The 115,343-nt window shown below is 71.8% G+C and carries 90 protein-coding genes and 2 pseudogenes (1 of these 92 running past the window's edge); 41 read left to right on the forward strand and 51 right to left on the reverse strand.

Annotated elements, in window-relative coordinates:
* Window positions 1–297 precede the first annotated feature (297 nt).
* The 3 genes from ACIBK5_RS26300 to thyX form a co-directional block, all read right to left on the reverse strand.
* A complete protein-coding gene (locus ACIBK5_RS26300; protein ID WP_399023079.1) occupies window positions 298–1,983 on the reverse strand; it encodes a ribonuclease J in 1,686 nt (561 codons plus the stop codon).
* Between the two features lie 156 nt (window positions 1,984–2,139).
* Entirely contained in the window at window positions 2,140–3,039 is a 900-nt protein-coding gene (gene dapA, locus ACIBK5_RS26305; protein WP_399023081.1) for a 4-hydroxy-tetrahydrodipicolinate synthase, read from the reverse strand.
* A 211-nt stretch (window positions 3,040–3,250) separates the two neighbouring features.
* Window positions 3,251–3,991: an FAD-dependent thymidylate synthase gene (gene thyX / locus ACIBK5_RS26310; protein WP_215118190.1), complete on the reverse strand. Its 741-nt coding sequence runs from the start codon at window positions 3,989–3,991 to the stop codon at window positions 3,251–3,253.
* A 176-nt stretch (window positions 3,992–4,167) separates the two neighbouring features.
* On the opposite strand from thyX, the gene ACIBK5_RS26315 reads away from it, so the two are divergent.
* Window positions 4,168–4,407, forward strand: a complete 240-nt coding sequence (locus ACIBK5_RS26315) for a hypothetical protein (protein WP_399023083.1) — start codon at window positions 4,168–4,170, stop codon at window positions 4,405–4,407.
* Between the two features lie 112 nt (window positions 4,408–4,519).
* Entirely contained in the window at window positions 4,520–5,074 is a 555-nt protein-coding gene (locus ACIBK5_RS26320) for a PH domain-containing protein (RefSeq protein ID WP_399023084.1), read from the forward strand.
* A 93-nt stretch (window positions 5,075–5,167) separates the two neighbouring features.
* Here the strand turns inward: ACIBK5_RS26320 and ACIBK5_RS26325 are convergent, their stop codons facing one another.
* The 5 genes from ACIBK5_RS26325 to rpsO all read right to left on the reverse strand — a co-directional run bounded on the left by ACIBK5_RS26325 (window position 5,168) and on the right by rpsO (window position 10,595).
* On the reverse strand, window positions 5,168–5,623 hold the full coding sequence (locus ACIBK5_RS26325; protein ID WP_399023086.1) for a hypothetical protein: 456 nt from the start codon (window positions 5,621–5,623) through the stop codon (window positions 5,168–5,170).
* Between the two features lie 13 nt (window positions 5,624–5,636).
* Window positions 5,637–6,389 carry a 4-hydroxy-tetrahydrodipicolinate reductase gene (gene dapB / locus ACIBK5_RS26330; RefSeq protein WP_399023088.1) on the reverse strand — a complete coding sequence of 251 codons (753 nt, stop codon included), beginning with the start codon at window positions 6,387–6,389 and terminating at the stop codon, window positions 5,637–5,639.
* Window positions 6,390–6,419: 30 nt separating this feature from the next.
* A complete protein-coding gene (locus ACIBK5_RS26335) occupies window positions 6,420–7,799 on the reverse strand; it encodes a M16 family metallopeptidase (protein WP_399023090.1) in 1,380 nt (459 codons plus the stop codon).
* Window positions 7,796–10,012, reverse strand: coding sequence for a polyribonucleotide nucleotidyltransferase (locus ACIBK5_RS26340; protein WP_399023092.1), 2,217 nt, complete (start codon window positions 10,010–10,012; stop codon window positions 7,796–7,798). Before ACIBK5_RS26340 ends, ACIBK5_RS26335 begins: the two co-directional genes overlap by 4 nt.
* A gap of 295 nt (window positions 10,013–10,307) precedes the next feature.
* Entirely contained in the window at window positions 10,308–10,595 is a 288-nt protein-coding gene (rpsO, locus tag ACIBK5_RS26345; protein WP_391102924.1) for a 30S ribosomal protein S15, read from the reverse strand.
* Between the two features lie 295 nt (window positions 10,596–10,890).
* Between rpsO and ACIBK5_RS26350 the strand changes: the two genes are divergently transcribed.
* Together ACIBK5_RS26350 and ACIBK5_RS26355 are read left to right on the forward strand one after the other, a co-directional pair.
* Window positions 10,891–11,187: a DUF397 domain-containing protein gene (locus ACIBK5_RS26350; protein WP_399023094.1), complete on the forward strand. Its 297-nt coding sequence runs from the start codon at window positions 10,891–10,893 to the stop codon at window positions 11,185–11,187.
* 367 nt (window positions 11,188–11,554) lie between these two features.
* Window positions 11,555–11,668 (forward strand): annotated as a pseudogene (locus ACIBK5_RS26355) (hypothetical protein); the annotation flags it as partial.
* 23 nt (window positions 11,669–11,691) lie between these two features.
* On the opposite strand, the gene ACIBK5_RS26360 reads toward ACIBK5_RS26355, so the two are convergent.
* Window positions 11,692–12,354, reverse strand: a complete 663-nt coding sequence (locus ACIBK5_RS26360) for a hypothetical protein (RefSeq protein ID WP_399023572.1) — start codon at window positions 12,352–12,354, stop codon at window positions 11,692–11,694.
* On the opposite strand from ACIBK5_RS26360, the gene ACIBK5_RS26365 reads away from it, so the two are divergent.
* From ACIBK5_RS26365 to ACIBK5_RS26390, 6 genes are all read left to right on the forward strand, one after another.
* Entirely contained in the window at window positions 12,353–15,517 is a 3,165-nt protein-coding gene (locus ACIBK5_RS26365) for an AAA family ATPase (protein ID WP_399023541.1), read from the forward strand. The genes ACIBK5_RS26360 and ACIBK5_RS26365 overlap by 2 nt on opposite strands.
* 297 nt (window positions 15,518–15,814) lie before the next feature.
* Window positions 15,815–17,665 (forward strand): ABC transporter substrate-binding protein, encoded by a 1,851-nt coding sequence (locus ACIBK5_RS26370; protein ID WP_399023096.1) that lies wholly within the window; start codon window positions 15,815–15,817, stop codon window positions 17,663–17,665.
* Between the two features lie 19 nt (window positions 17,666–17,684).
* On the forward strand, window positions 17,685–18,731 hold the full coding sequence (locus ACIBK5_RS26375; RefSeq protein ID WP_382496728.1) for an ABC transporter permease: 1,047 nt from the start codon (window positions 17,685–17,687) through the stop codon (window positions 18,729–18,731).
* Window positions 18,728–19,639, forward strand: a complete 912-nt coding sequence (locus ACIBK5_RS26380; RefSeq protein WP_399023098.1) for an ABC transporter permease — start codon at window positions 18,728–18,730, stop codon at window positions 19,637–19,639. The genes ACIBK5_RS26375 and ACIBK5_RS26380 overlap by 4 nt, the downstream gene beginning before the upstream one ends.
* The gene (locus ACIBK5_RS26385) at window positions 19,636–20,646 is read left to right on the forward strand and encodes an ABC transporter ATP-binding protein (protein ID WP_399023100.1); all 1,011 of its coding nucleotides are present in this window, start codon (window positions 19,636–19,638) and stop codon (window positions 20,644–20,646) included. Before ACIBK5_RS26380 ends, ACIBK5_RS26385 begins: the two co-directional genes overlap by 4 nt.
* Entirely contained in the window at window positions 20,643–21,653 is a 1,011-nt protein-coding gene (locus ACIBK5_RS26390) for an ABC transporter ATP-binding protein (protein ID WP_399023102.1), read from the forward strand. The genes ACIBK5_RS26385 and ACIBK5_RS26390 overlap by 4 nt, the downstream gene beginning before the upstream one ends.
* 60 nt (window positions 21,654–21,713) lie before the next feature.
* On the opposite strand, the gene ACIBK5_RS26395 is transcribed toward ACIBK5_RS26390, so the two are convergent.
* The 9 genes from ACIBK5_RS26395 to rimP all read right to left on the reverse strand — a co-directional run bounded on the left by ACIBK5_RS26395 (window position 21,714) and on the right by rimP (window position 33,588).
* Window positions 21,714–22,667, reverse strand: a complete 954-nt coding sequence (locus ACIBK5_RS26395; protein ID WP_399023104.1) for a bifunctional riboflavin kinase/FAD synthetase — start codon at window positions 22,665–22,667, stop codon at window positions 21,714–21,716.
* 113 nt (window positions 22,668–22,780) lie between these two features.
* Window positions 22,781–26,269 (reverse strand): trypsin-like peptidase domain-containing protein, encoded by a 3,489-nt coding sequence (locus ACIBK5_RS26400; RefSeq protein WP_399023106.1) that lies wholly within the window; start codon window positions 26,267–26,269, stop codon window positions 22,781–22,783.
* Window positions 26,270–26,536: 267 nt separating this feature from the next.
* Complete coding sequence (truB, locus tag ACIBK5_RS26405; protein ID WP_399023108.1) at window positions 26,537–27,442, reverse strand: tRNA pseudouridine(55) synthase TruB; 906 nt, start codon at window positions 27,440–27,442, stop codon at window positions 26,537–26,539.
* Entirely contained in the window at window positions 27,439–27,891 is a 453-nt protein-coding gene (gene rbfA, locus ACIBK5_RS26410; protein ID WP_189728170.1) for a 30S ribosome-binding factor RbfA, read from the reverse strand. The genes truB and rbfA overlap by 4 nt, the downstream gene beginning before the upstream one ends.
* Window positions 27,892–27,936: 45 nt before the next feature.
* Window positions 27,937–28,230, reverse strand: a complete 294-nt coding sequence (locus ACIBK5_RS26415; protein WP_184598380.1) for a DUF503 domain-containing protein — start codon at window positions 28,228–28,230, stop codon at window positions 27,937–27,939.
* A 235-nt stretch (window positions 28,231–28,465) separates the two neighbouring features.
* Entirely contained in the window at window positions 28,466–31,528 is a 3,063-nt protein-coding gene (gene infB, locus ACIBK5_RS26420; RefSeq protein WP_399023111.1) for a translation initiation factor IF-2, read from the reverse strand.
* Window positions 31,529–31,674: 146 nt separating this feature from the next.
* Window positions 31,675–31,971 carry a YlxR family protein gene (locus ACIBK5_RS26425; protein ID WP_184598383.1) on the reverse strand — a complete coding sequence of 99 codons (297 nt, stop codon included), beginning with the start codon at window positions 31,969–31,971 and terminating at the stop codon, window positions 31,675–31,677.
* A gap of 115 nt (window positions 31,972–32,086) precedes the next feature.
* Entirely contained in the window at window positions 32,087–33,085 is a 999-nt protein-coding gene (gene nusA, locus ACIBK5_RS26430; protein WP_399023113.1) for a transcription termination factor NusA, read from the reverse strand.
* Between the two features lie 2 nt (window positions 33,086–33,087).
* Entirely contained in the window at window positions 33,088–33,588 is a 501-nt protein-coding gene (rimP, locus tag ACIBK5_RS26435; protein WP_399023115.1) for a ribosome maturation factor RimP, read from the reverse strand.
* 206 nt (window positions 33,589–33,794) lie between these two features.
* Here rimP and ACIBK5_RS26440 point away from each other — a divergent pair, with 206 nt between their 5' ends.
* Genes ACIBK5_RS26440 through ACIBK5_RS26450 form a run of 3 tightly spaced genes read left to right on the forward strand, consistent with a single transcriptional unit; the run spans window position 33,795 to window position 35,730 of the window.
* A complete protein-coding gene (locus ACIBK5_RS26440; protein WP_399023117.1) occupies window positions 33,795–34,322 on the forward strand; it encodes a hypothetical protein in 528 nt (175 codons plus the stop codon).
* Window positions 34,319–34,783 (forward strand): ferritin-like domain-containing protein, encoded by a 465-nt coding sequence (locus tag ACIBK5_RS26445; protein ID WP_399023119.1) that lies wholly within the window; start codon window positions 34,319–34,321, stop codon window positions 34,781–34,783. The genes ACIBK5_RS26440 and ACIBK5_RS26445 overlap by 4 nt, the downstream gene beginning before the upstream one ends.
* Window positions 34,784–34,830: 47 nt before the next feature.
* Window positions 34,831–35,730: an aminoglycoside phosphotransferase family protein gene (locus tag ACIBK5_RS26450; RefSeq protein WP_399023121.1), complete on the forward strand. Its 900-nt coding sequence runs from the start codon at window positions 34,831–34,833 to the stop codon at window positions 35,728–35,730.
* 39 nt (window positions 35,731–35,769) lie between these two features.
* On the opposite strand, the gene ACIBK5_RS26455 is transcribed toward ACIBK5_RS26450, so the two are convergent.
* The 7 genes from ACIBK5_RS26455 to ACIBK5_RS26485 all read right to left on the reverse strand — a co-directional run bounded on the left by ACIBK5_RS26455 (window position 35,770) and on the right by ACIBK5_RS26485 (window position 45,165).
* Window positions 35,770–37,470, reverse strand: coding sequence for a proline--tRNA ligase (locus ACIBK5_RS26455; RefSeq protein WP_399023123.1), 1,701 nt, complete (start codon window positions 37,468–37,470; stop codon window positions 35,770–35,772).
* A gap of 72 nt (window positions 37,471–37,542) precedes the next feature.
* Window positions 37,543–38,073, reverse strand: coding sequence for a GNAT family N-acetyltransferase (locus ACIBK5_RS26460; protein ID WP_391102877.1), 531 nt, complete (start codon window positions 38,071–38,073; stop codon window positions 37,543–37,545).
* Between the two features lie 105 nt (window positions 38,074–38,178).
* Window positions 38,179–39,027, reverse strand: coding sequence for a GNAT family N-acetyltransferase (locus ACIBK5_RS26465; protein ID WP_382496758.1), 849 nt, complete (start codon window positions 39,025–39,027; stop codon window positions 38,179–38,181).
* Between the two features lie 183 nt (window positions 39,028–39,210).
* Window positions 39,211–40,368: a flavodoxin-dependent (E)-4-hydroxy-3-methylbut-2-enyl-diphosphate synthase gene (ispG, locus tag ACIBK5_RS26470; protein WP_399023125.1), complete on the reverse strand. Its 1,158-nt coding sequence runs from the start codon at window positions 40,366–40,368 to the stop codon at window positions 39,211–39,213.
* A gap of 169 nt (window positions 40,369–40,537) precedes the next feature.
* Complete coding sequence (locus tag ACIBK5_RS26475) at window positions 40,538–41,830, reverse strand: M50 family metallopeptidase (protein ID WP_399023543.1); 1,293 nt, start codon at window positions 41,828–41,830, stop codon at window positions 40,538–40,540.
* 8 nt (window positions 41,831–41,838) lie between these two features.
* On the reverse strand, window positions 41,839–43,095 hold the full coding sequence (dxr, locus tag ACIBK5_RS26480) for a 1-deoxy-D-xylulose-5-phosphate reductoisomerase (protein WP_399023127.1): 1,257 nt from the start codon (window positions 43,093–43,095) through the stop codon (window positions 41,839–41,841).
* A gap of 96 nt (window positions 43,096–43,191) precedes the next feature.
* The gene (locus tag ACIBK5_RS26485) at window positions 43,192–45,165 is read right to left on the reverse strand and encodes an acyl-CoA dehydrogenase family protein (protein ID WP_399023128.1); all 1,974 of its coding nucleotides are present in this window, start codon (window positions 45,163–45,165) and stop codon (window positions 43,192–43,194) included.
* Between the two features lie 277 nt (window positions 45,166–45,442).
* Here ACIBK5_RS26485 and ACIBK5_RS26490 point away from each other — a divergent pair, with 277 nt between their 5' ends.
* Entirely contained in the window at window positions 45,443–46,456 is a 1,014-nt protein-coding gene (locus tag ACIBK5_RS26490; protein WP_399023130.1) for a LacI family DNA-binding transcriptional regulator, read from the forward strand.
* 71 nt (window positions 46,457–46,527) lie between these two features.
* On the forward strand, window positions 46,528–48,570 hold the full coding sequence (locus ACIBK5_RS26495) for a TIM-barrel domain-containing protein (RefSeq protein WP_399023132.1): 2,043 nt from the start codon (window positions 46,528–46,530) through the stop codon (window positions 48,568–48,570).
* A 65-nt stretch (window positions 48,571–48,635) separates the two neighbouring features.
* Here ACIBK5_RS26495 and ACIBK5_RS26500 read toward each other — a convergent pair whose 3' ends face one another.
* The 7 genes from ACIBK5_RS26500 to ACIBK5_RS26530 form a co-directional block, all read right to left on the reverse strand.
* Window positions 48,636–49,364: a hypothetical protein gene (locus tag ACIBK5_RS26500; RefSeq protein ID WP_399023134.1), complete on the reverse strand. Its 729-nt coding sequence runs from the start codon at window positions 49,362–49,364 to the stop codon at window positions 48,636–48,638.
* A 36-nt stretch (window positions 49,365–49,400) separates the two neighbouring features.
* Window positions 49,401–51,647, reverse strand: a complete 2,247-nt coding sequence (locus ACIBK5_RS26505) for a glycosyl hydrolase family 95 catalytic domain-containing protein (RefSeq protein ID WP_399023136.1) — start codon at window positions 51,645–51,647, stop codon at window positions 49,401–49,403.
* Entirely contained in the window at window positions 51,644–53,623 is a 1,980-nt protein-coding gene (locus ACIBK5_RS26510; protein ID WP_399023137.1) for a beta-galactosidase, read from the reverse strand. The genes ACIBK5_RS26505 and ACIBK5_RS26510 overlap by 4 nt, the downstream gene beginning before the upstream one ends.
* A complete protein-coding gene (locus ACIBK5_RS26515; RefSeq protein WP_399023139.1) occupies window positions 53,623–55,824 on the reverse strand; it encodes a 1,4-beta-glucanase in 2,202 nt (733 codons plus the stop codon). Before ACIBK5_RS26515 ends, ACIBK5_RS26510 begins: the two co-directional genes overlap by 1 nt.
* 117 nt (window positions 55,825–55,941) lie before the next feature.
* On the reverse strand, window positions 55,942–56,880 hold the full coding sequence (locus ACIBK5_RS26520; RefSeq protein ID WP_399023141.1) for a carbohydrate ABC transporter permease: 939 nt from the start codon (window positions 56,878–56,880) through the stop codon (window positions 55,942–55,944).
* A gap of 8 nt (window positions 56,881–56,888) precedes the next feature.
* On the reverse strand, window positions 56,889–57,926 hold the full coding sequence (locus ACIBK5_RS26525; protein ID WP_399023143.1) for an ABC transporter permease: 1,038 nt from the start codon (window positions 57,924–57,926) through the stop codon (window positions 56,889–56,891).
* 26 nt (window positions 57,927–57,952) lie between these two features.
* Window positions 57,953–59,635 (reverse strand): extracellular solute-binding protein, encoded by a 1,683-nt coding sequence (locus ACIBK5_RS26530; protein WP_399023145.1) that lies wholly within the window; start codon window positions 59,633–59,635, stop codon window positions 57,953–57,955.
* Between the two features lie 371 nt (window positions 59,636–60,006).
* Between ACIBK5_RS26530 and ACIBK5_RS26535 the strand changes: the two genes are divergently transcribed.
* The gene (locus ACIBK5_RS26535; RefSeq protein ID WP_399023147.1) at window positions 60,007–62,844 is read left to right on the forward strand and encodes a glycoside hydrolase family 3 C-terminal domain-containing protein; all 2,838 of its coding nucleotides are present in this window, start codon (window positions 60,007–60,009) and stop codon (window positions 62,842–62,844) included.
* A gap of 111 nt (window positions 62,845–62,955) precedes the next feature.
* On the opposite strand, the gene ACIBK5_RS26540 is transcribed toward ACIBK5_RS26535, so the two are convergent.
* The 3 genes from ACIBK5_RS26540 to ACIBK5_RS26550 form a co-directional block, all read right to left on the reverse strand.
* Window positions 62,956–64,401, reverse strand: coding sequence for an aldehyde dehydrogenase family protein (locus tag ACIBK5_RS26540; RefSeq protein WP_399023149.1), 1,446 nt, complete (start codon window positions 64,399–64,401; stop codon window positions 62,956–62,958).
* A 114-nt stretch (window positions 64,402–64,515) separates the two neighbouring features.
* The gene (locus ACIBK5_RS26545; RefSeq protein WP_399023150.1) at window positions 64,516–66,210 is read right to left on the reverse strand and encodes a PucR family transcriptional regulator; all 1,695 of its coding nucleotides are present in this window, start codon (window positions 66,208–66,210) and stop codon (window positions 64,516–64,518) included.
* A 132-nt stretch (window positions 66,211–66,342) separates the two neighbouring features.
* On the reverse strand, window positions 66,343–68,538 hold the full coding sequence (locus ACIBK5_RS26550) for an ATP-binding protein (protein WP_399023152.1): 2,196 nt from the start codon (window positions 68,536–68,538) through the stop codon (window positions 66,343–66,345).
* A 251-nt stretch (window positions 68,539–68,789) separates the two neighbouring features.
* On the opposite strand from ACIBK5_RS26550, the gene gabT reads away from it, so the two are divergent.
* Together gabT and ACIBK5_RS26560 are read left to right on the forward strand one after the other, a co-directional pair.
* On the forward strand, window positions 68,790–70,124 hold the full coding sequence (gabT, locus tag ACIBK5_RS26555; protein WP_399023154.1) for a 4-aminobutyrate--2-oxoglutarate transaminase: 1,335 nt from the start codon (window positions 68,790–68,792) through the stop codon (window positions 70,122–70,124).
* Window positions 70,125–70,318: 194 nt separating this feature from the next.
* A pseudogene (locus ACIBK5_RS26560) lies at window positions 70,319–70,517 on the forward strand (hypothetical protein); the annotation flags it as partial.
* Window positions 70,518–70,551: 34 nt separating this feature from the next.
* On the opposite strand, the gene ACIBK5_RS26565 reads toward ACIBK5_RS26560, so the two are convergent.
* The gene (locus ACIBK5_RS26565; RefSeq protein ID WP_399023156.1) at window positions 70,552–71,154 is read right to left on the reverse strand and encodes a DinB family protein; all 603 of its coding nucleotides are present in this window, start codon (window positions 71,152–71,154) and stop codon (window positions 70,552–70,554) included.
* 29 nt (window positions 71,155–71,183) lie between these two features.
* Window positions 71,184–72,944 carry an acyltransferase gene (locus ACIBK5_RS26570; protein ID WP_399023158.1) on the reverse strand — a complete coding sequence of 587 codons (1,761 nt, stop codon included), beginning with the start codon at window positions 72,942–72,944 and terminating at the stop codon, window positions 71,184–71,186.
* An 83-nt stretch (window positions 72,945–73,027) separates the two neighbouring features.
* Here ACIBK5_RS26570 and ACIBK5_RS26575 point away from each other — a divergent pair, with 83 nt between their 5' ends.
* Window positions 73,028–73,690, forward strand: a complete 663-nt coding sequence (locus ACIBK5_RS26575; RefSeq protein WP_399023160.1) for a phosphatase PAP2 family protein — start codon at window positions 73,028–73,030, stop codon at window positions 73,688–73,690.
* 16 nt (window positions 73,691–73,706) lie between these two features.
* Here ACIBK5_RS26575 and ACIBK5_RS26580 read toward each other — a convergent pair whose 3' ends face one another.
* The 7 genes from ACIBK5_RS26580 to ACIBK5_RS26610 form a co-directional block, all read right to left on the reverse strand.
* Entirely contained in the window at window positions 73,707–74,162 is a 456-nt protein-coding gene (locus ACIBK5_RS26580; RefSeq protein ID WP_382577440.1) for a hypothetical protein, read from the reverse strand.
* A 164-nt stretch (window positions 74,163–74,326) separates the two neighbouring features.
* On the reverse strand, window positions 74,327–75,745 hold the full coding sequence (locus ACIBK5_RS26585) for an NAD(P)/FAD-dependent oxidoreductase (protein WP_399023163.1): 1,419 nt from the start codon (window positions 75,743–75,745) through the stop codon (window positions 74,327–74,329).
* A 34-nt stretch (window positions 75,746–75,779) separates the two neighbouring features.
* The gene (locus ACIBK5_RS26590) at window positions 75,780–76,580 is read right to left on the reverse strand and encodes an ABC transporter permease (RefSeq protein ID WP_399023165.1); all 801 of its coding nucleotides are present in this window, start codon (window positions 76,578–76,580) and stop codon (window positions 75,780–75,782) included.
* On the reverse strand, window positions 76,580–77,509 hold the full coding sequence (locus ACIBK5_RS26595) for an ABC transporter permease (protein WP_399023167.1): 930 nt from the start codon (window positions 77,507–77,509) through the stop codon (window positions 76,580–76,582). The genes ACIBK5_RS26590 and ACIBK5_RS26595 overlap by 1 nt, the downstream gene beginning before the upstream one ends.
* Entirely contained in the window at window positions 77,509–78,654 is a 1,146-nt protein-coding gene (locus ACIBK5_RS26600) for an ABC transporter ATP-binding protein (RefSeq protein ID WP_399023168.1), read from the reverse strand. Before ACIBK5_RS26600 ends, ACIBK5_RS26595 begins: the two co-directional genes overlap by 1 nt.
* Before the next feature lie 5 nt (window positions 78,655–78,659).
* Window positions 78,660–79,907 carry a spermidine/putrescine ABC transporter substrate-binding protein gene (locus ACIBK5_RS26605; RefSeq protein ID WP_399023170.1) on the reverse strand — a complete coding sequence of 416 codons (1,248 nt, stop codon included), beginning with the start codon at window positions 79,905–79,907 and terminating at the stop codon, window positions 78,660–78,662.
* Window positions 79,908–79,963: 56 nt separating this feature from the next.
* Window positions 79,964–81,499 (reverse strand): gamma-aminobutyraldehyde dehydrogenase, encoded by a 1,536-nt coding sequence (locus tag ACIBK5_RS26610; protein ID WP_399023172.1) that lies wholly within the window; start codon window positions 81,497–81,499, stop codon window positions 79,964–79,966.
* 199 nt (window positions 81,500–81,698) lie between these two features.
* Between ACIBK5_RS26610 and ACIBK5_RS26615 the strand changes: the two genes are divergently transcribed.
* Window positions 81,699–82,268: an NADAR family protein gene (locus tag ACIBK5_RS26615; RefSeq protein ID WP_399023174.1), complete on the forward strand. Its 570-nt coding sequence runs from the start codon at window positions 81,699–81,701 to the stop codon at window positions 82,266–82,268.
* Between the two features lie 63 nt (window positions 82,269–82,331).
* On the opposite strand, the gene ACIBK5_RS26620 is transcribed toward ACIBK5_RS26615, so the two are convergent.
* Together ACIBK5_RS26620 and ACIBK5_RS26625 are read right to left on the reverse strand one after the other, a co-directional pair.
* Complete coding sequence (locus ACIBK5_RS26620) at window positions 82,332–82,805, reverse strand: DUF4190 domain-containing protein (RefSeq protein WP_382577422.1); 474 nt, start codon at window positions 82,803–82,805, stop codon at window positions 82,332–82,334.
* Between the two features lie 68 nt (window positions 82,806–82,873).
* A complete protein-coding gene (locus ACIBK5_RS26625) occupies window positions 82,874–83,506 on the reverse strand; it encodes a DUF4190 domain-containing protein (protein WP_399023176.1) in 633 nt (210 codons plus the stop codon).
* A gap of 237 nt (window positions 83,507–83,743) precedes the next feature.
* On the opposite strand from ACIBK5_RS26625, the gene ACIBK5_RS26630 reads away from it, so the two are divergent.
* Window positions 83,744–84,805 (forward strand): adenosine deaminase, encoded by a 1,062-nt coding sequence (locus ACIBK5_RS26630; protein ID WP_399023178.1) that lies wholly within the window; start codon window positions 83,744–83,746, stop codon window positions 84,803–84,805.
* A complete protein-coding gene (locus tag ACIBK5_RS26635) occupies window positions 84,802–85,527 on the forward strand; it encodes a glycerophosphodiester phosphodiesterase (protein ID WP_399023180.1) in 726 nt (241 codons plus the stop codon). The genes ACIBK5_RS26630 and ACIBK5_RS26635 overlap by 4 nt, the downstream gene beginning before the upstream one ends.
* Here ACIBK5_RS26635 and ACIBK5_RS26640 read toward each other — a convergent pair.
* The gene (locus ACIBK5_RS26640; protein WP_399023182.1) at window positions 85,472–87,127 is read right to left on the reverse strand and encodes an RNA polymerase sigma factor; all 1,656 of its coding nucleotides are present in this window, start codon (window positions 87,125–87,127) and stop codon (window positions 85,472–85,474) included. The two genes, ACIBK5_RS26635 and ACIBK5_RS26640, sit on opposite strands and share 56 nt — an antisense overlap.
* Window positions 87,128–87,323: 196 nt before the next feature.
* On the reverse strand, window positions 87,324–90,128 hold the full coding sequence (locus tag ACIBK5_RS26645) for an AAA family ATPase (protein WP_399023184.1): 2,805 nt from the start codon (window positions 90,126–90,128) through the stop codon (window positions 87,324–87,326).
* A 404-nt stretch (window positions 90,129–90,532) separates the two neighbouring features.
* Between ACIBK5_RS26645 and ACIBK5_RS26650 the strand changes: the two genes are divergently transcribed.
* The 3 genes from ACIBK5_RS26650 (at window position 90,533) to ACIBK5_RS26660 (ending at window position 94,138) form a co-directional block, all read left to right on the forward strand.
* Complete coding sequence (locus ACIBK5_RS26650) at window positions 90,533–91,201, forward strand: LuxR C-terminal-related transcriptional regulator (protein WP_399023186.1); 669 nt, start codon at window positions 90,533–90,535, stop codon at window positions 91,199–91,201.
* A gap of 187 nt (window positions 91,202–91,388) precedes the next feature.
* A complete protein-coding gene (locus ACIBK5_RS26655) occupies window positions 91,389–92,081 on the forward strand; it encodes a DUF4255 domain-containing protein (protein WP_399023187.1) in 693 nt (230 codons plus the stop codon).
* The gene (locus tag ACIBK5_RS26660; protein WP_399023189.1) at window positions 92,078–94,138 is read left to right on the forward strand and encodes an ATP-binding protein; all 2,061 of its coding nucleotides are present in this window, start codon (window positions 92,078–92,080) and stop codon (window positions 94,136–94,138) included. The genes ACIBK5_RS26655 and ACIBK5_RS26660 overlap by 4 nt, the downstream gene beginning before the upstream one ends.
* A 15-nt stretch (window positions 94,139–94,153) precedes the next feature.
* On the opposite strand, the gene ACIBK5_RS26665 is transcribed toward ACIBK5_RS26660, so the two are convergent.
* Complete coding sequence (locus ACIBK5_RS26665; protein WP_399023191.1) at window positions 94,154–95,557, reverse strand: RICIN domain-containing protein; 1,404 nt, start codon at window positions 95,555–95,557, stop codon at window positions 94,154–94,156.
* A 278-nt stretch (window positions 95,558–95,835) separates the two neighbouring features.
* On the opposite strand from ACIBK5_RS26665, the gene ACIBK5_RS26670 reads away from it, so the two are divergent.
* The 4 genes from ACIBK5_RS26670 to ACIBK5_RS26685 are packed head-to-tail and all read left to right on the forward strand — an operon-like array spanning window position 95,836 to window position 98,616.
* Window positions 95,836–97,428, forward strand: a complete 1,593-nt coding sequence (locus ACIBK5_RS26670; protein WP_399023192.1) for a phage tail sheath subtilisin-like domain-containing protein — start codon at window positions 95,836–95,838, stop codon at window positions 97,426–97,428.
* 56 nt (window positions 97,429–97,484) lie between these two features.
* The gene (locus ACIBK5_RS26675; RefSeq protein ID WP_189728071.1) at window positions 97,485–97,928 is read left to right on the forward strand and encodes a phage tail protein; all 444 of its coding nucleotides are present in this window, start codon (window positions 97,485–97,487) and stop codon (window positions 97,926–97,928) included.
* Window positions 97,928–98,461, forward strand: coding sequence for a hypothetical protein (locus tag ACIBK5_RS26680; RefSeq protein ID WP_399023194.1), 534 nt, complete (start codon window positions 97,928–97,930; stop codon window positions 98,459–98,461). Before ACIBK5_RS26675 ends, ACIBK5_RS26680 begins: the two co-directional genes overlap by 1 nt.
* On the forward strand, window positions 98,458–98,616 hold the full coding sequence (locus ACIBK5_RS26685) for a DUF6760 family protein (protein WP_399023196.1): 159 nt from the start codon (window positions 98,458–98,460) through the stop codon (window positions 98,614–98,616). Before ACIBK5_RS26680 ends, ACIBK5_RS26685 begins: the two co-directional genes overlap by 4 nt.
* A 2,069-nt stretch (window positions 98,617–100,685) precedes the next feature.
* Here ACIBK5_RS26685 and ACIBK5_RS26690 read toward each other — a convergent pair.
* On the reverse strand, window positions 100,686–100,937 hold the full coding sequence (locus tag ACIBK5_RS26690; RefSeq protein ID WP_399023198.1) for a hypothetical protein: 252 nt from the start codon (window positions 100,935–100,937) through the stop codon (window positions 100,686–100,688).
* A 598-nt stretch (window positions 100,938–101,535) separates the two neighbouring features.
* On the opposite strand from ACIBK5_RS26690, the gene ACIBK5_RS26695 reads away from it, so the two are divergent.
* From ACIBK5_RS26695 to ACIBK5_RS26730, 8 genes are read left to right on the forward strand one after another with little or no spacing between them, the layout of a single operon-like run.
* Window positions 101,536–102,006: an extensin gene (locus tag ACIBK5_RS26695; RefSeq protein ID WP_399023200.1), complete on the forward strand. Its 471-nt coding sequence runs from the start codon at window positions 101,536–101,538 to the stop codon at window positions 102,004–102,006.
* A 16-nt stretch (window positions 102,007–102,022) separates the two neighbouring features.
* A complete protein-coding gene (locus tag ACIBK5_RS26700; protein WP_382496833.1) occupies window positions 102,023–102,445 on the forward strand; it encodes a phage tail protein in 423 nt (140 codons plus the stop codon).
* Window positions 102,446–102,462: 17 nt separating this feature from the next.
* Window positions 102,463–103,188 (forward strand): LysM peptidoglycan-binding domain-containing protein, encoded by a 726-nt coding sequence (locus tag ACIBK5_RS26705; RefSeq protein WP_399023202.1) that lies wholly within the window; start codon window positions 102,463–102,465, stop codon window positions 103,186–103,188.
* A complete protein-coding gene (locus tag ACIBK5_RS26710; protein ID WP_399023204.1) occupies window positions 103,188–105,089 on the forward strand; it encodes a VgrG-related protein in 1,902 nt (633 codons plus the stop codon). The genes ACIBK5_RS26705 and ACIBK5_RS26710 overlap by 1 nt, the downstream gene beginning before the upstream one ends.
* 55 nt (window positions 105,090–105,144) lie before the next feature.
* Window positions 105,145–105,567 carry a GPW/gp25 family protein gene (locus tag ACIBK5_RS26715; RefSeq protein WP_184598462.1) on the forward strand — a complete coding sequence of 141 codons (423 nt, stop codon included), beginning with the start codon at window positions 105,145–105,147 and terminating at the stop codon, window positions 105,565–105,567.
* The gene (locus tag ACIBK5_RS26720) at window positions 105,567–107,528 is read left to right on the forward strand and encodes a putative baseplate assembly protein (RefSeq protein ID WP_399023206.1); all 1,962 of its coding nucleotides are present in this window, start codon (window positions 105,567–105,569) and stop codon (window positions 107,526–107,528) included. Before ACIBK5_RS26715 ends, ACIBK5_RS26720 begins: the two co-directional genes overlap by 1 nt.
* A 25-nt stretch (window positions 107,529–107,553) precedes the next feature.
* Complete coding sequence (locus ACIBK5_RS26725; RefSeq protein WP_391102771.1) at window positions 107,554–108,120, forward strand: phage tail protein; 567 nt, start codon at window positions 107,554–107,556, stop codon at window positions 108,118–108,120.
* Window positions 108,117–109,868, forward strand: coding sequence for an NADase-type glycan-binding domain-containing protein (locus ACIBK5_RS26730; RefSeq protein ID WP_399023208.1), 1,752 nt, complete (start codon window positions 108,117–108,119; stop codon window positions 109,866–109,868). The genes ACIBK5_RS26725 and ACIBK5_RS26730 overlap by 4 nt, the downstream gene beginning before the upstream one ends.
* A gap of 60 nt (window positions 109,869–109,928) precedes the next feature.
* Here ACIBK5_RS26730 and ACIBK5_RS26735 read toward each other — a convergent pair whose 3' ends face one another.
* Window positions 109,929–111,368: a gamma-aminobutyraldehyde dehydrogenase gene (locus tag ACIBK5_RS26735; RefSeq protein ID WP_399023210.1), complete on the reverse strand. Its 1,440-nt coding sequence runs from the start codon at window positions 111,366–111,368 to the stop codon at window positions 109,929–109,931.
* A gap of 164 nt (window positions 111,369–111,532) precedes the next feature.
* Between ACIBK5_RS26735 and ACIBK5_RS26740 the strand changes: the two genes are divergently transcribed.
* The 4 genes from ACIBK5_RS26740 to ACIBK5_RS26755 all read left to right on the forward strand — a co-directional run.
* Window positions 111,533–112,072, forward strand: a complete 540-nt coding sequence (locus tag ACIBK5_RS26740; protein WP_189728046.1) for an Lrp/AsnC family transcriptional regulator — start codon at window positions 111,533–111,535, stop codon at window positions 112,070–112,072.
* 13 nt (window positions 112,073–112,085) lie between these two features.
* Window positions 112,086–113,453 (forward strand): aspartate aminotransferase family protein, encoded by a 1,368-nt coding sequence (locus ACIBK5_RS26745; protein ID WP_399023545.1) that lies wholly within the window; start codon window positions 112,086–112,088, stop codon window positions 113,451–113,453.
* Between the two features lie 394 nt (window positions 113,454–113,847).
* Entirely contained in the window at window positions 113,848–114,597 is a 750-nt protein-coding gene (locus ACIBK5_RS26750) for an ABC transporter ATP-binding protein (protein ID WP_215118268.1), read from the forward strand.
* Window positions 114,579–115,343, forward strand: partial view of a hypothetical protein gene (locus ACIBK5_RS26755; RefSeq protein ID WP_399023213.1) — the 5' portion only. Its footprint extends 690 nt past the window's final position; the window shows 765 of its 1,455 coding nt (coding positions 1–765); its start codon is at window positions 114,579–114,581; its stop codon lies beyond the right edge, outside the window. The genes ACIBK5_RS26750 and ACIBK5_RS26755 overlap by 19 nt, the downstream gene beginning before the upstream one ends.

Below are 115,343 nucleotides of genomic sequence, written 5' to 3' on the forward strand. Positions count from 1 at the left end.
GGGCTTTCCTCCGGGCGCTTCCCTTCGGTCTTGCGTTTCCGACTCTATCAGATCTTTCCGATCCGATTTCCTCGGTGCTTTCCAGGTTCCCGCTTTCGCGTTTCCCTTTCCGGCGGTTCCGACTTTATCAGAAGTTTCTGAGTCGGATTTCCCCTCCCTCGGCCGGAGCATGATCCCCGGCGCTGAGTTGGCCGGGTGCCCCGTCGGGAGGAGTTGTAAACCTACTGGAGCGGGGCTCCTCGATGCAAATCGAGGAGCCCCGCTCCCAGTTGGCGCCTGCTCGGGCCCGACGGTCCGTCAGACCTCCACGACCACGGGCAGGATCATCGGCCGGCGCCGGTAGTTGTCCGAGACCCACTTGCCCAGCGTGCGCCGAACGAGCTGCTGGAGCTGGTGGGGTTCGACCACGCCGTCCTGGGCGGATCGTTCGAGCACCTCCGTGATCCGGGGGGCCACGTCGCCGAAGGCGGAGTCCTCGATGCCGGAACCGCGGGCCTGGATGTGCGGGCCGCCGGTGATCTTTCCGGTGGACGAGTCGATGACCACGAAGACCGAGATGATGCCCTCGTCGCCGAGGATCTTGCGATCCTTGAGGGCCGGCTCGCCCACGTCGCCGACCGAGAGGCCGTCGACGTAGACATAGCCCGCCTGGACCTTGCCGGAGATCTTCGCCTTGCCCTCGATGAGGTCGACGACCACACCGTCCTCGGCGATGACGATGCGGTCGTGCGGGACACCTGTCAGGGCGCCCAGTTCGGCGTTGGCGCGCAGGTGGCGCCATTCGCCGTGCACCGGCATGAGGTTCTTCGGGCGGCAGATGTTGTAGAAGTACAGCAGCTCGCCCGCGGACGCGTGGCCGGAGACGTGGACCTTGGCGTTGCCCTTGTGGACCACGTTGGCGCCCCAGCGGGTGAGGCCGTTGATCACGCGGTAGACCGCGTTCTCGTTGCCGGGGATCAGGGACGACGCCAGGATCACCGTGTCGCCCTGGACGATGCGGATCTGGTGGTCCCTGTTGGCCATGCGGGACAGGGCCGCCATGGGCTCGCCCTGGGAGCCCGTGCAGACCAGGACCACCTCGCTGTCCGGGAGGTCGTCGAGTGTCTTGACGTCCACGACCAGGCCCGGGGGGACCTTCAGGTAGCCCAGGTCCCGCGCGATGCCCATGTTGCGGACCATGGAGCGGCCGACGAAGGCGACCCGGCGGCCGTACTCGTGTGCCGCGTCCAGGATCTGCTGGATGCGGTGGATGTGGCTGGCGAAGCTCGCGACGATGATGCGCTTGCGGGCGCCGGCGAAGACCTGCCGCAGGACGTTGGAGATCTCCCGCTCCGGCGGGACGAACCCCGGGACCTCGGCGTTCGTCGAGTCCGAGAGGAGGAGGTCGATACCTTCTTCGCTCAGACGTGCGAATGCATGGAGGTCCGTGAGGCGGCTGTCCAGCGGGAGCTGGTCCATCTTGAAGTCGCCGGTGTGGACCACCATGCCCGCGGGGGTGCGGATGGCCACGGCCAGCGCGTCCGGGATGGAGTGGTTGACCGCGACGAACTCGCAGTCGAAGGGGCCGATGCGCTCGCGGTGTCCTTCCGTCACCTCGAGGGTGTACGGGCGGATGCGGTGCTCCTGGAGCTTGGCCTCGATGAGGGCGAGGGTCAGCTTGGAGCCGATCAGCGGGATGTCCGGCTTCTCGCGCAGGAGGAACGGGACGGCGCCGATGTGGTCCTCGTGGCCGTGCGTGAGGACGATGCCCTCGATGTCGTCGAGGCGGTCCCTGATGGACGAGAAGTCCGGCAGGATCAGGTCGATTCCGGGCTGCTCCTCCTCGGGGAAGAGCACTCCGCAGTCGACGATCAGCAGGCGGCCGCCGTACTCGAAGACCGTCATGTTGCGGCCGATCTCACCGAGACCGCCGAGCGGGGTGACGCGCAGGCCGCCTTCGGGGAGCGGCGGGGGCGGGCCGAGTTCGGGATGCGGATGACTCAAAAGACTCTCCTCACCACACGCGCCACGTACCGGTAGGGCACGTGGCGCGCGTGACGTTCGTGCAGAAGCAGTTGTCTGTGTGGGGTGCGCGGGCACCGGTGGCCCGCTTATTCAGTTGTGAAGCACGCGCGCGGGGGTCCCGCGCGAAGTCTGATGTCAGAGCTGTACCCCGCCGGCGGCAAGATCGATCTTGAGTTGCTCGATCTCTTCGGGCGCGCACTCGACCATGGGGGCGCGCAGCGGCCCGGCGGGCAGGCCCTTCAGGGCGAGCGCCGCCTTGGTCGTCATCACGCCCTGGGTGCGGAACATGCCCGTGTAGACGGGGAGCAGCTTCTGGTGGATCTCGGTGGCCTTCTGGACGTCTCCCGAGGTGTACGCATCGACCAGGGCGCGCAGCTCGGGGGTGACCACATGGCCGACGACGGAGACGAAGCCGACCGCGCCGACGGAGAGCAGGGGAAGGTTGAGCATGTCGTCGCCGGAGTACCAGGCGAGGCCGGAGGTGGCGATGGCCCAGCTGGCGCGGCCGAGGTCTCCCTTGGCGTCCTTGTTGGCGACGATGCGCGGGTGCTCGGCGAGGCGGACGAGCGTCTCGGTGTTGATCGGGACACCGCTGCGGCCGGGGATGTCGTAGAGCATGACCGGCAGGCCGGCGGCGTCGGCGATGGCCGTGAAGTGCCGGTAGAGGCCCTCTTGCGGGGGCTTGTTGTAGTACGGCGTCACGACGAGCAGGCCGTGTGCGCCGGTGCGCTCCGCCGCGCGGGCGAGTTGCATGCTGTGGTGGGTGTCGTTCGTGCCGACGCCGGCCACGACGTGGGCGCGGTCGCCCACGGCCTCCAGGACCGCCCGTACGAGATCCGCTTTCTCCGCGTCGCTGGTGGTCGGGGACTCGCCGGTGGTCCCATTGATGATCAGGCCGTCGTTGCCTGCGTCCACCAGGTGGGTGGCGAGCCGCTGCGCGCCGTCGAGGTCGAGTGCGCCGTCCGCCGTGAAGGGCGTGACCATGGCGGTGAGGACCCGCCCGAAGGGGGTCTGCGGAGTGGAGGTCGGAGCCATGGGTTACACGCTACTCGTTGCTCAGGACCGGGTCTGCCCTAGGGGCAGGCGACAAGTCGCGACAAAGGTGGAGCCCGGCACTGCCTGCTCGGGGGTTCAAGCAGTGCCGGACCCGTTCGATCAGGCTAAGTGAACTTCTCGAAGTGCCGCAATACGGACACTTCGCACGGCTGAACCGTACATCTGTGCCTGGCCGGGGAACCGGGCCGCGTTACGGCGCCACGCGTCCGTTCGCGTTGAAGGCGGCGTAGGTGAGCGGCATGAGCCGGGCCCACTCGGCCTCCATCTTCTCGCCCACCATCTCGATCTCACGCTGCGGGAAGGACGGGACCTTGGCCAGCTCGTGCTGGGTGCGCAGGCCGAGGAAGTGCATCAGCGAGCGGGCGTTGCAGGTGGCGTACATCGAGGAGTACAGGCCGACCGGGAGGACCGCGCGGGCGACCTCGCGGGCGACTCCGGCCGCGAGCATCTCCTGGTAGGCCTCGTACGCCTGCCGGTAGGAGTCCTCCATCACACGGCCGACCAGCTCCTGCTGCGCCTGCGTGCCCTCGACGAAGACGTACTTGCCGGGACGGCCCTCCTGGACAAGCTTGCGGGACTCGTCGGGGACGTAGAAGACGGACTGGAGCTCCCGGTACCGGCCCGACTCCTCGTTGTACGACCAGCCGACGCGGTGCCGCATGAACTCGCGGAAGACGAAGATCGGGGCGCTGATGAGGAAGGTCATCGAGTTGTGCTCGAACGGGCTGCCGTGCCGGTCCCGCATCAGGTAGTTGATCAGGCCCTTGGAACGCTCGGGGTCCTTGCCCAGCTCCTCCAGGGACTGCTCGCCGAGGGTCGAGACGCGGGCGGCGAAGAGGACGTCCGCGTCGGACGCGGTGTGCTTGACCAGCTCGACGGTGACGTCGCTGCGGTAGCTGGGCTTGGGGTCGTCGGCGGGGGTGTCGGTCACGGTTGGCAGGGCCTTCCCATCTCGTCGTGTGGCGACGTCACTCTACGGCCCGCCGAAATCAGAGCGATCGGTGGCGTGCCGCAATGAAGTCGGTGAAACAGGGCACCTCTGAGGGAGTTCTTTCGTCTCTACTGATGAAAGTGGTCCGTTCCACATCCGAAGGAGAAGCACCCCTGATGTTCGGTCGGCGTGAACCCGTACCGTTTGCCTTCGTCGCCGAGGCCGACAGGTTCCGCAGCAATGTCACTCCCCCACCGCGTGAGCGGCTTTCCGTCGGTGAGAGGGCCGGCCGGTGGCTGTTCGGGCTCACCGTCGTGGCGGGGCTCGTGGGATCCCTGGTCATCGGGACTCCCGCGCTGAAGCCCGACTCCGCGGCGAATCAGCCGCAGCAGTCGCAGGCGTCCCAGAACCACTGAGCCACCGCGGGCTGGCGGTGACTCCATCCGGCCCCCTGGCGGTGGTGACCGCGGAAGCAGATCGGTAGCCTCACCGGGCACAGCCCACGCATGGATCGAGTGAGGACCAGCCGTGCCCCTGCCCTTCCTGACGGCCGACCGCGTTTTCGACGCGGCGGACGACGTCCCGCTGCCGCACGAGGACCGTGACACCTGGCGGCGGCCGTACCGCCCCGGGCCGTGGCGGGTGGGGGCGTCGGCGCTGGCGCTGCTGCTCGCCTCGTTCGTGCTGTTCGCCGCGGTCATCATCGCGGCCACGGCCGAACCGGCCTCGGCCGGGCTGGTCTTCGCTCTCGCGCTGCTCGTCATCGCCGGAGCGCTCCGGCTGCTGCGCATGGGCGTGTGGGTGAGCGCGCGCGGGCTGCGGTACGTGGGTTTCCTCGCGACGCGTACGGCGCCCTGGGCGCAGGTCGTCTCGGTGCGTACGGTGCAGCAGCCGGTGCGCTGGCTGGGGCTCCCCCGGACCTTGCAGGGCCAGGCGCTGCTGCTCGTCCGGCGGGGACAGGCCGCGGACGGTGTGCCGCCACTGCTGACGACCCACAACGCGGACTTCCTGGGCCGGACGGAGGCCTTCGAGCGGGCGGCCGACGCGGTGGAGGCGTGGGCCGAGGAGTACGTCCAGCGCTGACGTCCTGGTGACATGACGGCGGGGCCGGACCGTGCGCGGTCCGGCCCCGCCGTCATGTGTGGGTGCGGCTCAGCCGGCATGTGTGGGTGCGGCTCAGGCGGCTTCGGGCTGCTTGCCGTCGTGCAGGGCGATCGCGCGTTGCATCGCCTTGCGGGCACGCGGGGTGTCGCGGGCGTCGTGGTAGGCGACGGCCAGGCGGAACCAGGTGCGCCAGTCGCCCGGTGCGGCCTCCGTCTCGGCCTTGCGCCGGGCGAAGACCTCGTCGGCCGAGTCCCGGTCGATGCGCCCGCTGGGGGTGCGCTTCAGTTCGTCGACGGGCAGACCGCCCTCGGCGTCGAGTTCGGCGGCGAGCTGGTTGGCCCTGCGGACGAACTGCGTGTTCTTCCACAGGAACCACAGGCCGATGACCGGCAGGATCAGCACCGCGACGCCGAAGGTCACAGTGAGGGGTGTACCGGTCTCGATGAGCAGGACGCCGCGGCTGCCGACCAGGACGAAGTAGACGACCAGGACGGCGGCCGTGAGGGCGTAGGTGAGCTTCGCGCGCATGACGGTCAGGGGCTCAGCTCAGGTCCAGGAAGTGTTCCAGGCCGAAGGTCAGGCCGGGAACGCTCCCCACGCGGCGGGCGCCGAGCAGGATGCCCGGCATGAAGCTGCTGTGGTGGAGCGAGTCGTGCCGGACCGTCAGGGTCTCGCCCTCGGCGCCGAGCAGGACCTCCTGGTGGGCCAGCAGCCCGCGCAGCCGGACGGCGTGCACCGGGACGCCGTCGACGTCGGCACCGCGGGCGCCGTCCAGGGCGGTGGTCGTGGCGTCGGGGGCCGGGGCGGTGCCGGCTGCGCGGCGGGCCTCGGCGATGAGCTGGGCGGTGCGCGTGGCGGTGCCGGAGGGGGCGTCCACCTTGTTCGGGTGGTGCAGCTCGACGACCTCGACGGACTCGAAGTACGGGGCGGCGAGCTGCGCGAACTTCATGGTCAGGACGGCCCCGATGGAGAAGTTCGGCGCGATGAGCACGCCGGTCTCCGGGGAGTTCGCCAGCCAGCCGTTCAGCTGCGCGAGGCGCTCGTCGGTCCAGCCGGTGGTGCCGACGACCGCGTGGATGCCGTGGCGTACGCAGTAGTCGAGGTTGGCCATGACCGAGTCGGGCGTGGTCAGTTCGACCACGACCTGGGCGCCGGTCTCGGCCAGCGTCTCCAGCTTGTCGCCCCGGCTCAGGGCGGCGACCAGTTCCATGTCCTCGGCGGCCTCGACGGCCCGTACGGCTTCCGAGCCGATCCGGCCCTTGGCGCCGAGGACCGCCACGCGCAGCTTGCTCATCTCTTGTGCTTCCTTCAACCAGGGGGTTCGTCAGGCGACAGCGTCGTGCAGGCGGGCCGCCTGTTTGTCCTTCAGCGGGCCGATGACCGACAGGGAAGGCCGCCGTCCCAGGATCTCGCGGGCGACCGAGCGGACGTCGTCCGGGGTGACCGACGTTATCCGGGCCAGCATGTCGTCGACCGACATCTGCTCGCCCCAGCACAGCTCGCTCTTGCCGATACGGTTCATCAGCGCGCCGGTGTCCTCGAGGCCGAGGACCGTGGAGCCCTGGAGCTGGCCGATGGCGCGCCCGATCTCGTCGTCGGACAGGCCGTGCTCGGCAACCTGGTCGAGTTCGTCGCGGCAGATCTTCAGCACGTCGTGCACCTGCGAGGGCCTGCATCCGGCGTACACGCCGAACAGGCCGCAGTCGGCGAAGCCGGAGGTGTACGAGTACACGCTGTAGGCCAGGCCGCGCTTCTCGCGCACCTCCTGGAAGAGGCGGGACGACATGCCGCCGCCGAGCGCGGTGTTGAGCACGCCGAGCGCCCAGCGCCGCTCGTCCGTGCGGGACAGGCCCGGCATGCCGAGCACGACGTGTGCCTGCTCGGTCTTGCGGTCGATCAGCTCCAGGCGGCCCGCGGTGCGCAGGGCGCGACGGCCGCCACGCGGGGCGACGGGCTCGGCGCTCGGTTCCTTGAAGGCACCGGCCTTCTCGAAGGCGGCTCGGACCTGCCGTACGACCTTGGCGTGGTCGACGTTGCCCGCGCAGGCGACCACGAGGTGGGTCGGGTCGTAGTGCTTCTTGTAGAAGCGGCGGATGCGGTCGGCGGTGAGGGCGTTGACCGTGTCGACCGTGCCGAGGACCGGGCGGCCGAGGGGGTTGTCGCCGAACATCGTGTGCGCGAACAGGTCGTGCACGCAGTCGCCCGGGTCGTCCTCGGTCATGGCGATCTCTTCGAGGATCGCGCCCCGCTCGACGTCGACGTCCTCCTCGAGGATCCGGGAGCCCGTCAGCATGTCGCAGACGACGTCGATGGCGAGCGGCAGGTCGGTGTCGAGGACACGCGCGTAGTAGCACGTGTACTCCTTCGCCGTGAACGCGTTCATCTCGCCGCCGACCGCGTCGATCGCGGCGGAGATGTCCAGGGCGGACCTGCGGTCGGTGCCCTTGAAGAGCAGGTGCTCGAGGTAGTGCGTGGCGCCGTTCAGAGCCGGGGTCTCGTCGCGGGAGCCGACGTGTGCCCAGATGCCGAAGGTCGCGGAGCGGACCGAGGGCAGGGTCTCGGTGACGATGCGCAGGCCGCCGGGCAGGGTGGTCTTGCGGACCGTGCCGATGCCGTTGGTGCCCTTGATCAAGGTTTGGGTACGGGCGACGGCCCGCGCCTCCGAGGAGATGCGGGCCGTCGCCGTCGAGCTGCTCGACGTCACTTGTCGGTGTCGTCCTTCGTCTCTGCGTCTTCCTCGCCCTCGATCACGGGGATGAGGGAGAGCTTGCCGCGGGAGTCGATCTCGGCGATCTCGACCTGGACCTTGTGGCCCACACCGAGGACGTCCTCGACGTTCTCCACGCGCTTGCCGCCGGCGAGCTTGCGGATCTGCGAGATGTGCAGCAGACCGTCCTTGCCCGGGAGCAGCGACACGAACGCGCCGAAGGTGGTCGTCTTGACGACCGTACCCAGGTAGCGCTCGCCGACCTCCGGCATGGTCGGGTTGGCGATGCCGTTGATCGTCGTACGAGCGGCCTCGGCGGAGGGGCCGTCGGCGGCACCGATGTAGATGGTGCCGTCGTCCTCGATGGTGATCTCGGCGCCGGTGTCCTCCTGGATCTGGTTGATCATCTTGCCCTTGGGGCCGATGACCTCACCGATCTTGTCCACGGGGATCTTGACGGTGATGATCCGCGGGGCGTTCGGGGACATCTCGTCCGGCGTGTCGATCGCTTCCATCATCACGTCGAGGATGTGGAGGCGGGCGTCACGGGCCTGCTTGAGGGCGGCGGCCAGGACGGAGGCCGGGATGCCGTCCAGCTTGGTGTCGAGCTGGAGGGCGGTCACGAAGTCCTTCGTGCCGGCGACCTTGAAGTCCATGTCGCCGAAGGCGTCCTCCGCACCGAGGATGTCGGTGAGGGTGACGTAGTGCGTCTCGCCCTCGATCTCCTGGGAGATCAGGCCCATGGCGATACCGGCGACCGGGGCCTTCAGGGGCACACCGGCGTTCAGCAGCGACATGGTGGAGGCGCAGACCGAGCCCATGGACGTCGAGCCGTTGGAGCTCAGCGCCTCGGAGACCTGGCGGATCGCGTAGGGGAACTCCTCGCGCGTCGGCAGGACCGGCACGAGGGCGCGCTCGGCGAGGGCGCCGTGGCCGATCTCGCGGCGCTTCGGGGAGCCGACGCGGCCGGTCTCGCCGGTGGAGTACGGCGGGAAGTTGTAGTTGTGCATGTAGCGCTTGCGCGTCACCGGCGACAGCGTGTCGAGCTGCTGCTCCATGCGGAGCATGTTCAGCGTCGTGACGCCCAGGATCTGGGTCTCGCCACGCTCGAACACGGCGGAGCCGTGGACCCGCGGGATGGCCTCGACCTCGGCGGCCAGGGTGCGGATGTCGGTGACACCGCGGCCGTCGATGCGCTTCTTCTCCTTGATGACGCGCTCGCGGACCAGGGTCTTGGTCAGCGAGCGGTACGCGGCGGAGATCTCCTTCTCGCGGCCCTCGAACTCCGGCAGGAGCTTCTCGGCGGCGAGCGCCTTGACGCGGTCCAGCTCGGACTCGCGCTCCTGCTTGCCGGCGATGGTCAGCGCGGAGGCGAGCTCCGGCTTGACGGCGCCGGTGAGCGCCTCGAGGACGTCGTCCTGGTAGTCCAGGAAGATCGGGAACTCGCCGGTCGGCTTGGCGGCCTTGGCGGCGAGGTCCGACTGGGCCTTGCACAGGACCTTGATGAAGGGCTTCGCGGCGTCCAGACCGGCGGCGACGACCTCCTCGGTCGGGGCCTCGGAGCCGCCCTCGACCAGCTTGATGGTCTTGTCGGTGGCCTCGGCCTCGACCATCATGATCGCGACGTCGCCGTCCTCCAGGACACGGCCGGCGACGACCATGTCGAAGGCGGCGTCCTCGAGCTCGGTGTGCGTCGGGAAGGCCACCCACTGGCCGCGGATCAGCGCGACGCGGACGCCGCCGATCGGGCCGGAGAAGGGCAGGCCGGCCAGCTGCGTGGACGCGGAGGCGGCGTTGATCGCCACGACGTCGTACAGGTGGTCGGGGTTGAGCGCCATGATCGTGGCGACGACCTGGATCTCGTTGCGCAGGCCCTTCTTGAAGGAGGGGCGCAGCGGGCGGTCGATCAGGCGGCAGGTGAGGATCGCGTCCTCGGAGGGACGGCCCTCACGGCGGAAGAAGCTGCCGGGGATCTTGCCGGCGGCGTACATCCGCTCCTCGACGTCCACCGTGAGCGGGAAGAAGTCGAGCTGGTCCTTGGGGTTCTTGGAGGCGGTGGTGGCCGACAGCACCATGGTGTCGTCGTCCAGGTACGCCACGGCGGAGCCGGCGGCCTGCTTGGCCAGGCGGCCCGTCTCGAAGCGGATGGTGCGGGTGCCGAAGGCGCCGTTGTCGATGACGGCCTCGGCGTAGTGGGTCTCGTTCTCCACTAGCGTTATCTCCTCGTCTTCGTCTCCTGCTGCCCGTGTGGCAGGGAGACGGTTGCGGAGAGCGCGCCGTGCTGTGCGGGCCGGTCTTCGATCGAAGCACCCGGGGCTCGCATTCCCCCGGGGGCCACTACCGAGGACCGGCGGCGGCTAGGTGCGCTTCTCCTCGTTCTGTGTCGTACGTCCTGTGTCGTACGACATGCGTTGTGCTACCACACTACAAAGCGGTGGTGACACTCCGCACGTACAGCAAAGGGAGCGGTCCCCTTTCCCCGGGAACCGCTCCCCTCACGACGTCTTACTTGGCGCCCGCCGCACCACGGCGGATGCCGAGGCGGTCGACCAGCGCACGGAAGCGCTGGATGTCCTTCTTCGCCAGGTACTGGAGAAGACGGCGACGCTGACCCACCAGGATCAGCAGGCCACGGCGGGAGTGGTGGTCGTGCTTGTGGGTCTTGAGGTGCTCGGTCAGGTCCGTGATACGGCGCGAGAGCATGGCGACCTGGACCTCGGGGGAGCCGGTGTCGCCCTCCTTCTGGCCGAACTCGGTGATGATCTGCTTCTTCGTAGCGGCGTCGAGCGGCACGCGTACTCCTCGTAGTCTGTGATGGCCACCGAGTGCCCCCGGTCTGTGTCTCGGGGGAGCTTCCATGACTCGGAAGGCGGGGATCCGCTGGGCGCGGCCTCCAGAGCGGTGCTCCGGGGGTGCGTACACAAACGGCCGTCGACCAGGGTACCAGGCGGTCAGGGGCCTCTCTGCCCTGGTCTCCGAACCTCCCTGCCGGGGCGGAGGCGGCCACTAGGGTGAGCGGGTTCGGATCGTCCGCACGTCGATGATCCGCACTTCGGGAACGGGTACGTCGGGAAGGGGTCGCTGCGGCATGGCGGAGACGGCTGAGGAGATCAAGGCACGCAAGGAGCGGGAGCGGGACGAGCTCTACGCCCTCGACATCTCGGGTGTCGAGTGGCACAGCGCCCCGGGCACCGAGGAGCACGAGGAGCGGGTCGAGATCGCGTATCTGCCCGAGGGGGCCGTGGCCATGCGGTCGTCGCTCGACCCGGACACGGTGCTGCGCTACACGGAGGCGGAGTGGCGGGCGTTCGTGCTGGGGGCGCGGGACGGCGAGTTCGATCTGGAGCCGGGGGCGCACGACGGAGGGCCGCAAGCCGGGCAGTAGGTCCGGCGGGTTTACGAGGGGTGAGCCACTACCGGCTCACCCCTCGTCGCGTTCTGGGTCGGGGGCGCATGCCTCAAGCCGCCTGCGGGGCAAGGTGGTTCGACATTCTTCACAGGTATCGCCCTTTTTGTTCACCAAAGTGAGTGCTGCGTATGTCAGTTCTGAGCACCTTCCGGGCGGGTTGTGACGCGACGGACGGGTGCTCGGGGGTGGACGGGCCTGCCGGGGTGGGGCTTGTGGTGATTAGGCTGGGACGGGGGCGCGACGTCAGAACCCGTGGAGTGGGCGTCGGTGTCCCAGGGGGAAGCGGGGGAGTTTGTGGATTTGGACGACCCCGGACGACAAGCAAGGGTCGCCCCAGCACGGCATGAGGGTGCTCGACCACACCAGGAGGAACACTGTGAGCAGCGATCGGGACGGGATCCGCGGGGGCTGGGCGACACCCGGCGATGACCAGCCCGACGCGGAGTCCGCAGCAGAGGTGACGGGCGAGTTCACCATCGACTACGCGCCGCCCGCCTGGTACACGCAGAACGCCTCGGCGAGTTCGAGCTCCGGGCAGGGCGCGGGTGCGTCCGAGGACTCCAGCGCTTCCGGGGCACCCGCGAACTCCGGGGGTTCGGGGGCGCCGACGGGGGCTTCCGGGGTACCGAAGGGGCCGGTGCCGCCGCTGCCGGGGCTCACTCCGCCGCCGCACGCGAATGCCTCCGGCGGGACCTCGTCCCTCCCGGGGCAGAACTCCGGTTCGTCTCCGGCTCCGGCTCCGGCGCCGGGGGCGCCTTTCACGCCTCCCGCGCCGCCGCCCGCTCCGGGCGCTCCGTTCACGCCGCCCGCGCCCGCGCCGGGTACGCCCTTCACCCCGCCCGCGCCCTCCGGCGAGGGTCCTTCCGCCGTTCCGAGGCTTCCGATGAAGGGCGGTTTCGAGCCGCAGGTGTCCCAGTCGCAGGGGCGGCCCGAGACGCCCGCGGCGGATCCGGCCTCTCCTACGGCGTTGCCGAACATCCCCGTCGGTGGGTACCAGGCGCAGTGGACGCCGCCGGCTCCACCGGAGGCCCCGGCCGCGCCCACCACTCCGGAGCAGCCGCCGGTGGCTCCGGCCGCTTCGGTTGCCGAGGAGTCCGAGGACGCCGAGTCGGGGAACGGGGATCTGGAGAGCGGTGCCACCATGCGCTTCTCCGCCGTCGCCCTGAAGCGGGAGATCGCGGAGCGTGCCGCCGAGGCCGAGGCGGAGTCCGATTCCGAAGCGGAGTCCGATTCCGCAGCGGAGGCCGAGTCCCGGCTGGAGCCCGTGGCCGAGGAGCGGGACAACGACGAGGCCGAGGACTCGGGCGATGACGTCGAGGATGCGCCCTCCGGTGATGCCGACGAGGACGATGACGGCGTTTCCTCCGAGCCTGCGGATGCGGTCGGCGCGGTTGACGTGGCGGACGTGGCTGATGTGGCTGACGCGTCCGGAGCGTCCGGAGCGACCGATGCGGATGCCCCCGCTTCCGATGATGCAGAGGACGAGGACGAGGAACGGTCTTCGGCTGCTGCGGCGGAGACCGAGCCCGACGAGGCCGTGTCGCAGGATGCCGAACCTCAGGACTGGATGCCGGCGCCCCCGGCACCCCTGGCGGCCGTGGATGCCGAGCCCGTGGACGCCCTGCCCGCGGACGAGGACCCCGCTGCTCCCGAGCCGGCCGACGCGCAGCCCGACGAGGCTCAGCCCGACGACGCTCCGCCCGCGGACGCTCCTCTCCCGGACGCCCGGCCCGTGAGCTCCGAGCCCGTCGACGCGGAGCCCTCGGACGCCGTGCCCGCCGACGCCGCTCCCCACGACAGCGTGCCGCAGGACGCCGCCGGGCCGGGTGCGCCCGACGCTCCGCCCGCCTGGACTCCCCCGGCCCCGACGGGCGTGCCTCCGCTGCCGCCGTCGTACCAGCCGGCCGCGCCGGCGCCCGCGAGCCAGTGGCCCGCGCAGCCGCAGGCACAGCCCACGGATCCCAACGCCCCGGTTCAGCCGCAGCCGACGGCCGCGCAGGGGCAGCCGCCCGTGCCGCCCCAGCCGTCGGTACCGGCCCAGCAGCCGCCGTTCCAGCCGCAGGCGCCACAGCCCGCGCCTGCCGCCTGGAACCAGCCGGCCGCACCGACGCCGCCGCACCAGCCGCCTGCCCAGCCCGCACCGCAGCCCGGCGGCTACGGCTTCCCGCACCAGGGCGGTCCGGCCCCGGCCGCGCCCGACGCACAGGGCGGCTACGGCTTCCCGCAGCAGGGCGCACCCGCCCCGGCGGCCCAGCAGCCCCCGGCCCAGCAGCCCGGCACCCCACCGGCCCCCGCACCCCACGCGCAGGCTGGCTACGGCTTCCCGCACCAGGGCGGTCCGACCCCGGCCGCGCCCGACGCACAGGGCGGCTACGGCTTCCCGCACCCGGGCGCACCCAACCCCCAGGGCGGCTACGGCTTCCCCCACCCCGGCACCCAGGCCCCGGCCGCCGCACAGCCCCCGGCCCAGCAGCCGGAGGTCCCGCCCGCCCCCGCACCCGGCCCGCAGGGCGGCTACGGCTTCCCTCAGCAGGGCGCACCCGCCCCGGCGGCCCAGCAGCCCCCGGCCCAGCAGCCCGACACCCCACCGGCCCCCGCACCCCACGCGCAGGGCGGCTACGGCTTCCCCCAGCAGGGTGCTCCGGCTCCTGGTGGGCCCAATCCCCAGGGCGGTTACGGCTTCCCCCAGCGGCCCCCGGCCCAGCCGCAGCCGCAGCCGCAGCCGCAGCCGCAGCCCGGTGTACCCCCGCAGGCGCAGCCGCCGTACCCCGGTCAGGCCGAGCAGCCGACGCATCCGGGGCAGCAGCCCGTGGACCCGCGGACCGGGGCCGCCTGGCCGCAGCCCATGCAGCACGACCAGCGGCAGCCGACCAACCCCGGGGCCGCTCCGCTCGGTTACACCGCTGCCGTGGAGCTGTCGTCCGACCGGCTGCTCAACAGCAAGAAGCAGAAGGCGAAGAGCAGCCGTCCGGCGGCCGGTGGCGGCCGGTTCAAGATCGGTGGCAAGAAGGAGGAGGCCGAGCGGCAGCGGAAGCTGGACCTGATCCGCACGCCCGTGCTGTCCTGCTACCGGATCGCCGTGATCAGCCTCAAGGGCGGCGTGGGCAAGACGACCACGACCACCGCCCTCGGTTCCACGCTCGCCACCGAGCGGCAGGACAAGATCCTCGCGATCGACGCCAACCCGGATGCCGGCACCCTCGGGCGCCGTGTGCGCCGGGAGACCGGGGCCACCATCCGTGACCTGGTCCAGGCGATCCCGCACCTCAACTCGTACATGGACATCCGGCGCTTCACGTCCCAGGCTCCGTCCGGGCTGGAGATCATCGCCAACGACGTCGACCCGGCCGTGTCCACGACCTTCAACGACGAGGACTACCGGCGCGCGATCGACGTGCTGGGCAAGCAGTACCCGGTGATCCTCACCGACTCCGGTACCGGTCTGCTCTACAGCGCCATGCGCGGTGTGCTGGACCTCGCCGACCAGCTCATCATCATCTCGACTCCGTCGGTGGACGGTGCGAGCAGCGCGAGCACGACGCTGGACTGGCTGTCCGCGCACGGGTACTCCGACCTCGTCTCGCGGTCCCTCACCGTCATCTCGGGTGTGCGCGAGACGGGCAAGATGATCAAGGTCGAGGACATCGTGTCGCACTTCGAGACGCGCTGCCGTGGCGTCGTCGTCGTGCCGTTCGACGAGCATCTCTCCGCCGGTGCGGAGGTCAACCTCGACATGATGCGGCCGAAGGTGCGGGAGGCGTACTTCAACCTCGCGGCGTTGATCGCCGAGGACTTCACCCGCCACCAGCAGGCGCACGGCCTGTGGACCTCCGACGGCAACCCGCCGCCGGTCGCGGCCCCGCCGCTGCCGGGCCAGCAGGTCCCGGGCCAGCCCCCGTACCCCGGCCAGCCGGGCCCCGACCAGCAGGTCCCCGGGCAGCCGTTCCCCGGCCAGCCGGGCCCGTACCCGCAGCAGCCGCAGCCCGGACAGCCGTACGCCCAGCCCGGTCAGCCGTACGCGCAGCCCGGACAGCCCTACCCCCAGCCGGGCCAGCCCCCGGCCCAGCCGGGTCAGCCGTATCCGCAGGCCGCGGGTCAGCCGCCGTACCCGCAGCCGGGCCAGCAGCCGTATCCCCAGCAGCCGCAGCAGCCCCAGCCCGGGCAGCCGTACGCGCAGCCCGGGCAGCCCCCGGCCGCGCCCCCGCAGCCGGGCTACGGCTACCCCCAGCAGGGCCAGCCGGGTCAGCCCGGCTACCCGGCTCAGCCCGACGGTCAGACCCCGCCGCCTCCGCCTCCGACGCAGTAACCGCCTCACCCGATCGGCCCCTTTCGAGGGGCCGTTCGCCTTCCTGGCCCGCGCCGTTCCCACTCGGCGCGGGCTTCGGCGCGTTCAGGGGCGAAATCCGTTGCCAGCCCCTGGCCAGGAGGGCGTCAGTGGTCTCGACCAATGGGTGCGGAAAGCTCGCCAATTCGTTATTTCCGCAGGCCACAAGGGGTGAACGCGCCGTTGACGGGTGGAGACGGCCGCTGATACACACACATCAAACGTCTGACAGCTGATCAACCCGTCCTTCCCGTCCGAGCGATGACGCGAGGTCCGACCATGGGCACGAACGATCAGACACGCAGCCTCCCGCGCGGCCTCCGGCTCGTCGCCATGGCCGGGGCGGCCGCGCTCACCCTCACCGCCGGGCTCGCGACCCCGCTCGATCCGGCGCCCCAGCAGGCCCGGGCGGCCGACGACGGCAAGGTGCTGACCGTCGCGGTGGCGCAGAGCGTGGACTCGCTCAGCCCGTTCCTGGCGGTCCGGCTGCTCAGTACGAGCATCCACCGGCTCATGTACGAGTACCTGACCAACTACGACCCCAAGGACAACCACGCCATCCCGGGCCTGGCCACCAAGTGGGAGTCGTCGCCGGACAAGCTGACCTGGACGTACACGATCCGCTCGAACTCCAAGTGGTCGGACGGCAAGCAGGCCACCGCCGAGGACGCGGCGTGGACGTTCAACAAGATGATGACCGACGAGGGCGCGGCCACGGCGAACGGCAGCTACGTCGGCAACTTCAAGAAGGTGACGGCCCCGAGCCCGACCGAGCTGGTCATCGAGCTGAAGAAGCCGCAGGCCACGATGACGTCCCTCGATGTGCCGATCGTGCCGAAGCACGTGTGGGAGAAGGTCTCGGACTTCTCCGAGTTCAACAACGACAAGAACTTCCCCGTCGTCGGGAACGGGCCGTTCACGCTGACCGACTACAAGGCCGACAGCTACGTCCGGCTCGAGGCCAACAAGGGGTTCTGGCGCGGCGGGCCGAAGTTCGACGAGGTGGTCTTCCGCTACTACAAGGACCAGGACGCGGCGGTGTCGGCGCTGCGCAAGGGCGAGGTGTCGTTCGTCGCCGGTTCGCCGTCCCTGACGCCCGCTCAGGCGGCGTCCCTGGAGGGCGCGGACAACATCCGGGTCAACGACGCCCCCGGCCGCCGCTTCTACGCCCTCGCCACCAACCCGGGCGCGAAAGCCAAGAACGGCAAGAAGTTCGGCGACGGCCACCCCTCCCTGCTGGACCAGCGGGTGCGCAACGCGCTGTTCATGGCCGTCGACCGCGAGGCCATCATCGAAAAGGTGTTCCAGGGACACGCCGTCGAGGGCGAGGGTTACATCCCGCCGCGCTTCCAGAACTACTTCTGGAAACCGTCCGCGGACCAGAAGCTCTCGTACGACCCGGCCGAGGCGGCCCGGCTGCTCGACCAGGCGGGCTACAAGAAAAACGGCGACGGCAAGCGCGTCGGCAAGGACGGCAAGCCCATCAGCTACCGCGTGCTGTGCCACGCCACCGACCCGAACGACAAGGCGGTCGGCAAGTACCTCCAGGAGTGGTGGGGCGAGCTCGGCATCGGCGTCCAGCTGAACTGCCTGGACAACGTGACCGACCCCTGGCTCGCCGGGAAGTACGACCTGGCGTTCGACGGCTGGTCGGTCAACCCCGACCCGGACTTCGTGATGTCCATCCACACCTGCGGCGCCCTCCCGGCGACCCCCGAGGACACGGGCGCCACCGACAACTTCATCTGCGACAAGAGGTACGACGAGCTCTACGCCCGGCAGCTCGCCGAGTACGACCCCGCCAAACGGGCGGACATCGTCCAGCAGATGGAGTCGCGGCTGTACGACCTCGGGTACATGAACGTCATGGCGTATCCGAACGCGGTCGAGGCCTACCGGACGGACCAGATCAAGTCGATCACCACCATGCCGGCGAAGGCGGGGAACATCTACGGCCAGGACGGCTACTGGAGCTGGTGGTCGGCGGTCCCCGCGGACTCCGGCGGGTCGTCGGACAACGCGTCGTCGACGGGGGTCGTGGTCGCGATCGTCGCCGGTGTCGTCATCCTCGCCGGGCTCGGCGGGTTCGCTGCCCTGCGGCGGCGGGCCACCGCCGAGGACCGCGAGTAGCGCGGGCGAGCGGGCGCACATGACCGCTGACGCGACACCCGCGCTGGTCGAGGAGCGGGAACCGGCGGCCGGGCCTCGGGTACGCAAGGGCTCCGCGTACCCGAGGTACCTGGCGGGCAAGGTGGCCGGGGCCGCCGTATCGCTGCTGGCCGTGCTCGTCACCAGCTTCTTCCTCTTCCGGCTGATCCCCGGCGACCCGGTGAAGACCATGACGGGCGGCCGTCAGGTGTCGGCCGAGCAGCTGGCCGCCTACCGCAGGGAGTTCGGGCTCGACCTGCCGCTCTGGCGGCAGTTCACCGACTACTGCGGCAAGGCGCTCACCGGCGACTTCGGGACGTCGTACCAGTTCCGCTCGCCCGTCGTCGACAAGATCACCGAGGCGCTGCCGAACACCCTGCTGCTCACCGGGACCGCCTTCGTCCTGTACACCGCGCTGGGCATCTTCCTCGGCACGCGCTCGGCGTGGCGGCGCGGCACGGTCGGGGACCGGGTCAACACCGGTCTCGCGCTGACGCTGTACTCCATCCCGTCCTTCTGGCTCGGGCTGCTGCTGATCATCGTGCTGTCGGTGGGCATCGGACCGCTCCCCGGGATGTTCCCCACCGGCGGCATGGAGTCGGGCGGCAAGGAGGGCTTCGCGTACGTCCTCGACGTGGCGCACCATCTGGTGCTGCCGGTGGTGACGCTGGTGGCGGTGGAGTACGGGCAGACGCTGCTGGTCACGCGGTCGGCGCTGCTGGACGAGATGGGCAGCGACTATCTGACGACCGCGCGGGCCAAGGGGCTGCGCGACGATCTCGTGCGGCGCCGGCACGCCGTGCCGAACGCGCTGCTGCCGACCGTGACGCTGATCTTCATCAACCTGGGCCGGACGGTGGCGGGCGTGATCCTCGTGGAGACGGTGTTCTCCTGGCCCGGGCTCGGCGGGCTGTTCTACCAGGCGCTGAGCGTGCCCGATCTGCCGCTGGTGCAGGGCCTGTTCTTCGTGTTCGCCGCCGCGGTGATCGTGATGAACACTCTTGCCGACCTGGTCTATCCGCTGCTGGACCCCCGGGTGGCCCGATGACGACGACCGAGACCGTCCTGAGTCCGCGCGCCCTCTCCCGGCAGCGCCGCCGGGCCTCCGTCGCCCGCTTCTGGCGGCAGTACCGCGCGGAGCGGGCGGGGCTGTACGGGCTGACCGCGCTCGCGTTGTGCGCGCTGCTGGCGTTGTTCGCGCCGCTGTTCGTCGGCTCGGACGTGAGCAGTGTGACCGACGCGCCGGGGCGTCCGATGCAGAGCCCGAGCGCCGAGTTCCCTCTCGGTACCGACCAGTTCGGCCGTGACCTGCTGGGCCTGGTGATCTGGGGCTCGCGGGTGTCGTTGCTGGTCGGGCTGCTCGCCGCCGTGCTGTCGGTGGCGATCGGCACGCTGATCGGGGTGACGGCCGGGCATTTCAAGGGCTGGTACGCGACGGTGATGATGCGGATCACCGACTGGTTCCTGGTGATGCCGACGCTGGTGCTGGCGATCGCCCTGGCCACCGTGATGTCCCGTTCGCTGACCACGACCGTCGTGGCGATCGGCGTCACCACCTGGCCGACCACGGCCCGGCTGGTGCGGGCGCAGACGCTGGCGGTGGAGACGCGGCCGTACATCGAGCGGGCCAAGGCGCTCGGCGGCGGGCACGGACACATCATGTCCCGGCACGTCCTGCCCAACGTCATGCCGCTGGTGCTCGCCCAGACGACCCTGATCATCTCCTCGGCGATCCTCGCCGAGGCGACGCTGGCCTTCCTCGGCCTGGGCGACCCCACGGTCGTGTCGTGGGGCGGGCTGCTCCAGGACGCGCGGGAGGCGGGCGCGGTCAGTGCCGGGGACTGGTGGTACCTGGTGCCGCCGGGCATCGCCATCGCCGTGGTGGCGCTGGCGTTCACGCTGTGCGGACGGGCCGTGGAGTCCGTCCTCAACCCCAGGCTGGGGGTGTCGCGTTGAGTCTGCTCGACGTCAGGGACCTGGCGGTGACGTACGCGGGCGGGGCGGCCGCCGTGCGCGGCGTCGACCTGCGCCTGGACGCGGGCCAGAAGCTCGGCCTGGCCGGCGAGTCCGGCTGCGGCAAGTCCACACTGGCACTGGCCCTGCTGCGACTGCTTCCGACGGGCACCCGGATCACCGGCGAGGTGCTCCTCGACGGCGAGGACGTGCTGACGATGAAGTGGGGCCGGGTGCGGGCGGTCCGCTGGGCCGGGGCCTCCGTCGTCTTCCAGGGCGCGATGCACTCCCTGAACGCCGTGCACCGCATCGGCGACCAGATCGCCGAGCCGATCCTGCTGCACAGGAAGGCGACACCGGCCGGGGCGAAGAAGAAGACCGGCGAGTTGCTGGAGCAGGTGGGCCTGCCCGCCGCCCGCGCGGACGCCTATCCGCACGAGCTGTCCGGCGGCCAGCGCCAGCGCGTGATGATCGCCATGGCGCTGGCCTGCGACCCGCGGCTGGTCATCGCCGACGAGCCGACCACCGCGCTCGACGTGATGATCCAGGCGCAGATCCTGCGGCTCATCGAGCAGCTCGTGGCGGACCAGGACCTCGGTCTGATCATGATCAGCCACGACCTCGCGGTGCTCGCCGACGCCTGCGACCGGCTCGCGGTGATGTACGCGGGCCGGGTGGTCGAGGAGGGCCCGGCGGCCCAGGTGTACGAGGACGCCCGGCACCCCTACGCCAAGGCCCTCTCCGCCGCGTTCCCGCGCATCGGCGACCCCGCGTCCCGGTTCGCGCCGCAGGGACTGGCGGGCGACCCGCCCGACCCGGCCGCGCTGCCGTCCGGCTGCACCTTCCATCCCCGGTGCCCGGTGGCACTGGAGTCCTGCGCCGAGGAGGACCCGATGCTGCGGGAGGCGGGGCCGGAACGCCGTGCGGCGTGCGTCCTGGTCGGTGATCCGGCGCACGAAGCCCGCGAGAAGCCCGATGCCCTGGAGGAAGCGAGGCCCGGCACGCCATGACCATGTCCCCCACGACATCCGACGTCACCACGGCACCCCTGCTGAGTGCCCAGGGCCTGTACGTCACGTTCCCCGGCCGGCACGGCGGGCCCCGGGCCCGCGCGGTGGACGGGGTGGATCTCGACATCCGGCCCGGCGAGATCGTCGCGCTGGTCGGCGAGTCCGGCTGCGGCAAGACGACCCTGGCGCGCTCCCTGCTGGGCCTGGTCGAGCCGACCGCGGGCCAGGTCACCTTCGACGGCCGCCCGCTGGAGTACTCCGGCCGCTCCCTGAAGGCGTACCGCAAGCGCGTCCAGCTGGTCCTTCAGGACCCGAGCGGCTCGCTCAACCCGCGGCACACGGTGTACGACGCGGTCGCCGAGGGGTTGCGCATCCACGGGTACGGCGGCGACGAGCGGACCGCGGTCGCCGAGGCCCTGTCCCGGGCCGGGCTACGGCCCCCGGAGCGCTTCTTCCTGCGCTATCCGCACGAGCTGTCCGGCGGGCAGCGCCAGCGGGTCGTCATCGCGGGCGCGCTCGTCCTGGAGCCCGAACTCCTCGTCGCCGACGAGCCGGTGGCGTCCCTGGACGCCTCCGTGCGCGGTGAGATCCTCGCCCTGCTGCTGCGGCTGCGCACCGACCTGGGCCTGTCCGCGCTGGTCGTCACGCACGACCTGGGTCTGGCGTGGAACATCGCCGACCGGGTCGCGGTGATGTATCTGGGCCGGATCGTGGAGACGGGCGCGGTGGAACAGGTGCTGACCGCACCCCGGCATCCGTACACCCAGGCCCTGCTGTCCGTGCTCCCGGAGGCCCCGGGCGCCCCGGTGATCCTCACCGGCGAGCCCCCGGACCCGTCACGTGTACCGAACGGCTGCCGCTTCCACGCCCGCTGCCAGATCCTGTCGAGCGGCGAGGCGGAGGCAGCAGGCGTGGCGGACGCGTGCAGGGGCCAGGACTTGGAGGTGCTGCACGGGAGCGGAGACTCCCAGGTGGCCTGCCACTGGGCAGTTGCGAAATCGCCCTAGAAGGGGCGCGGGGAACTGCGCGACAAGCCACAGCGCACCCGCAGCCGACACTCAAGAGGACTAGGCAGCCCCCTCCGCCGCCACCAACTCCCGGCACTTCTTGACGTCCTGTCCCATCTGCTCCAGCAACGCGTCAAGCGTCTCGAACTTGGCCTGCCCCCGCACGAACGCCAAGAAGTCGACAGCGACATGCAACCCGTACAGATCCAGCCCGACCCGGTCGATGGCATACGCCTCCACCGTCCGCTCGGTCCCCTCGAACTGCGGATTCGTACCGACGGAGATCGCGGCCGGCATCACTTCGCCCTGGGCGTGCAGCCAGCCGGCGTACACACCGTCGGCAGGGACGGCCGTGTGCGGCAGCGTCTCGACGTTGGCCGTCGGGAAGCCCAGCTCGCGCCCGCGCTGGGCACCTCGGACGACGACACCCTCGACCCGGTGCGGACGGCCCAGGATCTCCCCCGCGCCCTCGACATCGCCCTCGGCGACCAGTCGCCGCGTGAGCGTGGAGGAGAACGGCTCGCCGCCGCCCGCCTCACCGGTCACGTACAGGTCGACGACCTCGACCTCGAAGTCGTAGGTCTTGCCCTGCGTGGCCAGGAACTCCACGTTGCCGGCGGCCTTGTGCCCGAAGCGGAAGTTGGGGCCCTCGACGACGGCCTTGGCGTGCAGCTTGTCGACGAGCACCTTGACGACGAAGTCGGCCGGGGAGAGCTTCGAGAACTCGGTGGTGAAGGGGAGGATGAGCACCGCGTCCACGCCCAGGCCGGCCATGAGTTCGGCGCGGCGGTGGTGCGGGGCGAGCAGCGGAGGGTGGCTGCCGGGCCGGACGACCTCGCTGGGGTGCGGGTCGAAGGTGACGACGACGGCGGGCACCCCCAGCTCCCGGGCGCGGTTCACGGCATGCCGGATGATCAGCTGGTGTCCGCGGTGGACTCCGTCGTAGGAGCCGATGGTGACGACGCTGCGCCCCCAGTCCTGGGGGATGTCCTCCAAGCCACGCCAGCGCTGCACTGTGCCTGCTCCTTGTCGAAAGCTCGTCGAACCGTGTCCGTGGTTGTCCGTGGTTGCCTCGTGCGCAGGTCTAAGGGTGCCATGCCCCATGCCTCGGGCCCGCATCGGCATGGTCAGGCGGGGACGCGTACGCCCGCCAGGTTCTCGATCGTCCGGAGCGAGCTCGGCCCGACCACCGCCGCCCACTCCACGGGCGCGTCGGCGAGCCAGCCGGCCACGCGGGCGGCGAAGCCGGGCACGTGCCGGCCCAGGTCGACCAGGGCACGGTCGAAGCGGCCTGCGCCCTCGGGGGTGCGCACGAGGAGCAGGCCGACGCGGTGGACGAGGTCGCGCAGGTCGTCGCCGCTGTTCCGGGCGGCGGCCTGGAGCAGCGCGTCCAGCACGTCGATGTCGTGCTCGCGGGCCAGGAGCGCGTCGCGCAGCTCGCGGCGCAGCGGGCGGGAGGCGGGGATGCCGGGCGGGGTGAGGACGGCGGCGAGGGCGCACCGCAGCCGTACCGTCCCGCCGTCCAGCAGGCCGGTGACCAGGGGCAGCAGCACGGCACGGGCTTCAGGGCCCCGGTCGAGCCGCTGGTCGACGTACGCGGCCAGCTGCCCGGCGAGTTCCGGCCGCTGCTCCGCCGCCTCCCGGACCAGTGCGGCGACCCTCCGGGCCAGGCCGGGCGGGGTGGCGTCGACGAGCGCCCGCAGTGCCTCCTCCGCGTCCGGCCGCCGCAGTCGTGCCGCGAAGGCGCCGAGGACCGGCTCGGGGTGGGCCGGCAGGGCACGGGCCGGCACGTCCTGAGGGAAGCGCGGGTCGCCCGCCGCGAAGCGCTCCAGCGCCCGCGGGAGGTACTTGGCCTGGGTGTGCGGGTCCTGGACGAGGAGGGCCAGCGCGCCGCCGTGCAGGGTGTGGCCGGCGGGGCGGGCGAGCAGGGCGAGGGCCGCGTAGCGCAGGAGGGCGCGGTCGTCTCCTGTGCTCGCGTGGGGTGCGACGCGCAGTCCGTGCGCCACCGCGGCCTCCCGGCGCGCGGGCCGCTCGTCGAGCGCCCACCGGTCCACGGCCCGGCACACCGCCGAGGGTTCCTCCTCGGCCAGCACGGCGAGCAGTTCGTCGGCGCGCCGGTGAGCACGGTCGACGAGCACGTCCGTCAGCTCGTCCAGGGCCCGCCGGCGATGGGTGTGCAGCAGCGCCTGCGCGGCCGTGGCCACCGTCGCGTCCGGGGTGGCGGGCAGCGGCCGCTCGTCGTCGAACCAGTCGGCGAGCAGCGGTTGCACCCGCGTGGGGTCGGCGGTGAGCAGCCGCGCCACGGCGTCCAGGAAGCGGGGACCGGCCTCGCACGGCGGGCCGTCGGCGTGGACCAGCCGCCGCAGCAGGCCTAGGCGCACGTCCTGCGGCAGCCGCAGGCCGGTCCAGAAGGCGGGCCCGACCTCCTCCGGCACGGGCCGCCGCTGCCGTCGCCAGGCGACGATCCGGTCGGCGAGCAGCCGCAGCACCTCGGTGTACGGCGTCGCGTCGGGCACGGCCGACAGGGTCCCGGCGAGCAGCCGGGCGGCCCACCAGGACCGTGGGTCGGCGTCCAGGGCGTGCACCAGGTCCGCCAGCCGGGAGGCCGGCCGACCGGTGCCGTGCTGGCGGGCGAGGAACAGCAGGGCCTGGACCACGGGTCCGATGCGATGGTGCGGGACGGGGTCGGACCGCGATTCCCGTCCTCGGTGGACGAGGGCCAGCAGTGCCTCGTCGAGGTCGAGGTGCATGCCCTGGAGCCAGTCGGCGAGTTCCTCGTGGGCGAAGCGGTAGCCGGGTCCGGCGGGCACGAGCAGGCCCTCGGCGAGGACGGCCCGCGCCCAGCCGGTCCCGCCCCCGAGCCGCGCGGGGGCGGGCCCCCATGGGAACACCGCGTCGAACGCTTCCCGGTCCAGATCCCCTGGCCCGGGACCGAGGCCGCGCCGGGCGGCCTGGTGCACCTGCCCCGAGACCTTGGCGGCCAGCCGGCGTACGGCGGTGCCGCTCATCCCGTTCCCGTCGGCCAGGCGCGCGGCGATGCGCAGGGACATCAGGTCCAGGTAGGCCGCGAAGACGTCGTGCCGGTCGGCGCCGGCGGCGGGCGCATCGGGGGCACCGTCGAGGGCGGTCCGGATCTCGGCGAGCAGCCGGAGGGCCAGGGGGTGCCGGGCGTCCGCGTCGGCGAGGGCGCCGTCCGGGATGCCGTGCCGCAGGCGGGCCTCCCGTGCCTCGTCCTCGGTGAGATCCCCGAGGCGTACACAAGCGACCCGCTCCCCCGCGCCTCCCGGCCGGTGCAGTACCTCCCCCGGGAACGGCACCTCCTCCCAGTACTCCGCCCGGCATGCCACCACCAGCCGCACTCCCGTCTCCCGCAGCCACCGCACCGTCGCGTCCGTCCACGAGGCCAGACGGCGGGCCAGGGCCTGCGGCATCTCCTCGGGGCCGTCGAGGGCGAGCAGCAGGGGGCGGCCGAGGGCACGGGCGAGGCCGGCGAGGCGCTCGGGCGTGATGTCGCCCAGGTCGGCCGGGAAGGGGGCGCGGTCGGCTGCCACGGCGAGGGCGGCCCGGGTCAGCGCCCTGCCCGCCGCGTCCGCCACCGACGCGTCGTCGTCCCGCAGTTCGGAGCCGCGCAGCCACAGCGTGGGCTGCCCGTCGCGGCCCCGGCGGGCCGCGAGCGCCGCGAGTTCCGTCGTTCGGCCGCTGCCGGGCGGCCCGACGAGGCCGAGGACGACGGCCGGGCCTGCCGTGAAGGCGCTGAACTCGGCCGTCGCAGCCGCCCGTTCCACCGGTTCCGGGAGGCAGGCGGGGCCGTTCTGTGCCACCGATGTGCCGGTCAGCTCCAGTACCCCGGCCAGGTTGAGATCGTCGCCGTACGCGGGGACCGTCGCCGCGTTCTCGGCCAGCAGTTCGGCGAGTGGGCCCGTTGCTCCGGAGACCCGGGGATCCAGGGGCACGGCGAACCCGACGTCGCGGTGGCCGGAGCTGAGCGCCGTGCCGAGCACGCCTACGACGGCGCCGGTCGCGGCGTCGAGCACGGGGCCGCCGGCCGCTCCGCCGGCCGGCCGCAGCGCGTCCCGCCCGGCCGTTCCGACCGCCAGCTCCAGCGCGTCGAGGCGGTGGACACGGTTCGTGGCCGTGTACGTCGCGGTGCCCTGGCCCAGGACACGTGCCTCGCGCCAGCCGCCGGCGGCGATCCGCACATAGGCGCCCGTCCGGGTCCCGTCCCGCACCGTGACCGGCAGCGGCGGCACCTCGAGGCCGTCGGTCCGTACGAGGGCCAGGTCAAGGGCGGGCAGCGGAGTGATCGCGTCGGCGGTCACGACACGGCGGCGGTCCCCGGCCCCGAGGAGCACGAGCCGGGGCAGTCCGTCGACGGCCTCGTGGCTGGTGACGAGCGTGCCGCGGTGGTCGGCCAGGAACCCGGTGCCGCGGGGGCGGCCTGCGGGGTCGTGGACACGGACGAGGGCTTCGTCGAGGGCCCGGCCCGCCTGCTCCGCTGCCTCCGGTGCCCGATCGGCCGTTGTCCTGTCCGCTGTTGCCTGATCCGCTGTTCCGGCGCGCTCCTGGGAGTCCCGTGCGCTGCCGTCCGACTCCCGGGACCGGTTCCGCGACGCCATCGTCGAGCCTCCCCGCCGTACACCCCTGCCCTCGCGTTCGACGGTAGGGGCGAGATGATCAGCCGGACAGGCCGCTCGCCGAAAGCGCCCCCTTCCGCTCCCCCGGTTCACTCCGAGCGCCCGCACGGACGGGTGAACCGACGGGGATGGCTGGATACACCCTAGGGGTGGGGGAACCGAGGGGGGACCGTGGAGCGGCGGCAGTGGAGGTACCCCGTGGTCGCCGCTCCACGGGCGGACACCGGCCCCAGGTCCCCCAGGTCAGCGTCAGCCGAAGACGGCCAGACTCTTGGCCTTGCCCCGCTGCTCCTCGACGAGGGCGAGGAAGCGGCCCTCCGGGTCGAAGACGGCGACGGGGCCGGAGCCCGCGTACTCGTCGGGCATCTCCAGCCGTACGCCGTTGGTGAGCAGCTTGGCCCGCCGGGCGTCGACGTCCCAGCGCGGGAAGGCGGCCGTCGCGGCCTCGGCGATCGGCATCACGGTCAGCTCCTGCTGGTGCTGGTCGAGCGTCCGGGCCGCGTCCAGCTTGTAGGGGCCGACGCGGGTACGGCGCAGGGCGGTGAGATGACCGCCCACGCCGAGGTCGGCGCCCAGGTCGCGGGCCAGGGCCCGGATGTACGTACCGGAGGAGCAGACGACCGACACGACCAGGTCGAGTACGGGCGTGCCGTCCTCGGCGACGGCGTCCCTGACGTCGTACACGCCGAACGACGAGACCGTGACGGGCCGGGCCGGGATGTCGAACTCCTCGCCCTCCCTGGCCCGCTTGTAGGACCGCACCCCGTTGATCTTGATGGCGCTGACCTTGGACGGCACCTGCATGATGTCGCCGGTCAGCCTGGCGACTCCCGCGTCGACGGCCTCGCGGGTGACCTTGGAGGCGTCGGCGGAGGAGGTGAGTTCCCCCTCGGCGTCGTCCGTGAGGGTGTTCTGCCCGAGCCGGATGGTGCCCAGGTACTCCTTCTCGGTCAGCGCGAGGTGGCCGAGGAGCTTGGTCGCCTTCTCGACGCCGAGGACGAGGACGCCCGTCGCCATCGGGTCGAGGGTGCCTGCGTGCCCGACGCGTCGTGTTCTGGCGATGCCGCGCATCTTGGCGACGACGTCGTGCGAAGTGAAGCCCGACGGCTTGTCGACGATGACGAGGCCGTCGGGCGTGGTGTGCTTCTGGGTCATTCGGCGGTGTCGTCCGTCTCGTCGTCCTCGTCCGGCTTGCGGTACGGGTCGGCTTCACCGGCGTACTTCGCGCCGGCGGAGGCCTCGCGTACCTTCTCGTCGGACTGGCGCGCCTTGTCGAGGAGGTCCTCGATGTTGCGGGCCGTGTCGGGGAGGGCGTCCATGACGAAGGTCAGGGTCGGCGTGAACTTCACACCGGCGGCCCGGCCCACCTCGGAGCGCAGGATGCCCTTGGCGCTCTCCAGGCCGGCTGCGGCCTCGTTGCGCTCCTCGTCGTCCCCGTACACGGTGTAGAAGACGGTCGCCTCCCGCAGGTCACCCGTGACCCGGGTGTCCGTGATGGTGACGTGCGAGCCGAGCCGCGGGTCCTTGATCCCGCGCTGCAGCTTCTGGGCCACCACCTCTCGGATGAGGTCCGCCAGCCTTTTAGCCCGCGCGTTGTCGGCCACTGGTCCGTCTCCCGTTCTTTCCTGTCTGGGTCGTTCTCTGGGTCGTCAGTCGTCTTCGCCGTGGAAGCGCCGCCTGACGGACAGCAGCTCCACCTCGGGGCGGGCGGCGACCAGCCGTTCGCACCGGTCGAGTACCTCGCTCAGGTGCCCCGCGTCGCCGGACACCAACGCGAGGCCGACGACGGCCCTGCGATGGAGGTCCATATGGTCCACCTCGGCCGCGCTCACCGCGTACTTGCGCTGGAGCTCGGCGACGATGGGGCGGACGACGGAGCGCTTCTCCTTCAGCGACCGGACGTCGCCGAGGAGCAGGTCGAAGGACAGAGTCCCCACGTACATGTGTATCCGGATGACCCGCCGGTACGGGATCGATGGCCCTGCGGTTTGGGTGGCAGGGACATCAAGAACGGTACCGCGAACCTGCCGGTGGCTCGACGGGGTTTTCCTTTGCCCGCCACCCGCCCGACGCGGTGGGTTCGAGGTGCTGTCCGGGGCTCCGCCCCGGACCCGCGTGCCAACGGCCAGCCGGCCGACGCGGCGGGTGCCGCGTCGGCCGGTCGGTGGAAACCGTGGGTCAGACCCGCGGCTTCTCGCGCATCTCGTACGTCGCGATGACGTCGTCGACCTTGATGTCGTTGAAGTTGCCGAGGTTGATACCGCCCTCGAACCCTTCGCGGATCTCGGTGACGTCGTCCTTGAAGCGACGCAGGCCCTCGATGTTGAGGCTCTCCGCGATGACCTTGCCATCGCGCAGCAGGCGGGCCTTGGTGTTCCGCTTGACCTCGCCGGAGCGGATGAGAACACCCGCGATGTTGCCCAGCTTGGACGACTTGAAGACCTCGCGGATCTCCGCCGTACCGAGCTCGACCTCTTCGTACTCCGGCTTGAGCATGCCCTTGAGGGCCGCCTCGATCTCCTCGATCGCCTGGTAGATGACCGAGTAGTAGCGGACGTCCACGCCCTCGCGCTCCGCCATCTGCTGGGCACGTCCGGCAGCGCGGACGTTGAAGCCGATGACGATCGCGTCCGAGCCCATCGCCAGGTCGATGTCGGACTCCGTGACCGCACCGACGCCGCGGTGCAGGACCCGGATGTCGACCTCTTCGCCGACGTCCAGCTGGAGCAGGGAGGACTCGAGCGCCTCGACCGAACCAGAAGCGTCACCCTTGATGATCAGGTTCAGCTGCTGGACCTCGCCGGCCTTGAGCACCTTGTCCAGGTCCTCGAGCGAGACACGGCGCGTGCGCTTGGCGAACGCGGCGTTCCGCTCACGGGCGGCGCGCTTCTCGGCGATCTGACGGGCCGTACGGTCCTCGTCGACCACCAGGAAGTTGTCGCCCGCGCCCGGGACGTTGGTCAGGCCCAGGACCTGAACCGGCGTCGAGGGACCGGCCTCGGCAACGCTGTTGCCGTTGTCGTCGTGCATCGCCCGGACTCGGCCGTACGCGTCGCCGACCACCATGGTGTCGCCGACCCGCAGCGTGCCGCGCTGGACGAGGACCGTCGACACGGCACCACGGCCGCGGTCGAGACGGGACTCGATCGAGATGCCCTGCGCGTCCTGGTTCGGGTTGGCCCGCAGGTCGAGCGAGGCGTCGGCCGTGAGGACCACGGCCTCCAGCAGGGAGTCGATGTGCAGACCCTGCTTGGCGGAGATGTCGACGAACATGGTCTCGCCGCCGTACTCCTCGGCCACGAGGCCGTACTCGGTCAGCTGACCGCGCACCTTGGTCGGGTCCGCGCCCTCGACGTCGATCTTGTTGACCGCGACGACGATCGGGACCTCGGCCGCCTTCGCGTGGTTGAGCGCCTCGACCGTCTGCGGCATGACGCCGTCGTTGGCCGCGACGACCAGGATCGCGATGTCGGTCGACCTCGCACCACGGGCACGCATGGCGGTGAACGCCTCGTGACCCGGGGTGTCGATGAAGGTGATCTTGCGCTCTTCCTCGTTGACCTCGGTCGCAACCTGGTAGGCACCGATGTGCTGGGTGATGCCGCCGGCCTCGCCCGCGATGACGTTCGTCTTGCGGATGGCGTCGAGGAGCCGGGTCTTACCGTGGTCGACGTGACCCATGACGGTGACGACGGGCGGGCGGACCATCAGGTCCTCCTCGTCGCCCTCGTCCTCGCCGAACTCGATGTCGAAGGACTCGAGGAGCTCGCGGTCCTCCTCCTCCGGGCTGACGATCTGAACCGTGTAGTTCATCTCGCCGGCGAGGAGCTGGAGCGTCTCGTCGGAGACGGACTGCGTGGCAGTGACCATCTCGCCGAGGTTCATCATGACCGCGACGAGCGACGCCGGGTTGGCGTTGATCTTCTCCGCGAAGTCGGTGAGGGAGGCACCGCGCGACAGGCGAACGGTCTCGCCGTTGCCGCGAGGCAGCATCACACCGCCGACCGACGGGGCCTGCATGGCCTCGTACTCCTGGCGCCTCTGCCGCTTCGACTTGCGGCCGCGACGGGCGGGACCACCCGGACGACCGAAGGCACCCTGCGTGCCACCACGGCCACCGGGGCCACCGGGACGGCCACCGAAGCCGGGACGACCGCCGCCGCCGGGACCACCCGGACGACCGGCGAAACCGCCGCCACCGCCACCGGGACCACCCGGACGACCGGCGAAGCCGCCGCCGCCACCGGGACGACCGGCGAAGCCGCCGCCACCCGGGCGACCGCCGCCGCCACCGGGACGACCGCCGCCACCGGGACCGCGGCCGCCGGGGCCACCGCCACCGGGACGCGGGCCGGCAGCCGGACGCTGCGGCATCATGCCGGGGTTCGGACGCGGGCCGCCGGGGCCGCCGCCGGGACGCGGACCGCCGCCCTGCGGACGCGGCATCGAGCCCGGGCTCGGACGGTTGCCGCCCGGAGCCTGCGGACGCGGACCGCCGCCGCCCTGGGCGCCGGGCGCCTGGGGACGGGGGCCGCCACCCTGGCCGCCGGGGCCGGGACGGCCACCCTGCGGACGGGGCGCCTGCGGGCGCGCCATTCCGGTGGAGCCACCGGAGGTGAAGGGGTTGTTGCCCGGACGCGGACCGGCCGGACGGGAACCGCCCTGACGCGGCGCCGGAGCACCGGGACGCGGGCCACGCTCGCCGCCGGGACGGCCCTGGCCGCCCTGGCCCTGGCCGGGACCGCCGGAGGGGCGGCCACCACCGGGCTTGGGGGCGCCGGGGCGCCCGCCGGCGGGCTTCGGCGCGGCCGGGGACGGAGCCGCAGCGGGCGGCGCCGTGAACTCGGGCGCGGCCGGGGCCGGACGCGGCGCGGGCTTGGGGCCCGGCGTCGGACGCGGACCCGGGGTCGGCGCGGGGGCCGACGGGGCTGCGGGAGCCGACGGCTCCTGGGCCGCGGCGGGCTTGGGCGCCGCCGGCGGCTTCGGGGCAGCCGGACGTGCCGCCTGCGCCGGAGAGGGCGCGGCGGGACGGGGGGCGGCCTTCTTGGGGGCTGCGGGCTTCGCGGCGGACTTGCCGTTGCCGCCACCCTGGAAGGCGTCAGTCAGTTTGCGTACGACGGGCGCTTCGATCGTCGAAGACGCCGAACGGACGAATTCACCGAGTTCCTGGAGCTTGGCCATGACGACCTTGCTCTCTACACCGAACTCCTTGGCGAGTTCGTAGACCCGGACCTTAGCCACTTCGCTCCTTTGAGGTCCGGGTTACGTCCGGACCGTCGCTAGTTCATGGGCGTACTCATCGCGTACTCATCGAGTGCTCATCGCAATCTCGACCTGCTTTCGACTCGCGAGGTACCAAGCCGCACGGTGTTCCGTGCGACACGTCTTTACCGTGTTGCCTGGTCGGCAACTGTTGTCTGCTCGACGTATCGGCGCAACGCCTTTGTGTCGAGCGGTCCCGGGGCGCGCAGTGCCCTCGTGAACGCCCGTCGGCGTACCGCCTGGTCGAGACAGATCTGGGCGGGGTGTACGTACGCACCCCGGCCGGGCAGCGTACCGCGAGGATCAGGGGCGCATGCGTCCTCGATCAACACGATCCGCAACAGATCGGCCTTGGCCGCTCGCTCCCGACACCCCACACAAGTGCGTTCAGGGCATGCGCGGACGCGCGTCCGGCCAGACACCGTTAAGTCTACCTCCCCGTACGCGCCTGACCCCTTTGGGGCAGGATTCGAACAGTTGCCGCGCATGAACCTGTCGTGATCTGAACGACCCGCGGCTTGGATCTATTCCCCGGAGCTACTCTCCGGAGCCGTTCCCCGCCGGTTCCGTGTCCGGGCGGATGTCGATCCGCCAGCCGGTCAGCCGGGCGGCGAGCCGGGCGTTCTGCCCTTCCTTGCCGATGGCCAGGGAGAGCTGGTAGTCGGGCACGGTCACCCGGGCCGACCGGGTCGCCATGTCCACGATCTCCACCTTGGAGACACGGGCCGGGGACAGCGCGTTCGCCACCATCTCGGCCGGGTCCTCCGACCAGTCGACGATGTCGATCTTCTCGCCGTTCAGCTCGCCCATCACGTTGCGCACACGGCCGCCCATGGGGCCGATGCAGGCGCCCTTGGCGTTCAGGCCGGACCGGGTGGAGCGGACGGCGATCTTCGTCCGGTGACCGGCCTCGCGGGCGATCGCGGAGATCTCCACGGACCCGTCGGCGATCTCCGGCACCTCCAGGGCGAACAGCTTCTTCACCAGATTGGGGTGCGTACGGGACAGCGTCACGGACGGGCCGCGTACGCCCTTGGCCACCCGGACGACGTACGACCGCAGGCGCATGCCGTGCTGGTAGGTCTCGCCCGGCACCTGCTCCTGCACCGGCAGGATGGCCTCGAGCTTGCCGATGTCGACGAGCACGTTCTTCGGGTCGCGGCCCTGCTGGACGACGCCGGTGACGATGTCGCCCTCGCGGCCGGCGTACTCACCGAGCGTCGCGTCGTCCTCGGCGTCGCGCAGGCGCTGCAGGATGACCTGCTTGGCCGTGGTGGCGGCGATACGGCCGAAGCCCGTGGGGGTGTCGTCGAACTCGCGGGCCTCCTGGCCCTCCTCGAGGTCGTCGGGGTCCTCCTTCGCCCACACGGTCACATGGCCGGTCTGCCGGTTGAGCTCCACGCGCGCGTGACGGCGGCTTCCCTCGGTGCGGTGGTAGGCGATGAGGAGGGCCGACTCGATCGCCTCGACCAGCAGGTCGAAGGAGATCTCCTTCTCCCGAACCAAGCCCCGCAGGGCGCTCATGTCGATGTCCACGGCTACGCCTCCTCTTCCTTCTTGTTGTCCTTGCGGCTGAACTCGACCTGAACACGCGCCCGGACGATGTCGTCGAAGGCGAGTCTGCGGGCGGTGGGCTTGCGGCCCTTGACTCCGGGGATCTCGGTGTCGACACCGTCGTCGTCGACCTTCAGGATCCGGGCGACCAGCTCGCCGCCCTCGGCCAGCTGGAACTTCACCAGGCGGTCCTGGGCGCGCACGTAGTGCCGGTGTTCCGTGAGGAGGCGCTCCGCGCCCGGGGTGCCGACCTCGAGGGTGTACTCCCCCTCGCCCATCGCGTCCGACTCGTCGAGCTTCGCCGAGAGCGCGCGGCTCACATCGGCGATCTGGTCCAGGTCGGCGCCCGTGTCCGAGTCGACGACCACGCGCAGCACACGCTTGCGTCCGACGGAGTCCACTTCGATCTCTTCGAGGTCCAGGCCCTGAGAGCTGACGAGCGGTTCCAGTAGTTCTCGCAGCCTCTCGCTCTGGGTGGTGCTCATCCGGGTGACTCCTCGGCCGCGTGTGCTGTTGTGGGATGGGGCGCGTGTCTGGTCAAAGGGTATCCGGTCGCAGGGAGTGTTGCCGTCCACCCGGTGACGAACGGTGCCGCTGAGTGGTCCCGGGCCAAGGCCCGGGTACCGTGATCACGGGCGTGCAGCCCTGCCAGTCGCTTCTTTCTCGTACGAGCCCCCCGAGGACGTCCGAAGTGCCGTTTTCCCCATCGCCGCGCGCCCGCTCGGGGCCGCGAAGAAGGAGCCTGCTGGCCGTCGGCCCGGCGGCCCTCGCCCTGGCGGGCTGCACCGCCGGCGACGAGGACTCCGGTGACCCGGGCGACGGCCCGTCGGCCGCCGACCACAGGGCACGCGCGCGTGCGGTGCGGGACAGCGAGGAGCTGGTCGAGCGGTATGACGCGGTGATCGCCGCCCGCCCGGGGCTCGCGGAGTGGCTGCGACCGCTGCGGGAGGAGGTCGTACGGCACGCGCGGGCGTTCGGCGGCGGCCGGAAGGCGGCTGCCTCTCCCTCTCCTTCCGCCTCTCCCTCTTCGCCCTCGGCCGCCGCCGTGCCGGGGAACGACCGGGACGCGCTCGCCTCGCTCGCTTCCTCGGAGCGGGAACTCGCCGACCGGCGGGCCAAGGCACTGGTCGGGGTGGAGGGCGAGCTGGCGCGGCTGCTGGCCTCGGTGGCGGCCGCCGGGGCGGCGCACGTCTATCTGCTGACGGAGGGGGACGCGTGAGCGACGCGAAGGACCAGGAGCTGCGGGCCCTCCAGGCGGCGCTGGCCGCCGAGCACGCGGCGGTGTACGGGTACGGCGTCGTCGGCGGGCGGATCGGCGACGGGCAGCGCGTTGAGGCACACAGGGCGTACGACGCGCACCGGGCGCGCAGGGATGCGCTGGCGCGCGAGGTGAAGGACCTGGGTGGCAGGCCCGCGGCCGCGGCCGCCGGGTACGCGCTGCCGTTCCCGGTGTCGGACGCCGGGGCCGCCGTGCGGCTCGCCGCCGAGCTGGAGGACCGGGTGGCCGGGGTCTACTCGGATCTGGTGCGCGCGGCGGCCGGCGGGCGGCGGGTGCTGGCGGCCGAGGCGCTGCGGGAGGCCGCGGTGCGTGCGGTGCGGTGGCGGGGCGAGAGCGTAGCCTTCCCTGGGCTCGCCGAGCGGGCGGACACGGCTCCGCCCGCGGCCGCGCCCACGGCGTGACCCCGTAGGGCACGCACCGCGGACAGTACGAAGGGAACGACTCGCGCATGGTTTTCGAACCGCCGAAGCGCCTGGTCAGGGCGCTCGGTGAGACGGCACCGGACGGTGACGACTGGCTGGAGAAGCTGCCCGAGGCGGCGCGGCGGGCCGTCGCTCTACGCGAGTTGACCGTGGAGCGTGTGCAGGTGCCCGGCGGGCGCAGCAGCCTGGTCGTACTGGTGCGGACGGCCGACGGGACACCCGCCGTGCTCAAGCTGGCACCGGTCCGGGCCCGCCCGGAGGCGGAGCGGGCCGCGCTCGCGCACTGGGGCGGTCTGGGTGCCGTACAGCTGGTGGAACCCTTCACGGCCGAGGGTGCGCTGCTGCTGGAGCGGCTGCATCCCGATGTGTCGGTGCGGTCGCTGCCGGAGGCGAAGGCGCTGCTGGAGGCTGCGGGGACGCTGCGGCGGCTGTGGGTGGAGCCGCCGTCCGATTTCCCCTTCGAGACCGTGGCCGAGCGGACCGGGCGGCAGGCCGAGGCGATGCGGGCGCGGGCGGGGGCCGATCCCGAGGTGGCCCCGCTCGTCGACCTGGCACTCGCGGCGCGCGAGGAGCTGCTGGCCGGGCCGCCCGAACACCGGCTGCTGCACGGCACGTTCCGCCAGAGCAAGGTGCTCGCCGGGGAGCGGATGCCATGGCTCGCCGTGGGCCCCGACCCGGTGGTCGGCGAGTGCGCCTTCGATCTGGCGCGGCTGGTGCGCGACCGGGTGGAGGATCTGATCGCCCAGCCGTCCGGCGCGGCCACGACCCGGCGCCGGGTGAAGCGGCTGGCCGAGTCCCTGGACGTGGACCAGGAGCGGCTGCGCGGATGGACGCTGTTCCGGGCCGTGGAGTCCGGTGTGCGGGCGGGGCGGGTCGGGCGGCCCCGGGACGCGGAGCTGCTGCTGGAGTTCGCGGCCTGGCTGTGAGCGCTCCGGAGGACCGGAGCGCCCACAGGGCGCGCACGCTCAGGCGGTGAGCCGGGCGATGGCCTCCTCGACCGTCAGCTCCTCGCGCTCGCCGGTGCGGCGGTCCTTCAGCTCCACCACGCCGTCGGCCGCGCGCCGGCCGGCCACCAGGATCTGCGGTACGCCGATCAGCTCGGAGTCCGTGAACTTGACGCCCGGGGAGACGCCGGGGCGGTCGTCGACCAGGACGCGGACACCGGCCTTGGCCAGCTTCTCGGAGATGTCGAGGGCCAGTTCGGTCTGGAGGGCCTTGCCGGCGGCGACCACGTGGACGTCGGCCGGGGCGACCTCCTGGGGCCAGCACAGGCCCTTGTCGTCGGCGCTCTGCTCGGCGAGGGCGGCGACCGCGCGGGAGACGCCGACGCCGTAGGAGCCCATGGTGACGCGGACCGGCTTGCCGTTCTGGCCGAGGACGTCGAGCTTGAGGGCGTCGGTGTACTTGCGGCCGAGCTGGAAGATGTGGCCGATCTCGATGGCGCGGTCGAGGACGAGGCCGGTGCCGCACTTCGGGCAGGGGTCGCCCTCCTGCACGACCACGACGTCGACGTACTCGCCGACCTCGAAGTCGCGGCCCGCGACGACGTTCTTCGTGTGCGTGCCGGCCTTGTTGGCGCCGGTGATCCAGGCCGTGCCGGGTGCCACGCGCGGGTCGGCGATGTAGGTGACCTTCTCCAGGCCCCGCGGTCCGACGTAGCCGCGCACCAGGTCGGGGCGGGTCGCGAAGTCCGTCTCGGTGACCAGCTCGACGGCGGCCGGGGCGAAGTGGGCCTCGACCTTGTCCATGTCGACCTCGCGGTCACCGGGGACGCCGACGGCGACGATCTCGCCGTCGACCTTGACCAGCAGGTTCTTCAGCGTGGCGGAGGCCGGGACGCCGAGGGAGGCGGCCAGGGTCTCGATGGTCGGGGTGTCGGGGGTCGGGATGTCCTCGGCGGCCGGGACAGCGGAGGCGTCGACGGACTTCAACTCGTACGTGATCGCCTCGGTGTTGGCGGCGAAGTCGCAGTTCGGGCAGTCGGCGAAGGTGTCCTCGCCGGCCTCGGCCGGGGCGAGGAACTCCTCGGACTTGGAGCCGCCCATGGCGCCGGCGGTGGCGGCGCAGATGCGGTAGTCGAGGCCGAGGCGCGCGAAGATCTTCTGGTAGGCCTCGCGGTGCAGGGCGTAGGACTTGGCGAGGCCCTCGTCCTCGGTGTCGAAGGAGTAGGAGTCCTTCATCAGGAACTCGCGGCCGCGCAGGATGCCCGCGCGGGGCCGGGCCTCGTCGCGGTACTTGTTCTGGATCTGGTAGAGGACCACGGGCAGGTCCTTGTAGGAGGACGCCTGGTCCTTCACCAGCAGGGTGAAGATCTCCTCGTGGGTGGGGCCGAGGAGGTAGTCGCCGCCCCTGCGGTCCTGGAGACGGAACAGCTCGGGGCCGTACTCCTCCCAGCGGCCGGTGGCCTCGTACGGCTCACGCGGCAGGATGGCGGGGAGCAGCACCTCCTGGGCGCCGATCGCGTCCATCTCCTCGCGGACGATGCGCTCCACGTTGGACAGGACCCGCTTGCCGAGCGGCAGCCAGCTCCAGATGCCGGCGGCGGTACGGCGCACGTACCCGGCGCGGACGAGGAGCTTGTGGCTGAGGACCTCGGCGTCCGCCGGGTCGTCGCGCAACGTCTTCGCCATCAACTGGGACATGCGCTGGACCGGTGCGTTCGCCATGGTTCCTCTGCTCCTGCTGCGTGTAGGTGATGGCAGGAGGTTATCCGGGGGGTGCGCGGGGGCGGAAATCCGTTATCCGCGGCGCAGGGGCAGCGGGGCGCCCATCACGGCGTACGGCTTGGGGGCGCTGGGGAAGAGGACCTGGCGGGCGAGGTCCTGGTAGCCGAGGGAACGGTAGAGGGCGCGGGCGGGGCTCTCGGTGTCGATCGCGGAGAGGATCGAGCGGGGTTCGGCGGCGCCGTCGGTGATGGTGGTGATCAGGGTGCGTCCGATGCCGCGGCTCTGGTGGGCGGGGTGGACGTGCAGTTCCGTGATCACGAAGGAGTCGTCGAGCCAGTGGTCGTGGTGGTTGGCTCTGAGATAGGGCTCCACGACGGTGGACCACCAGTGGGTGCGGTCGTTGGGCATGCCGTAGACGAACCCTACGAGGTTTCCGCCCTCTTTCGCGCCGAGGGCGCGGGCGCCCGGGTACGTCATGTGGCGCAGGACGATCTGGCGGCGGACGGCTACCTCGTCCGGGCCCAGGCCGAAGGCCACGGCTTGGACGGCCAGGGCCTCGTCGACGTGGGCGGGGAGGTCGAGTGGGCCGATCACGAGGTCCATGGCGGGGAGCCTACAGGGGCGTTACGTTTGTCAGCCGGGTGCGGGCCGTCTCTGGCTCGTCGCGCAGTTCCCCGCGCCCCTGGGGCCGGCTCCCCTCAGGTCCGATCAGAAGAGCACGCTCATGAAGGCGCCGACCTCCTGGAAGCCGACTCTTTGGTACGTCCTGCGGGCCGCCGTGTTGAAGTCGTTCACGTAGAGGCTGACGACCGGGGCGACGTCGGCGAGGGCGTAGCGCAGCACGGCCGCCATGCCGGGGGCGGCCAGGCCCGTGCCGCGGTACTCGGGGGCCACCCACACGCCCTGGATCTGGCAGGCGCGGTCCGTCGCGGCGCCGATCTCCGCCTTGAAGACGACCTTGCCGTCCGCGTCGAAGCGGGCGAACGCGCGGCCGGAGCCGACGAGTTCGGCGACGCGGGCCTGGTAGAGGAGGCCCCCGTCGCCGGCGAGCGGGGAGATCCCGACCTCCTCGGTGAACATCGCCACACACGCCGGCATGAGCGTTTCCATCTCGTCCTTGCGGACGCGGCGGACGTAGGGGTCCGGGGCGATGCCGGCCGGCAGGCTGTCGGTGACCATGAGCGGCTGCCGGCGGCGGACGTCGCGGGCCGGGCCCCACTGGGGTTCCAGCAGCCGCCACAGGTCGGCGGTGGACCCGGCGGGGCCGACGATGGAGGAGCAGCGGCGGCCGGCCCGGCGGGCCCGGTCGGCGAAGGCACGGACGGCACGCGGGCCGGCGCAGATCGGGACCAGGTTGGCGCCCGCGTAGCACAGGGACGTCAGCATGCCGTCCTCGTACCAGCCCCACATCTCGCCGCCGAGCCGCCACGGGTCGAGGCCGGCGATCTGCACCCTGGACGTCACGAAGGCGTTCGCGACGGGCTCGCGGTCGAGTACGGCGAGCGCGGCGTCCAGGTCGCTCGGTTCGAGGACCCGTGAGGTGGTCTGCGTCAACAAGTGCGGGGCCTCACACACTCCTGGGGGTTGCTGGTCCCCGCACTATAGCTGCGCTGCTTGGGTGGGGCGCCTAGGAGCTCGGGAGTAGAGGTTCAGCGGCGGGCGCGGGTGCGTTGTGGCTTGTCGCGCCCACGCGGCGGAGCCGCATATCGACAACAGCCCCGCGCCCCTGAAAAGACAGGCTCAGCCCGCGACCGCCACCGACGGCTCGCCCGAGGCGACGCCGTCCGCTTCCATCTGCTCGGCGATCTTCATGGCCTCTTCGATGAGGGTCTCGACGATCTTGGACTCGGGGACGGTCTTGATGACCTCGCCCTTGACGAAGATCTGCCCCTTGCCGTTGCCGGAGGCCACGCCGAGGTCGGCCTCGCGGGCCTCGCCGGGGCCGTTGACGACGCAGCCCATGACGGCGACGCGGAGGGGGACCTCCATGCCGGTCAGGCCCGCCGTGACCTCTTCGGCCAGCTTGTAGACGTCGACCTGGGCGCGGCCGCAGGACGGGCAGGAGACGATCTCCAGGCCGCGCTGCTTGAGGTTCAGGGACTCCAGGATCTGGTTGCCGACCTTGACCTCCTCGACCGGCGGGGCCGACAGGGAGACGCGGATCGTGTCGCCGATGCCCTGGGAGAGCAGCGCGCCGAAGGCGACGGCCGACTTGATCGTGCCCTGGAAGGCCGGGCCCGCCTCCGTCACGCCGAGGTGCAGCGGGTAGTCGCACTGGGCCGCGAGCTGGCGGTACGCCTCGACCATCACGACCGGGTCGTTGTGCTTGACCGAGATCTTGATGTCGCGGAAGCCGTGCTCCTCGAAGAGGGAGGCCTCCCACAGGGCGGACTCGGCCAGCGCCTCAGGGGTCGCCTTGCCGTACTTCTGCAGCAGACGGCGGTCCAGCGAGCCCGCGTTGACGCCGATCCGGATCGGGGTGCCGTGGTCCTTGGCGGCCCGCGCGATCTCCTTGACCTTGTCGTCGAACTGCTTGATGTTGCCCGGGTTGACGCGGACGGCCGCGCAGCCCGCCTCGATCGCGGCGAAGACGTACTTCGGCTGGAAGTGGATGTCGGCGATGACCGGGATCTGCGACTTGCGGGCGATGGTCGCCAGGGCGTCGGCGTCGTCCTGGGTCGGGCAGGCGACGCGGACGATCTGACAGCCGGAGGCGGTCAGCTCGGCGATCTGCTGGAGGGTGGAGCCGATGTCGGACGTACGCGTCGTGGTCATCGACTGCACCGAGACGGGGGCGTCTCCGCCGACCGCCACGGCCCCGACCTGGATCTGGCGGCTCTTCCGGCGCTCGGCGAGCCTGGTCGGTACGGACGGCATGCCGAGAGAAATCGCAGTCATCTGCTGTGCAACCCCAAGTCGTGGATCAAGGTCCGGTCCCGTGAGCAGCGGGCTCCGAGCTTCGAGATTACGGCACATGGCCCGGGCCGGGCACATCCCACCCGCATCCCCACCCAATGGAAGGCGGCCCGGCACGAAGTGTGCCGGGCCGCCTCCGAACCGCGTATGACTAGGAGATTCTCACCGGGTTAACGACGTCCGCGATCAGGACGAGGATCGTGAAGCAGATGAAGATCCCCGCGACCACGTAGGCGACCGGCATGAGCTTCGCCACGTCGAAGGGGCCCGGGTCCGGCCGGCGCAGCACCTTGGCGGTGTTGCGGCGCAGCGACTCCCACAGCGCGCCCGCGACATGGCCGCCGTCCAGCGGCAGCAGCGGGAGCATGTTGAACAGGAACAGGGAGAGGTTGAAGCCGGCGACCAGCATGAGGGCCATGGCCAGTTGCTGGGTCGGCGGGATGTCCAGGGTGAAGATCTCACCGCCGACACGGGCCGCGCCGACCACGCCCATCGGGGAGTCGGCCTCACGGGGCGCGCCGTCGAAGGCCGCGTTCCACAGGGCCGGGATCTTGCCGGGGAGGGCGGCGAGGGAGTCGACGGCGTCGCCCATCCGGTCTCCCATCCAGCTCACGGACTCGCCGAAGTCCTGCTTGACCACGCCGGTGGCCGCGCTGAAGCCGAGGAAGCCGGCCTGGACGTACTGGCCCTCGACGATCTGCCCGCTGGAGTCCTTCTTGGCGACCTGGTTGGTGGCGATCTTCGCCTGAAGGGTGACGTCCTGGCCCTTGCGGTCGACGACGATCGGCACCTCCTGGCCGGGGGTGGCGCGGATGAGGTCGGACAGCTTGTTCCAGTCCTCGGTCTTGACGCCGTTGAAGGAGACGATCTTGTCGCCCGCCTTCAGCCCGGCGGCGGCGGCCGGGCTGGCCGGGTCGCCCTTCTCGCACTTGTCGCGGTTCTCGCTCTGGGCGATGACGCACTGGGAGACGGAGCTGACGGTGTTGGTCTGCTGGGTGATGCCGAAGCCCATCAGGATGGCGAGGAACAGCGCCACCGCGAGGACCAGGTTCATGAAGGGGCCCGCGAACATCACGATCACGCGCTTCCAGGGCTTGCGCGTGTAGAACAGGCGGTTCTCGTCGCCCGGCCTGAGCTCCTCGTAGGCGGCGGTGCGGGCGTCCTCGATCATGCCGCGCCACGGGGAGGTGGAGCGCGCGGTGAGCCGGCCGTCGGGGCCGGGCGGGAACATGCCGATCATGCGGATGTAGCCGCCGAACGGGATGGCCTTGATCCCGTACTCGGTCTCGCCCTTCTTGCGGGACCAGAGCGTCGGGCCGAAGCCGACCATGTACTGCGGCACGCGGATGCCGAACAGCTTGGCGGTCGACAGGTGCCCCAGCTCGTGCCACGCGATCGAGAACAGCAGGCCGACCACGAAGATCACTATGCCGAGGATGAACATCAGGGTCGTCATGCACGGGCCTCCGCCGTCTGTGCCGCCAGTTCCCGGGCCCGGGTCCGCGCCCAGGTCTCCGCTTCGAGGACGTCCGACACGGTGAGTGAGGTTCCCGTACGCGGGGTGCCGTGCTCCTCGACGACCCGGGTGACGGTCTCCATGATGCCGTTGAAGGGCAGCGCGCCCTGGCGGAACGCGTCCACGCACTCCTCGTTGGCCGCATTGAACACCGCGGGGGCGGTGCCCGCGAGTTCGCCGACGTGCCGGGCGAGGTTCACCGACGGGAAGGCCTCGTTGTCGAGCGGGAAGAACTCCCAGGTCGAGGCCTTGCTCCAGTCGAAGGTGGGGGCCGCGTCGGGGACGCGCTCGGGCCAGCCGATGCCGATGGCGATGGGCCCGCGCATGTCGGGCGGGGTCGCCTGGGCCAGTGTCGATCCATCCGTGAACTCAACCATCGAGTGGACATACGACTGCGGATGCACGACGACCTCAATGCGGTCGAAGGGAATGTCGTAGAGGAGGTGTGCCTCGATGACCTCCAGGCCCTTGTTGACGAGGGTCGCGGAGTTGATCGTGATGACCGGGCCCATCGCCCAGGTGGGGTGGGCGAGGGCGTCCTCGACGGTGACGTTCGCCAGCTCCTCCTTCGTGCGGCCGCGGAAGGGGCCGCCGGAGGCCGTGACGACCAGCTTGCGGACGTCGGCGCGGGTGCCGGCGGCCAAAGCCTGGAAGAGGGCGGCGTGCTCGGAGTCGACCGGGATGATCTGGCCGGGCTTGGCGAGGCCCTTGACCAGCGGGCCGCCCACGATGAGCGACTCCTTGTTGGCGAGCGCGAGGGTGCGGCCCGCCTCCAGGGCGGCCAGGGTCGGGGCGAGGCCGATGGAGCCGGTGATGCCGTTCAGGACGGTGTGGCAGTCGGATGCCGCCAGCCGCGTGGCCGCGTCCGGTCCCGCGAGGATCTCGGGGAGCGGTTCGCCCGTGCCGTACTGCGCGGAGAGCGCCTCGCGCAGGGCCGGTACGACGTCCTCGCGCGCGACCGCGACCGTCGGCACCCGCAGCCGGTACGCCTGCTCGGCGAGCAGGGCGACCCGGCCGCCGTTGGCGGACAGGCCGGTGACCCGGAAGCGGTCGGGGTTGCGCAGCACGAGGTCGATCGCCTGCGTGCCGATGGACCCGGTGGAGCCGAGGATCACCACGTCCTTCGGGCCGTCGCCCGCTACGGGGTCGTAGACGAGGTGCGGGTCTGCGAGAGGGGCTGGACTGTCGCTCATTCCTCCATTGTTGCCGTAAGGGTGGCGTGTGAGGACAGCGCATCCCCCTCCCAGGGGCGCGCGCCATGGCGGCTCGCGCCCCTGCAAGGGCCGGGTCTACCGGATCGGGCGGTGCAGGTTCTCCCGCTGGGAGGCTCCCGGCGTCGCGTCCGCGATCCAGGGGCCGTCGCCCGAGGGGTCGACGATGCCCTGCTCCAGCCACTCGTACGTGCCGGACAGCACGCCCTTGACGACCTTGCGGTCGAGGTCGTCGGTGTTGGTCCACAGGCGGTTGAAGAGCTCTTCGACGCGGATCCTGGCCTGGCGGCAGAAGACGTCGGCGAGCTGGTAGGCCTCACGGCCGTGGTCGCCCTGCTTGCGCAGGAGTTCGGCGCGTACGCAGGCCGCGCTCATGGCGAACAGTTCGGCGCCGATGTCGACGATCCGGCCGAGGAAGCCCTGCTTGGACTCCATCCGGCCCTGCCAGCGGGACATGGCGTAGAAGGTGGAGCGGGCGAGTTTGCGGGAGGTGCGCTCGACGTAGCGCAGGTGTCCCGAGAGGTCCACGCCGTGTTTGAAGTCGCCGTAGGACAGGGGGAGCTGGCCCGGGCCGGCGACGAGCTTGGGGAGCCACTTGGCGTAGAAGGCGCCCGCGTTCGCGCCCGCCTTGGCCTTGTCGCCCAGGGACTTCTCCGGGTCGATGAGGTCGCCGGCGACCGAGAGGTGGGCGTCGACGGCCTCGCGGGCGATCAGCAGGTGCATGATCTCCGTGGAGCCCTCGAAGATGCGGTTGATGCGCAGGTCGCGCAGGAGCTGTTCGGCGGGGACGCCGCGCTCGCCGCGGGCCCGCAGGGACTCGGCCGTCTCGAAGCCGCGTCCGCCGCGGATCTGGACGAGTTCGTCGGCCATCGTCCAGGCCATCTCGGAGGCGTACAGCTTGGCGAGGGCGCCTTCGATGCGGATGTCGTTGCGGTCCTCGTCGGCCATCTGCGAGGCCAGGTCCGTCACGGCCTCCAGGGCGAAGGTGGTGGCCGCGATGAAGGAGATCTTGGAGCCGACCGCCTCGTGGTGCGCGACGGGCTTGCCCCACTGCTCGCGGACCGCCGACCACTCCCGGGCGATCTTCAGGCACCACTTGCCGGCCGCGACGCAGGAGGCGGGCAGGGAGAGCCGCCCGGTGTTGAGCGTGGTCAGGGCGATCTTCAGGCCCTGGCCCTCCTCGCCGACGCGGTTGGCGGCGGGGACGCGGACCTGGTGGAAGCGGGTGACGCCGTTCTCGATGCCGCGCAGGCCCATGAAGGCGTTGCGGTTCTCCACGGTGACGCCCGGGGAGTTCGTCTCCACGACGAAGGCGGTGATGCCGCCCCGGTGGCCCTCGCTCTTCGGGACCCGGGCCATGACGACCAGCAGGTCGGCGACGACGCCGTTGGTGGTCCACAGCTTGACGCCGTCGAGGACGTAGTCTCCCCCACTCTCGGCTCCGCTCGAGCGGGAGGTGCCCCCATCGTCCGGGATCGCGGTGGTGGCGAGCCGGGCCGGGTCGGAGCCGACGTCGGGTTCGGTGAGCAGGAAGGCGCTGATGTCGGTGCGGGCGCAGCGCGGCAGGAAGCGCTCGCGCTGCTCCTGGGTGCCGAAGATCTTCAAGGGCTGTGGCACACCGATCGACTGGTGCGCGGAGAGCAGCACGCCGATCGCGGGACTGGCGGAGCCGGCCAGGGAGAGGGCCTTGTTGTAGTACACCTGCGTGAGGCCGAGACCGCCGTACTTGGTGTCGATCTTCATGCCGAAGGCGCCGAGCTCCTTCAGGCCGTCGATCACCTCGTCGGGGATCCTGGCGTCGCGCTCGATGACGGCCGGGTCCACCTTCGTCTCGACGAAGTCGCGGAGCTTGGCGAGGAACTCCTCGCCGCGCTGGGCCGCCTCGTCGCCGGGGAGCGGGTGGGGGTGGATGAGGTCGAGCCGGAAGCGGCCGAGGAACAGCTCCTTGGCGAAGCTGGGCTTGCGCCAGTGCTGTTCCCGGGCGGCCTCCGCCACCTCACGGGCCTCCCGCTCGGTGACGGCGGGACGGGAAGAGGGAGTGGAAGCGGACATGAGGGGCACCTCGCCGCATCTAGGGTAATTGAGGACTGTACGTTACCGACCAGTGCTACTGGATCGTTGGTACCCGAAACCGGACGCTCCCACCAGTCCTCTCGCGTCCGTTCGGCCTAGGGTGTGCACGGGGTCGACCCTGCTCGAGAATTCGGTATCGAAGCGCTTCGACAACCTATGGACACGTACTCCCGCTGGAGCTACTGTCGAACCACCCTCACCCGCCCATATAAGCAACGCGCATTGTCGAAGCGCTTCACAAAGCTTGGAGAGCCGGATGGTCACCCTCGCCGAGGTCGCCCAGCACGCCGGAGTCTCGGCGAGCACGGTGAGCTATGTCCTCAGCGGCAAGCGGTCCATCTCCGTCAACACCCGGCAGCGGGTCGAGCGGAGCATCCGCGAGCTCGGGTACCACCCGAACGCCGGGGCCCGCGCCCTGGCCAGCAGCAAGTCGAACATCATCGCGCTGATGATCCCGCTGCGCACGGACATGTACGTGCCCGTGATGATGGAGATCGCCATCGCCGTGGCGACCTCCGCCCGCACGCACGGGTACGACGTGCTGCTGCTCACCGGCGAGGAGGGCCCCGACGCCGTGCGCCGCGTCGCCGGGAGCGGACTCGCCGACGGAATGATTCTGATGGACGTCGAACTCGACGACGAACGGCTGCCGTTGCTGCGCGCGACCGACCAGCCTTCCGTGCTCATCGGGCTGCCCGCCGACACCTCCGGTCTGACCTGCGTCGATCTGGACTTCCGGGCGACGGGCGCGCTGTGTGTGGAGCATCTGGCGAAGCAGGGGCACCAGGACATCGCCGTCATCGGCGAGGCCCCGGCCGTCTACGAGCGGCACACGGGCTTCGCCGAACGCACCCTCGACGGGCTCCGGTCGCGTTCCCGGGAGCTGGGAGTGCGGCTGCTGCACCGGCCGTGCGAGGGCGGGTACGACGCGATGGCCGTGACCCTCGCACGGATCCTCGACGAACGCCCGGACACCTCCGGGATCATCGTGCAGAACGAGTCGGCGGTCGAGCCGCTGCTCGCCCTGCTGCGGCAGCAGGGCCGGGCCGTCCCGGAGGACGTGTCGGTGGTCGCGATCTGCCCCGACCAGGTCGCGACACAGGCCTCCGTGCGGCTCACGTCGGTCGCCATCCCCGCGCAGGAGATGGGCCGGCACGCGGTGGAACACCTGGTCGCCAAGCTCGAGGGACGCGGCAGCGACGAGGTCGTGCTGATCGCTCCCGAGCTGACGGTACGGACGAGCACGGGACCGGCGCCGGCCCGGCCGTAGTCACTCCCCGCCATTGAAGAGCGCCCCTTCCAGGGCACCCCCATGTCTGCTTCCGCACAGGAGCCCGCCACGTGAATCAGCCTGCTGAAACCCAGCCCCAGGTGAGCCTGGCGCAGTCCTCCCCCACCGTCGGCACGTTCCGCGAGCGGGACGGCGCGCTGGAGTGGAGCGGCCGCCAGGAGACCGTACGGATCGAGCCGTGGGGTCCGGACGCGGTCCGGGTGCGTGCCCGGCTCGGCGGCCCGGTCCTCGAGGGACTGCCGGGCGCGCTGCTCGACGAGGCCCCCGCGACGCCCTCCACGGTGAAGATCGAGGACGGTCACGGACAGCTGACTGTCGGCGCGCTGACCGTCGAGGTGAACGCCGAGGGCCTGGTCCGCTTCCTGCGGACGGAGGACTCCGCCGAGCTGCTCGCCGAGGACCGGGCTCACTTCTGGTGGCCCGGCTCCCGCCTCTACACGGCCGTCGGCAACGGCCACCACCGTCTGGAGCAGCGCTTCGCCGCCTACGACGACGAGAAGCTGTTCGGCCTCGGCCAGCACCAGCACGGGCGGCTCGACCAGAAGGGCCTGGTGCTTGACCTGGTCCAGCGCAACGCCGAGGTCGGCATCCCGGTGCTCACCTCCAGCCGGGGCTACACGCTGCTGTGGAACAACCCGGCGATCGGCCGTGTGGAGCTGGCGCACAACGGCACCCGGTGGGTCGCCGACTCCGCCCGGCAGATCGACTACTGGATCACGGCGGGCGACCCGTCCGGCGCCCAGAGCCGCTACAGCGCGGTGACCGGGCGGACGCCGATGCTGCCGGAATGGGCGGCGGGCTTCTGGCAGTGCAAGCTGCGCTACCGCACCCAGGACGAACTCATGGCGGTGGCCCGGGAGTACAAGCGGCGGGGCCTGCCGATCTCGGCGATCGTCTGCGACTTCTTCCACTGGACGCATCTCGGGGAGTGGAAGTTCGACCCGAAGGAGTGGCCCGACCCGGGCGCGATGGTGCGCGAGCTGGACGAGCTCGGCATCAAGCTGGTGGTGAGCGTCTGGCCCTCGGTGTCGCCGCTGAGCGAGAACCACCCGGTCATGGAGCAGCGCGGGTACTTCATCGGCACCCAGTACGGCCCGATGGCGCACGCCGACTGGCCCGACAAGGAGGTCGCGTCCACGGTCCAGGTGGCCTTCTACGACGCCACCAACCCGGACGCCCGGGAGTTCGTGTGGTCGAAGGTGAAGGAGAACTACCTCGACCCGTACGGCATCACGGCGTTCTGGCTGGACGCCTGCGAGCCGGAGCTGAAGCCGGGCTTCCAGGAGAACCTGCGCTACTGGGCCGGCCCGGGCCTGGAGGTCGGCAACGCCTACCCGGCCGAGAACGCCCGGACCTTCTACGAGGGCCTGCTCGCGACCGGCGAGGAGGAGATCGTCACCCTCAACCGCTCGGCCTGGGCGGGCAGTCAGCGCTACGGCGCCGCCCTGTGGTCGGGTGACATCGGCACGGACTTCCCCACCCTGCGCCGCCAGATCGCGGCCGGCCTCAACACGGCCCTGTCGGGCATCCCGTGGTGGAACACCGACATCGGCGGCTTCCACGGGGGCGACCCGGACGACCCGGCGTACCGGGAGGTGATGGTCCGCTGGTTCCAGTTCGGCGCGCTGTCCCCGCTGATGCGCCTGCACGGCTTCCGCGACCCGGGCATGCCGCTGGGCCCGGAGATGACGGGCGGCCCGAACGAAGTGTGGTCGTACGGCGAGGAGGCCGGGGCGGTCCTGGAGAAGTACCTGCGGCTGCGTGAGCGTCTGAAGCCGTATGTGCTGGACGTGATGCGCGCGGCCCACGAGGAGGGCCTGCCGGTGATGCGGCCGCTGTTCCTGGAGTTCCCGGACGACCAGGCCACCTGGTCGGTGGACGACTCCTACCTCTTCGGCCCGGACCTGCTGGTCGCCCCGGTGCTGACCGCCGGTGCCACCGCTCGTACGGCCTATCTGCCGGCGGGGGCCGCCTGGACGGACGCGTGGACGGGTGAGACGTACGAGGGCGGCCGGGCCGTGACGGTCGACGCCCCGCTGGACCGCATCCCGCTCTTCCTGCGGGACGGGGCACGGCTGCCGGTGGCGGAGTAGCCGCCACGGCGAGAAGCCGGGGCCGGCCGCACCGTGCGGTGCCGCCGGCCCCGGCCCGTTCCGGGTCAGCTGCTGGTGAAGCTCATGCTGTTGGCGCGGAAGTCCAGACCGCCGGACGACGAGGTGATCTCGAAGCCGAACTGGACGTCACCGATGGTCTCGTTGCCCATCCACCGCTTGGTGTCCTTGATCCACTTCAGGACCGGCAGGATCTGCACGGAACCGGAGGTGGAGTCGGAGGTGCGCAGGAACGAGAAGACGTCCCAGTACGTGCCGTCGGACCGTTGGGCCCGGCCCTTGTAGACGTCCCAGGTGTGGCCGCCGACCGAGACGCGCTCCTGGTAGCTGCCGAGCGCGCCGACGGCCCCGTTGTAGTTGACCCAGAGCATGATCTCGTAGTCGTGGTCCGTGTCCCAGACGTCGTACGAGGTGTTGTACGAGCCCGAGGACGGGACGGTGACGTTGTAGCTGCTGTTGAGCGACCCCAGCGAGGTGATGGACTTGTTCACCACCTTCTTGGCGTTCGGGTAGGACTTGATGCCGCCGGTGTTGGGGTGGTTGGCGTTGACGCCCCAGTTGGTGCCGGAGTTGGCCCAGATGCACTGGGCGCCGGCGCCGCCGCCCCAGATGTTGTTGTAGAGCGTGTAGCCGTTCAGGCTCGTGTTGCCCCACTGGTCGCAGGAGTTCCAGACGGCCGCGGAGGCGGGCGCGGAGGCGAGGCCGATGGTCGCGCCGAGTGCCAGGGCCGGGGCGAGCAGGGCCTTGGTGACCCTGCCGAGCGTGCGTGATGCCATGGGGTCCCTTCCAGGGGTGGGGGGATGGGGTAGGAGCTACCGCGCCCTCAGGGTGAGGACGTGGTCTTCTCCGGCGACCAGGTGGAGGGATTCTGTGCCGGTGGAAGTCCGCAGTTCGACGCGGTGGGTGCGGCCCGGCCTGATGACGGCGGTGGCGCCGTCCCGGGACCAGGTGAGGTCGAGCTCGGCCCCGAAGCGGGTGCGCACACCGCGCAGTGCGCCGCTGGGACAGGCCGCCGGGAGCGCGGGCAGCAGCACCAGCCGGTCCGGGGTGGACTGCACGAGCATCTCGATCAGCACGGCGGGCAGGGTGTGCGCGGCGTCCGCGTTGTAGACGTCCCGCTTCGGGTAGTGGGCGCTCATCAGGGAGGCGTGGAAGAAGTCGCCGTCCAGGACCTGGCCGAGGGCGTGGGCGACGCGGTCGCCGTCCCTGAGCCGGGCCGCGATGAGCGCGTGGTGCAGATGGCCGTGCGCGGAGTCGTTCTCGGCGCCGCGCAGTTCGAGGGCGCGGTGGGCGGCCGTGGCGAGTTCGGGTGTGTCGTAGGGGGTGATCTCGTCGAGCGGCCAGACGCCGTAGAGGTGGCTGAGGTGGCGGTGGTCGTAGGAGTCCTCCAGGCCCGGCCAGGCCCATTCGGCCAGCGCCCCGTCCGCGTTGACCCGGTGCGGTGGGAGGCGGTCGGCGAGGGCGTGCCAGCGGTCGGCGTCGGGGCCGGGGTGGTAGGCGGCGGCCGTGCGCAGGGCGTGGCGGGCCGCCGAGAGGTCCATGGCCGCGTTGAGGGTGCCCCAGCTCGCGTTGCCGGGGCGGTTCTCGGGCGAGTAGGACGGGACGACGACGAGGTGGCCGTGCTCGTCGGTGCGGGTGAGGAAGTCCTCGTAGAACAGGGCGACTTCGGCGAGCGCGGCGGCGGTGCGCGGGTCGCGGGTGCCGGTCGTCTCGTCGTGGTCGACGAGCGGCTTGAGCAGCCAGTCGGCGCCCGCGGTCCACAGGTGCAGCGGGTACTCGCGGTCGAAGTGGTACGAGTGGCCGGACTCGCCGTCGGTGTGGCCGGGGGCGACGACGCCCCGGGTGCCGAAGATCGCGCGGGCGTTGTCGCGCCAGTCGGGCAGCTGCCGTTGGATCAGGGTCGCGTGCGCCTCGGTGACCTCGGGGAGGGCGGCGGCAGCGGCGGAGGCCGTCTGGAGGTTGAGGTTGGCGTCGTTGGTGAAGGCGCCCGACCAGGCGGTGTTCCAGTCGCCGGTCCACAGTCCGGTCAGCCGGGGCGGGAAGAGGCCGCCGGCGGACAGCAGGTGGTAGCGGCCGGCCGCGAAGAGGCGCTCCAGCAGGGCGGGGCTGCGTGGGCGTCTCAGCAACTCGGAGCCGGGGAGGGCCCGTTCGGCGGGGTCGGCGGCCAGGTCGAGGGTGACGCGCTGGTAGGCGGTGCCATGGAGGGCGACGTGGCGGCCGAGGAGCTCTTCGTACTCCGCGGGCAGATCGCGCAGGGCGCGGCCCTCAGCGACGACGTCCGGTTCGCCGGTGTGCCGGCGCACCCGGGTGAGGAGCAGCACGGACCGGGCGCCCTCGATGTGCGCGCCCGGGGGCACGAGGGTCGTCGTGCCTCCCGTGACGGCGACCAGGGTGACGCCGGTGCAGGCCAGGTCGCTGTCCGGGTAGCGGGCGCGCAGGCTCAGCAGGGCGCCCTCGGGGGTGAGGACGGCTCCGTGGCCGATGCCCAGTCCGGCGGGCGCGCCGGGCAGCCGGTGGTCCAGGTCGAGCTGGAGGCTCAGGCCGGGGCCGGTGACCTCCTGGACGATCACGTCGTCGGCTCGGGAGACGAAGACCCGGCTGGTCCAGCCGGAGCAGGACGCACGCACGACGCCGGTGCTGAAGTCGACGTCGCGGCGGTAGTCACGGTGGTCGCCGGACGACCTGCGCGCGACGCCCTGGGCGAGGTCGCGGGGGGAGGCGTTCCGGCCGGCGTACGGCCTCTTCAGCCGGATCTGGAAGGCCGGGTGGAAGGGCTGCACCCACTGGTGCGGGCGGCCGTCCGTGAAGCTCTCGGCGGCGGTCGTGTCGCCGGCCAGGAGACGGTCCTGGAGCGCCGGGAGGTCTCCGGCGAGCCGCGGGGGACGGGGGTCCCTGCCGTTGGGGCGCACCAGGGTGTGGTGCGTGACGACGACCCGCTCGACGTCCGGGTCGCCGAACACAAGAGCGCCGTGGTGGCCGTTGCCGCTCAGGAAGCCGTCCTCCCAGCGCCCGGCCGCGTGCGGCTCCCAGGTGCCGTGGACGGGGGCGGAGGCGGTCATGGCCGGAGCACCGCCGCCTCGTAGCGGCCGAGGGTGACCCGGTCGCTGACGGCCGTGCCGGTCAGCAGGTCGTGGTGGGTGCCGGGGACCTCGACGGTCACGGGCTCGCGACTGTGGTTGAGCAGGAACAGCAGCTCGCCCCGGCGCACGGCCTCGACCTGCTCGGGAAGAGCGTCGAGCACGGGCCGGACGCCCGCGCCGTCGGCGACCCGGGCCAGCAGCTCGCGCAGCGCCTCCGGCTCCGGGAGCGTGGAGAGGTACCAGGCGCGGTCCTTGCGCAGCACGGCGGGCATGCCGTCCAGTTCGCCGCCCTTGTAGCGGGTCGTGTGGTCGGGGTCGGAGGGCTCGATCTCCTCGGACCACAGCGTGCCCCGGAAGTCCTCGCAGGCGACGGTCTCCCCTTCGTCCAGCGGCCACCACTCGTGCAGCGTGCGGATGCCGAAGAGCTCCCGCAGCCGGGCGTCCATGCCGCCGGGGCGCACCCGGTCGTCCTCGTCCGCGACGCCGGTCAGGAAGCCGCAGACGAGGGTGCCGCCGCCGCGGGCGTAGGCGAGGAGGTTGTCGATCGCCGCGTCGGTGAGCGCGTACAGCTGGGGCACGACGACCATCGAGTACGGCGTCAGATCGTGCTCGGGGTGGGCGAAGTCGGTGGTGAGGTGGGCCTGCCAGAGGGCCCGGTGCCAGGCGCGCAGCACGTCCGGGTAGTCCACCCGGGAGGACAGGCGTCCGTCCTGGGCACCGGCCCACCAGGCGTTCCAGTCGTGCAGGACGGCGACGTTCGCGGTGATGTGCCGGCCGGTCACCTCGGGGGCGATCCTCGCCAGGTCCGCCCCGAGCCGCTTGACCTCCTGGTACGTACGGCCGTCCTCCCCTGCGTGGCTGACCATGCCGGAGTGGAACTTCTCGGCGCCCTGCCGGGACTGCCGCCACTGGAAGTAGCAGACGGCGTCGGCGCCCCGGGCCACGGCCTGCAGGGACCACAGCCGGTTGAGGCCCCGGGGCTTCGGGTGGTTCACGCCCCGCCAGTTGACCGGCCCGGCCGCCTGTTCCATGAGCATCCACGGCCCGCGTGCCTGGGAGCGGGTCATGTCCTGCACCAGGGCGCCGTTCTGGGCGCCGAGCGGATCGCGCGGGTCGGGGTAGAGGTCGACGGAGACGATGTCCTCCTCCCCTGCCCAGCGCCAGGCGTCCTGGCCGAACCACAGCGGCATGAAGTTGCTGGTGACCGGGAGGTGCGGGGTGTGGCGCCGGACGATGTCCCGCTCGGCGACGTAACACTCCAGGAGCATGTCGGAGGTGAAGCGCCTGAAGTCCAGGACCTGGCCGGGGTTGCGCATGTAGTGGGGCAGACGGGGCGGCAGGATGCCGTCCCAGGTGTCGTAGCCCTGGCTCCAGAAGGCGGTGCCCCAGGCCTCGTTGAGGGCCTCGAGCGTGCCGTACCTCTCGCGCAGCCACCGCCGGAAGGAGACGGCGGCCTCGTCGCCGTAGTCGAAGGTGCAGTACTCGTTGTTGATGTGCCACATCGTCAGGGCCGGGTGGCCGCCGTAGCGGTCGGCCAGGTCCTCGGTGATCGCGGCGGCACAGCGCCGATAGGTGGCGCTGGAGTGTGAGAAGTGCTGACGGCCGCCCCACCACTCGGTGCGGCCGTCCTCGGTGACGGGCAGGGTGTCGGGGTGCAGCCGGCCCATCCAGGGCGGGGGCGAGGAGGTGGGGGTGGCGAGGACGACCCCGATGCCGTTCTCGTGCATCAGGTCCATCAGGGTGTCCAGCCAGCCGAACTCCCGCGCCCCGGGCTCCGGTTCCAGCTTCGACCACGAGAACACGCCGAGGGTGACGGAGTTGACGCCGGCGGCCTTCATCAGCCGGACGTCCTCGTGCCAGGTCTCCTGAGGCCACTGCTCCGGGTTGTAGTCGCCGCCGAAGAGGAGGCGGCCCCGGGTGGCGTCGCTCAGGGCCGGCCCTTGTCGCCCGGGCATCAGGCGGGCTCCCCGTACTGCACGCCGCGTCCGTTGGTGGCGATGTAGACCCGGCCGTGGATGCGCGGGTCGCCGGTGACGGTCGCGCCGATCCAGCCCCACTGGTGCCGGTCGTCGTTGATCCGGGTCCAGGTCTTCGCCTCGTCGTCGGAGCGGTGGACGGCGGTGCTGCTCTCGGTGGAGCCGACCAGGTAGACCGCCGGGTAGGAGGCGCCCTCGGCGGCCTTGCCGAAGCCGAGGGTGTACGAGGCCCAGCAGCTGCTCACCTTGGTGAAGGTGGCGCCGCCGTCCGTCGACCGGTACAGCCCGTTCCACTTCAGGCTCAGCCACAGGTCACCCGAGCGGCCGGGAGCCGCGGTCAGCTGGAACTCGCTGTCGCCCGAGTGCAGGCCGGTGGCCCTCGCGGTGAAGGTCCTGCCGCCGTCGGTGCTGGCGTGGAGCGTCCCGGTCGTGGTGTCGAAGGCGTAGAAACGCGTCGCGTCGGCCGGGTCCGCGACCGGCACGACGCCCTTCGGGAAGGAGTCGACCTCGGACCAGGTGGCACCGTTGTCCGCCGAGCGGAATCCCGGGTGGGCCGCGCCGAAGGACCACAGCAGCACACTGCCGTCTGCACTGGTGGCGATCGGCCCGGGCGCGGACTTGGCCATGGGCGGCTGGGACGTGAAGGGCGCCCAGGTCTTGCCGCCGTCGCGCGACCAGGCGCCGTTGCCGTTGTCGCCCCACCCGGCCCGCACGACGTACGACGGCTCGGCGGCGGCCAGCGCGAGCCCCGTCGCCGTGCCGAACACCGGGTTCGACGCCATGCCCCGGGAAGGGGAGGCGGTGAGCCGCTCGTGGTACATCACACCGATGTCCCCGGACCCGCTGATCAGGTGCGCCTCTCCGGCCGGAGGGGAGATCAGCTGACGTATGGACGCCTCCTCGAGGCCCCGGATCTGCGGGGCCCAGTGCTTGAGGTCGCGGGTGCCGTAGAGGGTCGCGCCGGTTCCGTAGACCACGTGCTCGGAGTCGTACGGGTCGACGGCGAGGGCCTGGATCCACCAGCCGAACTTGGGCTCGTCGGCGCCCCACCTGAGGTACGGCGTCTCGGACACGTCCAGGACGGCCTTGTCCTTCAGGGACTTCCAGGTGCGGCCGCCGTCGGTGGTCCGGTACAGGGTGTCGACCAGCGCCCAGCGGTTGTTGGTGGAGACGACGACGGTGCCGGGCCTGCGGGCGTCGACGGCGACACCGCCGTACCCGAAGGAGTCGGTCCCCCCGTCCTGAGTCGCCCCGCCGGGCTTCACCGGCGTGACCTCGGTCCACTTCCCGTCCGTCGTCCGCAGCTTGTGCACGCTGCCGTCGGACTGGCCGTTGGGGCCGGGGGCGTTGGCGTACGTCACGTACAGCTCGCGGGTGTGCCGGTCGTACGCGGCGCGGATCGGCACCCTGGCGGCGGTGCCGGCCGGCTGCTTCGGAACGGCCTTCCAGGTCGTGCCGTCGGAGGTGCGGTACAGGTTGGGCTTGTCGGCCGTGCCGTCGGAATCGCCCCAGCCGGCGTAGACCGTACGGCCGGCGGCGACGAGGAGCGTGACGCCCTGGCCGGTGGCGCTGGGGGCGGCCGGGAAGCTCACGGCGTTCCAGGTGGCGCCCCGGTCGGTCGACTTGAGCAGTCCGTCGTGCCGGGTGCCGAGCCACAGGGTGTCGCTGTCGCGCGGGTCGACGAGCAGCCGCTCCCCGCCCCCGCGCCCGTCCTCGTTGGCGCCGAGCTTCACGGTGAGGTCGGTGCGCTTCCAGGTCGCGCCCCGGTCCTCGGACCGCAGCACGGCCCCGTTGCCGGCCCAGGACTGCGCGTAGGTACCGAGGGCGAGGTAGAGCCGGTTCGGGTGGGCCGGGTCGACGGCCATGGCCTCCACGCCGAGCAGGTTCCAGTCGTCCCAGCCGATGTGGTCCGTCAGCGGGACCCACCGGTCGGTGCGGTCGTCCCAGCGGTAGGCGCCGCCGATGTCGGTACGGGCGTAGGCGAGGCCTCGGACCGAGGGGTGGAACAGCACGCCGGTGACGAAACCGGTGCCGCCCTGGACGACGTTGCGCCAGCGGTACCCGCCCTTCGCGGGCGTACCGGCTTCCGCCCGCCCCTGAATCAACGGAAGGGAGACGACCGCGGCGACGGCAGCGGTCCCGGCCAGCACGGAACGTCTGCTGAGGTGGAATGTGGGCATGGCGTACCTCGGTTCTTGCAAAGACGGGGAAGGGAGATGCCCTTTTCAGGGGCGCGGGGAACTGCGCGAACAACCACGACGCAACCGCGGACGACAAACTGCGGACAAGCCCAGCGGTCAGCCCTTGACCGCGCCCGTGAGCATGCCCTTCTTGAAATGCTTCTGGACGAACGGCGAGATCACAGCAACCGGCAGCAACGCCATCACCATCACGGCCATCTGAATCGCCAGCGCGGAAATCTGCCCGGTCTTGATCGCCTGACTCACCCCCACCGGCGCCTCCTGCTTCTGCACCAGCTGGATCATGACGTTCTGCAACGGCATCATGTCCTGGTTGCTCAGATAGATCGACGCGTTGAACCAGGCACTCCAGTAACCGACCGCGTAGAACAACGTGATCACCGCGATGACGGCCCGGGACAGCGGCATCACGATCTGCCAGAGAATCCGCCAGTCCCCCGCCCCGTCGATCCGCGCGCTGTCGACGAGTTCCGGCGAGATCCCCATGAAGAACCCGCGCAGCACCAGAATGTTGAACACACTCACGGCGCTCGGCAGGATCAACGCGAGATACGTGTCGGTCAGTCCGAGCGACTGCACCAGCAGATATGTCGGAATGAGCCCGGCCCCGAAGAACATCGTCGCGAGGAGCGTCATCAGCAGCCAGCGATGCCCGAGCGAACCGCTGCGGGACAAGCCGTAGGCGGCCAGCACCGACACCGTCATGGAGAACACCGTGCCGACCAGCGTGACGCACACGCTGACGATCGCGGCCCGGGTCACCTGCCCGCCGCTCAGCAGCTCCTGGTAGGCGACGAAGGTGATGTCCTTCGGGATCATCACCAGTCCGCCGGCCTCGGTGATGGTCTGCTTCGAGGAGAGGCTGGTGACGACGACGATCCACAGCGGGAACAGGATGGCGAGGCAGGCACCGGCCAGGACGATGCCCTTGCCGGCGATCCCGGCCTTGCCCGGCTCGTCGTCCCAGACGGGCCTGGGCGGAGCCTCCCACCAGCGCGGTGCGCGCGCCGCCTCCTCGACGGCGGCCTTGTCCATGACGGCGGTCACTTCTTGTACACCCCCTGCTCGCCCATGAAGTGGGCCACCTTGTTCGCGGCCAGGACGAGCGCCACGCTCACCAGGCCCTTGACGAGGCCCGCGGCCGCCGCGTAGCTGAAGTCCTGGTTGCGGACGCCGTTCCACCACACATAGGTGTCGAGGACTTCCGACGCGCCCGGTCCCACCGCGTCGCGTTGCAGCAGGATCTGCTCGAAGCCGACGGTGAGCGCGTCACCGACCCGCAGCACCAGCAGCAGGGCGATCACGGGCCGCAGCGCGGGCAGCGTGACGTGCCACATGCGGCGCCAGCGCCCGGCCCCGTCCATGGCCGCCGCCTCGTAGAGGTCGGGGCTCACGGAGGCGAGCGCGGCGAGGAAGACGATGATGCCCCAGCCGGCGTCCTTCCAGACGCCCTCCGCCGTCACCAGGAACTTGAAGATCCCCGGGTCGGTCATGAGGTCGAAGCCCTCGAAGCCGTGCTCGCGCAGGGTCTGCGCGATGATGCCGGCCCCGCCGAAGATCTGCTGGAAGACGGTGATGACCAGCACCCAGGAGAAGAAGTGCGGCAGGTAGAGGATCGCCTGCGACACGGCCCGCACCCGGGGCCTGATCACACTGTTGATGAGCAGCGCGAGCACGATCGGGATCGGGAAGAACAGCACCAGCTGGAGGACGAACAGCACGAGGGTGTTCTGCACGGCGTCCCAGAACGCCGAGTCCGCGAAGATCCGCTCGAACTGCTCCAGGCCGACCCAGGGGCTCTCCAGCATCGCGACGAAGCCGTTGTCGCTGACGTACGGGTCGTACTCCTGGAAGGCGACGGCGTTGCCCAGGATCGGTATGTAGTTGAAGACCAGGACCAGCGCGATGGCCGGCAGGGTCATCAGGATCAGGGTGCGGTCGCGGCGCAGCCGCAGCCGCAGGCTCACCTTGCCGGAGAGTCTCTTCCCCGGCCGCTCCCCGGTGGGGACGTCCGTCCCCCGGGAAGCTTCCTCACTCGTCTTCGCCTCGGCCCTGCTGCGAGGCACCGTGCTGTGGGACACGGCCTACTCCTTGCCTCAGCGCCTGGTCACTGTGCGGAACCGTTGGTGTCGTGCAGCTTCTGGTACCAGTCCCGCAGCTTGTCCCCGCCCTGCTTCTTCCATTCGGCGACAGCCTGCTGCACATCGCTGACCTTCTTGCGACCGCGGACGACGTCGTCCTCCAACTGCTCGAAGTCGTTGGAGAGGTTGGTGTAGCGGGCGGGCTCGGTGATCTGCATGCCCCAGAAGGTGGACTTCTTGGTGAAGGCGCCCATCCGCTGCTGCCACTCCACCTGCTCCTTCGCGATGTCCGGGAAGTCCGGGTGCGCGATGGTCGGGGCGGGGCTGGCGATCATCTCGTAGGCGTTGGCGACCTCCTGGTTGCCCTTGTCGTTCTTGGTGGGCACCCCGTCCTTGACGGTGTAGTGCGTGCCCTCGACCCCGTACTTGGTGAGCATGTACTCCTTGGTGCCGTACGGGGCGGCGGTGACATTGGCGGCGGCCAGGATGTCCTCGACGACGGCCTTGGACGCCTTCTTGTTGACGAAGGCGAAGATGCCCGCGGGGGAACCGGCCCACAGCGTGGGATCGCCGCCGTCGGCGCCGAAGATGTCCATGCCGGAGATGCGGAAGTCGGGGTTCTGGCCCGCCTGCTCGGCCATCTTGCCCCACCAGTCCGAGATGTTGTTGTTGTAGATCAGCACCTGGCCGGCGGTGAAACGGTCACCCGCGGTCCCCTGCACCGCCTTCGCGTCGGGGTGGACGAAGCCCCCCGCGTACAGCTTGCGCGTCCACTCCAGGGCCTCCAGGTACTCCTCGGTCTCGACCCGGTAGATCATCTTGCCGTCGGTCAGGTTCCAGCCGAGCGGCTTCTCGCTGCCGGAGAGCACGCCGAAGAAGTTGAAGGCGCTCCACTTCATGTCGTCGCAGGCCCACACCTTGGCCTTGGGCCGGGTGATCTCCTTGGCGAGCGCGAGGAACTCGTCCGGGGACTTCGGAAGGTCGTAGCCCTCCTTGTCGAAGACGTCCTTGCGGTAGAAGGGCACGATGCCGGTGACGGAGGGGGCGGGCTGGGGCAGGCCGCGCAGCTTGCCGCCGAAGATGGAGTACTGCCAGGCGCCGCTCGGAATGGCGGCGAGGTTCGGGTACTTCTTGACCGCGTCCCCGGACAGGTAGGTACCGAGGTCGGCGAACTTGGAAATGATGGCGCTGGGTATCTTGCCGCCCATGTTCCAGCTGGGGATGACCACGACGTCCGGCACATCGCTGGAGGCGAGGACCGCGCCGAGCTTCTCGTCGTAGGTCATGCCGTCCTGGTTCTGCCAGGTGATGTCGACGCCGATCAGCTCGTTCATCGCCTTGTAGTAGGCGTTGTCGCCCTTCGGCGGGGTGCCCCAGAACGGCGACATGATCTTGATGGCGCTGCCCTTGCCGAGCTTCTTCGGCACCGAGGTCTTGAGGTCGGACAGGGCGAGCTTGCTCGTGAAGCCCATCGCCGAGCCGTGCTTGGACGGGATGTCCGGCGTCACCACGTTGCTTGCCACGTAGGCCGGCAGCAGCTTCTTGGCGCCCTTGCCGGACGTCGTGCCGTCCCGCGAGCCACTGTCCGAACCGCCGCAGGCGGCGAGCAACGGCATCCCGCCCGCCACGGCCGCGGTGGCGACCGCGGTGGAGGCGAGGAAGGATCTCCGGCTCGGTCCGGAGGAGGCGGAGGCGGCGTTCGGCGTCATTGCGTCAACCCTTCATGGCACACCAGGACACCCGGCGGAGGGCCGTCGGCTGCGGTGTCTCGAGTGGAACTGGCTGAGCCGAAGCGATACTCCGACGAGTGACGAGGAATGCGCACCACCGGGTGGCGGACTTCACAGTCGAAGCGCTTCGATGTTGCTGCGAGATTAAGTGAACACCCAGGGGTGCACAAGGGGCGATTCCAAGATTCTCCCGAGGTGTGCACGATCGCGATCCGGCATATATGGCGCTTGGAATGGCGCCGCAGGGTCGGAGTTGTTGCGCCGAGGTGTCTTGACACCCACCCCCACGTCGAACCAGCATCGAAGCGCTTCGAAAGTGTCTCGCCGCTCCATCGCAAAGGGAATCCCACGTGACCGCACACACGCCGCCCACGCCGCCGTTCCGCGATCCGCGCCTGCCGTTCGCGAAGCGGATCGACGACCTCCTGTCGCGGCTCACCCGGGAGGAGAAGACCGCTTTCCTGCACCAGTTCGCGCCCGCCGTCGAGCGGCTCGGCATCGCCGCCTTCCGCACGGGCCAGGAGGCCCTGCACGGCGTGGCGTGGATGGGCCCGGCGACGGTGTTCCCGCAGGCGGTCGGCCTCGGCGCCACCTGGAACCCGGAGCTGGTGCGGCGGGTCGGCGACGCGGTGTCCAAGGAGGTCCGCGCGATGCGCGCCAAGGACGACCGCGTCGGGCTCAACGTCTGGGCCCCGACGGTCAACCTGCTGCGCCACCCGCTGTGGGGCCGCAACGAGGAGGGCTACTCGGAGGATCCGAAGCTGACCTCCGCGATCGCCACGGCCTACACGCACGGCCTGCGCGGCGACCACCCCACCTACTGGCGCACCGCGCCCGTGCTGAAGCACTGGCTCGCCCACAACAACGAGACGGACCGGTCGACGACGTCGAGCTCGGTGCGTCCGCGCGTGCTGCACGAGTACGACCTGCGGGCCTTCCGCGAGACCGTGGAGGCGGGCGCGGTGGCCGGGGTGATGCCCGCGTACAACCTGGTCAACGGCCGACCGAACCACGTCTCCCCCTACCTCGGTGAGCATCTGCGGTCCTGGACCGACGAGGACCTGCTGGTCTGCTCGGACGCGGGCGCGCCGAGCAACCTGGTCGACTCCGAGCACTACTTCGACACCCACGAGGAGGCCACTGCCGCCTCTCTCGTGGCGGGCGTCGACAGCTTCACCGACCACGGCACGGACTCCTCGCAGATGACCGGGCGGCTGCGCGGCGCCCTGGAGCGCGGTCTGCTCACCGAGACCGACCTCGACACGGCGGTCCGTCGTCAGCTCTCGGTCCGCTTCCGCCTCGGCGAGTTCGACCCGGAGTACGACCCGCACGACGCGACGAGCGAATTCGACTCCCCGGGGCACCGTGCCCTCGCCCAGGAGGCGGCCGAGCAGGCGGTCGTGCTGCTGAAGAACGACGGGGTGCTGCCGCTCGCCCCGGACACCCGGATCGCCGTGGTCGGTCTGCTCGCCGACGAGTGCAAGCTCGACTGGTACAGCGGCACGCTGATCCACCGCTCGACCCCGCTGGAGGGCCTGTACGAGCGGTTCGGCGCGGAGCGGGTGGAGTTCGCCGAGGGTGTGGACCGGGTCCGGCTGAAGACCTCCGGAGGTGCGTTCCTGCGCGTGCCGGTGGCGGCGGACGCCGCCGACGAGGTGCGCGGCGCCGAGGGCGCTCTCGACCCGGCGCTGCTCGCGGGCCGCACGGACCTGCCCCCGCTGACCACCGACGCGACCGGCACCGAGCTGGCGCTGGCCGACTGGGGCGAGGGCGTGCTGACGCTGCGCGCACCCGACGGCCGCTATCTCTCGGTCGCCGAGGACGGCCGGGTCCGCGCCTCCGCCGACCAGCCGGGCGGCTGGGTCGTCCAGGAGACGTTCAGCCTGGAACCGCACGGGAACGGGCACCTCCTGAAGCACCTCGGGACGGGTCGTCATGTCTGTGTCTCCGCCGAGGGCGTGAAGGTTGCCGAGGAAGATCCCGAGGTGTTCGAGCTGGTCGTCGCCGAGCGCGGCGAGGACGCGGTGGCGCGGGCCGCCGCGGAGGCCGACGTGGTCGTGGTGGTCGCGGGCAACGACCCGCACATCAACGGCCGTGAGACGGAGGACCGTACGACCCTGCGTCTGCCGGAGCACCAGGAGCGGCTGCTGCGGGCCGCCCGCGCGGCGAACCCGGCGACCGTGCTGGCGCTGGTCTCCGCCTACCCGTACGCGGTCGACCCCGCCACCCTCCCGGCCGTGCTGTGGACGGCGCACGGCGGCCAGGCGGCAGGCACCGCCCTGGCCCGCGTCCTGGCCGGCGACGTCTCGCCCGCAGGCCGCCTGCCGCAGACCTGGTACGCCGGCGACGCCGACCTGCCCGGCCTCCTCGACTACGACGTGGTCGGGGCCCGTCAGACGTATCTGTACTTCGAGGGCACGCCCCTGTTCCCGTTCGGGCACGGCCTGTCGTACTCGTCGTTCGCGTACGACGGCCTGACGACCCGGGGCGGGGACGGCACGCTGCACGTCTCGTTCAGGGTCACCAACACCGGTGACGTCACGGCCGACGAGGTCGCCCAGCTCTACGCCCGGGCCGTCGACCCGTGCGTGCCGCGTCCGCGCCGCGAGCTGCTGGACCACCGTCGCGTCTCTCTCGCCCCCGGCGCCGTGGCCGAGCTGAGCTTCGAGGTTCCGCTGACCGCCTTCGCGTTCTGGGACGTCGCCCAGGACCGGTGGCGCGTGGAGCCGGGCGCGTACGAGCTACTGGCCGGGGCCTCCAGCGAGGACGTCCGGCTGCGGACGACCGTCACCCTGGAGGGCGAGCCCACCCTGCCGCGCGCGGTCCTGGCGGGCGGGCTGGCCGCGGCCGGTTTCGACGAGCAGAGCGGCATCGAGATCGTCGACCGTACGAAGGTGTCGGGCGACGCCGTGACGCCGGTGGGCGGATCCACCGGTGAACTGGTCTACCGCGACTGCGACTTCGGCCGAGGCATCACCGGGGTGACGGTGGAGGTGACCGGCGAGGGCACGGTCGAGGTGTCCCTCGACGGCGGCCCGGCCCTCGCGGTGCTGTCAGCCGCCGGACCCGCATCGGGCCCGTACGACTACGTCTCGCTCGGCGCGTCCGTCGCTGCCGCGGGCGTGCACGACGTCCGTCTCAGGCTGCGCGGCCCGCTGCGGCTCGCGCACGTCGGCTTCTCCGGTTGAGGGTCCGGAGCAGGCCGGCACACAGAAGGGGCCCGGCACCGGAAGGCATCGGTGCCGGGCCTCTTCGCCGAGCCTACATGAAAATGGTTCCCATGTGCTAGGGCGGTCGGGCTAGAGGTCGATCCCTGTCAGGACCAGCACGCGCTCATAGGTGTAGTCCTCCATCGCGAACCGCACGCCCTCGCGGCCCACGCCGGACTGCTTGACGCCGCCGTACGGCATCTGGTCGGCGCGGTAGGACGGCACGTCACCGACGACGACACCGCCGACCTCCAGGGCCCGGTGGGCACGGAAGGCGGTCTGGAGGTCGTGTGTGAAGACGCCCGCCTGGAGGCCGTACTTGGAGTCGTTGACGGCGGCGAAGGCCTCGGCCTCGCCGTTCACCTTCTGCACGGTGAGGACCGGCCCGAAGACCTCCTCACAGGAGATCGTGGTGTCCGCCGGGACCTCGGCCAGGACGGTCGGGGCGTAGGAGGCGCCGTCGCGCTTGCCGCCGGTGAGCAGCGCGGCACCCGCGTCCACGGCCTCCTGGACCCACGTCTCGACGCGCTTGGCGGCGTCCTCGCTGACCAGCGGGCCGACGTCGGTGGCGTCGTCACCCGGGTCACCGGTGACCTGGGCCTCGACGGCGGCGACGACGCGCGGCAGCAGCCGGTCGTAGACCGAGGCGTCGGCGATGACCCGCTGGACGGAGATGCAGGACTGGCCGCCCTGGTAGTTGGAGAAGGTGGCGATGCGCTGCGCCGCCCGGTCCAGGTCCTCGTCGCTCGCCCAGTCGGCGAGGACGACCGCCGCGCCGTTGCCGCCCAGCTCCAGGGTGCAGTGCTTGCGCGGCACCGAGTCCATGATCGCGTAGCCGACCTTCTCGGAGCCGGTGAAGGAGATGACGGGCAGGCGCTCGTCCTGCACGAGGGCCGGCATCTTGTCGTTGGCGACGGGCAGGACGCTCCAGGAGCCCGCCGGCAGCTCGGTCTCGGCCAGCAGCTCACCGATGATCAGGCCGGACAGCGGGGTGGCCGGGGCCGGCTTCAGGATGATCGGCGCGCCGGCGGCGATGGCCGGGGCGATCTTGTGGGCGCAGAGGTTGAGCGGGAAGTTGAAGGGCGCGATGCCGAGCACGACACCCTTCGGGAAGCGCCGGGTGAGGGCGAGCCGCCCCTGGCCGCCGAGGTCGGTGTCGAGGCGCTGGGCCTCGCCGCCGTTGAAGCGCCGGGCCTCCTCGGCGGCGAACCGGAAGACGGACACGGCCCGTCCGACCTCGCCGCGCGCCCACTTCAGGGGCTTGCCGTTCTCGGCGGAGATCAGCCGGGCGATCTCCTCGGTGCGCTCGACGAGGCGCTTGCTGACATGGTCGAGGGCGGCGGCCCGTACGTGGGCGGGGGTGGCGGCGAACTCGTCGCGCACGGCGTACGCGGCGGCCACGGCCTCCTCGACCTGCGCGTCCGTCGGCACGCTCACCTTGCCGACGAGCCGCCCGTCCCACGGGGAGCTGACGTCGAAGGTGTCCTCGCCGGCGGCCTGACGGCCGGCGAGCCAGAAGGCGTGGGTGGAAGTCATGTCCGGGTTCCGGCCCTTCGACGTCGGGGGTGGTCCTGTACTGCGGGTTCCCACGGTAGGGGCGGGGTGGCCGAACGGCGTTTGTCCAAGGTGTAGCAGTACCGGCCGTGAACACTACGGTTTGGCGGGCGGGGCCGGTTCCGTGGTCGTCGCCTTGAGGGCCAGCCAGAGTTCCATCCGGGCGTCCGGGTCGTCCAGGGAGCGGCCGAGGATCTCCTCGACGCGCCGCATCCGGTAGCGCAGGGTGTGCCGGTGGACGCCGAGGTCGGCCGCCGCCGCGTCCCACTGGCCGTGCCGGGAGAGCCAGGCGCGCAGGGAGGCGACGAGGTCGCCGCGGCCCGTGGCGTCGTGCTCGTACAGCGGCCGCAGCATCCCGTCGGCGAAGGCCCGCACCGCGTCGTCCGCCAGCAGCGGCAGCACCGATCCGGCCGCCATCTGCTCGTGCTCCACCAGGACGCGTCCGCGCCGCCGCGCCACCGACAGGGCCTGCCCGGCCTGCTTGTACGCGGCGGAGGCGGCGATGGGCCCGGCCGGCGCCGACAGGCCCACGACCAGCTCGGCCTCCTCGCCGCCCGGCACCTTCTCGCGTGTTCCGGCCCGGGCCGCCTCCAGGGCGGCCGCGTACTCCCCGCAGGCAGCGGCGGCGGCACCGCGGTCGGCGGCCAGCACCACCAGCCGCTCCCCCTCTGGCACCACCAGGACGGCCTCGCCGGCCCGGGCCGCGGCGGACTCCATGACGTCGGCGAGCGCCGCGAGGGGGTCGCCGACGGTGTCGGCGGCGGCGAGGGCGGCGGCGGACGGCCGGTCCACGGCCGGGGCGCCCGCCCGGGCCTCGGCACGGGTCAGCGCGGCCGACGCCGACACCGGCACCCGCTCGGCGACCAGCATCCGGAACGGCGCGTCCAGCAGCCCGCCGTAGAGGCTCCCGGCGACCGTACGCGCGTGGTCCGGCTCCCCGGCCAGCAGCATGCGCAGCACCGCCGCGCCGACCCGCTGCTCGGCGGCCTGGAGGGACCGGGAGCGCTCCGTGGTCAGGGTCAGCAGCGCTATGGCCGAGTGGACGGCGTAGCGCTCGGCGGTGCCGAGGGCGGCGGCCGTGCCGACCGCGAGGGCCGCGCGAGGGCGCCGGCCCGTGCCGATGGTGTGCAGCTCGACCCGGTCCTCGTTCTCCGGCCCGCCGACCACCGAGGAGGCGGGCGCCGGCCGCTCCCGCAGCCGCTCGACGTCTCCGGTGAGCCGCGCGGCCCGCCGTCCGGCCCACTCCGGCGCCGTGGCGACGACGGCGCCCGAGGCGTCGTACAGCGCCGCCCACCCGTCGACCTGCGAGGCCAGCGCGGACAACAGCCCCTCAGGACCGCCGGTCTGCGCCTGCCGGGTCAGTTCACGCTGGGCGGCGAACCCGGCCGTGACGGCCCGGTACTGGTCGGCGGCGATCGCGGCGGACACGGCCTTGCTGATGGCGAGGAAGGGGGTGCGGCGCGGCACCTCCAGCAGCGGCAGGCCCTCTTCCCCGGCCGCGTCGACGAGCGCCTTGGGCGTCTCGTCGTAGTTGACGCCTATGGCGAAGCCGAGCCCGACCACCCCGGCCCCGGCCAGCCGCCGCACATAGCGGCGCATGACCTCCGGGTCCTCGGCGTCCAGCTTGAGGGCGGTGATCAGCAGCAGTTCCCCGCCCTCCATATAGGGCACGGGGTCTGCGAGCTCGCTGACATGTGCCCAGCGCACCGGCACGTCGAGGCGGTCTTCGCCCGCCCGCACGGTCAGTTTCAGCGCGGAGTGGTGGACGAGCGAGGCGAGCGTCGGGGGCATGAGGCCTTCATGTCTGCGTCAGGACTGTGTGGTGCTGTGTGATCTTTGTGCTCTTTGGCCGCCACGTATGAACGACCTGTGACGATTCTGCCTCACCGTACGGTCCCCGCGTACCGCACCAGCCCGTGGAGGTCAGCCTCGAAGATCCACCAGCAGCGGCGGCGCGTGCTCGCCCTTCACATCGGTGAGCGACAGCACCGCGTGCCCCGCCGGTACGCCGTGCGCCAGCTCGGACGCGGACCAGCGCTCCCGCTCGACCTGCCGCACGGTCACCGCCCGCGCGGTCGGCGCCTTGCCGGTGATCACCCGGCGGAGCATGTGCACGGCCTTGCCCGCCGGGGTCTCGGCGATGATCTGCCGGTCGGTGACGTCCCGGGCCTCGGTCCACTCCTTGCCCCACACCTCGGCGAAGTCCTGCCCGTCCCAGGGCGTCAGCCCCGACAGTGCCATCCGGCACCCGGTGGCCCCGAGCAGCGGTCCGCGCAGCGGCCGGGCCACGTCGTCCAGCGTCCGCAGGGTGAGCACGACACCGGCGTTGCCGGACCGCAGCCGCTGGATGCCGCGCACGGCCTCCGGCGTCACCACGCCGGTCGCGTCGTCCAGCACCAGACAGGCGAACAGCGACCGGTCCTCGCGCACGGCGACACTCGCCGAGAACTGCGCGAGCACCAGCCGCGCCAGCATCCGGGAGGCGTCGGCGTGCCCGCGCTCGGGCAGATCGATCCGCACCCGCACGGGGTGGTCGAGGGCCTTGAGGGTGAAGGGCCGGGTGGCCCCGGACGTGTCGAAGAACGAGGCGAAGGCGGGCCGGTCCAGCAGCGCGACCCGGTCCGCGAGCACCCCGCCGACGTCTCCCGGCTGCCCCATCTGCCGCTCCCGGGCGTCGAGCTCCCGCAGCAGCGACTCCTGCCCGCCGTCCTGCAGCCCCTGCCGCAGGGCGGCGAACGGCCCGGGCGAGCCGTCCAGGAGCTGCCGCAGCTCCGGTACGGACGGAAAACGCCCGTGCACGGCCCGGAACGGTCCGAGCAGCTGGGCGAGGACGGTCGTGGAGCGCCGGGTGTCACTGCCCGGGTGCGGATCGGCGAGGTCACCGACGAGCGCCTCGGCGAGCACGGCGGCGGCCTCGTCCGGGTCGGCGGTCCCGCCGTACAGGTCGAGGTCGTATTCGGAGTCCTGGTTCCCGATCCTTACGACGACGTCGTAGGCGTCGGCCGGCCCGAGCCCCGCGCCCGCCCCGCCGACCACGACCACGGCGGCCCGTCCGGCCAGCGCGTGCAGGCACAGCGACTCGGCGATCGGCCGGACGACGGTACCGGTCTTGCCGGACCCGGCGGGGCCGACGGCCACGAGCGAGGTACCGAGCAGATCGGGCCCCAGACCGAGCCCCACGCCCCGGTAGGCGTACGGGTTACGGGTGTCGTCGACGGTGGTCCCGAGCCGCACCTGGCCGGTGACGAGGTCGTGCCGGGCGAGGCGCGCCGGCAGGTCGCGCTCTCCGGAGGGGTGGAGGCAGGCGGTGGCGCCGTCCCGCAGGACGGTGGAGCTGAAGGTGGCGAGGCTGTGCCGTCCGGTGCGCACGCCCTGCCAGGCCCGGACGATCCGGGCGTGGTCGACGTCCTTCATGAGCCCGGAGCGGGCCTCGGCGGCGAGCCGCTCGGCGGCGTCGACGGCTCCGGCGGCGCGCAGCTCGTGCCACTGGGCCGGATCGTCCTGAGGATCCCGATGGGCGGTCTGGGGCTCCGGCCGGCGGAAGCGCGGCACGACGAAGCGGCGCCACACCTCGCCCCAGCGGCCGAGCCGGGCCACCCCGACCATGATCGCCAGGGCGACGAGCAGCTCGTACCCCTGGTACACGATGAAGGTGCCGGTCTCGCCGAGATCGCTGTCGCCGCCGCGCCAGGCGTCGGGAACGATCAGGTCGAAGGGCACCCACCACCAGTTGCCGAGGTACCCGTTCTGCAGCAGTGACCAGATCAGCCACCCCACCAGGAAGGCGATCAGCGCCCCGCTCAGCAACTGCCGGGTGGGGATCTCCTCGGGCTCCTCAGCGGGCCGCGGCCGGTGCCCGAACCGCCAGACGCCGGGTGCCGCTTCGGGCCGGGGCGTGCGCAGCCAGGTCAGGAAGGACGAGCCGTCGGGCACCGGCGGCGCCCCGGGCGCCCGCGTGGGCCGGGGCGGCACGGCCGGTCCGTCCGGGGGCGCGCTCCGGCCGCCCGGTGGCTCTCCGGGGCCGCTCGGTGGCGCCGAGGGCACCTCCGGCGCCCCCGCCGGACGCGGCACGGGGCTCGCATGTGTACCCCGCGCCTCCTGCGTCCCGTCGCTGTCCATCGCCCTTTCCCCCTGACCAGCCGCTCCGTCCACCATCAGCGAGCCAATCTAACGCCCTCCCCTGGGGAGTTCACCGCTTACACGGCCGGGTCGTGGGCAGCAGCCCACCAGAGCGCCATGTCCACCCCGGACAAGCCGCCTCTCCGACAACGCCCACATGGAGCATGCCCACCCCGCTTTCCCCGCCCTAGCCTGCGAGAAAAGAAGCCAAGCGTCCCCAGAAACCCCTTCGCACCACCCAGGAGCCCCGCATGACCTCACTTCCGCAGGAGCGCCGCGTCGTCACCGCCATCCCCGGACCGAAGTCGCAGGAGCTGCAGGCCCGCCGCACCGCCGCGGTCGCGCAGGGCGTGGGCTCCGTGCTGCCCGTGTTCACGGCGCGCGCGGGCGGCGGGATCATCGAGGACGTCGACGGCAACCGGCTCATCGACTTCGGCTCGGGCATCGCCGTGACGTCCGTCGGCGCCTCCGCCGAGGCCGTCGTCCGCCGGGCCTCCGCCCAGCTGGCCGACTTCACCCACACCTGTTTCATGGTCACGCCGTACGAGGGGTACGTCGAGGTCGCCGAGGCGCTCGCCGAGCTGACCCCCGGTGACCACGCCAAGAAGAGCGCCCTGTTCAACTCCGGCGCCGAGGCCGTCGAGAACGCCGTCAAGATCGCGCGTGCGTACACCAAGCGGCAGGCCGTTGTGGTGTTCGACCACGGGTACCACGGCCGGACCAACCTGACCATGGCGCTGACCTCGAAGAACATGCCGTACAAGCACGGCTTCGGGCCGTTCGCGCCCGAGGTCTACCGGGTGCCGGTGGCGTACGGCTACCGCTGGCCGACCGGCCCGGAGAACGCGGGCCCCGAGGCCGCCGCGCAGGCCATCGACCAGATCAGCAAGCAGGTCGGCGCCGAGAACGTGGCCGCCGTCATCATCGAGCCGGTCCTCGGCGAGGGCGGTTTCATCGAGCCGGCCAAGGGCTTCCTGCCCGCGATCCGCCAGTTCGCCTCGGACAACGGCATCGTCTTCGTCGCCGACGAGATCCAGTCCGGCTTCTGCCGTACGGGGCAGTGGTTCGCGTGTGAGGACGAGGGGATCGTCCCGGACCTGATCACCACCGCCAAGGGCATCGCCGGCGGTCTCCCGCTGGCCGCGGTGACCGGGCGCGCCGAGATCATGGACGCCGCGCACGCGGGCGGCCTGGGCGGCACCTACGGTGGCAACCCCGTCGCCTGCGCCGGTGCGCTCGGCTCCATCGAGACGATGAAGGAGCTCGACCTCAACACCCGCGCGAAGAGCATCGAGGCGGTCATGAAGGCCCGCCTCACCGCCATGGCCGAGAAGTTCGACATCGTCGGCGACATCCGCGGTCGTGGCGCCATGATCGCCATCGAGCTGGTCAAGGACCGGGCCACGAAGGAGCCGAACCCGGAGGCGACCGCTGCGCTCGCCAAGGCCTGCCACGCGGAGGGCCTGCTGGTCCTGACCTGTGGCACCTACGGCAATGTGCTCCGCTTCCTGCCCCCGCTGGTGATCGGCGAGGACCTGCTGAACGAGGGCCTCGACATCATCGAGCAGGCCTTCGCCCGTATCTGACACGGCGGTTGCGCATCTGAGCCGCCGTCGGGGCAGGTGTGCCCTCGCGGTTCCGCTCCCGGGGGCGGCGAGCGGCAGAGCGTGTGAAGAAGGTGTGCGAGGTGGATGACAGGCGGCCCTGTGGCCTGTCATCCGCCCAGCCCCTGTCGTAGGTTCTACCCAGATGAGAGATACACCCCCGCCCACAGGGGACTGTGGGTGACATCAGGCCGGGGCCTCCCCAGCTTCGACCTGGTCGTGCCCTCGCGCACATAGCCGGAGCCTGAGGCTCTGGATCTCCTCACCGATCGGACAGTCGCCCGCCCCAAACCCCCCGGGGCGCGCGACGTTCCGGTCCGGACGGCCGCCTCGGAACCACCCCCCCTGTTCCGGGGCGGCCGACCTCCCTCTTCTCTGCCTCTCCTTGCGCTGCGGCTCGCGAGCCGGATCAGCTGTCATCGGCCTCCCGTGCGACGCGCTCCAGCCGGCGTCGGTGGTTCTCCCACCAGTCCTGATCGCCTTCCGGCAGGTTGTCGCCGCTCTTCGTCAGCCCGGCACTGCCGTCGATGAGTTCGCGCACGATGTCGGCGTGGCCGGCGTGCCGCTGCGTGTCGGCGATCACTCTCACCAGGATGTGGTGCAGCGTCACCTCCCGGCGCTCCTCGGGCCACCACGGGACGTGACCGGTCGCCTCCAGTGCCAGTGTCCCGATGGTGCGGTCCGCGTGCTCCCACGCCGTGCGATAGAGCCCGGTGATCTGCTCGCGTGACTCGTCCGCGGTGGCCCACATGTCCGCGTTGGGTTCGGCGTCCTGGGTGTACCACCAGCTCGGGGGCGGTTCCTCGACGAAGTACGGTCTCCCGAAGGTGTCGCCGAAGTAGCCCAGCTCCACCCCGGCGACGTGCTTGACCAGGCCCAGCAGATTGGTGCCCGTCGGTGTGAGCGGGCGGCGGACGTCGTACTCGGAGAGCCCTTCGAGCTTCCAGAGCAGGGCGTCACGTGCCTCCTGGAGGTAACGGAGCAGGTCGGCTTTCGGGTCGGGTTCGGTCATGCCGGGAGTCTGGCACCCGGCACTGACAATCAGCCGGGCAGAGCGGGCTCCGGGCGGTGGATGCCACGCGGCCGGTAGCCCAGGGCGTCGGCGACACCGACGACATCCGCGAGCAGCCAGATGATCGCGAGCCACATCTCCGTGCCCTGGAGGCCGGGGTCGCGGCCCGGGCCGGTGCCGTCGGGGGCCGGGCCGAAGGCGAAGCCCTCGCCGGGATGCCAGCGACGCAGGGCGGCGGTGAGCTGGGCCGCCGCCCAGGAGCGGGCCTCTTCAAAGCGGTGGTTGGTCTGCCGGGCGCAGAGCCACAGGGGGTGGATCACGTCCAGGACGTTGCAGGCGTTCTCGCGGCCGGGTGCGAAGTGGCGGGGGTCGCGGGCGTGGCCGAGGACCGTGTCGATCACCCGCTCCGCGTACGGCACGGGCAGGCCGAACTGGGCGAAGGAGCCGCGGGTGAGCCGGTAGTAGCCGTTGACCGGTTGGAGGTGTCCGTCCCGCGGCGTGGGCGAACCCCACATGCCGGTACGGCGGTCGACCCGGGTGTGCAGCAGGCCGAACAGCGCCTCCAGCGCCCCGGGCGCGGCCGCTTCCGCCCCCAGGCGCAGATTCCAGTGCGCGGCGGTGGCCCAGGAGTCGACCCACGCTCCGGCGTGCCAGGCACGGTCGTCCCAGGGCAGTCCGGCCAGGTGCGGGACCAGCCGGTCGGCGGTGGTGCGGCGGACCGCGTGGACGGGGTGGGCGAAGGAACTGCCGAGCAGGTCCAGCGCGTACCCCACGCACAGCAGGTGGTAGGCCGCGGCCCCGTCGTCCGGCACTCCGGCCGGGCCGGGTACCGGTGGTGGGGCGCCGTACTCGGGTATCAGGCCGGTGGCCGGGTCCTGGAGGTCGCGCAGCCGTGCCACGTGCTCGGCGGCGGGCAGCTGGGGCGGCGCCTCCCCGAGGAGGAGGTCGGCGATCTCGACGGCGTCGCAGTGCGCCCGCACGGTGGGCTCGGCGCCGGGCCGGTCGGCGAACCGGCGGGTGTCCGGCCGCCAGCAACGGTCCAGCACCTCGACCGCCTGCGCACGGGCGGCCCCGGCGAAGGCCGAGAGCGCCTCGACGAGGGCGGGGGTGTCGGCGGGGCGGGGCGCGGTGGGGCAGGGCGCGGTACCGACCGGTGCCGCACTCCCCGCGGCCGCACCGCCGGGCCCCGCGGCGCGCGGATCGCGGCGGTCCCTGATGCGGCGGGCCGGGTTGCCTGCCGCCATCGTCCAGGCGGGCAGGTCCTTCGTGACGACCGCGCCCGCGCCGATGACGCAGTGGTCGCCGATGGTGACGCCGTCCAGGACGACCACGTGCGAGCCGATCCACACGTCGTCGCCGATCGTGATCCCGCGGCTGGTGACCGGCTGCCGGTGGACCGGCAGGTCGGGTGCGCTCCCGTGGTTGAAGCCGAGCAGCGAGCTGTGGGCACCGACGCGTACGCCGTCCCCGAGGGTGACGGTGCCGCGCACCACGGTGAAGGGGTTGACCGTGCAGTCGGCGCCGGTGCGTATGTCACCGGTGACATACGCGTGGGCCGCGATGTACGAGCGGTCGCCGAGGTCCAGGCGGTCCGGGTACACGGCGGCCGTCTCCGCTACGAAGCAGCCCTCGCCCAGTCGCACCGCCCCGGCCCCCACCCTCGCCTCCGCCCCCGCGAGGAGCCGTTTCCGGCGCTGCTCCTGTGCCGCGCGCTGCGCCTGGGACGCCTGTTCGGCGTAAAGCCACGGGCAGTGGTCGAAGAGGCCTTCGTCGCTCTCCGGCTGGTTCACGTGCTCCTCCACTGGGGTCGCTCGGGCGGGCAGGGGACAGCGGTTGGACAGGGGGTATCCGTGCCCGTGCCAAGCTGTGTCCCATGCCGATCTCCGGGGACCAGGTCCGCGACGAGCCCACCGCGACATACTCGCGCTTCGTGGCCCTCCTGCTCAGCCTCCCGGTCCTGCTCTTCGTCCTGATCACCTGGCAGGTCGTCGCCGACGGCCCGCTCATCCGCCTCGACGAGCGCGCCAGCCGCGAACTGGTCCACCCGGACCGCTACTCGGAGCTCCTCGCCGACCTCGGCAACGTCCAGGTCGCGGTCCCGGTCCTCGCCGTCGCCCTCGGCTACGTCGCCCTGCGGACCCGCCGTACGCCACGCTGGTGGCTGCCGGTCGCCGCCGCGGCCCTCCTCATGGCCCTGGTCCCGGCGCTGATCATCCCGCTCAAGGACCTCACGGACCGGCCGGGCACCCCCGCCGTCCCGCCGGGTACCGGCTACTACCCCTCCGGCCACACCGCCACGGCCGCCATCGCCTACGGCTGCGCCACCCTGCTCCTGCTCCCGCGGCTCCGCACGCCCCTCGCCCGCGGCGCCCTGGTCACCGCCTGCCTCGCCCTCGTACTCGGCGCGAGCTACGGCCTGGTCCGCCGTGGCTACCACTGGCCACTGGACGTGGCGGCCAGCTGGTGTCTGGGCGCGGTGCTGCTCGCTTCGCTCTGGCTGTTCCTCAGGCGGGGGACGGCCGAGCGGCCGCGCTGAGTCCCGGCCCCCTGCCCTAGTCGTCCCGCTCTGTGGCCAGCCGTGCCGCCGCCTCGTGCATCGCCAGTTCCAGCAGCGTCGGGTCGGTCAGCATGCCCGAGCCGTCCGGCGGGATCAGCCAGCGGACGCCGCCGGGTGAGGAACGGCCCGGGTACGGCACGACGATCCAGGTGCCGGCGCCCGCCGTCCTGATGCCCGTGCCGAGCCAGCGGGCCGCGGTGCCCGGCGGCACGAAGAACCCGATGCGCTCGTCGCCGAAGTCGACGAGCACGGGCCCCGGCCGGTCGAGCACGCGGCTGAGCACGTCGAGCGTGGCGTAGCCGAGGTCGCCGGGCAGGATGAGCACGTCCCAGGCGCCGCCGGCCGGCAGCAGCGCGACCCCGAGCGGGTTGCGCTCCCATTCCCAGCGGCAGGCCTCGGGATCGGGTGCGGCGGATGCGAGCCACTCGACCGCCGTCTTCGCACCGGTCATGAGGAAGACCCCCTGTTCTCTCGTGAAGCTCGTGAATCTCGCGAACGCGCGGCGCGTCCCGAGGGCGTCACAAGGGAGAAGGGGGTCTCCGTACGGTCATTACGCGGGTTCCGGCTCCTCGTTGGAGTGAACCGGCTCACACCTCATTCGATCAGCCCGCTCGATCAGCTGTCGAAGCCCAGTCCCAGCCGGTCCATCGTGCGCAGCCACAGGTTGCGGCGGCCGTCGTGGGCGTCCGCGCGGGCCAGGGACCACTTGGTCAGGGCGATGCCCGTCCAGGCGAAGGGCTCCGGGGGGAAGGGCAGGGGCTTCTTGCGGACCATTTCCAGTTCCGTGCGTTCCGTGCGCTCACCGGACAGCAGGTCCAGCATCACCTCGGCGCCGAAGCGGGTGGAGCCGACGCCCAGGCCCGTGTAGCCGGCCGCGTAGGCGACCTTCTTCTGGTGGGCGGTGCCGAAGAACGCCGAGAAGCGGGAGCAGGTGTCGATCGCGCCGCCCCAGGCGTGGCTGAAGCGGACGCCCTCCAGCTGCGGGAAGCAGGTGAAGAAGTGCCCGGCGAGCTTGGCGTAGGTCTCCGGGCGGTCGTCGTACTCGGCACGGACGCGTCCGCCGTAGGGGTAGATCGCGTCGTAGCCACCCCACAGGATCCGGTTGTCGGCGGACAGGCGGAAGTAGTGGAACTGGTTGGCGCTGTCGCCGAGTCCCTGGCGGTTCTTCCAGCCGATCGACGCGAGTTGGGCGTCGGTCAGCGGCTCGGTCATCAGCGCGTAGTCGTAGACCGGGACGGTGTACGAGCGGACGCGTCTGACCAGGTTCGGGAAGATGTTCGTGCCGAGGGCGACCTGGCGGGCGCGGATCCGGCCGTAGGGGGTGCGTACGGCCATGCCGGGGCCGTACGGCTTCAGGGTCAGGGCGGGGGTGTGCTCGTAGACCCGGACGCCGAGTTCCACACACGCCCGCTTCAGGCCCCAGGCGAGCTTCGCCGGGTGCAGCATGGCGACGCCCCTGCGGTCCCACAGGCCCGCCCGGAAGGTGGGTGAGTCCACCTGCTCCCGGACGGCGTCGGCGTCCAGGTACTCGACGCCGTCGGCCAGCCCCCGGCCGGACGTCTCCTCGTACCACTCGCGCAGTTCCTGTGCCTGGTAGGGCTCCGTCGCGACGTCGATCTCGCCGGTGCGTTCGAAGTCGCAGTCGATGGAGTGCCGGGAGACGGCCTCCTCGATCGCGTCGAGGTTGCGGGTGCCGAGCTCCTGGAGCTTGTGGATCTCCCCGGGCCAGCGGGCGAGGCCGTTGGGCAGACCGTGGGTGAGGGAGGCGGCGCAGAAGCCGCCGTTGCGGCCGGAGGCGGCCCAGCCCACCTCGCGGCCCTCCACCAGCACCACGTCACGTGCCGGGTCGCGTTCCTTGGCGATCAGCGCCGTCCACAGTCCGCTGTAGCCGCCGCCGACGACCAGCAGGTCGCAGGTCTCGGAGGTGGTGAGGGCGGGTTCCGGACGGGGCCGGCCGGGGTCGTCCAGCCAGTACGGGACCGGCTGGACGTCGGAAAGCGAATGAGTCCACTGATTCATGGCGCTCGGGGCCATGATTTCAACTCCCTACGGTGATGCCTTTATATCTTTACGCTTTTTGCCTGTTGCGGCGATTTCCTACGGCCATGGAAGCCAGAACGAACAGTACGGCGACGATGAACATGGCCGTGCCGATGACATTGATCTGAACGGGCGTTCCGCGCTGCGCCGAGCCCCAGACGAACATCGGGAAGGTGACGGTCGAGCCGGCGTTGAAATTGGTGATGATGAAGTCGTCGAAGGAGAGGGCGAAAGCGAGCAGGGCGCCCGCCGCGATTCCGGGGGCGGCTATCGGAAGGGTCACGCGGACGAAGGTCTGGACCGGGCCGGCGTACAGGTCCCGTGCCGCCTCCTCCAGTTTTGGATCCATCGACATGACCCGTGCCTTCACGGCCGTGACCACGAAGCTCAGACAGAACATGATGTGCGCGATGAGGATCGTCCAGAAGCCCAGCTGGGCGCCCATGTTGAGGAACAGGGTGAGCAGCGAGGCGGCCATGACGACCTCGGGCATCGCCATCGGCAGGAAGATCAATGAGTTCACGGCGGAGCGGGCCCGGAACCGGTAGCGGACCAGCGCGAAGGCGATCAGGGTGCCGAGGAGGGTGGCGCCGAGCGTCGCCCAGACGGCGATCTGGAGGCTGAGCGACAGCGAGCCGCACAGGTCGGAGACCCCGCACGGATCCTTCCAGGCGTCCAGGGAGAACCGCTGCCATTCGTAGTTGAATCGCCCCTTCGGTTTGTTGAAGGAGAACACCGTCACGATGATGTTCGGCAGCAGGAGATAGCCGAGTGTCAGCAGTCCCGCGATGACGACGAGATTTCTCTTGAGCCAGTTGACGAAGGGCATCAGACCAGATCCTCCGTCCCGGACCTGCGGATGTAGAGGGTGACCATGAGCAGAATGGCCGCCATGAGAATGAAGGAGAGTGCGGCCGCCGTCGGATAGTCCAGCACCCTCAGGAACTGCGTCTGGATGACGTTTCCGACCATGCGGGTGTCCGTGGAGCCGAGGAGGTCGGCGTTGACGTAGTCGCCGGTCGCCGGGATGAAGGTGAGCAGCGTGCCGGAGACGACTCCCGGCATCGACAGCGGGAAGGTGACCTTGCGGAAGGTCGTCCAGGGTTTCGCGTACAGATCGCCCGCGGCCTCGTGCAGCCGGCCGTCGATGCGCTCCAGCGAGGTGTAGAGCGGCAGGATCATGAACGGCAGGAAGTTGTACGTCAGACCGCAGACCACCGCGAGCGGCGTGGCCAGGACGCGGTCGCCGGCGGTCCAGCCGAGCCAGTTGGTGACGTCCAGGACGTGCAGCGTGTCGAGCGCGCCGACCAGCGGGCCGCCGTCCGCGAGGATCGTCTTCCAGGCCAGGGTGCGGATCAGGAAGCTGGTGAAGAACGGCGCGATCACCAGGATCATGATCAGGTTCCGCCAGCGGCCCGCACGGAAGGCGATCAGATACGCGAGCGGGTAGCCGAGCAGCAGGCACAGGATCGTCGCGGTGCCCGCGTAGAGCACCGACCTGATGAACTGCGGCCAGTACGCGGACAGGGCGTCCCAGTACGTGGCGAAGTGCCAGGTGACCTTGTAGCCCTCCTCCAGGGAGCCCGTCTGCACGGACGTGGAGGCCTGGTAGATCATCGGCAGCGCGAAGAAGACCAGCAGCCAGAGGATGCCGGGCAGCAGCAGCCAGTACGGCGTCCAGCGGCCCCTGCGCTTCGGGGGTTTCGGCTCGGGGGCTTCGGGTGCGAGGGGCGGTGGCGCCTCGGTGAGTGTGGACATCAGGCCGCCTCTTCCACTCCGGCATCGGCGTCCTGGTCGGCGTCCAGACCGAAGGTGTGGGCCGGGTTCCAGTGCAGGACGACCTCGGCGCCGGGCACCAGGCGGGGGTCGCGGTCGATGTTCTGGGCGTAGACCTCGAAGCCGGAACAGACCGGGCTGTCGACGACGTACTGCGTGGAGACGCCGATGAAGCTGGAGTCGGCGATCCGGCCGGTGATGCGGTTGCGGCCGTCCGGTATCTCGCCGGCGTCGTCCGCGTGCGTGAGGGAGATCTTCTCGGGGCGGACGCCGACCAGGACCTTGCCGCCGGTGCTCGTCGGCGCGGAGCAGCGCGCCTCGGGCAGGACGAGCTTGCCGCCGCCCGCCTTCAGCACGATCTCGTCGCCGCTCCTGGAGTCGACCTCGGCCTCGATGAAGTTCGAGGTGCCGAGGAAGTTGGCGACGAACGTGGTGCGCGGGTTCTCGTAGAGGTCGGTGGGCGCGCCCAGTTGCTCCACGCGGCCCGCGTTCATCACGGCGACCGTGTCGGCCATCGTCATGGCCTCCTCCTGGTCGTGCGTGACGTGCACGAAGGTGATGCCGACCTCGGTCTGGATGCGCTTGAGCTCCAGCTGCATCTGGCGGCGCAGCTTGAGGTCGAGGGCGCCGAGCGGCTCGTCCAGCAGGAGCACCTTGGGGTGGTTGATCAGCGCGCGGGCCACGGCGACGCGCTGCTGCTGGCCGCCGGAGAGCTGGTGCGGCTTCTTGCGGGCCTGCTCGCCGAGCTGGACCAGGTCGAGCATCTCCCCGACCTGCTTCTTCACCGACTTGATGCCGCGCCGGCGCAGCCCGAAGGCGACGTTCTCGAAGATGTCGAGGTGCGGGAAGAGGGCGTACGACTGGAAGACCGTGTTCACCGGCCGCTTGTACGGCGGGAGCGCGGTCACGTCCTGGTCGCCCAGCGACACGGTCCCGGAGGAAGGTTCCTCCAGGCCCGCGATCATGCGCAGGGTGGTGGTCTTGCCGCAGCCGGAGGCGCCGAGCAGGGCGAAGAAGGAGCCCTGCGGCACGGTCAGGTCGAGCGGGTGCACTGCGGTGAAGGCGCCGTAGGTCTTGGCTATGCCCTTGAGGCGGACGTCGCCCGTGGCGTCTGTCTTGTTCGTCATGGTGGTCACGCCCCCGTCAGCTTCGCGAACTTCGCTTCGAACTCGGTCTCTTCCTTCGAGCTCAGCGAGCGGAAGGCATGGGACTTCGCGGCCATGGCCTTGTCGGGGATGATCAGCGGGTTGTTCGCCGCGTCCTTGTCGATCTTCTCCAGCTCGGCCTTCACCCCGTCGACGGGGCACACGTAGTTGATGTACGCGGCGAGTTCGGCGGCCGGCTCCGGCTCGTAGTAGAAGTCGATGAGCCGCTCGGCGTTCGTCTTGTGACGGGCCTTGTTGGGGATCAGCAGGTTGTCGGTCGACGTCATGTAGCCGCTGTCCGGGACGAGGAAGTCGATGTCGGGGCTGTCGGCCTTGAGCTGGACGACGTCACCGGCCCAGGCGACACAGGCCGCGAAGTCGCCGCTGGTCAGGTCCGAGGTGTAGTCGTTGCCGGTGAAGCGGCGGATCTGGCCCTTGTCGACGGCCTTCTGGAGCCGGGCGATGGCCGCGTCGTAGTCGTCGGCGGTGAAGTCCGCCGGGTCCTTGCCCATGTCGAGCAGCGTCATGCCGACGCTGTCGCGCATCTCCGACAGGAAGCCCACTCGCCCCTTGAGCTTGGGATTGTCCAGCAGGTCGGAGAGCGACTTCACCTCGACGCCGTCGAGGGCCTTCTTGTTGTACGCGATGACGGTGGAGATGCCCTGCCAGACGTACGAGTAGGCGCGGCCCGGGTCCCAGTCGGGGCTGCGGAACTGGGCCGACAGGTTGGCGTAGGCGTGCGGCAGGTTGCTCGGGTCGAGCTTCTGCACCCAGCCGAGGCGGATGAGCCGTCCGGCCAGCCAGTCGGTGAGGACGATCAGGTCCCGGCCGGTGTCCTGGCCCGCGGCGAGCTGCGGCTTGATCTTGCCGAAGAACTCGTTGTTGTCGTTGATGTCCTCGGTGTACTTGACCTTGACGCCGGTGCGTTGCGTGAACTGCTCCAGCGTCGGGTGGTGCTTGCCGCTGTCGTCGACGTCCATGTACTCGGTCCAGTTGGAGAAGGCGACCGTCTTCTCCTTCGCCGAGTGGTCGTCCGCCGAGACGCCGCCCTGCGACTTGCCCGCCGCGGGGATGCCGCAGGCGCTCAGCGTCCCGAGTCCGCCGGCCGCGAGCGCCCCGCCGGTGGAGGCGCGCAGCAGCGACCGCCGGGTGAGGGCGGCCCTGCCGTTCCTGAAACTGCGCCGCATGGCGGCCACTTGGGCCGGGGAGAGGCGGTCGGGCTCGTACTGCTCCATGCGCGTGGTGCCCTTTCGAAGGGTGGTCGGCCGTTGGTCAGGCGGCCTGCCTACGGCTAGCGGTCCCCGAAGACGGTGCGGTGCCAGTCCTTCGCGGCCACCGCGGTGTTGTCGAACATGACGTGCTTGATCTGGGTGTACTCCTCGAACGAGTACGCGGACATGTCCTTGCCGTAGCCGGAGGACTTGTGGCCGCCGTGCGGCATCTCGCTGATGATCGGGATGTGGTCGTTGACCCACACGCAGCCCGCCTTGATCTCGCGGGTGGCGCGGTTGGCCCGGTACACGTCCCGGCTCCAGGCGGAGGCCGCGAGCCCGTACGGCGTGTCGTTGGCGAGCGCGATGCCCTCGTCGTCGGTGTCGAAGGGCAGCACGACCAGGACCGGCCCGAAGATCTCCGACTGGACGACCTCGCTGTCCTGGGCGGCGTCGGCGATGAGGGTGGGCCGGTAGTACGCCCCCTTGGCCAGCTCGCCCTCGGGTGCCTCTCCCCCGGTCACCACGCGCGCGTAGGCACGCGCCCGGTCGACGAAACCGGCGACCCGGTCCCGCTGGACGTGCGAGATCAGCGGCCCGAGATCGGTGCCGGCGGCGAACGGGTCACCGAGCCGGACGCTCTCCATGAGCGCGGCGGTCCGCTCCACGAAGGCCTCGTACAGCGGCCGCTGCACGTACGCGCGCGTGGCGGCCGTGCAGTCCTGCCCGGTGTTGATGAGGGCGCCCGCGACCGCGCCGTGGGCGGCGGCCTCCGGGTCGGCGTCGTCGAAGACCACGAAGGGCGCCTTGCCGCCGAGCTCCAGATGGAGGCGCTTGACGGTGGCGGTGGCGATCTCCGCGACGCGCTTGCCGACGGCGGTGGAGCCGGTGAAGGAGGTCATGGCCACGTCCGGGTGGCCGACGAGGTGCTCACCGACCTCCTTGCCGGTGCCGGTGACGATGTTGATGACACCGTCCGGGATCCCGGCGTCCGTCGCCGCCTGGGCGAAGAGCAGCGAGGTCAGCGGGGTGAGCTCGGCGGGCTTCAGGACGATGGTGTTGCCCGCCGCGATCGCCGGGAGGACCTTCCATGCGGCCATCTGGAGGGGATAGTTCCAGGGCGCGATCGACCCGACGACCCCGATGGGCTCGCGCCGGACGTACGACGTGTGGTCGCCGGAGTACTCACCGGCGGACTGCCCCTGGAGATGCCGGGCGGCACCGGCGAAGAAGGACGCGTTGTCGATCGTCCCCGGGACGTCGAACTCGCGGGACAGCTTCAGCGGCTTGCCGCACTGCAGCGACTCGGCGCGGGCGAAGTCCTCGGCCCGGTCGGCCAGGACGGCGGCGAACCGGTGCAGGGCGTCGGAACGCTCGCCGGGCGTGGCCCCCGCCCAGCCGGGGAAGGCCTCGCGGGCGGCGGCGACGGCCCGGTCGACGTCGGCCGTGCCGGCCAGTTCGTAGCGGAGGACCTCCTCGCCCGAGGCCGGGTCGACGACCGCGTGGGTACGGCCGGAGGTGCCCCTGGTCAGGCGGCCCGCGATGAACTGAGCGCCCTCCTCGAAGCGCTCCGCGGCCGGAAATCGGTCCGGGGTGGCGTTGCCCGGGTTGTGCATGTGGCTCTCCTCCGTGTCCCCTGGTGGGGCCGGCGTGGCTCAGGCTCGATTTGAGTGCCGATCCTGACAGAGGGATGACGCACCAACAAGGGATTCCGTTGTTGATTTTTGGTTACGCGACGGAATCTGTCGACCAGGTGTCGAGTCCACCGCGAAAAGGCAGGACGGTGTGTCAGTGGTGCCTGCCAGACTCGGGTGCATGGAGAAGATCACGGGGGCGGTCGTTTCCCGGGAGGCCCTGATCAGGGCGTCCCGGGAAGGGGCGAGGGTCAAGTATCTGCACTTCTGGGGGCACCGGCCGCTGTCGGACGGCCGGATCGGACCGAGCTGTCTGAGCCAGTGGTGGCCGGCGCCGTTCACGGTGGCCGGTGTGGAGTACGCGACGGCAGAGCACTGGATGATGGCGGGCAAGGCCCGGCTGTTCGGGGACGCGGCCGCGGAGCGTGCCGCGCTGGCCGCCGCGCACCCCGCCGAGGCGAAGAAGGCCGGGCGGCTGGTGCGCGGTTTCGACGAGGCGATATGGGAGCGGGAGCGGTTCCGGATCGTCGTGGACGGCAGCGTCCACAAGTTCGCCGCGCATCCGAGGCTGCGGGAGTTCCTGCTGAGCACCGGCGAGAGGGTGCTGGTCGAGGCCAGCCCCGTGGACCGGGTGTGGGGCATCGGACTGGCCGCGGACGACGAGGCGGCGTCGGACCCGGAGCGGTGGCGGGGGCCGAACCTGCTGGGGTTCGCGCTGATGGGGGCGCGGGAGCGGCTGCGTACGGCATGAGTGAGGGGCCGGTCCGCGGACCGGCCCCTTCAGTCGACGGCTTCGATCAGGCCGCGGCCTCGTTCAGGAAGCCGCGCCGAGCCCGCCCATGATGCTGGCGAAGAGCAGGAACCCCAGCAGCGGCAGGATCACGGTCGCGATGATGCCGCAGACCAGGCCGGCGGTCGCCGCGCCCTTGTTGGTGGCCTCGCCCCGGGTGGCCCTGCCGCGGCCGATGGCGCCGAAGATGATCCCCAGGATGCCCAGGATCACGCCGAAGAACCACAGGAAGAAGGTCAGGCTGCACACCACGCCGATGATGCCCAGCACCAGTCCGGTGGTTCCCATGCCGTTGCTCGGCTGCGCGGGCATTCCGTAGCCGGGCGCCTGCGGGTAGGCGGCGGGCGGCGCTGCCGGGTAGCCGGGGCTGCCCTGGGGGTAGCCGTAGCCGGGGCCGGACTGCTGCGGATAGCCGTAGCCGGGGGCCGGCTGCTGCGGGGGCTGCGGCGGCTGGGACGGCGGACCGAACCCACCGGGGGTGGGGTTGGTGTTGGACATGGACGTTCTCCCCTCGTTGTCAGACCAAGGCATCGTAGTGGCCAAGTCCGCCGAGGAGGACGGGTGTTTCAGTGGTGGGACGGAGCGGTGGCCACGGGGCCGCGGGCGCCGTAGTACGGGTCGTCGTCGGACGAGGTGTCGCTGTTGATCGCGGCCGTGATGCCCACCGCGATCAGGACGATCACCGTGATGCCGAGGATGATCCCGATGATGCCCATGATCAGACCCGCCTGGGCCTGGCCGTGGTTGGAGGCGACTCCCGCCTCGGCCCGCTTGCGGCCCTTGATGCCGAAGACCACGGCGAGGATGCCGGTGACGAGGGAGACGACGCCGTAGAGGCAGAACAGCGTGCAGGAGACGATGCCGAGCACCATCGCCGCTATGCCCATGCCGTTCTGGGGGGCCGGGGGCATGCCGGGCCAGCCGTAGCCGGCCTGGGGGTAGCCGGAGCCCGCCTGCGGGTAGCCGGGGTAGCCGTAGCCGCCGGGGGCGGTGGGCGGGGGTGGGACCGTGGGGCCGGAGCCGGTGTTGTCGAACTGCGGCGTGCCGGTGGGCGGGGTGAAGCCCGGCATCGAGGTGACCGTGGCCTGGTCGTGCACGGACGGCGGCGGTGGCGTCTGGTTCTTGTCGAGTGAGGTCTTGCTCTCCGGAGGCGCCCACGGGTCGTGGCTGTTTCCGTCTGGCTGCGTCGCGTCCGTCATCGTGTATCCCCCCGGGATCGTTCGTGCCGTCATGCTACGGGGCGGTGCGGTGCGTGCCGTCGTGCGGGTGTGTGGGGGTTGCTCGCGCCCACGCGGCGGAGCCGCATGTCGATACAGCCCCGCGCCCCCGGAAAACGGCGCTGCACCACCGCATACGATGACCCCGAGTCATCGATCAGCCGATCACCCGCGCCCGCCCGCCTCGTGCCGGCCGGGGCGCCGTTCCGGGGAGGAACCTTGACCCAGCATCTCGTAGACCCCCACGCCCCGCGCGATCTCGCGGCGTTCATCGCGGAACTGCCCAAGGCCGAACTGCATGTGCACCACGTGGGCTCCGCCTCCCCCCGGATCGTGTCCGAGCTGGCCGCCCGGCATCCCGACTCCAAGGTGCCGGCCGACCCCGCCGCCCTGGTCGACTACTTCACCTTCACCGACTTCGCCCACTTCATCGAGGTGTACCTGTCGGTCGTCGATCTGATCCGCACCCCGGAGGACGTCCGGCTGCTCACCTACGAGGTGGCCCGTGACCTGGCCAGGCAGCAGGTGCGGTACGCCGAGCTGACCATCACGCCGTTCTCCTCCACCCGGCGCGGCATCGACGAGCGCGCCTTCATGGACGCGATAGAGGACGCCCGCAAGGCCGCCGAGGCCGAGTTCGGGACCGTGCTGCGCTGGTGCTTCGACATCCCCGGCGAGGCGGGTCTGGAGGCCGCCGAGGAGACGACCCGGCTCGCCACCAACGACCGGCTGCGCCCGGAGGGCCTGGTCTCCTTCGGCCTCGGGGGGCCCGAAGTCGGAGTGCCGCGACCGCAGTTCAAGCCGTACTTCGACCGTGCGATCGCGGCCGGGCTGCACTCCGTACCGCACGCGGGCGAGACCACGGGACCGGAGACGGTGTGGGACGCCCTCACGCATCTGCGGGCCGAGCGCATCGGCCACGGCACCAGCTCCGCGCAGGACCCGAAGCTCCTCGCGCACCTCGCCGAGCACCGGATCGCGCTGGAGGTGTGCCCGACCTCCAACATCGCCACGCGCGCGGTCCGCACCCTCGACGAGCACCCGATCAAGGAGTTCGTCGAGGCCGGGGTGGTCGTCACGATCAACTCCGACGACCCGCCGATGTTCGGCACCGACCTCGACAACGAGTACGCGGTGGCCGCCCGGCTGCTCGGCCTCGACGAGCGGGGCCTGGCCGAGCTGGCGAAGAACGCCGTCGAGGTGTCCTTCCTGGACGCGGCGGGCAAGGCCCGGATCAAGGGCGAGATCGACACGTACACCGCGGGGTGGCTCGACCGGTGACGTCTGTTCCCCTCGCCGTCGGCCACCGGGGCGACCCCTACCGGCACCGTGAGAACACCGTCGCCTCGCTGCGTTCCGCGCTGCGGCGGGGCGCGGACGCGGTGGAGATCGACGTACGCCTGACCCGGGACGGCGTGCCGGTGCTGCTGCACGACGACACGCTGAAGCGGCTCTGGGAGCAGGAGCGGCCGGTGCGCGCGCTGTCCTGGGAGGAGGTGCGCGGGCTGACCGGCGGCGGGGTGCCGTCCCTGCCGGAGGCGCTGGCCGCGACCGACGGGCACCGGGTGATGATCGACCTGCCCGGCTCGCCCGGCGTGCGGGCGGTGCGCCGTGTCATGGACGCCGTTCGGGAGTCCGGGGCCGCGGACCGCGTGTACTACTGCGCGGGCGCCGACGCCATGCTCGCCGTGCGCGCGGCGGACCCGGACGCGGAGATCGCCCTCACCTGGACGACCCTGGCCCCGCCCCGGCCGGTCCTGCTGGAGGCGATCCGCCCGCGCTGGCTCAACTACCGGTTCTCCCTGGTGGACCGGCCCCTCGCCGAGCGGGTGCGCCGCGACGGGTATCTGCTGTCCGTGTGGACGCCCGACACCCGCCGCTCCATGCGACGGCTCATGGACGCCGGCGTGGACTCGATCACGACCAACCGCGTCGACGTGCTGTGCGCTACACGCGCGAGCGCTGCGGCACCGTCGCCGGATCGGCCGGGGTCGAGCGGGTGACGTACTGCGGCACCGGCGCGCTGTCCGTGCCGGTGTCGCGGACGAGGCCGTAGCGGATGGCGCCCCGGTCGGGGCCGGCGTTGATGTCCTCGTCCACGGCCCGCCAGTTCGACGGGAAGACGGTCAGGCCGTAGTCGCAGCCCCGTTCGTTCTGGGTGAGGGTGACGGTGCCGTCGACGTAGAAGTACTCGTTCTGCCACATCTGCTGGGTGCCCGACGGCAGTTCGGCGTAGCCGATGGCGGGCCCGCCCATACCGGTGGCGTAGCCGTCCGGGGCGCCGGGCAGCGGGTCGTCCATCCGGCGCCAGCCGCCGGACGCCACGTGGAAGAGCTTGCCCTTCAGGCCGGTCCAGGAGGGCATGACCAGCGCGCCGGGCCGGGACTTGGGCGAGATCTGCCAGCGGACCAGGACATAGCCCCGGCCGCTCAGCGTCACGCTGTCGCCCCGGTGCTGCATGACGGCCTTCGGGCCGCCGGTGCTGGTGATGCCGGGCTCGGGGCGGCGCGGCAGGGCGGCGGGCCGGGCGTTCGGGTCGGGGGCGCGGTCGACGGCGTCGACGACCGTGCCGTAGGGGTCGGCCTTCTTCTTCGTCTGCGTCGGCGAGGGCTTCGGGGCGGGCGGGGCGGAGGACGGCGGGGGCTCGGGTCCGGAGGTCGTGGCCGTCGCCGTGGGGGTGGCCGCGGCCCGGGGCGGCGGGGCGTCCGGCGGCTGGGTGACGACATAGGCGCCGCCCGCGACGATGGTCGCGCCGGCGGTCATCGCGACGGCCGGCTTGGTGAGGGCGCCGAGCAGCTTGGCGGACCAGCCGACCGAGCCGGCCGAGCCGACCGCCACGGCCGTCTTGCCGCCGAAGGCGAGCGACAGGGTGAACCCGACGGGCACTGGGACGAGGGCGATGCCGACCAGGAGGCGTTCCGCCGGTACGACGGACTCGGGGGTGCCGCCGCAGTAGCCGCAGCCGCGGATGTGCCGGGCCAGCCGTTTGCGCCACACCGAGTCCGGCCGGCCGTTCCAGCGGCCGGTCAGCTCGCGCAGGTCGGCACAGGCGCCGTCCAGGGCGCGGACGATGCCGCGCGAGGTCTCCAGGCGCTCCTTCATCCGCTGGACGCGCACGGCGGCGTGCTGCCGGGTGATGCCGGTGGCGGCGGCCAGTTCGCGCCGGGTCAGTTCGCCCGCGACCTCCAGCCACCACAGCGACAGCAGCTGACGGTCCTCGTCGTCGAGCCAGCGCGCGGCCTCGGCGACCTCGCGCCGCTGGCCCTCCAACTGGAGCCGGAGCACGGTCAGTTCGGCGAAGTCGGAGGACTCCGCCTCCTCCAGCCGGTCCGGGGTCCTGCGGCGCGCGCGGTCCCGTATCTGCCGCATGGCGATCGCCACCAGCCAGGAGCGGAAGCTGTCCGGGTCGCGCAGGGAGCCGAGGTTGCCGACCGCGCGCAGCATGGTCTCCTGGACGACGTCGTCGACGTCGGCGTGGCCGTTCAGGGCCCGGCCCACGATGTTGTAGACCAGCGGCAGCCAGCCCGCGACCAGCTCGTCCAGCGCCTGCCGGTCGCCGTCCTGCGCCGCCGTGACGGTGGCGCGCCAGTGCTGACTGTCCACGGTGGCCTCTCGACGCCTGGGATCGCTGATGTCCGGATCACTGATGTCCCGATCACTGATGTCCGGATCACTGATGTTCCGCACGCACCCTCTCAGCCGGTCCGGGGGTTCCCGCTATGCCGGGGATCACAAGGTGGAGACGGCGTGAAGGACTGGGCGATAACACTTTTTGGCTCCGCGACCCGGCGCCACGTCGTCAGTCTCCGCTCAGCGCCTGTCCCAGCTCGCCCCTGCGCCGTATGCCCAGCTTCTTGTACGCGCTGGTCAGATGGGTCTCCACGGTGCGCCGGGCGAGGTGGAGGAGACCGGCGATCTCGGCGTTCGTCCGGCCGCCGGCCGCCAGCCGGGCGATGCGCAGCTCGCTTCCGGTGAGGGCGCCGGAGCCGGTGCGGGCGGTGGCGGCGCGGCGGGCCCCGCCTTCGCGCAGTGCCTTCTCCGCCAGGGTCCGCAGCCGCACCGCGCCCAGGCGTTCGGCGCGTGCCGCGGCGGTCCGCAGACAGTCCCGGGCGCGGGCGCGTTCGCCTGCGGCGGTCAGCTGCCTGCCCTGCGCGAGGAGCGCGGCCACCAGCTCCCCCTCCGTGGCGGCCGGCGCGTCCGCGAGGAGGGCCACGGCCTCCTCGGCCAGGCGCAGGCCCCGGCGACCGCCGGCGACCGTGCCGAGCACCCTGAGGGCGCGGCCGACGGTGCGGGGCGTGCCCCATACCCGGGCCAGGCGCAACTCCTCCTCGGCCAGGGCGAGCGCCTCCTGGGGGCTGCCCAGGGCCAGCCGGCATTCGGCGGCGGCGGAGCGCCACGGGGTGACGACCGGGCTGACCACCTCGCGGGCGGTCTGGCGGCGGCCGCACTCCAGGAAGTCGTGCAGGGCTCCGGCCGTGTCGCCCGCGTCGGCACGCTGCACGCCCCGCGCGTACAGGAAGCGGTTCAGCTCCCAGTTGTCGGGCGCCTCGCGCAGGTCGAAGCCGTCCGCGAGCCGCCGGGCCTCGGCGGTGCGGCCGGTCTCCACGAGCGCGATCAGGGTGGTGGCGTGCACATTGGAGGGGCCCTGGCCGTGGGTGGGGGGTTCGGCGGGCAGCAGGGTGTACTCGCCACGCGCGGCGGCGATGTCGGCCCGCGTGTTGAGCAGCGCCGCGTGCATGGGGTGCAGCAGGTCGGGGCGCTGTCCGGCCAGGCCCCGGTCCACCAGGCGGTCGGCCTCGTCGAGTTCGTCGGCCCACTGGGCGACGGCGGCGGACGTGCCCAGCAGGAAGGGCTCGGTCAGCGGGTGGGCCGGCTCGGCGAGCAGCGCGCGCACCTGCCGCATCGCGTCCCCCGCCGAGGCCAGTGCGGCACTGGCCGCGTACCGGACGAGCAGCGCCCGGGTCGCCGGGCCCACGAGTTCCGGTGAGCGCTCGGCGGTCTCGGACAGGCACCGGTACACATCGCTGCGGACCGTCTGGTCCTGGTCGGACAGCAGGGCGGACGCGGTCTGGAGGGCGTTGCCCAGGTCGGGGTGTCCGGTGAGCTGACCGCCCACCGTGCTCAGTATCTCCACGGCGGCGCGGGCCCGGCCGCGTCCCGCCAGCGCGGTGCCGAGGGCCACGGCCGCCCGCACCCGGTCCTGCGGTGTGCCGTGCAGCCCCAGTGCCTCGGTCAGCCGGGGGATGCCGGCCGAGGAGTCCCGGCCCGCGCACTCCAGGGAGCCCAGCTCGGTCAGCACCCGCTGCCGGTGGTCGTCGGGCAGCGGCTCCCGCAGGGCTCTGCGCAGATACGCGACGGCGTCGTCGGAGCGGCCTTCGCGCAGCGCGAGGGAGGCGGCGTCCCGCAGCACGGCCGGGGCCCACGGGGTGTGCACGGGGCCGGACCGCAGCAGGTGCCGTGCCACCGTCTCGGTGGCGGCGCCGCGTTGCAGCAGCGCCTCGGCGGCGGTCCGGTGCACGGCGTCCCGCCGGGCCGCCGGGACGCCGGTGAGTACGGCGTCCCTCAGCAGCGGATGGGCGTAGCGGGGCAGGCAGTCCGGGCCGGGGCGCAGTGGGCCGAGCCCGGTCATCGCGGTGAGCCAGCCCGCCACCCGGGCCGGATCGGCACCGGCCAGCTCCCCGAGCAGACCGGCCGGGTCTTCGCCCCCGCCCGCTCCCCCCTCCGCCCGCTCCCAACCCTCCTCGAGCACGGCGAGAGCCCGGGCCACCTCCGCCGTGCCGTTCCCGGCGCTGTCCAGCCACCACTGCACGGCGGCCACGTAGGAGCCCTGGTACAGGGCGGCGGAGGTCTCGGGAAGGGCGGGGTACGGGAGCGGGGCGCCGGTCGCGTACCCGGCGGAGGCGCTGAGGTCGTCCAGGAGGGCCCTCAGCAGCAAGGGGCTGCCCGCGCCGGCCCGGACGCAGCTCTCGATCCAGGACGCGGGGGCGTCGGGGTGCTCCGCGCGCACCAGGCCGGTCGCCGAGTCCGGGGTGAGCGGGGACAGGGTGTGGGTGTCGACGAGGGCGGGAGAGAGGGTGTGGGTGAAGCCCGGGGCAGGCGGGTCGATGTCGTACTGGCTGCGTTCGGTGACGGCCAGCAGGATCGGCAGGGGTAATCGGTCCACGTGCCGGGCGGCCTCCACCAGCCAGCGGTACGAGGGGCCGTCGGCGAGGTGGACGTCGTCCACGGCGAGCAGCAGCGGGGACTCACCGGCGTACGAGCGCAGCGCGTGCCGGAGCAGGGCGGCCTGCTCGCGTTCGTCGCCGGCCGGGTCGGTCAGCTCCGAGCCCGGTACGGGTGCGAGGAGCTGGAGCACGGCGGCGAAGGGCGCGGCCGCCCAGTCCGGGGAGCAGCGGGCGCGCAGCACCCGCACGCCCTGTGCGGCGGCGGCCTCGGCGGCCGCCTCCAGGACGCTGGTCCGGCCGGTGCCGGTGGCTCCGCGCAGCAGCACGAGGCCGCCCGTCCCGGACCGGGCCCGTGTCAGGCCGGCCGCCAGCAGGGCGGCGGCTTCCCGGTGTTCGGCCGGCTGCGCGGACCGCGACTGCTCGGGCTGAGGATCGGGCATTCCTGCCTCCCTGGTCGGACGTGGCGTCTTCCCCCGTCGAGGACGGCCTGCGCCCGGGGCGGGTGCCGTGACAAGTGCCACGGCGGCGAGTTCCGGCCCCGGCGGAACCGGACGGGCCGTCACCTCACGGCTGCCGCGCGGCCGTCTGCGATCTCGTGGTCGACGCGAGGCCTGTCTCGTGGTCGGCGCGGGGCCTATCTCGTGGTCGGCGCGGGGCCTATCTCGTGGTCGGCGCGGCCTATCTCTCGGCACGGCCGATCTCGTGGTCGGCGCGCGGCCGATCTCGTGGTGCGTCTCGTGGTGATCCACGATTGCGGCCGGACCGTCCGCCCCAGAAGGGTGAGGAGTGCACATCCGCCACCGACTCCACAGAGGTGGCGCGTACGTGGACATAGGGGAAACGGTTGCTCAGCTCATCGCGGACCACACGCCCCGGCACGGCCGATTCCGCGTCCCGGATCCCCGTGGCGGTGCACGCCACGGACCCGATCACGCGCGAGGGAGCGCTCAGCCAGCTGCGGCGGTTCCCGGAGATCGACCTGCGGGAGGAAACGGAGTCCGGCCCCGGCACGGTGGCCCTGCTCATCGACGACGTCCTCGACGACACGGCCCTGACCCGACTGCGCCGGCTGGTGCGCAGCGAGGGCGCGCGGGCGGTGCTCGTGGTGTCCGCGCTGCGGGAGGCGGAGCTGCTCGACGTGATCGAGTGCGGGGTAGGTGCCATCGTGTGGCGCCGGGAGGCCACCGCGACCCGGCTGGTGCAGGCCGTGCTCGCGGCCGCCCGCGGGGACGGCGACCTGCCCGCCGATCTGCTCGGCCGGCTGTTCAACCAGGTGGGCACCCTGCACCGCAGCGCGGCAGGCCGTACCGGCGCTCCGGCCTCGGGGATGACGCCCCGTGAGGTGGACGTACTGCGGCTGGTGTCCGAGGGACTCGACACCGGTGAGATCGCCAGCAAGCTGTCCTACTCCGAACGCACCGTCAAGAACGTGATGCACGGGCTGACCACCCGACTGCATCTGCGTAACCGGGCGCACGCCGTGGCCCATGCCCTGCGGGAAGGCTACATCTGACCGAACGGGCATCCGAAGTCGCCCCCGCGGGCAGCGCTTTCTGCCCGGCGGCCGTCCCCGGCGACCCTGCGGGCCGTGGCGGCACGGAGGGCAGGATCGGACACGGCGGCCCATCGGCCGCACATCGGCGGCAGGTGACCCCGCGGGGACGAGCACGGCACGGCAGGGCGGAAGCGGGAGCACAGCGGTGATCCACGAAGTGGACGAGGTACTCAAGGGCCTGCTCAGCGGCGGCGCGCTGGCCGGTTCCGGCATCGACATCGCCCTCGACGCGCCGACCCGTGACTGGGCCGCACGCCGCAACGCGCCCACGATCAACGCCTATCTGTACGACATCCGGGAGGACGTCGCCCGCCGTCAGCGGGGCCATGTCCCGGTCCATGACGAACGGGACTTCGTCGTCAAACACCGGCAGCCGCCCCGCTGGTTCCGGCTGTCCTACCTGGTGACGGCGTGGACGAAGCAGCCCCAGGACGAACACCGGCTGCTGTCCGCGGTGCTGGCCACGCTGATCCCGCGCGAACTGATCGCAGCATCCGAACTTCCCGGTTCCCTGGGCGCGTTGGGCATGACGATCCCGGTGTCCGTGGCCGGAATCCAGACCGAGTCGCGTTCCCTCGCGGAGATCTGGTCCGCGCTCGGCGGCGAACTCAAGCCGTCCCTCGACCTGGTCATCACCGCTCCCTTCCCGGCCTACCCCGAGTACGACGCCGGTCCGCCCGTCACCGAGGGCGTGGCGGTCCGGGTCCGCACCGTGGACGACACGCAGCCGCGGACCGAGGAACGCGCGCACAGCGCACGGCAGGTGGAGGCGGCACGGGATGCCCGGGAGGCCAGGAAGGCCGCGCGAGGGAACCGGGGACTGAACCGCACGACATGACCACGCAGACGTCCGGCACCCCTGCCCCCGCCCTCCTCTCCCACCTCGGCGAGCTGCGGGACCGGGTCGCCCTGCTGGTGGAACACCGGTCCGCCGGTGACCCCACGGCCGGTGACCCGCTGCGCGGCCTGTACCTGTCGGAGGAGGCCGTACGGCATCTGCTGCGCCCGGCCGAGCCGTTGCCGCTCAGCCGCCCCGGCCCCGACCCCGCCCCGGGCGGGCGGCCCGATGATCGCCTGGCCGGCCTCTCCGCCCGGCTCCGTCTGACCGGGCTCGACACCACGCTGCTCCTCATCGCCCTCGCCCCCGACCTGGACCGCGGCTTCGAGGCGCTGTACGGCTACCTCAACGACGACGTCAGCCGCCGGCGGGCCACCGTCGCGCTCGCCCTCGACCTGTGCGGGATCCCCGTCCACCTGGCCGAGGGACGGGCCCGGCTGCATCCCGCGGCCCCGCTGTCCGCGCTCGGACTGCTCACCGTGGAGGACCCCGAACGCCCTTTCCTCAGCCGCGCGCTCCGCGTACCGGACCGCCTCGTGTCCCACCTCCTCGGCGACGACACCCCCGACGCGTCACTCACCGGGCATCTCCAGGCACTGCCGGCACCGGAGGCCGGTACGGACCTCCGGGACACCGGCCAGGAGGCCACACCGCCCCCCGCCGCGGACCTCCGAGCCCCCGGCCCGGACGACGAGGCCGCCCGGATCGCCCGGCGGCTGGCCGCCCTGCTGGTCTCCGGCCCTCCGCTCACCGTGTATCTGCGCGAGCGCCGCGAGGGCGACGGGCTTCCCTGTGTCGTCGCCGCCCTGCGCGCCGCGGGCGTCGCTGCCGTGCGCTTCACGGGGCCCGAGGACCGCGTCCCGGAGCTGCTGCGCGAGGCCCGGCTGAGCGACCGTGCGGTCGTCGTCACGGGGCTGCCGGAGCAACCGGCGGCGCTGTTCCGGGAGTTGGCCGCGGCGGTCGACGTCCCCGTGCTGGTGACCGGGCCCCGCCCGTACGACCCCCAGTGGTGCGACCAGGACCCTCTCGTCCTGGAGGCACCCGCACAGCGCACGGGCGCGGTGGACGCCTGGTCGGCCGCCCTCGGCGGGGAACCCGGCTTCGACCTGGCCGCCACCGTCGCCCCGTACCACCTGGCCGGTGACCACATCACCCGTGCCGCCCGTGCGGCCAGGAGCCTCGCCGACTTCGACGGGACCCCGCTCTCCCCCGCCCATCTGCGCCTCGCCGCCCGGCAGCAGTCCGCCTCCGGCCTTGAGCAGCACGCCCGCCGGATCCGGCCCGACGTGGACTGGCGGGACCTCGTCCTGCCCGACGCTCCCCTGACCCAGCTGCGGGAACTCGCCCTGCGCGCCCGCCACCGCGACCGGGTCCTCGGCGACTGGCGGCTCAGCGCGGGCGGCGGCCGGGGCCGGGGCGTCCTCGGACTGTTCGCGGGCGAGTCCGGCACGGGCAAGACACTCTCCGCGGAGGTCGTCGCGGCCGACCTCGGACTCGATCTCTACGTCGTCCAGTTGTCGTCCGTCGTCGACAAGTACGTCGGCGAGACCGAGAAGAACCTGGAACGCATCTTCACCGAGGCCGACCGCACGGACGCGGTGCTGCTCTTCGACGAGGCCGACGCCGTCTTCGGCAAGCGGTCCGAGGTGAGGGACGCGCACGACCGGTACGCCAACCTGGAGAGCGCCTATCTGCTCCAGCGGCTGGAGTCCTTCGACGGCATCGCCCTTCTCACCACCAACCTGCGCGCCAACATCGACGAGGCGTTCACCCGGCGCCTGGACCTGATCGTCGACTTCCCGTTCCCGGACGCCGGGCAGCGCGTCGCGCTGTGGCGGCACAGCCTCTCGCACGTGCCCTGCGCCGACGGCATCGAACTCGACGCGGTGGCGACCGGCTTCGAACTGGCGGGCGGCTCCATCCGCAGCGCGGTGGTGACCGCCGCGTACCTGGCCGCCGGGCGCGGGGACACGGTGACGGCGGACGACCTCCTGGAGGGCGCCCGCCGTGAGTACCGCAAGGCCGGCCGCCTGGTGCCGGGGGAAGGCACCTGGTAGCGGCCGGCCGGGCCGTCAGCCGTCCGAGGGCTGGACGATCTTCCACTCCTGGTCGTCCGTGTTGGAGCAGTGGAACAGGGTGAGGCCGCTGCCGTCACCGCCGGTGCTGTAGCCGGACACGTCCAGGCACTTGTTGTTGCTGGCGTAGTTGCGGATCCAGTAGGCCCCGCTCTCCTGCTTGTCGATCCACCACAGCTGGTTGTCCTTCATCGTGCCGTCGCAGGTGTACTCGGTGATCCCGGACGGCACGGGGGCCGCCCCGTAGTTCGGCAGGTCCACGCAGAGCTGGTCCTTGACGTTGCGGATCTGGAAGAGCGCGTGCCCGCCCGGCCCCTTGTTCCCGTACTTCACCTCGAGGTCCCACCGCTGGTTCTCCTGCCCGGTCTCGTCGCAGGTGTACTGCTTGACCGGTGCGTCGGCCTTGTTCTCGGGAGCGGCCGCGCACTTCTTGGTGGTGGGGTTGTACAGCAGGACGTTCGTCGCCGGCACCGCGGGCTTCGGCTTCTTCTTGGCGGGCGGCGGCGGTGCGGCACCCCCGCCGCCCTCCCCCGCACCGGCCTGCGACTCCTGCTCCTGCGGTGTCGGCGACGGGGGCGGCGCCGAGGTCAGGGCCGGGGTGGGGGTCGGGGACGGTGCGAGGGTGGCCCCGGCGCCGACGGGCGACGCGTCGGCCTTGGTGGTGACCGGGGGCTTGTAGGCGAGCCACAGCATGAGGAAGGTGAACGCGAGGGCGAACAGGATCCCGAAGAGGGTCGCCAGCCAGCCCGGCAGGAACCCGCGCTGCACGAACGTCCCCTCCACGGGCATCGCCGTGGCGCCGGACCGCTGCACGGCGAGGGTGTAGGGCCGCTGCTCCTTCGACCCGAACCAGATGATGTTCTTGGGCTTCAGCGTCGTCTTGACGAACGCCGCCCGGCCCGGCTCGATCTGCACGTTGGCCGGGTGGATGTCGTACGACAGCTCGTCGCCGTTGTCGCTGCCGCTGAGGGACGCGGTCAGCTTGGTGTTGCCCACGTTGTCGACGGCGAGCCGGGGCCGCCCCCGGAACCGCCCCTTGACCGTGGGCGGCACCAGCTCCGCCCGCACCTCGGTGAACGGCGTGATGGTCAGGTTCCCCTCGGGGACGGTCGTCGCCTCGGGATGCTCGGTCGGCGTGATCCGCACCGCGTACGGGTTCGGGCCCGCCGTGGCGTCCGGCGTACGCGGCGGCGCGAACGTCAGCTCCACCGTGCCGGTCGTGCCGGGGTAGAGGCGCAGGGACGCCGGCTCGACCGTCGTCCAGGGGGCGACGGGGCCGACCGGTTCGAAGCGGTACTCGTCGACGACGTCACCGGTGTTGCGCAGGCGCAGGCGCACGCGCGTGCTGCTGCCCGGGTCGACGGTCGCGGAGGCGGGTTCCAGAGATGTCCACAGGCTCACGTCGCGACGCTAGCGGGGTGTCCACGGCGCGTCAGGAAGCTAAAGGGCACGATGAGGGGGCCGAACGGGCCACGCTGTGGGCCCTCAGGTCCGGGGCGCCGGGACGCCGGTCGCCGTCAGGACCGGCCGGGCGCGGGAACCGGCACGGGGCGCCTCCGGAACTGCCCTTGCGGGCAACCTGTTTGCCCCCGCCTCGGCACCGGAGGCCGTTCCCGTGCCGGTCCGGCGCGCGCGAGGGTGAGGGCTGTTCGTGTCTCGTACCCCGAGGAGAGCAGAGCATGCCGTCCTACCTGTCGCCCGGCGTCTACGTCGAGGAGGTGGCCAGCGGCTCGCGCCCGATCGAGGGGGTGGGGACGTCGGTGGCGGCCTTCGTCGGACTCGCGCCGACCGGACCGCTGAACGAGCCGACACTGGTGACCAACTGGACGCAGTACGTGGCGGCCTTCGGTGAGTTCACCGACGGGTACTACCTCGCGCACTCCGTCTACGGCTTCTTCAACAACGGCGGTTCCGCCGCGTACGTCGTCCGCGTGGGAGGCTCCGCCGAGGGCGCTCCCGCCGAGGCCGGCCAGGGCCCCGCCGCCGTCACCGGCCGTTCCGGCAATGCCCCGGCCGCGCTGCCCGCCGGCGAGCCGAAGCAGCTCGGCACCTTCGCCGTCACCGCCGTGGCGCAGGGCGATCTGAGCGTCGAGGTCGCGGACCCCGAGGGCGAGGGCCCCGCCGAGCGGTTCAAGCTGATCGTCAAGGACGGCGACAAGCCGGTCGAGACGTTCGACGTGACCGCCAAGAAGGGCGGCCGCAACTACGTCGTCACGCAGGTCAAGGAGCGCTCCAAGCTCATCACCGTCACCGAGGCCGCGCCGGCCGCGCAGCTGGCCCGCCCGGACAACCAGACGGTGGCCCTCGCGGCCCCGGCGCCCGCGCCCGCCGCCGCCTCCGACAACCACCCGGACGCCGCGCACCCGGGCCCGGCCCAGTACCTCGGCGACTCCGCCGACCGCACCGGCTTCGGCGGCCTGGAGGCCGTCGACGAGGTGTCCATGGTGGCCGTCCCCGACCTGATGGCCGCCTACCAGCGCGGCGCGATCGACCTGGAGGCCGTCAAGGCGGTCCAGCTCGGGCTGATCGCGCACTGCGAGCTGATGGGCGACCGGGTCGCCGTGATCGACCCGCCGCCGGGCATGAACGCCCGCCAGATCCGGGTCTGGCGCCAGGAGACCGCCGGCTACGACTCCAAGTACGCGGCCCTGTACTACCCCTGGATCAAGACCTTCGACCCGGCCACCGGCCACTCCCGGCTGGTGCCTCCGAGCGGCCACGTCGCGGGCATCTGGGCCCGCAACGACTCCGAGCGCGGCGTCCACAAGGCCCCCGCCAACGAGGTCGTCCGCGGCGCCGTCGACCTCGAACTGCAGATCACCCGAGGCGAGCAGGACCTGCTCAACCCGATCGGCGTCAACTGCATCCGCGCCTTCCCCGGCCGCGGCATCCGCGTCTGGGGCGCCCGCACCCTCTCCTCCGACCCGGCCTGGCGCTACCTCAACATCCGCCGGTACTTCAACTACCTGGAGGAGTCGATCCTGATCGGCACCCAGTGGGTGGTGTTCGAGCCGAACGACCACAACCTGTGGGCCCGGATCCGGCGCAACATCTCGGCGTTCCTGGTCAACGAGTGGCGCGACGGCGCCTTGTTCGGCCAGCGGCCCGAAGAGGCGTACTACGTCAAGTGCGACGAGGAGACGAACCCGCCGGAGTCGGTCGACGTCGGCCGGGTCGTCTGCGAGATCGGCATCGCGCCGGTCAAGCCCGCCGAGTTCGTGATCTTCCGGCTGGCCCAGTTCTCCAGCGGGGGCGGGGAGCTGGAGGAGTAGCCCCGGCCGCGTACCCGCCATCCACCAAGACCCCCTAGAAGGACTGCGAACAGCACATGAGCCTTTCGCCGGGTGACTCCCTCACCTCACACAATTTCGGGCTGCAGATCGACGGCGTCATGGTCGAGTACCTCGCCGAGGTCAGCGGCCTGTCCATGGAGCAGGACGTCATCACGTACCAGCAGAACACCCAGAACGGCCAGAACAAGGTCGTGAACCTGCCGGGCGTGAAGAAGAACGGGACCTGCACGGTCGTCCGCGGTATGACCCAGTCGGCCGCGTTCACCGAGTGGATCAACCAGTCGATCACCGGCCAGATGAGCACGGCCCGCAAGAACGCGTCCATCATCATGATGGACTACCAGAGCAACCCGGTGAAGCGCTACAACATGCGCAACGCGTGGTGCAGCAAGATCGACACGAGCACCGTGAAGGCGGGCGAGGCGTCGGCGCTCACCGAGACCGTGACCATCGTGTTCGAAGAACTGGACATCGAGTAATGCGGCGTACGGCTGCCAGGGCCGGCGGCGCGGTGATGTACTCCGGCGCCGACGCCGCGGCGCCGGCGGGGACGGGGCCGGAAGCGGTCCCCGGGCCGGGGCCGACGCAGGTCCCGCCCGCCGCCCCGGCCCCCACGCAGGCCGCGCCGCAGCAACAGTACGAACTGCGCACCGAGTTCCCCTTCCAACTGCCCCGCGGGTACGTCGACGAGTCGGGCACCGTCCACCGCGACGGTGTGATGCGCCTGTCGACGGCCCGGGACGAACTCGTGCCGCTGCGGGACGTACGGGTGCAGGAGAACCCGGCGTTCCTGTCGGTCGTGCTGCTGGGCCGGGTGATCACCCGGCTCGGCACGCTGCCGACGGTGCACGACGGGACCGTGGAGAACATGTTCGCCTCGGACCTCGCCTTCCTGCAGGACTTCTACCGCCAGATCAACGCGGAGGGCCACACCCGCGCGGCCGTGGAGTGCCCGCACTGCGCGGAGCCCTTCGAGGTGGAACTCGGCGGGAGCCGCCTGGGGGAATCGTGACGTACGCGACCGACCGGCTGCACGAGGAGATCGCGTACGTCGCCTACCACTTCCACTGGAGCATGGACGACATCCTGAACATGGAACACCGCGACCGCCGCCGCTACACGGCCGAGATCGCGTCCCTGGTCACACGGGCCGGGTCGGAGGACTGAGGCATGGGGTTCCTGGACCGGTTGCGGGGACGGCAGGGCAGCGGGCTCGACGGTGGCGAGCGAGTCGCCGCCGGCGGGGCGGTACCGGCGGGTGGTGTTTCCGCGGGTACGGGTGCGGATGCCGGTGCGGCGGCCGGTACGGACACGGGTGCGGCGGCCGGTACGGACACCGGTGCGGCGGCCGGTACGGGTGCCAGTACGGGTGCCGATACCGGTTCCGGTCCCGTGGTGAGCGCCGCCTGGTCGAGGCTCCCGGTGATCCAGCGGGCCTTGGCCTCCGGGCGGGAGGCCGGGGTCGCCGACGCGGGGTTCGGCGGGCGCCTGCCGACGTGGCAGAACCCGTCCTTCGCGGGCACGGCGTCGCCCGCGGTCCTCAACGGGCAGTCCCGCACACTGCTCGGCGACCTCTCGCACCCGACGTCGGGCCGACCGGTGTTCGGCCTCGAACGCCCCACGGGAACTCTGCCGTTGACCGGCCCGGGGCCGGTGGTACAGCGGGCACCCGCGGTGCCGTTGCGGGAGATTCCGGCGAGGGAGGTTGGGGCGAGCGGGGCTCGGGCTGGTGCCGGTTCTGGTGCCGGTGGCCGTGCCGGTTCCGGTGGCAGTGCTGGTACCGGTCCCGCCAGGTCTGGGCGCGCTGTTGGAGAGTCGAGGGGCTCGGGCGGCTCGGGTGTGCCTTTGAGGTCGGAGGGATCCGGGGGTTCGACGGGTTTCGGAGGCTCGGGGATTCCTGGGGCCTCTGGGGCTCGCGGGGCGCTGAGGGGTGCTGAGGGCTCGACCGTTTCCAGGGCGCTGAAGAGTGGCGGAGGCTCGACGGCCCCCGGGGCGCTGAATGGTGCCGGGGGTTCGACGGCTCCCGGATCCTCGGGAACTCCCGGAGCCTCGAAGAGTGCCGGGAGCTCGGAGATTCCCCGGCCTTCGGGAACCCCCGGGGCGTCGACCAGTCCTGGGGCCTCGCGGGCTCCAGAGGCATTGAAGAGTGCCGGAGGCTCGACGGCTCCCGGATCCTCGGGGACTCCCGGAGCCTCAGAACGTGCCCGGGACTCGAAAGCTGCCGAGGGCTCGAAGACCCCTCGGTTCTCGGGACTTCCCGAGGTGTCGCAGGGTGCAGGGGCCTCGCAGAGTGCCGGAGTCTCAGACCCCCCTGGAGGCGCGGAGCGTGTCGGCGGCGGGGCGGAAGCCGGTATGTCCCCGGGGCCTGCCGCGAGCTCGGAGGCCGGCGGGGTCGCGAGGGCTGCCAGTGCGCACGCGCCCGTGGTCCAGCGGCTGGGCACGGGCAGCTCCACACCATCGGCCGGCGGCTCACTGCCGGCCCCGGCAGTCGCACGTGCTGCGACTGCCCGTTCGACCACTCCCGTCGCTCCGGCTGCTCCGGCAGTTCCCGTGGTGTCTCCGACACCGCCGCCCGTCAGGGAGGAGTTCGCCGCGCCGCTCCCCGTTCCTGGCCTCCACGTGACGCCCGTTCCGGCAAGCCGGCCCTCCCGGCCCGACTCCCTGACGAGGACCCGGGCAGGAGCGGCACCCGTACAGCGACGGACGCTCCCGGCGACGCGGCGGACGGCGAGGCCCGAGGTCCGCAGCGACTCGGACGTCACCTCCGGGTCAACCAGCAGCAGTGGAGCGGGAGTTCGCGCACCCGCGTCCGCGACCCCGACTTCGGCCCCGGCCCCGGCCCCGGCCCCTGTACAGCGGGCGGTCACCGGCCCTGCCGAAGCGGGCCACGGCAGCACCTCGGACACCGCCGAACGAGGCCGCGCTCTCCCCTCGGGCCCGGCCACCACGGGCCGTAGGACGAACAGCCCGGCTGCGGAGGAGGCAGCACTCACGCAGCCGACGGGGTCCGTGCCCCGGCCTGGTGCGGTGACGCCGCCGTCAGGACCGGCCGGGGCACAAGGGCCCACCCCGTCCACCCTGTCCGGCAGGGCGAACACTCCGTCGATGCCGGGCAAGTCCCCTCAGCCGCACCACACGGCCGACGCCGCAGCCGCACCGATCCCGTCCGTCCAGCGCCAACAGGCCACCCCCACCCGGCCGCAGCCCTCACCCACCGCCCCGGGCACCGGAGCGGCTCACGATGTCGCTGCGACGTCACCCACCGCCAACACCCCACCGGCATCCGGCCGGGACAGCCACCCGACACCCACCACGCCCACACCACCACCGGGCACCCCCGCCCCACCGCCACAGCCCGGCAACAGCACCACCACACCCACCGGCGGCCCCACACCACCGTCAGCCAACCCCGCCCCACCACCCCACACGCCTGCCCGCACCGTCACAGGCACCAGCACCAGCACCAGCACCAGCACCAGCACCAGCACCAACCCGACCCCAACGGTCCAACGCCGTCAGGCCACCCCTCCCCGACCGCCCCAGGCCCAGGCCCAGGCCCAGCGCCAGCCCCAGCCCGGCAACAGCACCACACCACCCACCCTCAACGCCGCACCGACACTCGATCAGCGCAGCCGCCCGACACCCACCACACCCCCAACGCCACCACCGGGCACCCCGACCCCACCCCCCGGCACACCGGTCCGCACCAGCGCCAGCTCCTCCCCCACAGTCCAACGCCGGCAAGCCACCCCTGCCCGCCCACCCCGCGCAGCAGGCGACCTCACCGCACCACCACACCGGCCTGCCGACAGGACTACCCCGGCACCCACCGGCGTCGCGCACTCCCCCACGAGCCCCGAACCGCGGCAGTCACCCCACGCCACCCCGCCCGCACGCCCCGCTGCCGAAGCGACCGTCGCTCCATCGTCAGTGCGAACCGTTCAGCGAGCCGCACTCCCTGCCACCACCCCCCACCTCGGTCTCGGCGCACCGATCACCTCACAGCCCACAGCTTCACCCCCACGGCCGACCCCGGCCCCGGCCCCGCTCCCCACCACACCCCGCCACTCCCCACTGGGCGCCCCCGTGAGCCCAGCGCCGACGCCCCCGGCCACCAACACCCCCACCTCCCCCCTCCCCGTAGTCCAGCGCTTCTGGAAGAAGCCGAAGACCACGACCAAGAACGCCCCCAAGAACACCACCGGCGCCCTCGCCGCAGCCGCGGCCGCCACCATCGCCAACACCCTCACCACCCAGACCGCACCACCCCCGTACACACCCTCCTCGCCACCCCAAGGCCCACCACCGCCGTACGCGGAATCCGCACCCACACCCGCGCCCACACCCACGTCGGCATCCACGTCCGCGGCCGCGAACCAACCACCCCCGCCCGCCTACACAGAGATCCCGAACGGCGGCTTCGACCCCCGTGAGCTCACCGACTTCCAGCTCGACGAACTGGTCCACCGCCTCATCGGCCGCATCACCCGGCTGATCCGCACGGAACTCCGCATGGACCGCGAGCGGATCGGCAGACTCCGCGACCCCCGCCACTGACACAGAAAGGCCCTCGATGTCCCGCCAGGACCCGGGCTCCACCATCTGGTTCACCCTCAGCATCGACGGTGAGAGCCTCGGCTACTTCAACGGATGCGAAGGGCTGTCGTCCCAGGTGGAGGTCGAGCAGCGCCAGGAGGGCGGCAACAACGGGTTCGTCTGGCAGCTGCCCACCCGTGTCACCTTCTCCACCATCCGGCTGACCCGCCCCCTCACCCCGGACACCACGAAAGTGGCCAAGTGGATCTCGTCCGTGCAGACGGGGATCAAACGGCCCACCGCACAGATCGCGGCGCTGCGCGCGGACGGTTCGGAGGTGGCCCGCTGGGGGCTGATCGACGTACTGCCGGTGAGCTGGAGCGGTCCCAGCCTGGACCCCGCCAACCCGGCCGTGGCGACCGAGGTCCTGGAGATCGCCCACCACGGGTTCACGGACTGAAGGGGCGGCACAGAGACATGGCACGAACCAGCGGCAGGGGCGCCGGAAAGAGTCTCGTCAGGGCGACGCTCGCGATCCACGAACCGCCCGTCGGCAAGAGCACCACACCCGGCGGGATCATCAAGACCTTCGGCTTCGACTTCAACCCCGCGCAGCTCTCCCTGACCCGCCGCGCCCAGTGGAAGTCGACGCCCGCGCAGATCGAACGGGACGGCGCCCTGCCGGAGTTCATGGGCGCCGAGGCGCGGGAGATGAGTGTGGAGATCTTCCTCGACTCCTCCGCCAAACCGACCGGCAACACCGTGCTGAAGAAGGTGGAGTCGCTGCTCGCCTGCTGCGAGGTGACCAACGCCAGCATCGCCGCGAAGCAGCCCTCGCCGCCCTGGGTGGTGTTCCAGTGGGGGTCGTTCTCCACCGCCCGGTTCACGGCGTACGTGAGCTCGGTGGAGGCGACGTACTCCCTCTTCGGCACGACCGGCGTGCCCATCCGCGCCACCTGCCGGCTCCAGCTGCACGAGATCCCCAGCAAGACCAAGAGGCAGAACCCGACGTCGGGCGCGCTCACCGCGCAGCGCGTGCACCGGGTCGTGGCGGGCGACTCGCTGCAGTCGCTGGCCTGGCGGGAGTACGGCAACGCCGCCGCCTGGCGCTCGATCGCCGAGGCCAACGGCATCGACGACCCGTCCCGGCTGCCCGCCGGTGCGGAACTGGTGCTGCCCGCCGCCGAGGAGGTACGTCCGTAATGGTGCAGTCCGCGTTCTCCAACGTCGTCGAGGTGAAGCTCGGGGGCGCCAAGCTGCCGCCCGAGTTCGCCCGGGCGCTGGTCGACAGCTACGTCGACCAGGGCGCCGGGGTGCCGGCCGCGTTCCGGCTGACGTTCCGGGACCCGTACCGGATCCTCCTGCGCGATCTGAAGGTCACCTTCGGTACGCCGGTGGTCATCGCGCCGGTGTCCGACGGCCAGGGCGCAGCCGACCCGCTGCTGACCGGTGAGGTCACCGGTCTGGAGGCCGACTACGACGGCACCGGCACCTTCACCGTGATCCGCGGCTACGACCTCGGGCACCGTCTGCTGCGGCGCCGCCGGGTGGCCGCCTACCGCAACCAGAGCGCGTCGGACATCGCGCGCAAGCTCGCCGCGCAGGGCGGGGTGCCGGTGGGGCGGGTGCAGTCGACGAAGACGGTGTACGAGTTCATCAGCCAGTCGAACGTCACGGACTGGGACTTCCTCGCCCGGCTCGCCGACGAGAACGAGATGGTGATGTCCCTCGACGCGGACGGCAAGTTCCAGTTCGTGAAGCCCAAGCCGTCGTCCGGGGCGCCCTCGCCGAAGACCGACGGCGACCGGAGCCCGTTCGTCCTCCAGGCCGGGCACGACATCCTGCGGCTGCGGGCCGCCGTCACCGCCGCCGACCAGGTCGGCAAGGTCGAGTCGCGGGGCTGGGACGTCACGACGAAGAAGAAGCTGACGGCGACCGCACCCGCCACCGACAACCCGGGCATCGGCATCGGCACGACACCCGGCGCGGCGGCCGGCAAGTTCAAGCCGGCCAAGCTGGTCGAGACGAGCACGCCGTACGACCGGCAGAACGAGGTGAAGTTCGCCGCCGACGCCCTCGCCGACGACCTCACCTCCTCGTTCGCCGAGCTGGAGGTCGTCGCGCGCGGAAATCCCAAGCTGCGCCCGGGGGTTCCGGTGACGCTCTCGGATGTCGGGCAGCCCTTCGAGGGCAAGTACACGGCCACGTCCGTACGGCATGTCTTCGGCGACGGCAGGCACTACGAGGCCTGGGTGACGGTCAGCGGACGGCAGTGGCGGTCGCTGTACGGGCTCGCCTCCGGCGGCAGCGAGAGCGCGCCGCGGCTGCCGAGCGTGGCCAACGCCCTGGTCACCGACGTGAACGACCCGCTCAAGCAGGGGCGGGTGCGGTTGCAGTTCCCCTGGCTGGACGACAGCTATGTCAGCGACTGGACGCGGACCGTGCAGTGGGGCGGCCTCGGCGGCGGCGGCATCTTCCCCATGGACGTCAACGACGAGGTGCTCGTCGCGTTCGACCGGGGAGCCCTCGACCACCCCTTCGTCATCGGCGGGCTCTACAACGGCAAGGACAAGCCGACGCCCGTGACCGACGTACCGCTGCACGACACCGTGCGCAAGAAGGCGAGCCGGCACACCGTCTCGGACCGGGACGGCAACCGGATGGACCTGCTCAGCCAGAAGACCGGCCTGCGGAAGCAGGGCGTCCGGCTGGCCTCGGGCGACAAGCAGCTGGTCATCAACCTGGACCGGACGAAGACCGAGATCGTCGTGGACAGCAAGGGTTCGGTCACCATCAAGGGGAGCCGGTCGGTGTCGGTCGAGGCCGGCACCGATCTCACGCTGAGCGCGAGGCGGTCCGTGAACATCAAGAGCGGCGGGTTGGTCAACATCCAGGGCCGCGGCCTGGTCAATCTCAAGTCGCTCGGCGGTGCGGTCACCGTGGACGCGATGGGCGCACTCAATCTCAAGGCGCTCGGCGCCGCGACGTTCACCGCGGGCGGCACGGTCCAGGTCAACACCATTGCGAATGTCGGCATCCGGGCGATCACCATCGCGCTGCAAGGCGCGGTGCTGGTCAACAGCAAGCCCTATCCGCTGCCGTGACGACCGTCGCGCTCTTCAAGATCGCCAGGATGAGGACAAGGCAGGTGGCCCACTGATGGCCGAGCAGTTCGTCGGCTCCGGCTGGTCGTTCCCGCTGCGCATCGGGCCGACCGGCGGGATCGCGCTGGTCAGCGGGGAGCGGGAGATCGAGGAGGCGATCCGGCTGGTCCTGTCGACCGCTCCGGGCGAGCGGCCGATGCGGCCGGACTTCGGCTGCGCGATCCACGACCTGGTGTTCGCGCCGGTCAACGAGCAGACCGCGGGCCGTATCCAGCACGAGGTGTACGCCAGCCTGGACCGCTGGGAGCCGCGCATCGAGGTCGACGACGTCGAGGTCACCGCCGGCACCGACCAGAGCGTCCTCTACATCGACGTCCGGTACTCGATCCGCGGCACCAACAACCCGCGCAGCCTGGTCTTCCCCTTCTACGTCATTCCGTCCCACGACGAGCCCGACGCCCCCGAAAGCGACCGCTGATGGCACTGCCCTCCCCCAACCTCGACGACCGCCGCTTCCAGCAGTTCGTCGACGACGCCAAGCGCTACATCCAGCAGCGCGCCCCGGAGTGGACGGACCACAACGTCTCCGACCCCGGTGTCACCCTCGTCGAGACGGTCGCGCACATGGCCGACCAGATCGTCTACCGGCTCAACCGGGTGCCGGAGAAGAACCACCTGGCGTTCCTCGACCTCGTCGGGATCACCCTGTTCCCGCCGTCCGCGGCCCGCACCGAGGTGACGTTCTGGCTGTCGGCTCCGCAGGAGGAGCCGGTGTGGGTGCCGGTGGGCACGGAGGTCGCCACGCTGCGCACCGAGAGCGAGGAGGCGGTGGTCTTCGCCACCGAGCGCGAACTGTCGGTGGTGCCCTGCGCGTTGCGTCATCTGCTGGTGCAGCACCGGGGTGAGCCGATGGCCGACCGGACCTCCGACCTCGCCGAGGAGGACAAGGACCTGCTGTGCTTCGCCGAGTCGCCCGGCCCCGGTGACGCGATGCTGTTCGGCCTGACCGCCGCGGTCCCGCACTGCGCGGTCGCCCTGGACCTGGACAGCCGGGTGGACGGCGTCGGTGTGGACCCGCGCCAGCCGCCGCTGGTGTGGGAGGCGTGGACCGCGGACGGCTGGCAGCCCTGCGAGGTCGACCGGGACGGCACGGGCGGCCTGAACCGGCCCGGCGAGGTCGTCCTGCACATCCCCGGCGGGCATGTGCTGTCCCGCAACGCCGGCCAGGAGGCCGGCTGGCTGCGCTGCCGGGTCACCGAACCCCGGCCGAACCAGCCCTTCTACACCACCTCGCCCACCGTGCGGGCCGCCGAGGCCTTCACGATCGGCGGCACGACCGCCGCCGTGCACGCCGAGACGGTGTACGACGAGGCGCTCGGCGAGTCCACCGGGCTGCCGGGGCAGCGGCTGCGCCTGGTGCACGCGCCCGTGGTCGGCGACGACCCGCCGGTGCTGCTGCAGACCGCCGAGCACGACGGCTGGACGGACTGGCGCGTCGTCCCGAACTTCGCGGGCTCCGGACCGTACGACCGGCACATCACCCTCGACGCCACGACCGGCGAGATCGCCTTCGGCCCGGCCGTGCGCGAACCCGACGGATCCCTGCGGCAGTACGGGATGGTCGCCCCCAAGGGAGCACCCGTCCGGGCCCGCCGCTACCGCACGGGCGGCGGCCGCGCGGGCAATGTGGCGCGCGGTGCCGTACAGGTCCTGCGCACCTCCATCCCGTACGTCTCCGAGGTCGTCAACCGCGAGGCCGCGCGCGGCGGTGTGGACGGGGAGACGGTGGAGGAGGCGAAGGTCCGGGCCCCGATCACCCTGCGCGCCCAGGAGCGTGCCGTGACGCTGCGCGACTACGAGGAACTGGCCCGCCGCGCCGCCCCGGAGACGGCTCGCATCACCTGCCTGGAGGGCGAGGAGGGCGAGCACGGGGCCTACGCGGTACGGGTGCTGGTCGTGCCGCAGGCCGTGCCGGACCCCGGCGGCCGGCTGCGCTTCGAGCAACTCGTGCCGGGTGACGCGCTGCTGGACCGCATCACCCGGCATCTGGACGAACGTCGCCTGATCGGGACCCGGTTGGCGGTGGGCCCGCCGTACTACCAGGGCGTCACCGTGGTGGCCACGGTGCATGCCTTCCGGGGTGTCGACACCGACCGGGTGCGCCGGGAGGCGCACGACGCCCTCTACCGGCACCTCGATCCGCTGACCGGCGGCACGGACGGCACCGGCTGGCCGTTCGGGCGGCCCGTCCAGGCCGGGGAGGTGTTCGCGGTGCTGCAACGCGTACCGGGGGTGGAGCTGGTCGACGAGGTGGTCCTGCACCCCGCGGACCCGCTCACCGGCAAGCGCGGCGAGCCGACGGACCGGATCGATCTGTCCGCGCCGTCGCTGGTGTTCTCGTTCGACCACCGCGTCCGGGTGATCGGAGACGGTTCGTGAAGAGCGATCTGACGGGGGGCGGCGCATGAGGGGCTCGATCGACGGCCTCGGATCCTCCTCGCCGATCGGCACGATGCTGCCGGCGGTGTTCGCCGACGACGATCTGGCCCAGCGCTTCGTCGGCGGGCTCGACGACGTGATCGCCCCGATCCTGAGCGTGCTGGACTGTCTCGACACCTACTTCCGCCCGTCCCTCACCCCGCTCGACTTCACCCAGTGGCTGGGGAGTTGGGTCGGCGCGGAGACCGCCGGCGACGAACCCGAGGCACGGCTGCGGGCGGCCGTGGCCGCCGCCGCGTATCTGCACCGCATCCGCGGCACCCGGCGCGGGCTGTCCGAGGCGGTCCGGCTCGCGTTCGGCGTGGAGCCCGAGATCACCGAGAGCGGTGGCGCCGCGTGGAGCGCCCGGCCGCTCGGCCCGTTCCCCGGGACGCCCCGCCCCCGTCTGCACGTCCACCTACGCCTTCCCGCCCCGACCCCCGCGGACCGCTACCGCCTGGAGACCCTCGTGTCCGCCGCCCGTCCCGCTCATATGCCGTACACGGTCCAGGTGACCGCCAGTGCCCCCGCCGAAAGGACCCGGGAGACATGACAACCCCCCAGAACTGCGCCGACTGCGGCACCCGCGCGGAACCGGGCCAGTCCTTCTGCGACGCCTGCGGGGCGGTACTGAGCTGGACGGACCGCCCGGCAGGCGGCACCGGCCCCCGCGCCGGGGCGTCCGGGCCGCCCGAGTCCTCCCGGTCCTCGGAACCGGCCTCGGCATCCCGGCCTCCCGCCCCGAGCCAGGCCTCTGAGCGGACCGGCCCCTCCCGGTCCCCAGGGACCGCCGGTGAGCCCGAGTGGACCGCGCGGGCCCGGACGTCCGAGCCGGCCCGGGACTCCGGGACCACCGGAGGTGCCAGGGGCTCGGGGTCCACCGGCCGCGCGAGGCCCGACGCCGAGCCAGGCGGCGCCTCCGCACCCGAGCCCGGCTGGGACGCCTTCGCCCGGCCGGACGGCGGGACGGGTCTGGCCCGCACACCCCGCGACCGGCTCGGCACCGGCACGGCGACGCACCAGAGCGCCACCCGCACGGCCGCCACGACCCCCGGCACATCCCGCCCGGCCACCGATCCGGCCACCGGTCCGGGCCCCGACGAAGCCGCCGCCCCCGGCGCGGCCTCCCCCCGGCACGGCGACCACCCCGGCACGCCCGGGACCACCGTGCCGGGCCCTGGCTCCCATGCCCGCCCCGGCACCACCGCTCACCCGGACACCGCCACGGGTCCCGGAGCCGCCCCTCACCACGACACCACCGGCCCCGGCACTCCCTCCATGGCCGACCGCTTCCCGGACGAAACCGCCCCCACCGAACCCGTCCCCCCGGTCGCCCAGCCCTCGCACCACCCCGCCGACGCCGGCTCCGGCTCCGGCTCCGGCTCCGACACACACGGCATGACCGACCGCGCCCGCAGCCTCCTCATCCCGGTGGGCGACCCCGAGCCCCGGCCCGAACCGCACCCCTCCGTCTCCCCGGTCCTGCCCGGCCGCCCCGAGCCGCAGCGCCCGGGGGCCGTACGCGCCCCCGGTCAGGAACAGGGCATGGACGGCGGCGCCCCCTGCCCCTGGTGTGCCACCCGCAACCGGCCCGAGCGGCACTTCTGCGCCCGGTGCGCGATGCCCATGGCCGGCGACGGCCCGGCCGGCCCGGCCCGGCTCCCCTGGTGGCGGCGGTTCGGCCCGTTCGGCAGCCAGGAGGCCCCGTGGGCGGGCGACCGCCCCCGGCTGCGCCGTGCCTTCGACCGGGTCCTGACCTGGCTGGGCATCGTGATCGTGCTGTCCCTGCTGGTCCTTCTGGTGATCAACATCCCCCAGGGGATCCAGGCCACCCGCGACCACTTCACCAAGCGCGCCGAGGTGTCCCCGGACCGCTTCGCCGCGTCCCGCTTCTTCCCGGGCCACAAGCCGGACCTGGCCTTCGACAAGCTCAACGACACCTGGTGGGGCCCGGGCGTCTCCGAGTCGGGCAAGGGCCAGTGGGTGGAGGCCCGTTTCGACCGGCCGACCCGGCTCCTGGACCTGATCATCACGCCGGGCGTCTCCATCCGCCCCGACAAGCTCCGTGAGTCGGCGCTCCCGCACCGCCTGGAGGTCACGATCACGGGGGCCGACGGCAAGAAGACGACCCGCCAGATCACCCTCGACCAGGGAGCGGGCCCCCAGCGGCGGGCCTTCCGCGTGGGCGAGGTCACCGCCGTCCGCTTCACCATCGAGTCCGCCCACGGCATCTCGGCGAAGAAGCAGGTCGCCATCGCGGAGATCGAGTTCTTCGGCCCGTCGAGCACGAACAGCTCCTGAGGGCGCACCGCGGCCCCGGACGGAAACCAACCGTCCGGGGCCGCGGCGTCGACCGGGTGACTACGCGTCCAGCGACGTCATCACGTGCTTGATCCGCGTGTAGTCGTCGAAGCCGTACGACGAGAGGTCCTTGCCGTAGCCGGACTTCTTGAAGCCGCCGTGCGGCATCTCGGCGACCAGCGGGATGTGGGTGTTGATCCACACACAGCCGAAGTCGAGCTTCTTGGACATCCGCATGGCGCGGCCGTGGTCCTTGGTCCACACGGAGGAGGCCAGCGCGTACTCGACGCCGTTGGCCCACTCCACCGCCTGCTCCTCGTCGGAGAAGGACTGCACGGTGATGACCGGGCCGAAGACCTCCTTCTGGATGATCTCGTCGGTCTGCTTCAGGCCCGAGACGACGGTCGGCGCGTAGAAGTAGCCCTTGTCGCCGACCCGCTTGCCGCCGGCCTCCACGCGCGCGTGCGCGGGCAGCCGGTCGATGAAGCCCTCGACCTGCTTGAGCTGGTTGGGGTTGTTGAGCGGGCCGAACAGCACGTCCTCGTCGTCCGGCTGACCGGTCTTGGTCTCGGACGCGGCCTTCGCCAGCGCGGAGACGAACTCGTCGTGGATGGACTCGTGGACGAGCACGCGCGTGGCGGCCGTGCAGTCCTGGCCCGCGTTGAAGTAGCCCGCGACCGAGATGTCCTCGACGGCCTTGGCGATGTCGGTGTCCTCGAAGACCACGACGGGCGCCTTGCCGCCCAGCTCCAGGTGGACGCGCTTGACGTCCTTGGAGGCGGACTCGGCGACCTGGATGCCGGCGCGCACCGAGCCGGTGATGGAGGCCATCGCCGGGGTGTCGTGCTCGACCATCATGCGGCCGGTGTCGCGGTCGCCGCAGATGACGTTGAAGACGCCCTTGGGGACGATCGATCCGATGATCTCGGCCATGAGGGCCGTCGAGGCCGGGGTGGTGTCCGACGGCTTCAGGACGACGGTGTTGCCCGCCGCGAGCGCCGGGGCGAACTTCCACACGGCCATCATCATCGGGTAGTTCCACGGCGCGACCTGCGCGCAGACACCGACCGGCTCACGGCGGACGATGGAGGTCAGGCCCTCCATGTACTCGCCGGCCGAGCGGCCCTCCAGCATCCGCGCCGCGCCCGCGAAGAAGCGGATCTGGTCGACCATCGGCGGGATCTCCTCGGAGCGGGTCAGCCCGATGGGCTTGCCCGTGTTCTCCACCTCGGCCGCGATCAGCTCCTCGGCGCGCTCCTCGAAGGCGTCCGCGATCTTCAGCAGTGCCTTCTGACGCTCGGCGGGCGTGGTGTCGCGCCAGCCGGGAAAGGCCTCGGCGGCCGCCGCCATCGCGGCGTCCACGTCCGCCTGCCCGGACAGTGGAGCGGTCGCGTACGCCTCACCCGTCGCGGGATTGACCACCTCGGTGGTCCGTCCGTCGGCGGCGTCCCGGAACTCACCGCCGATGTAGTTGCGCAGACGACGAAGCTCGGTGCTCACTGCCGGCCCTCCAGTTCGGATGTCCAGTACTTGAGACACCCACCCTAGTCGCCACGTCCACGTTTTCAACACCCCCACTCCCTTCATTCGTGCGGAATCCGCAGGCTTCGGCGACTGAAACAACGGATTTCATCGATCACGCCTTGCGGAAGTGACGAGACCTCGTGCACAGTGAGCTCGTGGCCAGTCGAAGCGCAGACCAGAAGGGGTCGCGGGAACTCCGCGAGTCCTCCCGCGAGTCCAGGAACGGCAGCTCGCCCCAGCTGGACGCCGTCTCCCTCGCCATCATCGAACAGCTCCAGGAGGACGGCCGCCGGCCGTACGCCGCCATCGGCAAGGCCGTGGGCCTGTCCGAGGCGGCCGTGCGCCAGCGCGTCCAGAAGCTGCTCGACCAGGGCGTGATGCAGATCGTCGCCGTCACGGACCCGCTCACCGTGGGCTTCCGCAGACAGGCGATGGTCGGCGTCAACGTCGAGGGCGACGTGGAGTCGGTCGCGGAGGCGCTGACGGCCATGCCCGAATGCGAGTACGTGGTGATGACAGCGGGCTCCTTCGACCTGATGGTGGAGATCGTCTGCGAGGACGACGACCACCTCCTCGAGGTCATCAACAAGCGCATTCGGGCCGTGCCCGGAGTGCGCTCCACCGAGAGCTTCGTTTACCTGAAGCTCAAGAAGCAGACCTACATGTGGGGAACCCGATAACCGTGAGGACCCGATAGCCGTGAGCAAGGACCTCTCCCAGTCCGCGTACGACCACCTGTGGATGCACTTCACGCGTATGTCGTCGTACGAGAAGGCCCCCGTACCCACCATCGTCCGTGGCGAGGGCACCTACATCTACGACGACCAGGGCAAGCGCTACCTGGACGGCCTCGCCGGCCTGTTCGTGGTGCAGGCCGGGCACGGCCGTGTCGAGCTCGCCGAGACCGCCTTCAAGCAGGCGCAGGAGCTGGCGTTCTTCCCGGTGTGGTCCTACGCCCACCCCAAGGCCGTCGAGCTGGCCGAGCGCCTCGCGCACCATGCCCCGGGCGACCTGAACAAGGTCTTCTTCACCACCGGCGGCGGTGAGGCCGTCGAGACCGCCTGGAAGCTCGCCAAGCAGTACTTCAAGCTGGTCGGCAAGCCCACCAAGCACAAGGTGATCTCCCGCGCGGTCGCCTACCACGGCACCCCGCAGGGCGCCCTGTCCATCACCGGCCTGCCGGGCCTGAAGGCCCCGTTCGAGCCGCTGGTGCCGGGCGCGCACAAGGTCCCGAACACCAACATCTACCGCGCCCCGCTCTTCGGCGACGACCCGGAGGCCTTCGGCCGCTGGGCCGCCGACCAGATCGAGCAGCAGATCCTCTTCGAGGGCCCGGACACGGTCGCCGCGGTCTTCCTGGAGCCGGTGCAGAACGCGGGCGGCTGCTTCCCGCCCCCGCCGGGCTACTTCCAGCGCGTCCGCGAGATCTGCGACCGGTACGACGTGCTGCTCGTGTCCGACGAGGTCATCTGCGCCTTCGGCCGCCTCGGCACGATCTTCGCCTGCGACAAGTTCGACTACGTCCCGGACATGATCACCTGCGCCAAGGGCATGACCTCGGGCTACTCCCCGATCGGCGCCTGCATCATCTCCGACCGCCTCGCCGAGCCGTTCTACAAGGGCGACAACACCTTCCTGCACGGCTACACGTTCGGCGGCCACCCGGTCTCCGCGGCCGTGGGCCTCGCCAACCTCGACCTGTTCGAGCGCGAGAACCTCCCCCAGCACGTCCTCGACAACGAGGGCGCGTTCCGCTCCACCCTGGAGAAGCTCCACGACCTGCCCATCGTCGGCGACGTCCGCGGCAACGGCTTCTTCTACGGCATCGAGCTGGTCAAGGACAAGAACACCAAGGAGTCCTTCAACGACGAGGAGACGGAGCGCGTCCTGTACGGCTTCCTCTCCAAGGCGCTGTACGACAACGGCCTGTACTGCCGCGCCGACGACCGCGGCGACCCGGTCGTCCAGCTCGCTCCGCCGCTGATCTCCGACCAGTCGACGTTCGACGAGATCGAGCAGATCCTGCGGGCCACCCTCTCGGAGGCCTGGACGAAGCTCTGATTTTCCTTAGGGAAGATCACCATAGGGATGATCAACAACGGCCCCGGTGCCGTCCGTTCGAGTGAGAAACGGGCGCCCGGGGCCGCGTGCTGTCCGGCTGCTTGCCGTGGGCTGCCTAGCGTGCCCATTGACTCCTCCCCCTCACGGGGGATTCCTGGCTCACGCTGCTCGGTCGCTCAGCGAGCGACCGAGTCTGACGCGATCAGCACCAGCCGGGTTGAGACCAGCCCGGGCGGCAGAAACGCCTAGGAGGCGGCACGTGCTTGGTTCTCGCGACGCGCTGTCCACGACACACGCTACCTGGGACCGAGCGCGTGACCAGCGACCTCTGCACTCGTTCGCCCGTACGAGGGACACAGCGCAGCATTTCCGACCAGAACCGAGGTGTACGCCCATGGAGGCCCCGCCGGACAACGACGTGCTCTGGGCACGTGCCCTGCACTTCCAGCACCACGACGGCTCGCCCGCGCTCTGCGGCGTCTCCCTCGGCGTCCGGGAGAGCGAGATCCTCGCCGTCAGCGGCCCGCGCGGCAGCGGCAAGACGACCCTGCTGCGGTGCCTGTCCGGCCTGGAGCCCGTCCGGCGCGGCGAGGTCTGGTTCAACAGCGTGCCCGTGCACACGATGGGCGCCCTCACCCGCGAGCGGCTGCGCCGCGACCGCTTCGGCTGGATCGACCCGGTCCCCTCGCTGGTCCCGGAGCTCAACGCCTGGGAGAACGCCGCCCTGCCGCTGATGCTGCGCGGCACCAGCCGGCGCCGCGCCAAGCGGGCGGCCCTGGAGTGGCTGGAGCGCCTGGACATCGGCGACGGCGCCCGCAAGCGCCCGCACCAGCTGAAGCAGGCCGAGCGCCAGCGGGTGTGCATCGCCCGCGCCCTCGCCCCGGCGCCCTCGGTCCTGTTCGCCGACGAGCCGACGGCGCCCCTGCACCGCGCCGACCGCGCCCACGCGCTGCGCACCCTCACCACGGCGGCCCGCTCGCACGGCATCACGGTCGTCCTGGCCACCCACGACCCGGACACCGCGGCCCTCGCCGACCGCACGGTCTTCCTGCTGGACGGGCGGCGCGTGCGGACGGTGCACCTGCCGCCGGTCGCGGAGACCACCGAGCCGGAAGGCCGGGCGGCGTGCTCGCTCTCCGTCTGACCCGCGCCGCCCACCCCGCCGTCCAGCTGCGCCGCCTGCTGGTCGCGGCGGCCTCGGCGGGCACGGGCTTCCTGCTGCTCTGCTCCCTGGGCTACGCGCTGGGCCACCCGGGCTCCCCCGGAGCCGCCGCACTGCGTCTGGCCTGGTGCGCGGCGCCCCTCGCCGCCACGGTGTACTTCGCCCTCGCGGTGGCCCGCACCGACCCCGGCACCAAGCCCCGCCCCGGCCTCTCCGCGATCGGTCTCGGACCGCTGCGCCTGATGGCCGTCTCGGCGACGACGACCGCCCTGTCCTGCGCTCTGGGCTCGATGCTGGCCCTGCTGTTCTTCCTGCATCTGCGGGGCGACCTGACGGGCCTGCCCTTCGACGGCGCGGCCGCCGAGGCCCTCGCCGCGGACCGGCCGCTGCCGCTGCCAGGAGCCCTGACGCTGCTGGCGCTCGTGCCCGCGGGCGCGTCCGTCGCGGTGGTGCTGGCGCTGCGGCCCAGGGAGCAGCGGGCGGCAGCGGCGGCCAGGGTGGTGTACGGCCGCTTCGGCGCGTACCGGCGCGTGAACACCCTCGAGACCTTCGGGACGCAGGGCCGTTCCGGCCGGCAGATCATCCGGCCCGGGGATGCTCCGGCCGGCGAGCCCGCCGGGCAGCAGAGCGGGCCCCCGGCGGCCCGGACCGGCGAACCGGCGTCGGCGGTGACCGTCACGGACGCCGGGAGCGCGGTCGCCACGATCGAGGACCCCGCTCCGCCCTCC

This window comes from Streptomyces sp. NPDC050546, assembly GCF_044457425.1.
Lineage (GTDB): Bacteria > Actinomycetota > Actinomycetes > Streptomycetales > Streptomycetaceae > Streptomyces.

Coding starts and splice junctions, on each gene's coding strand:
- ACIBK5_RS26325 (WP_399023086.1), bottom strand. CDS start 5,623: ATGCGCGCGAAGCTCACCTACGCCCTCACGGCCGCCGTCCTGGTCGTC.
- ACIBK5_RS26620 (WP_382577422.1), bottom strand. CDS start 82,805: ATGTCCAACACCAACCCCACCCCCGGTGGGTTCGGTCCGCCGTCCCAG.
- ACIBK5_RS26415 (WP_184598380.1), bottom strand. CDS start 28,230: ATGTACGTGGGGACTCTGTCCTTCGACCTGCTCCTCGGCGACGTCCGG.
- ACIBK5_RS26380 (WP_399023098.1), top strand. CDS start 18,728: ATGACGACGACCGAGACCGTCCTGAGTCCGCGCGCCCTCTCCCGGCAG.
- ACIBK5_RS26615 (WP_399023174.1), top strand. CDS start 81,699: ATGGAGAAGATCACGGGGGCGGTCGTTTCCCGGGAGGCCCTGATCAGG.
- ACIBK5_RS26670 (WP_399023192.1), top strand. CDS start 95,836: ATGCCGTCCTACCTGTCGCCCGGCGTCTACGTCGAGGAGGTGGCCAGC.
- ACIBK5_RS26730 (WP_399023208.1), top strand. CDS start 108,117: ATGACAACCCCCCAGAACTGCGCCGACTGCGGCACCCGCGCGGAACCG.
- ACIBK5_RS26490 (WP_399023130.1), top strand. CDS start 45,443: ATGGTCACCCTCGCCGAGGTCGCCCAGCACGCCGGAGTCTCGGCGAGC.
- ACIBK5_RS26510 (WP_399023137.1), bottom strand. CDS start 53,623: ATGCCCGGGCGACAAGGGCCGGCCCTGAGCGACGCCACCCGGGGCCGC.
- ACIBK5_RS26400 (WP_399023106.1), bottom strand. CDS start 26,269: ATGGCGTCGCGGAACCGGTCCCGGGAGTCGGACGGCAGCGCACGGGAC.
- ACIBK5_RS26540 (WP_399023149.1), bottom strand. CDS start 64,401: ATGACTTCCACCCACGCCTTCTGGCTCGCCGGCCGTCAGGCCGCCGGC.
- ACIBK5_RS26675 (WP_189728071.1), top strand. CDS start 97,485: ATGAGCCTTTCGCCGGGTGACTCCCTCACCTCACACAATTTCGGGCTG.
- ACIBK5_RS26580 (WP_382577440.1), bottom strand. CDS start 74,162: ATGACCGGTGCGAAGACGGCGGTCGAGTGGCTCGCATCCGCCGCACCC.
- ACIBK5_RS26705 (WP_399023202.1), top strand. CDS start 102,463: ATGGCACGAACCAGCGGCAGGGGCGCCGGAAAGAGTCTCGTCAGGGCG.
- ACIBK5_RS26565 (WP_399023156.1), bottom strand. CDS start 71,154: ATGACCGAACCCGACCCGAAAGCCGACCTGCTCCGTTACCTCCAGGAG.
- ACIBK5_RS26375 (WP_382496728.1), top strand. CDS start 17,685: ATGACCGCTGACGCGACACCCGCGCTGGTCGAGGAGCGGGAACCGGCG.
- ACIBK5_RS26715 (WP_184598462.1), top strand. CDS start 105,145: ATGGCCGAGCAGTTCGTCGGCTCCGGCTGGTCGTTCCCGCTGCGCATC.
- ACIBK5_RS26725 (WP_391102771.1), top strand. CDS start 107,554: ATGAGGGGCTCGATCGACGGCCTCGGATCCTCCTCGCCGATCGGCACG.
- ACIBK5_RS26450 (WP_399023121.1), top strand. CDS start 34,831: ATGGTTTTCGAACCGCCGAAGCGCCTGGTCAGGGCGCTCGGTGAGACG.
- ACIBK5_RS26360 (WP_399023572.1), bottom strand. CDS start 12,354: ATGGTGGCACCGCTCTCCAGATCCCCGTTCCCCGACTCGGCGTCCTCG.
- ACIBK5_RS26600 (WP_399023168.1), bottom strand. CDS start 78,654: ATGACGAACAAGACAGACGCCACGGGCGACGTCCGCCTCAAGGGCATA.
- ACIBK5_RS26700 (WP_382496833.1), top strand. CDS start 102,023: ATGTCCCGCCAGGACCCGGGCTCCACCATCTGGTTCACCCTCAGCATC.
- ACIBK5_RS26605 (WP_399023170.1), bottom strand. CDS start 79,907: ATGGAGCAGTACGAGCCCGACCGCCTCTCCCCGGCCCAAGTGGCCGCC.
- rimP (WP_399023115.1), bottom strand. CDS start 33,588: ATGAGCACCACCCAGAGCGAGAGGCTGCGAGAACTACTGGAACCGCTC.
- ACIBK5_RS26720 (WP_399023206.1), top strand. CDS start 105,567: ATGGCACTGCCCTCCCCCAACCTCGACGACCGCCGCTTCCAGCAGTTC.
- ACIBK5_RS26680 (WP_399023194.1), top strand. CDS start 97,928: ATGCGGCGTACGGCTGCCAGGGCCGGCGGCGCGGTGATGTACTCCGGC.
- ACIBK5_RS26485 (WP_399023128.1), bottom strand. CDS start 45,165: ATGTCCGCTTCCACTCCCTCTTCCCGTCCCGCCGTCACCGAGCGGGAG.
- ACIBK5_RS26550 (WP_399023152.1), bottom strand. CDS start 68,538: ATGGACAGCGACGGGACGCAGGAGGCGCGGGGTACACATGCGAGCCCC.
- ACIBK5_RS26610 (WP_399023172.1), bottom strand. CDS start 81,499: ATGCACAACCCGGGCAACGCCACCCCGGACCGATTTCCGGCCGCGGAG.
- dxr (WP_399023127.1), bottom strand. CDS start 43,095: ATGAGCGACAGTCCAGCCCCTCTCGCAGACCCGCACCTCGTCTACGAC.
- ACIBK5_RS26505 (WP_399023136.1), bottom strand. CDS start 51,647: ATGACCGCCTCCGCCCCCGTCCACGGCACCTGGGAGCCGCACGCGGCC.
- ACIBK5_RS26595 (WP_399023167.1), bottom strand. CDS start 77,509: ATGTCCACACTCACCGAGGCGCCACCGCCCCTCGCACCCGAAGCCCCC.
- gabT (WP_399023154.1), top strand. CDS start 68,790: ATGACCTCACTTCCGCAGGAGCGCCGCGTCGTCACCGCCATCCCCGGA.
- ACIBK5_RS26315 (WP_399023083.1), top strand. CDS start 4,168: ATGTTCGGTCGGCGTGAACCCGTACCGTTTGCCTTCGTCGCCGAGGCC.
- ACIBK5_RS26710 (WP_399023204.1), top strand. CDS start 103,188: ATGGTGCAGTCCGCGTTCTCCAACGTCGTCGAGGTGAAGCTCGGGGGC.
- ACIBK5_RS26625 (WP_399023176.1), bottom strand. CDS start 83,506: ATGACGGACGCGACGCAGCCAGACGGAAACAGCCACGACCCGTGGGCG.
- ACIBK5_RS26475 (WP_399023543.1), bottom strand. CDS start 41,830: ATGTTCATCCTCGGCATAGTGATCTTCGTGGTCGGCCTGCTGTTCTCG.
- ACIBK5_RS26575 (WP_399023160.1), top strand. CDS start 73,028: ATGCCGATCTCCGGGGACCAGGTCCGCGACGAGCCCACCGCGACATAC.
- dapA (WP_399023081.1), bottom strand. CDS start 3,039: ATGGCTCCGACCTCCACTCCGCAGACCCCCTTCGGGCGGGTCCTCACC.
- ACIBK5_RS26530 (WP_399023145.1), bottom strand. CDS start 59,635: ATGACGCCGAACGCCGCCTCCGCCTCCTCCGGACCGAGCCGGAGATCC.
- ACIBK5_RS26500 (WP_399023134.1), bottom strand. CDS start 49,364: ATGGCATCACGCACGCTCGGCAGGGTCACCAAGGCCCTGCTCGCCCCG.
- ACIBK5_RS26585 (WP_399023163.1), bottom strand. CDS start 75,745: ATGGCCCCGAGCGCCATGAATCAGTGGACTCATTCGCTTTCCGACGTC.
- ACIBK5_RS26660 (WP_399023189.1), top strand. CDS start 92,078: ATGACCACGCAGACGTCCGGCACCCCTGCCCCCGCCCTCCTCTCCCAC.
- dapB (WP_399023088.1), bottom strand. CDS start 6,389: ATGAGCAAGCTGCGCGTGGCGGTCCTCGGCGCCAAGGGCCGGATCGGC.
- ACIBK5_RS26590 (WP_399023165.1), bottom strand. CDS start 76,580: ATGCCCTTCGTCAACTGGCTCAAGAGAAATCTCGTCGTCATCGCGGGA.
- ACIBK5_RS26455 (WP_399023123.1), bottom strand. CDS start 37,470: ATGGCGAACGCACCGGTCCAGCGCATGTCCCAGTTGATGGCGAAGACG.
- ACIBK5_RS26390 (WP_399023102.1), top strand. CDS start 20,643: ATGACCATGTCCCCCACGACATCCGACGTCACCACGGCACCCCTGCTG.
- ACIBK5_RS26545 (WP_399023150.1), bottom strand. CDS start 66,210: ATGCCCCCGACGCTCGCCTCGCTCGTCCACCACTCCGCGCTGAAACTG.
- ACIBK5_RS26515 (WP_399023139.1), bottom strand. CDS start 55,824: ATGCCCACATTCCACCTCAGCAGACGTTCCGTGCTGGCCGGGACCGCT.
- ACIBK5_RS26370 (WP_399023096.1), top strand. CDS start 15,815: ATGGGCACGAACGATCAGACACGCAGCCTCCCGCGCGGCCTCCGGCTC.
- ACIBK5_RS26350 (WP_399023094.1), top strand. CDS start 10,891: ATGGCGGAGACGGCTGAGGAGATCAAGGCACGCAAGGAGCGGGAGCGG.
- ACIBK5_RS26365 (WP_399023541.1), top strand. CDS start 12,353: ATGCGCTTCTCCGCCGTCGCCCTGAAGCGGGAGATCGCGGAGCGTGCC.
- ACIBK5_RS26750 (WP_215118268.1), top strand. CDS start 113,848: ATGGAGGCCCCGCCGGACAACGACGTGCTCTGGGCACGTGCCCTGCAC.
- ACIBK5_RS26520 (WP_399023141.1), bottom strand. CDS start 56,880: ATGGACAAGGCCGCCGTCGAGGAGGCGGCGCGCGCACCGCGCTGGTGG.
- ACIBK5_RS26645 (WP_399023184.1), bottom strand. CDS start 90,128: ATGCCCGATCCTCAGCCCGAGCAGTCGCGGTCCGCGCAGCCGGCCGAA.
- ispG (WP_399023125.1), bottom strand. CDS start 40,368: ATGACTGCGATTTCTCTCGGCATGCCGTCCGTACCGACCAGGCTCGCC.
- truB (WP_399023108.1), bottom strand. CDS start 27,442: ATGACCCAGAAGCACACCACGCCCGACGGCCTCGTCATCGTCGACAAG.
- ACIBK5_RS26460 (WP_391102877.1), bottom strand. CDS start 38,073: ATGGACCTCGTGATCGGCCCACTCGACCTCCCCGCCCACGTCGACGAG.